Origin of the sequence: Pseudomonas sp. lyk4-R2A-10, assembly GCF_030209075.1 — a bacterium.
GTDB lineage: Bacteria > Pseudomonadota > Gammaproteobacteria > Pseudomonadales > Pseudomonadaceae > Aquipseudomonas > Aquipseudomonas glycinae.
The window spans coordinates 1-83,028 of the sequence record NZ_JARVSR010000022.1 but is presented as its reverse complement, the minus strand read 5'-3'; the positions used below and the strand labels follow the sequence as shown (position 1 = coordinate 83,028).

Annotated in this window: 78 protein-coding genes, 2 tRNA genes, 3 pseudogenes and 1 riboswitch; of the genes and pseudogenes, 49 read left to right on the top strand and 34 right to left on the bottom strand. The window is 60.8% G+C overall.

Features of this window, described 5'->3' with window-relative positions:
* Positions 1-436 (top strand): calcium-binding protein (locus QRN46_RS28575; protein ID WP_502942412.1); only part of this gene is annotated, 436 nt, incomplete at its 5' end.
* Between the two features lie 89 nt (positions 437-525).
* On the opposite strand, the gene QRN46_RS28570 is transcribed toward QRN46_RS28575, so the two are convergent.
* From QRN46_RS28570 to QRN46_RS28550, 5 genes are all read right to left on the bottom strand, one after another.
* On the bottom strand, positions 526-3,261 hold the full coding sequence (locus QRN46_RS28570) for a winged helix-turn-helix domain-containing protein (protein ID WP_285358777.1): 2,736 nt from the start codon (positions 3,259-3,261) through the stop codon (positions 526-528).
* Positions 3,262-3,447: 186 nt separating this feature from the next.
* Positions 3,448-4,812, bottom strand: a complete 1,365-nt coding sequence (locus tag QRN46_RS28565) for a DUF1329 domain-containing protein (protein ID WP_011335886.1) — start codon at positions 4,810-4,812, stop codon at positions 3,448-3,450.
* 27 nt (positions 4,813-4,839) lie between these two features.
* Positions 4,840-6,729: a DUF1302 domain-containing protein gene (locus QRN46_RS28560; RefSeq protein WP_011335887.1), complete on the bottom strand. Its 1,890-nt coding sequence runs from the start codon at positions 6,727-6,729 to the stop codon at positions 4,840-4,842.
* A 336-nt stretch (positions 6,730-7,065) separates the two neighbouring features.
* Positions 7,066-8,748: a fatty acid--CoA ligase gene (locus QRN46_RS28555; RefSeq protein WP_201816476.1), complete on the bottom strand. Its 1,683-nt coding sequence runs from the start codon at positions 8,746-8,748 to the stop codon at positions 7,066-7,068.
* Positions 8,749-8,904: 156 nt separating this feature from the next.
* Positions 8,905-9,534 (bottom strand): LysE family translocator, encoded by a 630-nt coding sequence (locus QRN46_RS28550; RefSeq protein ID WP_011335889.1) that lies wholly within the window; start codon positions 9,532-9,534, stop codon positions 8,905-8,907.
* 91 nt (positions 9,535-9,625) lie between these two features.
* Here QRN46_RS28550 and QRN46_RS28545 point away from each other — a divergent pair, with 91 nt between their 5' ends.
* From QRN46_RS28545 to QRN46_RS28535, 3 genes are all read left to right on the top strand, one after another.
* Entirely contained in the window at positions 9,626-10,591 is a 966-nt protein-coding gene (locus QRN46_RS28545) for a 2-hydroxyacid dehydrogenase (protein WP_011335890.1), read from the top strand.
* Between the two features lie 33 nt (positions 10,592-10,624).
* Positions 10,625-11,623 carry a methyltransferase gene (locus QRN46_RS28540; protein WP_011335891.1) on the top strand — a complete coding sequence of 333 codons (999 nt, stop codon included), beginning with the start codon at positions 10,625-10,627 and terminating at the stop codon, positions 11,621-11,623.
* Positions 11,624-11,662: 39 nt separating this feature from the next.
* A riboswitch (yybP-ykoY riboswitch) is annotated at positions 11,663-11,787 on the top strand.
* Between the two features lie 87 nt (positions 11,788-11,874).
* Positions 11,875-12,459, top strand: a complete 585-nt coding sequence (locus QRN46_RS28535) for a TMEM165/GDT1 family protein (RefSeq protein ID WP_007956837.1) — start codon at positions 11,875-11,877, stop codon at positions 12,457-12,459.
* A gap of 44 nt (positions 12,460-12,503) precedes the next feature.
* Here QRN46_RS28535 and QRN46_RS28530 read toward each other — a convergent pair whose 3' ends face one another.
* Positions 12,504-13,322 carry a M48 family metallopeptidase gene (locus tag QRN46_RS28530; RefSeq protein WP_011335892.1) on the bottom strand — a complete coding sequence of 273 codons (819 nt, stop codon included), beginning with the start codon at positions 13,320-13,322 and terminating at the stop codon, positions 12,504-12,506.
* A gap of 263 nt (positions 13,323-13,585) precedes the next feature.
* Here QRN46_RS28530 and QRN46_RS29235 point away from each other — a divergent pair.
* Both QRN46_RS29235 and QRN46_RS29230 read left to right on the top strand, forming a co-directional pair.
* Positions 13,586-14,869: pseudogene (locus tag QRN46_RS29235) on the top strand (methyl-accepting chemotaxis protein); the annotation flags it as partial.
* Between the two features lie 15 nt (positions 14,870-14,884).
* Positions 14,885-15,727, top strand: coding sequence for a methyl-accepting chemotaxis protein (locus QRN46_RS29230; RefSeq protein ID WP_371915543.1), 843 nt, complete (start codon positions 14,885-14,887; stop codon positions 15,725-15,727).
* Between the two features lie 4 nt (positions 15,728-15,731).
* Here the strand turns inward: QRN46_RS29230 and QRN46_RS28520 are convergent, their stop codons facing one another.
* From QRN46_RS28520 to QRN46_RS28510, 3 genes are read right to left on the bottom strand one after another with little or no spacing between them, the layout of a single operon-like run.
* Positions 15,732-16,355, bottom strand: a complete 624-nt coding sequence (locus QRN46_RS28520; RefSeq protein ID WP_085613382.1) for an SOS response-associated peptidase — start codon at positions 16,353-16,355, stop codon at positions 15,732-15,734.
* 36 nt (positions 16,356-16,391) lie between these two features.
* Positions 16,392-16,652 carry a putative signal transducing protein gene (locus QRN46_RS28515; protein ID WP_011335895.1) on the bottom strand — a complete coding sequence of 87 codons (261 nt, stop codon included), beginning with the start codon at positions 16,650-16,652 and terminating at the stop codon, positions 16,392-16,394.
* Between the two features lie 9 nt (positions 16,653-16,661).
* A complete protein-coding gene (locus QRN46_RS28510; RefSeq protein ID WP_011335896.1) occupies positions 16,662-16,844 on the bottom strand; it encodes a CPXCG motif-containing cysteine-rich protein in 183 nt (60 codons plus the stop codon).
* Between the two features lie 142 nt (positions 16,845-16,986).
* Here QRN46_RS28510 and QRN46_RS28505 point away from each other — a divergent pair, with 142 nt between their 5' ends.
* A complete protein-coding gene (locus tag QRN46_RS28505; RefSeq protein ID WP_170928982.1) occupies positions 16,987-18,150 on the top strand; it encodes a 1-acyl-sn-glycerol-3-phosphate acyltransferase in 1,164 nt (387 codons plus the stop codon).
* Between the two features lie 49 nt (positions 18,151-18,199).
* Here QRN46_RS28505 and QRN46_RS28500 read toward each other — a convergent pair whose 3' ends face one another.
* Entirely contained in the window at positions 18,200-18,478 is a 279-nt protein-coding gene (locus QRN46_RS28500) for a hypothetical protein (RefSeq protein WP_011335898.1), read from the bottom strand.
* Positions 18,479-18,671: 193 nt separating this feature from the next.
* On the opposite strand from QRN46_RS28500, the gene QRN46_RS28495 reads away from it, so the two are divergent.
* A complete protein-coding gene (locus QRN46_RS28495; protein ID WP_039766399.1) occupies positions 18,672-18,878 on the top strand; it encodes a hypothetical protein in 207 nt (68 codons plus the stop codon).
* 55 nt (positions 18,879-18,933) lie between these two features.
* On the opposite strand, the gene QRN46_RS28490 is transcribed toward QRN46_RS28495, so the two are convergent.
* Positions 18,934-19,518 carry a YajG family lipoprotein gene (locus QRN46_RS28490; RefSeq protein WP_011335900.1) on the bottom strand — a complete coding sequence of 195 codons (585 nt, stop codon included), beginning with the start codon at positions 19,516-19,518 and terminating at the stop codon, positions 18,934-18,936.
* Positions 19,519-19,708: 190 nt separating this feature from the next.
* Between QRN46_RS28490 and QRN46_RS28485 the strand changes: the two genes are divergently transcribed.
* Together QRN46_RS28485 and mqo are read left to right on the top strand one after the other, a co-directional pair.
* The gene (locus QRN46_RS28485) at positions 19,709-19,942 is read left to right on the top strand and encodes a hypothetical protein (RefSeq protein ID WP_011335901.1); all 234 of its coding nucleotides are present in this window, start codon (positions 19,709-19,711) and stop codon (positions 19,940-19,942) included.
* Between the two features lie 700 nt (positions 19,943-20,642).
* Positions 20,643-22,151 carry a malate dehydrogenase (quinone) gene (mqo, locus tag QRN46_RS28480; RefSeq protein ID WP_011335902.1) on the top strand — a complete coding sequence of 503 codons (1,509 nt, stop codon included), beginning with the start codon at positions 20,643-20,645 and terminating at the stop codon, positions 22,149-22,151.
* A gap of 74 nt (positions 22,152-22,225) precedes the next feature.
* Here the strand turns inward: mqo and QRN46_RS28475 are convergent, their stop codons facing one another.
* The 3 genes from QRN46_RS28475 to QRN46_RS28465 form a co-directional block, all read right to left on the bottom strand.
* Positions 22,226-22,513 carry a PA4642 family protein gene (locus QRN46_RS28475; protein WP_007951679.1) on the bottom strand — a complete coding sequence of 96 codons (288 nt, stop codon included), beginning with the start codon at positions 22,511-22,513 and terminating at the stop codon, positions 22,226-22,228.
* Between the two features lie 63 nt (positions 22,514-22,576).
* Positions 22,577-23,056 carry a hypothetical protein gene (locus tag QRN46_RS28470; RefSeq protein WP_285358763.1) on the bottom strand — a complete coding sequence of 160 codons (480 nt, stop codon included), beginning with the start codon at positions 23,054-23,056 and terminating at the stop codon, positions 22,577-22,579.
* An 85-nt stretch (positions 23,057-23,141) separates the two neighbouring features.
* Complete coding sequence (locus tag QRN46_RS28465; protein WP_007951681.1) at positions 23,142-23,699, bottom strand: hypoxanthine-guanine phosphoribosyltransferase; 558 nt, start codon at positions 23,697-23,699, stop codon at positions 23,142-23,144.
* Between the two features lie 165 nt (positions 23,700-23,864).
* On the opposite strand from QRN46_RS28465, the gene upp reads away from it, so the two are divergent.
* Positions 23,865-24,503 (top strand): uracil phosphoribosyltransferase, encoded by a 639-nt coding sequence (gene upp, locus QRN46_RS28460; RefSeq protein WP_011335903.1) that lies wholly within the window; start codon positions 23,865-23,867, stop codon positions 24,501-24,503.
* A 2-nt stretch (positions 24,504-24,505) separates the two neighbouring features.
* Positions 24,506-25,780: a uracil-xanthine permease family protein gene (locus QRN46_RS28455; RefSeq protein ID WP_221615244.1), complete on the top strand. Its 1,275-nt coding sequence runs from the start codon at positions 24,506-24,508 to the stop codon at positions 25,778-25,780.
* A gap of 110 nt (positions 25,781-25,890) precedes the next feature.
* Here QRN46_RS28455 and hemH read toward each other — a convergent pair whose 3' ends face one another.
* Both hemH and QRN46_RS28445 read right to left on the bottom strand, forming a co-directional pair.
* A complete protein-coding gene (gene hemH / locus QRN46_RS28450; RefSeq protein ID WP_011335905.1) occupies positions 25,891-26,916 on the bottom strand; it encodes a ferrochelatase in 1,026 nt (341 codons plus the stop codon).
* Between the two features lie 13 nt (positions 26,917-26,929).
* A complete protein-coding gene (locus tag QRN46_RS28445) occupies positions 26,930-27,832 on the bottom strand; it encodes a TIGR01777 family oxidoreductase (RefSeq protein WP_285358761.1) in 903 nt (300 codons plus the stop codon).
* 197 nt (positions 27,833-28,029) lie between these two features.
* Between QRN46_RS28445 and QRN46_RS28440 the strand changes: the two genes are divergently transcribed.
* From QRN46_RS28440 to QRN46_RS28385, 12 genes are all read left to right on the top strand, one after another.
* Positions 28,030-29,016, top strand: coding sequence for an NAD(P)/FAD-dependent oxidoreductase (locus QRN46_RS28440; RefSeq protein WP_179693763.1), 987 nt, complete (start codon positions 28,030-28,032; stop codon positions 29,014-29,016).
* Positions 29,013-29,228 carry a TIGR02450 family Trp-rich protein gene (locus QRN46_RS28435; RefSeq protein ID WP_064383996.1) on the top strand — a complete coding sequence of 72 codons (216 nt, stop codon included), beginning with the start codon at positions 29,013-29,015 and terminating at the stop codon, positions 29,226-29,228. Before QRN46_RS28440 ends, QRN46_RS28435 begins: the two co-directional genes overlap by 4 nt.
* Before the next feature lie 111 nt (positions 29,229-29,339).
* Positions 29,340-30,302, top strand: coding sequence for a YbgA family protein (locus QRN46_RS28430; protein WP_285358758.1), 963 nt, complete (start codon positions 29,340-29,342; stop codon positions 30,300-30,302).
* Complete coding sequence (locus QRN46_RS28425; protein ID WP_011335910.1) at positions 30,302-31,243, top strand: MerR family transcriptional regulator; 942 nt, start codon at positions 30,302-30,304, stop codon at positions 31,241-31,243. Before QRN46_RS28430 ends, QRN46_RS28425 begins: the two co-directional genes overlap by 1 nt.
* A gap of 20 nt (positions 31,244-31,263) precedes the next feature.
* Positions 31,264-32,709, top strand: a complete 1,446-nt coding sequence (gene phrB / locus QRN46_RS28420; protein WP_285358757.1) for a deoxyribodipyrimidine photo-lyase — start codon at positions 31,264-31,266, stop codon at positions 32,707-32,709.
* A complete protein-coding gene (locus tag QRN46_RS28415; protein WP_285358756.1) occupies positions 32,702-33,124 on the top strand; it encodes a nuclear transport factor 2 family protein in 423 nt (140 codons plus the stop codon). The genes phrB and QRN46_RS28415 overlap by 8 nt, the downstream gene beginning before the upstream one ends.
* Positions 33,121-33,903, top strand: a complete 783-nt coding sequence (locus tag QRN46_RS28410) for an SDR family NAD(P)-dependent oxidoreductase (RefSeq protein ID WP_064384001.1) — start codon at positions 33,121-33,123, stop codon at positions 33,901-33,903. The genes QRN46_RS28415 and QRN46_RS28410 overlap by 4 nt, the downstream gene beginning before the upstream one ends.
* Positions 33,900-35,147, top strand: coding sequence for an NAD(P)/FAD-dependent oxidoreductase (locus QRN46_RS28405; protein WP_064384002.1), 1,248 nt, complete (start codon positions 33,900-33,902; stop codon positions 35,145-35,147). Before QRN46_RS28410 ends, QRN46_RS28405 begins: the two co-directional genes overlap by 4 nt.
* Positions 35,144-35,959 carry a DUF1365 domain-containing protein gene (locus QRN46_RS28400; protein WP_285358752.1) on the top strand — a complete coding sequence of 272 codons (816 nt, stop codon included), beginning with the start codon at positions 35,144-35,146 and terminating at the stop codon, positions 35,957-35,959. Before QRN46_RS28405 ends, QRN46_RS28400 begins: the two co-directional genes overlap by 4 nt.
* Positions 35,946-37,217, top strand: a complete 1,272-nt coding sequence (locus QRN46_RS28395) for an SAM-dependent methyltransferase (RefSeq protein ID WP_285358750.1) — start codon at positions 35,946-35,948, stop codon at positions 37,215-37,217. Before QRN46_RS28400 ends, QRN46_RS28395 begins: the two co-directional genes overlap by 14 nt.
* Positions 37,210-37,701, top strand: coding sequence for a DUF2878 domain-containing protein (locus QRN46_RS28390; RefSeq protein ID WP_011335917.1), 492 nt, complete (start codon positions 37,210-37,212; stop codon positions 37,699-37,701). Before QRN46_RS28395 ends, QRN46_RS28390 begins: the two co-directional genes overlap by 8 nt.
* Positions 37,702-37,753: 52 nt before the next feature.
* Positions 37,754-38,059: a YkgJ family cysteine cluster protein gene (locus QRN46_RS28385; RefSeq protein WP_011335918.1), complete on the top strand. Its 306-nt coding sequence runs from the start codon at positions 37,754-37,756 to the stop codon at positions 38,057-38,059.
* Positions 38,060-38,099: 40 nt separating this feature from the next.
* Here the strand turns inward: QRN46_RS28385 and QRN46_RS28380 are convergent, their stop codons facing one another.
* From QRN46_RS28380 to hemA, 6 genes are all read right to left on the bottom strand, one after another.
* Positions 38,100-38,618, bottom strand: a complete 519-nt coding sequence (locus QRN46_RS28380; RefSeq protein ID WP_011335919.1) for an acyloxyacyl hydrolase — start codon at positions 38,616-38,618, stop codon at positions 38,100-38,102.
* 112 nt (positions 38,619-38,730) lie between these two features.
* The gene (gene murI, locus QRN46_RS28375) at positions 38,731-39,522 is read right to left on the bottom strand and encodes a glutamate racemase (protein WP_011335920.1); all 792 of its coding nucleotides are present in this window, start codon (positions 39,520-39,522) and stop codon (positions 38,731-38,733) included.
* Positions 39,515-40,270: a molybdopterin-synthase adenylyltransferase MoeB gene (locus QRN46_RS28370; protein WP_011335921.1), complete on the bottom strand. Its 756-nt coding sequence runs from the start codon at positions 40,268-40,270 to the stop codon at positions 39,515-39,517. Before QRN46_RS28370 ends, murI begins: the two co-directional genes overlap by 8 nt.
* The gene (prmC, locus tag QRN46_RS28365; protein ID WP_011335922.1) at positions 40,264-41,094 is read right to left on the bottom strand and encodes a peptide chain release factor N(5)-glutamine methyltransferase; all 831 of its coding nucleotides are present in this window, start codon (positions 41,092-41,094) and stop codon (positions 40,264-40,266) included. Before prmC ends, QRN46_RS28370 begins: the two co-directional genes overlap by 7 nt.
* The gene (gene prfA / locus QRN46_RS28360; protein ID WP_221616186.1) at positions 41,095-42,177 is read right to left on the bottom strand and encodes a peptide chain release factor 1; all 1,083 of its coding nucleotides are present in this window, start codon (positions 42,175-42,177) and stop codon (positions 41,095-41,097) included.
* On the bottom strand, positions 42,174-43,460 hold the full coding sequence (gene hemA, locus QRN46_RS28355; RefSeq protein ID WP_007951716.1) for a glutamyl-tRNA reductase: 1,287 nt from the start codon (positions 43,458-43,460) through the stop codon (positions 42,174-42,176). Before hemA ends, prfA begins: the two co-directional genes overlap by 4 nt.
* 182 nt (positions 43,461-43,642) lie before the next feature.
* On the opposite strand from hemA, the gene QRN46_RS28350 reads away from it, so the two are divergent.
* The 8 genes from QRN46_RS28350 (at position 43,643) to ychF (ending at position 50,567) form a co-directional block, all read left to right on the top strand.
* On the top strand, positions 43,643-45,367 hold the full coding sequence (locus QRN46_RS28350; RefSeq protein ID WP_007951720.1) for a tetratricopeptide repeat protein: 1,725 nt from the start codon (positions 43,643-43,645) through the stop codon (positions 45,365-45,367).
* Positions 45,368-45,370: 3 nt separating this feature from the next.
* Positions 45,371-45,988 (top strand): lipoprotein insertase outer membrane protein LolB, encoded by a 618-nt coding sequence (gene lolB, locus QRN46_RS28345; RefSeq protein WP_011335924.1) that lies wholly within the window; start codon positions 45,371-45,373, stop codon positions 45,986-45,988.
* Positions 45,989-45,991: 3 nt separating this feature from the next.
* Positions 45,992-46,843, top strand: a complete 852-nt coding sequence (gene ispE, locus QRN46_RS28340; RefSeq protein WP_011335925.1) for a 4-(cytidine 5'-diphospho)-2-C-methyl-D-erythritol kinase — start codon at positions 45,992-45,994, stop codon at positions 46,841-46,843.
* A gap of 37 nt (positions 46,844-46,880) precedes the next feature.
* A tRNA-Gln gene (locus QRN46_RS28335) sits at positions 46,881-46,955 on the top strand.
* A gap of 47 nt (positions 46,956-47,002) precedes the next feature.
* Positions 47,003-47,944 (top strand): ribose-phosphate pyrophosphokinase, encoded by a 942-nt coding sequence (locus QRN46_RS28330; protein WP_003171603.1) that lies wholly within the window; start codon positions 47,003-47,005, stop codon positions 47,942-47,944.
* Between the two features lie 141 nt (positions 47,945-48,085).
* Positions 48,086-48,688, top strand: coding sequence for a 50S ribosomal protein L25/general stress protein Ctc (locus tag QRN46_RS28325; protein WP_011335926.1), 603 nt, complete (start codon positions 48,086-48,088; stop codon positions 48,686-48,688).
* Positions 48,689-48,859: 171 nt separating this feature from the next.
* Entirely contained in the window at positions 48,860-49,444 is a 585-nt protein-coding gene (gene pth / locus QRN46_RS28320) for an aminoacyl-tRNA hydrolase (RefSeq protein ID WP_007951726.1), read from the top strand.
* Positions 49,445-49,466: 22 nt separating this feature from the next.
* On the top strand, positions 49,467-50,567 hold the full coding sequence (ychF, locus tag QRN46_RS28315; RefSeq protein ID WP_007951727.1) for a redox-regulated ATPase YchF: 1,101 nt from the start codon (positions 49,467-49,469) through the stop codon (positions 50,565-50,567).
* A 62-nt stretch (positions 50,568-50,629) separates the two neighbouring features.
* Here the strand turns inward: ychF and QRN46_RS28310 are convergent, their stop codons facing one another.
* Entirely contained in the window at positions 50,630-51,847 is a 1,218-nt protein-coding gene (locus tag QRN46_RS28310; RefSeq protein ID WP_221616184.1) for an MFS transporter, read from the bottom strand.
* Between the two features lie 333 nt (positions 51,848-52,180).
* On the opposite strand from QRN46_RS28310, the gene QRN46_RS28305 reads away from it, so the two are divergent.
* From QRN46_RS28305 to QRN46_RS28280, 7 genes are all read left to right on the top strand, one after another.
* On the top strand, positions 52,181-54,238 hold the full coding sequence (locus QRN46_RS28305; RefSeq protein WP_011335928.1) for a methyl-accepting chemotaxis protein: 2,058 nt from the start codon (positions 52,181-52,183) through the stop codon (positions 54,236-54,238).
* Between the two features lie 115 nt (positions 54,239-54,353).
* A tRNA-Met gene (locus QRN46_RS28300) sits at positions 54,354-54,430 on the top strand.
* Positions 54,431-54,654: 224 nt separating this feature from the next.
* Positions 54,655-55,626 (top strand): S-type pyocin domain-containing protein, encoded by a 972-nt coding sequence (locus QRN46_RS28295; protein WP_285358717.1) that lies wholly within the window; start codon positions 54,655-54,657, stop codon positions 55,624-55,626.
* The gene (locus QRN46_RS29040; protein WP_350310512.1) at positions 55,599-55,901 is read left to right on the top strand and encodes a pyocin-S2/colicin E7-DNase domain-containing protein; all 303 of its coding nucleotides are present in this window, start codon (positions 55,599-55,601) and stop codon (positions 55,899-55,901) included. Before QRN46_RS28295 ends, QRN46_RS29040 begins: the two co-directional genes overlap by 28 nt.
* Positions 55,902-55,910: 9 nt before the next feature.
* A complete protein-coding gene (locus QRN46_RS28290; RefSeq protein ID WP_011335930.1) occupies positions 55,911-56,180 on the top strand; it encodes a bacteriocin immunity protein in 270 nt (89 codons plus the stop codon).
* 264 nt (positions 56,181-56,444) lie between these two features.
* Positions 56,445-57,695, top strand: coding sequence for an S-type pyocin domain-containing protein (locus tag QRN46_RS28285; protein ID WP_285358714.1), 1,251 nt, complete (start codon positions 56,445-56,447; stop codon positions 57,693-57,695).
* Positions 57,696-57,697: 2 nt separating this feature from the next.
* Complete coding sequence (locus tag QRN46_RS28280) at positions 57,698-57,952, top strand: bacteriocin immunity protein (protein WP_011335932.1); 255 nt, start codon at positions 57,698-57,700, stop codon at positions 57,950-57,952.
* Between the two features lie 59 nt (positions 57,953-58,011).
* Here the strand turns inward: QRN46_RS28280 and QRN46_RS28275 are convergent, their stop codons facing one another.
* Positions 58,012-59,118 carry a DUF2817 domain-containing protein gene (locus QRN46_RS28275; protein WP_011335933.1) on the bottom strand — a complete coding sequence of 369 codons (1,107 nt, stop codon included), beginning with the start codon at positions 59,116-59,118 and terminating at the stop codon, positions 58,012-58,014.
* A 155-nt stretch (positions 59,119-59,273) separates the two neighbouring features.
* Between QRN46_RS28275 and ggt the strand changes: the two genes are divergently transcribed.
* On the top strand, positions 59,274-61,106 hold the full coding sequence (gene ggt, locus QRN46_RS28270) for a gamma-glutamyltransferase (protein WP_285358711.1): 1,833 nt from the start codon (positions 59,274-59,276) through the stop codon (positions 61,104-61,106).
* Positions 61,107-61,194: 88 nt separating this feature from the next.
* Here the strand turns inward: ggt and QRN46_RS28265 are convergent, their stop codons facing one another.
* The 4 genes and pseudogenes from QRN46_RS28265 to QRN46_RS28255 form a co-directional block, all read right to left on the bottom strand.
* Entirely contained in the window at positions 61,195-61,794 is a 600-nt protein-coding gene (locus QRN46_RS28265; protein WP_011335935.1) for a flavin reductase family protein, read from the bottom strand.
* 87 nt (positions 61,795-61,881) lie between these two features.
* Positions 61,882-62,313 (bottom strand): annotated as a pseudogene (locus QRN46_RS29225) (methyl-accepting chemotaxis protein); the annotation flags it as partial.
* A gap of 156 nt (positions 62,314-62,469) precedes the next feature.
* A pseudogene (locus QRN46_RS29220) lies at positions 62,470-63,108 on the bottom strand (PAS domain-containing protein); the annotation flags it as partial.
* Positions 63,109-63,315: 207 nt separating this feature from the next.
* Positions 63,316-64,629 (bottom strand): MFS transporter, encoded by a 1,314-nt coding sequence (locus tag QRN46_RS28255; protein WP_041475428.1) that lies wholly within the window; start codon positions 64,627-64,629, stop codon positions 63,316-63,318.
* A gap of 199 nt (positions 64,630-64,828) precedes the next feature.
* Here QRN46_RS28255 and QRN46_RS28250 point away from each other — a divergent pair, with 199 nt between their 5' ends.
* From QRN46_RS28250 to QRN46_RS28230, 5 genes are all read left to right on the top strand, one after another.
* Positions 64,829-66,247, top strand: coding sequence for a short-chain fatty acid transporter (locus QRN46_RS28250; protein ID WP_007951749.1), 1,419 nt, complete (start codon positions 64,829-64,831; stop codon positions 66,245-66,247).
* A gap of 201 nt (positions 66,248-66,448) precedes the next feature.
* The gene (locus tag QRN46_RS28245; RefSeq protein WP_285358709.1) at positions 66,449-68,146 is read left to right on the top strand and encodes a molecular chaperone HscC; all 1,698 of its coding nucleotides are present in this window, start codon (positions 66,449-66,451) and stop codon (positions 68,144-68,146) included.
* An 11-nt stretch (positions 68,147-68,157) separates the two neighbouring features.
* Positions 68,158-69,870, top strand: a complete 1,713-nt coding sequence (locus QRN46_RS28240; RefSeq protein ID WP_011335939.1) for a J domain-containing protein — start codon at positions 68,158-68,160, stop codon at positions 69,868-69,870.
* Positions 69,871-69,932: 62 nt separating this feature from the next.
* Positions 69,933-71,105 carry a hypothetical protein gene (locus QRN46_RS28235; RefSeq protein ID WP_011335940.1) on the top strand — a complete coding sequence of 391 codons (1,173 nt, stop codon included), beginning with the start codon at positions 69,933-69,935 and terminating at the stop codon, positions 71,103-71,105.
* Between the two features lie 182 nt (positions 71,106-71,287).
* Positions 71,288-71,812 carry an SET domain-containing protein-lysine N-methyltransferase gene (locus tag QRN46_RS28230; RefSeq protein ID WP_041475429.1) on the top strand — a complete coding sequence of 175 codons (525 nt, stop codon included), beginning with the start codon at positions 71,288-71,290 and terminating at the stop codon, positions 71,810-71,812.
* 8 nt (positions 71,813-71,820) lie between these two features.
* On the opposite strand, the gene can is transcribed toward QRN46_RS28230, so the two are convergent.
* Positions 71,821-72,465 (bottom strand): carbonate dehydratase, encoded by a 645-nt coding sequence (gene can / locus QRN46_RS28225; protein ID WP_011335942.1) that lies wholly within the window; start codon positions 72,463-72,465, stop codon positions 71,821-71,823.
* Between the two features lie 141 nt (positions 72,466-72,606).
* Here can and QRN46_RS28220 point away from each other — a divergent pair, with 141 nt between their 5' ends.
* Positions 72,607-73,011, top strand: coding sequence for a serine kinase/phosphatase (locus QRN46_RS28220; protein WP_285358706.1), 405 nt, complete (start codon positions 72,607-72,609; stop codon positions 73,009-73,011).
* Between the two features lie 15 nt (positions 73,012-73,026).
* On the opposite strand, the gene rimI is transcribed toward QRN46_RS28220, so the two are convergent.
* Both rimI and QRN46_RS28210 read right to left on the bottom strand, forming a co-directional pair.
* Entirely contained in the window at positions 73,027-73,479 is a 453-nt protein-coding gene (gene rimI / locus QRN46_RS28215; RefSeq protein ID WP_007951758.1) for a ribosomal protein S18-alanine N-acetyltransferase, read from the bottom strand.
* Positions 73,472-74,218 carry an energy transducer TonB gene (locus tag QRN46_RS28210; RefSeq protein ID WP_201816546.1) on the bottom strand — a complete coding sequence of 249 codons (747 nt, stop codon included), beginning with the start codon at positions 74,216-74,218 and terminating at the stop codon, positions 73,472-73,474. Before QRN46_RS28210 ends, rimI begins: the two co-directional genes overlap by 8 nt.
* Positions 74,219-74,449: 231 nt before the next feature.
* Here QRN46_RS28210 and mksB point away from each other — a divergent pair, with 231 nt between their 5' ends.
* From mksB to mksF, 3 genes are read left to right on the top strand one after another with little or no spacing between them, the layout of a single operon-like run.
* A complete protein-coding gene (mksB, locus tag QRN46_RS28205; RefSeq protein WP_162803847.1) occupies positions 74,450-75,730 on the top strand; it encodes an Mks condensin complex protein MksB in 1,281 nt (426 codons plus the stop codon).
* Positions 75,720-76,421 carry an Mks condensin complex protein MksE gene (gene mksE / locus QRN46_RS28200; protein ID WP_011335946.1) on the top strand — a complete coding sequence of 234 codons (702 nt, stop codon included), beginning with the start codon at positions 75,720-75,722 and terminating at the stop codon, positions 76,419-76,421. The genes mksB and mksE overlap by 11 nt, the downstream gene beginning before the upstream one ends.
* The gene (mksF, locus tag QRN46_RS28195; RefSeq protein ID WP_221616155.1) at positions 76,418-79,258 is read left to right on the top strand and encodes an Mks condensin complex protein MksF; all 2,841 of its coding nucleotides are present in this window, start codon (positions 76,418-76,420) and stop codon (positions 79,256-79,258) included. Before mksE ends, mksF begins: the two co-directional genes overlap by 4 nt.
* A gap of 69 nt (positions 79,259-79,327) precedes the next feature.
* Here the strand turns inward: mksF and QRN46_RS28190 are convergent, their stop codons facing one another.
* The 3 genes from QRN46_RS28190 to QRN46_RS28180 are packed head-to-tail and all read right to left on the bottom strand — an operon-like array spanning position 79,328 to position 82,893.
* Positions 79,328-81,631 (bottom strand): PqiB family protein, encoded by a 2,304-nt coding sequence (locus QRN46_RS28190; RefSeq protein WP_221616154.1) that lies wholly within the window; start codon positions 81,629-81,631, stop codon positions 79,328-79,330.
* Positions 81,624-82,247: a paraquat-inducible protein A gene (locus QRN46_RS28185; RefSeq protein WP_011335949.1), complete on the bottom strand. Its 624-nt coding sequence runs from the start codon at positions 82,245-82,247 to the stop codon at positions 81,624-81,626. Before QRN46_RS28185 ends, QRN46_RS28190 begins: the two co-directional genes overlap by 8 nt.
* Complete coding sequence (locus tag QRN46_RS28180; protein WP_007951772.1) at positions 82,234-82,893, bottom strand: paraquat-inducible protein A; 660 nt, start codon at positions 82,891-82,893, stop codon at positions 82,234-82,236. Before QRN46_RS28180 ends, QRN46_RS28185 begins: the two co-directional genes overlap by 14 nt.
* Positions 82,894-83,028: the final 135 nt, after the last annotated feature.

The window sequence follows — 83,028 nt, the reverse complement described above, 5'->3', positions numbered from 1 at the left end:
CAACCTCTATGGCGCCGGCAACTACATGAACAACACGCTGATCGGCAACGCCGGCAATAACACCCTGGATGGCAAGGAGGGCAATGACATCCTTGACGGCGGCGCAGGTACCGACACATTGACCGGCGGAGCCGGTGCCGACACCTTCGTGTTCTCGGCAGTCAATGAGATGGGAACCGGTGCCAACCGTGACGTCATCACTGACTTCAGCAGCCTGCAGGGCGACAAGATCGACCTGAGCAAATTCGACGCCAACCTGTTGAGTGCCGGTTTCAACGGCTTCAGCTTCATCGGCGCGAATGACTTCACCGGCGCAGGCCAGTTGCGCTTTGTCGATCACGTGCTGTCAGGCAACGTCAGCGGCAACGCCGGTGCGGACTTTGAAATCCAGCTGGTGGGTGTGAACAGTTTCAGCGCCAATGATCTGGTGGCCTGATCTGCAAACATGATCTGAAACAGGTCAGCCCGTAAAACAAAACGCCCCGACTGGTTCGGGGCGTTTTGTTGAGTGGAAGCCTGTACCGATCAACTCAAGACCCCCAGCTCCTTGGCGCGCGCCACTGCCTGTGTACGTCGCTCGACTCCGAGTTTGCTGTTGATGTGGCTGGCATGGGTCTTCACGGTATGCAGGGAAATAAACAGCTGATCGCTGATTTCCTGGTTCGAGCAGCCTTGTGCGATCAACCTCAGGACGGCGAGCTCACGACTGCTGAGTGCTTCGGTCGCCGTGAACTCCGCAGCAGGGCGAGCCGGCGTTTGGGGGAAGTGCTCCAGCAATTGCTGGCCGACGGCTGTCGGTGCACTCAGTGACAATTGCCCACGCAACCAGTCCGCATGTTCTTTGACCAGCACATCGAAGGGTTGAAGCACACCGCCAGCCGCCGCTTCCAGCGCCTGCACCAAGGCCTTGCGAGCCTCGGACTCGCGCCCGCCTGCCAGTAAAAGCACAACCTTTTGCGTCAACGCCATCACGCTGAGCAGTTGTCGTCCGGTTTGCTGACCGTTTTCCAGCAAGACATTCAATCGCCCTTCGGCGAGCATGGGTTGTCCCTGAATGACATCCAGCAGCGCCTGCTGCAATTCGACGTGCAACGGCAATTGAGGGTGGAACTCCGGCGGGGCGGCCGCGCGCTCGCCGGTATAGGTCTGACCCAACCGCGCCAGCCAGGCCTCGGCCAGATCAATGCGCCCCTGGGACAGCCACAGTTCGCATTTGACCAGCGTGATCATCGCCAGATAGTAGATCGGTGGAACGTCCCAGATGTGCATCAGGCGTTCGGCTTCTGCCAGCTCGGCGAAGGCCTTGGCAAAATCTCCGCTGCTGCCCTCGAGCCGGGCGATCACGCAGTGGCCGATCAATACGCTGATATCACGACAGGCCCGTGCCTCGCTCAAGCCAGCCTGCAATCGCGCCCGTGCCACTTGTGGCTGCAGACGCATGGCCAGCAGGAAACCTTCATACAGCGTCAGCCGGGCACGGACTGCGTACAAGCGTTGTGCCGACAGTCCGCGCAGACGTTCCAGTCCCTGACGCACTTCATCGAGCGCACGCAGAATCTCGCCGCGAGCCTGCAGGACGCGGGCGCGATCGTAATGTGCCAACGCCTCGAACAGCGGATTGCCGACCCGCTGCGCCAGTTCCAGGGATTCGCGGTTCAAGCCTCGGGCACGCCACAGATCGCCGTCGGCGATCGCCAGGTTGGATAAAGTGGAAAGGCACATCAGACGCTGGCCGTAACGCTTGGCCGGCAAGCTTTCCAGCGCTTCACTGCAATACTCGATGGTCTGCTGGCGGTGCCCTCGCCCACGGGCGATGATCCCCTTCAGCGCCAGCCATTGGGCAAGCATCGACTTCTGCGCTGTCGCTGAGGGTGCCGGCAGAAACCGGCTCAGATGACTGGCAAGTTCTTCGGCAGCATCGAGCTGACACGCCAATCCCAACGCCCAGCTGTACAGCACGATCAGGCGCGGGGTGCTGATCAGCAGGCTGTCAGGCAAGTCCATTTTCCATCGCAGTAGCATACCGACGTTCTGCTCGGCCAGCAGTTGTTCTTCGGACAGGTTCTGTACCAGATTCGCCGCCACGTCCAGATGCCCTGCGCGCAAGGCCTGCTCCACGGCTTCATCCAGCAGCCCCTGCGCATTGAACCAGCGACAGGCGCGCAAGTGCAGCGTGGCAGCCGGGACTATCGCCCCGGTGATCGGACGACTGCGCAACAGATCGGAAAACAGATGGTGATAGCGATACCAGTGCCCGTGCTCGTCCAGGGGCACCAGAAACACCTGATGCGCCAGCAGGAAACGCAGGATTTCAGCACTGTCATGGGCTTCGCGCACAGCGTCGCACAGCTCGCTGCAAAAACGCTCCTGCGGCGCGGTGTCGTAGAGAAACGCCTGCACTTCGGCTGGCAGGCAATCGATGACTTCCTCCAGCAGGTAATCGCGGATCAGCCCTTCCCCGCCATTCAGCGCCTGAGGCAACACCGAGTCCCCTCCGGCTTCGGACTCGGCCAGCAGCCAGAATCGCAGGCCGGCGACCCAGCCTTCACTGCGCTGTATCAGGTTTTCCAGCGCCTCGCCACGAAGGGAGCTACGGTGCCGGTCGAGTAATGCCGAGGCTTCGTCGTGGGTCAGGCGAAGGTCCTGTTCGTGCAGTTCCAGCAATTGCCGCGACAGGCGCAGGCGAGCCAGGTGCCAGTCCGGCCGTTGCCGACTGGTGACCATGACCAGCAGACCGTCGGGCAAATGGTTGAGGAAAAATTGCAGGCAACGGTCGAGTACCGGCCCTTGTGCGAGGTGATAGTCGTCCAGCACCAGCAACAGGGGTGAGCACGGTTCGAGATGCTGAGCCAGCTCATCGAGCAGGCCGTCGAGCCATTCCTCGAAGGCGAACGGCTGATGACGCTGGCGCATTTTCAGCAGCCCCAGTGCCCGACTGCCCAGTTGCGGAAAGTAATCCTGCAAACCTTCGAGCAGACGCTCGAGAAAACGCCCCGGGTCGTTGTCCCGCGGGCTCAACCCCAGCCACAGGCTGTGCCAGTTCGCCGGCAGGCTTTGACAGAACTCCACGGCCAGCGAGCTTTTGCCGAACCCGGCCGGGGCGCTGACCAGCAACAGACGTCCACCGAGCCCGGCTTGCAGGCGCTCGCACAGTCGTGGCCGCATGACGTAGCCGTCAGGCAGTGGCGGGCGAAAAAAACGCCCGTCCAGTGCCGCGACGGCAACGCTTGCGGGACCCGGAAGTGGGGACAGATCAGTCATGGCCGGCTCTTGTTCGTATGGCTGTTGGCGGCGTAGCAGATGCCCGCAGACTAGCCTTAAACGGAGCGGTTATGAAGGTCGTTGCTACAAATGGCTACAAAAAGGCTACGAAAAAAGCGACAGACAAAAAACGCCCCGAACCTGTCGGGGCGTTTTCACGAGGATGCGGCCTCGATTTACAGGAGCTTAGCGAACACCATCCTGACGCAGGGCGGCCGGGGTGAAGTCGCTGGTGGTGGCAGTGAAGCCGAAGTCATACGCCGACTTCTCTTCGTTCTTCATGCCCAGCGCCAGATAGCGACCGGATTGCAGATCGTAGAGGGTTTCCAGGGTGTACCAAGGCACCTGCACGTTGTAGTAGTTCTGGGAGTGGGCTTCCGCCACGCGCCACAGTTGGTTGCGACCATCGTAGTGATCGATCACCGCCGCTTGCCAGGTGTCCTCGTCGATGAAGAAGTCACGCTTGGCGTAGATGTGGCGCTGACCTTCCTTCAGCGTCGCGGTCACATGCCAGACGCGACGCAGTTCATAACGCGCCAGATCCTGGTTGATGTGCCCGGCCTTGATGATGTCGGTGTACTTGAGTTTCGGATCGTCGAGCTTGTAGCTGTCGGAGGCGATGTACATCTCTTGCTTGCCGACCAGTTTCCAGTCGTAACGGTCCGGCGCACCGTTGAACATGTCCAGGTTGTCGGAGGTACGCAGCCCGTCCGCCGCAGTACCCGGGCCGTCATAGGACACTTGTGGTGCGCGGCGCACACGACGCTGACCGGCGTTGTAGACCCACGCCGAACGCGGTTCCTTCACCTGGTCGAGGGTTTCGTGCACCAGCAGCACGCCACCGGCCAGACGTGCCGGCGCGGTCACTTTCTGCTTGAAGTAGAACAGGATGTTGCCCGGGTTCGCCGGATCGTAATCCTTCATCTTGTCGCGGAACACGAACTGGTCCTGGAAGTACACCAGGCTGAACGAGCCGTTCGGTTGCGGCGTGGCCTGGGTCACCAGACGGGTCACGCTGCCGCCGCGATAGCGGGTGATGTGGTTCCAGATGACTTCCACGCCGGTTTTCGGAATCGGGAACGGCACGGCGGTATCGAAGTTTTCCAGACCGTTGCCACCCGACACCAGGGTCGTGGTGGTGGCGTTCTTCTTGATGGCGGCGAATACCTCATCCGGCACGGTGGCGCCGCGATGGGACGGGTAGACCGGCATCTTGAAGGTGTCAGGGTAGCGCTGGAACATCGCGTACTGACCCGGCGCGAGCTTGGCCTTGTACTGATCGACGTTCTGCTTGGTGATGGTGAACAGCGGTTTTTCGCTGGCATACGGGTCTGACAGGAAGCCTTTGCTGTCGACGGTGCCGGCATTCTTCGGCATCGGTTTCCAGGCCGGGATCGAGCCGTCGGCGTTGCCGGCCATTTCGGCGCCCATCGGGGTCAGGCTCTTGCCCAGTTTGTCCGCTTCGGCGGCAGGCACCGCCGCCATGACACCGGTCGCCAGCAGCGACAGGCCCAGAACACCGGCGTGGAACAGACTCTTTGTTATTTTCATAAATTCGTTCGTCCTGAAATGCAGTGCTTAGAAGTTCACGCCGAAGCTGAGCGCCACGAAGTCGCGGTCATCCACGGTGGTGTACTTGCCGTCGAAGAAGTTGGTGTAGGCCAGACTCGCGGTGTAGGTGTTCTGGTACTCGGCATCGACGCCCAGGCTCACCGCCTTGCGACCTTCTTCGAAGTTGCCGCCAGGGCCTGGCGAGTAGCCGCTGACGTCGTGGGACCAGGCCACGTTCGGCTTGAGGTTCACGCCGGCGAACACGTCGTTGTATTCCCAGATGGCGCGACCGCGATAGCCCCACGAAGTCGAGGTGGTGAAGCCTTCGTCGGTGCAGTTGCGGCTGCGGTTGTTCTGCGGCGAGCCGGGACCCGCACCATTGATGGTGCTGGCGTTGAGGATGTTGGCGCAGGTGTTGGCACCGCCCGTGGCCGGCAACTCGCCCGGACCGTAGACCGGGTCACGGCCGTAACGGACGTCGGAGGTGCTTTCCAGGCCGCCGACGTGAGTCACACCCACTTCGCCCACCAGGGTCAGACGGCTGGCGCCCATGACCTGATCGAAGAAGTGCGTCAGGGTGGTCTGGAACTGGGTGATCTCCTTGCGACGGTAACCGTGCAGGTCCTGGCCAGGCACACCGGTCAGCAGCGAAGCATTGGACAATGCACCACCCAGCGGACGTACACCGGCAAACAGGATGTCGGTGGAATTCAGTTGCACCGGCGCGTTCGGACGGTAGCTGATTTCGCCACTCCAAGCCGTACCGGTAGGCAGGGTGGTGGAGAAGCTCAGGCCATACAGGCGAATGTCTTCAGGGTATTCAACGAAGTACTGCGAATTGCCGGCCACCAGCAGTGGTGCAAGCGCAGCGAACGGCCCCGGCAATCCCCTGGCGGTGTTGTAGACCGACTGTGGCGCCCCCGTAGCGCTGAAGATCGGCGCACGGCTGTGGTAGTTCATGAAGTACGCGCCGAACTCGGTATCGAGCGGGTCGAACATGTATTTGAAGGACGCGCCCCACTGGCCGCTGTCCCGTGCATCGCGATCGCCTCCGCGACGCACCAGTACGCCTTCCTGGTTGACGTCCACACCGTTGGCCGCCAATGGCCCCAAAGCAATGGCAGGAATCGTCGAACGCTTGTTCAGCACGCGCAGGTTGCTGTCGCAACCGTCGGCAATGATGTCCGGCTGGGAGAAGAAGGTGCCGCAGTTGTCGACGACGGTCTGGTCCCACTCAAGCTGATAGAACGCTTCGGCGGACAGGTTGTCGGTCAGGCTCTGGGACACGTAGAACATGTTGACCGGGATCAGGCCTTCCTTGATCTCGGCGCCCGGACGACGGAACGCAGACACGTCGATCGGGTTGATCGAGTTGATGCCGCCGCCGATGAAGGTACTTTCACCCCAGCTCACCACCTGCTTGCCCAGACGCACGGAGCCAGGCTGATCGGCAATCGCGTAGTTGTGGTAGACGAAGGCATCGAGGATCTGACCGCCGGCGGACTTGGCGCCTTCCTTGCGGTTGCTGTCGCTGATGTCCTTGAACTCGCGGCTCTCGTCCTTCAGTTCGAAGTCGTACCAGTACTTGCCTCGGACGAATACGCCGGTGTCGCCGTATTTCAGTTCGAGGTCATGGATGCCCTTGAAGATCTTCGAGAACGTTTCGCCGCTCTTGAAGTTGGCATGGCCGTCGTCGGAAGTCTGGGACAGACCGTGACCGCCGTTGTTGACGCCGATGAGGTTCTTGTTCGGGCTCTGGGTGGACCAGCTGGCACCGATCGACAGGGAGGAGTCGAACTGGCCTTCGATTTCACCGACGTTGAAACTGACGCCGAATGCGGGCCCGGCGAGCGAAGAAGCAAGACTGACGGCCAGAGGCAGCTTTGCCCGGCGCCAGAACTGGTTTACTGAGGTCATCGACGCTACTCCATGTGCATTATTGTTATGGCAGTGAGTACTTTTAAAAACGCCTGAAGGACCGGGTGCCAGAGGCTTCCCGAAATCGCTTCAATGTTGCATCGCCCCGTTTGTGCGTGTGCCCCGTTCTTAAAAATCCTTGAGCGGACTATAGCCAGCAGGTGGTACTGCTTGATCCCTCTAAAGTGTGATTTGCAGCTGCCGGCCACTCTGGAACAGTCCTTTCGCCAGTCCGACACATGTCGGCACGGCAAGGATGGCTGAAAATTCGAATTTCACAAGCCAAGCGCTTGCTTGGTGGGCCTGGCGCGCCGTTTTCGGCGCGCCAGGGGACGCTCAGAGCGTCGAGAGGAAGGTGCTGTTGTTGGCCTGCCATTCGGTGATGTCGAGGCGGATGCGCTTCTTGTCGAGCTTGCCGACACTGGTCTTGGGAATTTCAGTAACAAGGGCGATCTGACTTGGTATCGCCCACTTGCTCAAGTGCCCCAGTTCAACGAACGGCTTGAGGTGTTCCTTGAGCTCGCGCGCCCCGATGGCGTGACCTTCACGGACCACCAGCAAGGCAAACGGGCGCTCGCCCCACTGCGGATCGGCGATGCCCACCACTGCTACTTCACGTACCGCGACGTGGCGGCTGATCAGGTCTTCGAGGTCCAGCGAGGAGATCCATTCGCCGCCGGTCTTGATCACGTCCTTGATCCGGTCGCGGATATCGATCACACCCATGGCGTCGAGCGTCGCTACGTCGCCGGTGTGCAGCCAGCCGCCGGCCCACAGCTCGGCGCCCTTCTGCGGTTCGTTGAAGTAGCCCTCGGTCAGCCACGGTGCGCGCAGTACCAGTTCGCCCTGGGTCTCGCCGTCTGCCGGGAGGAAATTGCCCTCGGTGTCGACGATCGCCGCTTCGACCAATGGCCCCGGCACACCGGCCTTGATCCGGTAGGTGGTGCGCTCGTCTTCGGTGCCGGCCATCAATTCATCGTTCAGATGCGCACATGAAACCAGAGGCCCGGTTTCCGACATGCCATAGGCAGCCGTCAGCTGAATGCCCTTGCTCTTGGCCGTTTCATACAGCGTGCGATTGAGCGCGCTGCCGCCGATGACGATTTTCCAGCCGCCGAAGTCGGTGCCTTGCGCGCCCTTGGCGTTGAGCACCATCTGCAGGATAGTCGGCACGCAATGGGAGAACGTGACCTTTTCCTTGCGCCACAACTCGACCAGGAATTCCGGGTCGTAACGCCCCGGATAAACCTGTTTCAGCCCGAGCATGGTCGCCACGTAAGGCAGGCCCCACGCATGCACATGGAACATCGGGGTGATTGGCATGTACACGTCGTTGGTGCCCAGCAGCCGCACGCTGTCGATGGCGCCCATGATGGTCGACACGCCCATGGTGTGCAGCACCAGTTGCCGATGGGTGAAATACACGCCTTTCGGATTGCCGGTGGTACCCGTGGTGTAGAACGTGGTGGCGACCGAGTTTTCGTCGAAATCCTTGAAGTCGTACTGCGGACTCGCGGCCGCCAGCAGTTGCTCGTACTCGCCCACCAGATTCGGCAGATCCGCGGTTTTTTCCGGCAGATCGGTCAGCAGCAGGGTTTTCTCCACCGTGGTCAGGTGTGGCGCAATAGCCTGGTACAGCCCGACGAACTCGCTGTTGACCAGCACGAAGCGGTCCTCGGCGTGGTTCATGGTGTAGAGGATCTGTTCCGGCGACAGGCGCACGTTGATGGTGTGAATCACCGCGCCGATCATCGGGATCGCAAACATGCACTCCAGGTAGCGATGGCTGTCCCAGTCCATCACCGCCACGGTGTCACCGGCCTTTACGCCAGCAGCCGTCAGTACGTTGGCCAGCCGCGCGACCCGCTCGATCAGGGTCGGGTAGCTGTAGCGCAGCTGGTCACGGTAGATGATCTCGCGGGTTTTCTCGTAACGGGCACCGGACATCAGCAGCCGTTTAATCAGCAGTGGATACTGGTACGCCCCTTCGGCGGGCGGAATAACGCGAGTCTGCAACATAAGAATCCCTTTTCTGACTGCACGGTGTTGGCTTTGGAGTTTCGTACTCTAGAACCCTTATACGTCAGCCAAATCAGCCAAAGGAATGATTTGCAGAGCCGTACAAATGCTAGCTTTGCGCCAGCATTTGCCGAAACAGATGACAGCGCAGAAGGATCAGTGCATCTCGGTGAACGCGAGTTTCACGCCAATCGCGATCAGTACAGCGCCCATGGTGCGGTCGAACCAGTGGCCCATACGGGCGAAACCGGCGCGCACGCGCTGCTGGCTGAACAACATGGCCACCAGGCAGAACCAGGTCGCGGTCGCGACAGCCAGATAGATCCCGTAACCAGCCTGGACTGTCAGCGGGGTGTGCGGGTTGATCACCACGGTGAACAGCGACAGGAAGAACAGCGTGGCTTTCGGGTTCAGGCCGTTGGTCACGAAACCCGAGGTGAACGCGCCACGAGCGGTGCGTTCGCCGACCTCTTTGTGCAGATCATCGGTGACGGTTTTCGCCGGTTGCGCGCGCAGGGCCTTGAAGCCGATGTACAGCAGATAAGCGGCGGCGGCCCATTTAAGGGCGTTGAACAACACGATCGATTGGGAAACGATCAGTCCGATCCCTAGCAGCGAATAACCCACGTGCAGGAAAATCGCCGTGCCCACGCCCAACGCGGTCCAGGTCCCGGCGCGTCGACCATGGGTCACGCTTTCGCGCACCACCACGGCGAAATCAGGACCGGGGCTGGCGACGGCCAGCAGGTGGATCAGGGCAACGGTCAAGAATTCGGTCCAGTACATGGGGGCTCCTTTCGGCCAAGCGTAACGAGTTGTTTCATCTGGTAGGCTCGGCAGATTACGCCTTCCCTTCAAAGCACAACAGGTACAGTTGATGACGAACGCCCACCGCGCCGTATTCCTCGATCACCCGTCGCTGGATCTTGGCGATCTCGATCTGAGCCCTTTGCGTGACTGCTTCAGCGATCTGCAACTGTTCGCCCAGACGTTGCCTGCGCAGGTTGCCGAACGCCTGCAAGGTGCGACCGTGGCGATCAGCAACAAGGTCCTGATCGACGCCGCCGCCATGGCCGCCAACCCACAGCTGAAGCTGATCCTGATCACCGCCACCGGCACCAACAACGTCGATCTGGCCGCCGCCCGCGCCCACGGCATCACCGTGTGCAACTGTCAGGGTTACGGCACGCCGTCGGTGGCGCAGCACACGATCATGCTGTTGCTCAACCTCGCCACGCGTCTGGCCGATTATCAAAAAGCCGTCAGCCAAGGCCGCTGGCAGCAAGCGAAACAGTTCTGCCTGCTGGATTACCCGATCGTCGAGCTGGAAGGCAAAACCCTTGGCTTGCTCGGTCATGGCGAACTCGGCGGCGCGGTCGCGCGACTGGCCGAAGCCTTCGGCATGCGCGTGTTGCTGGGGCAGATTCCGGGGCGCCCGGCCCGTCCGGATCGCCTGCCACTGGAAGAATTGCTGCCGCAAATCGACGCCCTCACCCTGCACTGCCCGCTCAACGAACACACCCGGCACTTCATCGGCGCCCGCGAACTCGCCTCGATGAAACCCGGCGCGTTCGTGGTCAACACCGCCCGTGGCGGACTGATTGACGAACAGGCTCTGGCCGACGCCCTGCGCAGCGGTCATCTGGGCGGCGCGGCCACCGATGTGCTGAGCGTCGAGCCGCCGACCAACGGCAATCCGCTGCTGGCCGCCGACATCCCGCGCCTGATCGTCACCCCGCACAACGCCTGGGGCAGCCGCGAGGCGCGGCAGCGAATCGTCGGCCAACTGGTCGAAAACACCCAGGCGTTCTTCAGCGGTAAGGCGCTGCGGGTCGTCAGTTGATAAACTGCGGCACTTTTTTTCACAGGAGCAGTTATGGATCCGCGCAGTGAAGTACTGCTTCGTCAGGCCGAGTTATTCCAGGGTTCGGTGTTGCTGGCCGGTTTGCCTGCCGATGATCTGCTGGGGCGCCTGCCCGATGCGTTTGGCTGGTGCTGGCACGCCGGCGATCAGGCTGCACTCGATGCGCGCTTCGAAGGGCGCAGCCATTTTGGCGTGAACGTGCCGGAGCGCTCGTTCGACACCGCCGTGGTGTTCCTGCCCAAGGCCAAGGATCTGACCGATTACATCCTCAATGCCGTGGCTTCGCGTCTGGCCGGACGTGAGGTGTATCTGGTCGGGGAAAAGCGCAGCGGCATCGAGGGCGCGTCCAAACAGCTCAACCCGTTCGGCAAACCACGCAAGCTCGACAGCGCACGACACTGTCAGCTGTGGCAAGTGACGGTGGCCAACGCACCTGAAGCCAAACCGCTGGAAAGCCTGGCGCAAACCTACGAACTGCCGCTGGCCGAAGGCCCGTTGAAAGTCATCAGCCTGCCGGGCGTGTTCAGCCATGGCCGACTGGATCGCGGCAGCGCCCTGCTGCTGGAACACCTGGACAAACTGCCGAGCGGTCATTTGCTGGACTTCGGTTGCGGCGCCGGCGTACTTGGCGCGGCGGTCAAGCGTCGTTACCCGCACAATCAGGTCACGTTGCTCGACGTTGATGCCTTCGCTGCCGCCAGCAGCCGTTTGACTCTGGCAGCCAACGGTCTGGAAGCCGAGGTGCTGACCGGTGACGGCATCGACGCCGCGCCGATGGGTTTGAACGCGATTCTGAGCAATCCACCGTTCCATGTCGGCGTCCACACCGATTATTTCGCCACCGAGAATTTGCTGCGAAAAGCGGCCAAACATCTGAAAAACGGCGGCGAACTTCGTCTGGTTGCCAACAGCTTCCTGAAATACCAGCCGCTGATCGAGGAGCATCTCGGAGTCTGTGCGATCAAGGCCGAAGGCAATGGTTTCCGGATTTACCGGGCCAAGCGCGGCTGAAAATTAGCACTTGCCGAATGGATTACGCCTAGGCAGAATCCGCTCCGTCCTAGGGGAGTAGTCTCCCACGAGCGCCAAGCTCGTCCGGCATACGTCAACATACTTGATCCTCAGATCATGGCGTATGCGACCCAAGCGTCCGCACCAGACGGATCGCAGGGTTTGACAAGACCTATGACACGCACACCTTACCCGGGGCGGGAAGGCTGTACGTGTCATAGCCGTGTCGACCCGCCCCTTAGGAAATCCTGATGCTGGACTCGTTACTCGTTCCCACCGCAATCGTTGCCTTGGCCGAAATCGGCGACAAGACGCAACTGCTCGCGCTGATTCTCGCCGCTCGCTTCCGCAAACCCTGGCCGATCATCGCCGGTATCGTGGCTGCGACCCTGGCCAACCACGCGGCAGCCGGTGCGGTCGGCGCCTGGTTCGGCAGTTTCTTCTCCGATTCGGTCCTGCACTGGATTCTCGCCGCGAGCTTCGCCGCCACCGCCCTGTGGACGCTGGTGCCGGACAAGATGGATGACGATGAAGCCAGCACCGCCCGCAAGTTCGGGCCATTCCTGACCACGCTGATTGCGTTCTTCCTCGCGGAAATCGGTGACAAGACTCAGATCGCTACCGTAATGCTGGCGGCGCAATACCCGGAGCTGTGGCTGGTGATCATCGGTACGACGGCGGGCATGCTGATCGCCAACGTGCCGGTGGTACTGGCGGGTAATTTTGCAGCGGAGAAACTGCCACTGACCCTGATCCGTCGACTGGCCGCCTCGGCGTTCCTGATCCTGGCGATCGTCGCGGTGTACAAGGCGATGCAGAGCAGCGGCTGGGTTTGATTCCGCTGACCGCTCCCGCACTGAGTGCGGGAGCGGTCCTGGCCTCAGGACTTGGGCGCTTTCTCGTAAAGCGGCATGACCTTCGGAATCGCCGCCTGCAAGGCAGCGGTGCGACTGCTGGAGGACGGGTGAGTGCTCATGAACTCCGGCGGCGCGCCTTCAGAGGCCTTGCTCATCTTGTTCCACAGGGTAATGGCAGCATTCGGGTTGTACCCAGCACGCGCGGCCAGTTCCAGACCGATCAGGTCGGCCTCGTTCTCGTTAGCGCGGCTGTTGGGCAGCGTCATGCCGTAGTTGGCCACGGTGTCGGCCAGCGCCAGGCTGTCCTGCCCCAGGCCGAGCAACGCACCGGCGCCCTGCTTGGCCATTTCGATGCCATAAGCCTTGGACATGGCTTCACGACCATGCTCGCGCAGGGCGTGGGCGATTTCATGACCCATGACCGCGGCGATTTCATCGTCGGTGAGTTTCAGGCTGTCGATCAGACCGGTGTAGAAAATGATCTTGCCGCCAGGACCACAATTGGCGTTGAGCTCGTCGCTCTTGATCAGGTTCACTTCCCACTGCCATTGCGCCGCATCCGGACGGAAGTTCGGCGCCTGAGCGATCAAGCGGTTGGCAATCGCCTGAACACGTTTGGCATCGTTGCTGGTCTTGTCCAGCACGCCTTTGCTGGACGCTTCGCCCACGGTCTTCTGATAGGACTGGGCATACATCTGGTCGACCTCTTGCGAGGACAGCATGCTGAACATGTACTGCTTGCGCTCGACGCCCACGGCACCGCCGCTGGTGGTGTTGACCGACTGACAACCGGCCAGCAACAGCGCTGCGCTCAGTGCACTTACAACCAATGTCTTGTTCATTCAAAAGCTCCCTGAAAACCTGCCGCGTATCCTAGGCGGGTAATGGTATCGACGCCAGATACAACGGACGTGTTGCACCTGATTTCAGAAGACCTCCTTCTGACCTGTAGGAAAACATTCATATCCACCGACAAACCCGCTGCAACTGCGTCGCTCACTGATCCATTTGCGACATTGCGCTGCAATTACTCTCTCTATACCTCATGGCTCAATAGTGGCTGCCGATACAACAGCGCAGACGTCCTCTCGCGTGCGGAGCTCCCATGAAGTTCAAGTCGATCCAGTTTTCCGTGGCAGCCCTGGCCGGCGCCATCGTGCTCAGCGTAGTCGCTGCGCTGGTGCTGTATGCGCTGTTCTCCGGTGCCCGCACCCAGGAAATGGTCCAGCAACGGACTCAGGCCCAGTTCGAGCAAGTCATCGAACAGCGCCTGACGTCGCTGGCGCAGACTCAGGTCAGCCAGATCCAGCGCGAACTGGAAGCGCCGCTGCTGATTGCCGGCGGACTGGTGCGCGTCAACGCCCTGCTCGGCACACCGGGCGCCGACGGCCAGCCACGCCTGAACGTCAGCCGCGAGCAACTGATCAGCCTGATCAAGGAAAACGTCGAGAAGAATCCGAAGATTCTCGGCACCTACATCGGCTGGGAAAAGAACGCACTGGACCACAATGACGCGGCCTACGTCGGCACTCAGGTTGTCGGGATCGATCCCGCCAACGGGCGCTTCCTGCCGTGGTGGTTCCGCAACGACGACGGCACCCTGGGCCTGGACAAACTGGTGGACGTCGACGACCAGAAAGTCCTGTCCACCGGCGTGCGCGCCAGCGAGTACTACCTGTGCTCGAAAGAAACCAAAAAGTCCTGCGTGATCGATCCCGCCCCGTACAAGGTCGGCGACAAGATCGTCATGCTCGCCTCCTTTATTGAACCGATCATGCTCAACGGCGCCTTCCAGGGCATCGTCGGCGCCGACCTGTCGGTGAACTTCATCCAGGAAATGCTCCTGGGCGCTAACCAAAAGCTGTACAGCGGCGCCGGGCAAATGGCCCTGATCGGCAGCAACGGCCGGATCGTCGCCTATACCAAGGACCCGAGCAAATTCGGCGAGAAGGTCAGCGACATTCTCGACGCCCAACAGATTGCCAACATGGCCAATCTCAAGCGCGGCGAAGTGACTTACACCGTCAATAAAGAGCAAGGCCGGATCGAGTTGTATCTGCCGTTCGGCATCGGCCAGACCGACACGCGCTGGACACTGATGCTGCAACTGCCGCTAGACGCGGTGATGGCTGATCTGCAAAAGCTGCAAGGCGACCTCGATGCCCAGCGCAAATCCGACACCTTCGGCATGGCCATGGTCGGCCTGATCATCGCCGGCCTCGGCCTGCTGGTGATCTGGCTGGTGGGCCACGGCATCGCCCGTCCGCTGAAGCAAATGGTGACCATGCTCGATGACATCGCTCAGGGCGAAGGTGACCTGACCCGTCGTTTGACCAGTGATCGCAACGACGAACTCGGCTCCATCGCCAAAGGCTTCAATACCTTCCTCGCCAAATTGCAGGGGATGATCACGCAGGTGGTGGCGTCGGTACAGAGCGTCAGCGATTCCTCGGAGCACACCGCGGACATCGCGATCCGGACCAATATCGGCATTCAGAAACAGATGGCCGAGATCGATCAGGTGGCCACCGCCGTGCAGGAAATGACCGCCACCGCCCAGGACGTCGCGCGCAACGCAACCCAGGCGGCACAAGCCGCCAGCCATGCCGATCAGGCCGCCAGTCAGGGCATGCAGATCGTGCGTGACACCTCCAACTCGATTGGCGTGCTGGCCGTGGAAATCGGCAAGGCCGTGGACGTGGTGCAGACCCTGGCCAAGGACAGCGAAAACATCAACGCGATCCTGATCGCCATTCGCGGGATCGCCGAGCAGACCAACCTGCTGGCCCTCAACGCGGCGATTGAAGCGGCCCGCGCGGGTGAACAAGGACGCGGTTTTGCGGTGGTGGCCGATGAAGTGCGCAACCTGGCGCAGAAAACCCAGCAGGCCACCGAAGAAATCCAGAGCATGATCCAGCAACTGCAACAGGGTACTCGCGATGTAGTGCGGGTCATGGAAGACAGCCAGAACCGCACCGACGAAAGCGTGCAACACGCGGCCAAGGCAGCCGAAGCGCTGGAAACCATCACCCAGGCAGTGTCGGTGATCAACGACATGAACACCCAGATCGCCAGTGCTGCCGAAGAACAGAGCGCGGTGGCCGACGACATCAACCGCAACGTGATCAATATCGGTCAGGTGGCCAATGAAGTGGCGGGTGGTGCGGATGAGTCGAGTTCGGCGAGTGCGGATCTGACCAAACTGGCGGAGCAGCAGCGGCGGTTGATCAATCAGTTCAAGGTCTGACCGATCAGGCCGGAGTCAGACACTCCGGCCCGTTGAGTTTTGGATCATTGACCAGATTCGCCAGCACCCGCTCGCGCAAGGCGGCGGGCTCGCTGGCAAGCAGGCCTTGCAGAACATGCAGTGGCGTCTCGGGATCAAGCCACGCCGCCTGCCCCGCCTCATCAAGAATCAACGGTCGGCGCTGACTGGCCGCCGACTGGGTGATCACAGCCGTGCTAAGCCACACCTGTTCCTGCACCGGATACGCCTCCCAGATCGCCGCAAAAAACAGCGAAGCCCCCTCCCCCGGCGTCAGCCAGTACGGCCGTTTGCGCACATTGCCGCGCCATTCGTAGAAACCGTTGGCCGGCAGCAGGCAGCGCCGCAGCCGCAGGGCCTCGCGGAACATCGGCTGTTCGGCGACGGTTTCGGCCCGAGCGTGGGCCGGCGTGCGCGACAGGTCGGTCAGCCACGGCGGTGTCAGCCCCCAACGGGCACGGGCGAGCGTGCGCTGGCCGTCGGGCTCGGCGCGCAGCATCAGCACCGAATCGTTGGGGGAAATGTTCCACTGCGCCTGCTGATCGGCAGGGAAACCTGGCAGGCTCGCGAAATCGCGGTTCCAGCGAAACAGGGCATAACGTCCACACATGGGGCAGTACGACTCATAAATAAAACGAACGCCAGCCTAACAGACCAGCGTCCCGGGATAGCTGTCCGGTTCATCGCCGGGCAGCGGCAGCGCGGCATTGTACGCACTGATCAGCTCGCGGGCGTATTCGGCCTGGTCGTTATCCACCGACAGACCCAACAGGCCAAAAATCGGCAACTCCCCCGTGCCGCCCAGCAGATCGCGCCCGACCAGATGCGCCTCGATGCCTTCGCTGGCAAGCATGCCCTTGAGCATCTCGCCTTCCATCAGGTTTTCCGGTTCGTAGATTCGCTGCATGGCCGCGCCTCACTCGTTTTCGCTGAAGACTTCCAGAAACCAGTCCTCTCCATGGACCTGCAATACAAAGGTGATCGGCCGACAACACACCTGACAGTCTTCGATATAGGTCTGGTCGCCAGCGGAGAGATCCACGGTCGTCTCGACCTCTTCACCACAATACGGACATTCATATACTGCGCTTTCCAGCATCGCGGTCTCCCGGGTGACTTGTGCGTATAATCGCCGGTCTATTTGCAGGGCTATTTTTGTCTGGCTACTTTTTCAGACCGTGCCCCGTTGGTTTTCGATCAAAACCTTTACTTACCCTAGCCGTTTCAAACAAGAGAGCATGATGGGCGAATTCGATGCCATCCGACCTTACGACGACAGCGAAGTACCTGCGGTACTGGCGCGACTGCTCGGCGACAAGGCGTTTCTAGATATCCTCACCCACTTCCGCTTCCCGCGTTTTGCCGGTGCCTTCGGCTGGATGCTCAAACCACTTATAGCCCATCGGCTGCGTCGTGAGTTCGCCGACGTGACCTCCGTGGCCACTTTGCAGGACAAGGTCGAGTTCTACGTCGACCACACCATCGAGCGCGCCACCGATGGCGTGACCTACACCGGTGTCGAGCAATTCAAGTCCGGCAGCGCGTATCTGTTCATCGCCAACCACCGCGACATCGTGATGGACCCGGCCTTCGTCAACTACGCCGTGTACCACGCCGGCCTGCCGACCCCACGCATCGCAATTGGCGACAACCTGCTGCAAAAGCCGTTCGTCAGCGATCTGATGCGTCTGAACAAGAGCTTCATCGTGCACCGTTCGATCACCGGGCGCCGCGAGAAAATGGCGGCGTATCAACTGCTGTCGGCGTACATCAACCACTCGATCCGCAACGATTGCGCCTCGATCTGGATCGCCCAGGCCGAAGGCCGCGCGAAGGACGGCGACGACCGTACCGAGTCGGCGATCCTCAAGATGTTCCACATGAGCCGCAAGGACGAGCCGTTCGGCGAAGTCATTCAGTCGCTGAACCTGACCCCGGTGTCGATCAGCTACGAATACGACCCGTGCGACCAGGCCAAGGCCCGCGAGCTGTACATCCGCGCTACCACCGGCACCTACAGCAAGGCACCGGGCGAGGATGACGTGAGCATTGCCAAGGGCATCACCGGCTACAAGGGCCGGGTGCACGTGAACTTCGCCGCGCCGATCACCGAGCTGTTCGAGGACACCAAGCAATTGGCGGTCGAAATGGACAAGCAGATTCTCGGCGGCTACCGGTTGTTCCCGGTGCATTACCTGGCATACGCGCAGTGGGCTGATGCCGATCCGCAGTTGAACGTACCGAAGGCTGCCGAAGTGTTCGGTGCCGAGGAACTGGCCAAGGCCCAGGAAGAATGGCAAAGCCGTCTGGACGCTTGCCCGCAAGAGCATCGTCCGTATCTGGTGCTGCAATATGCGACGCCGGTGCGCAATCAGTACCGGGTCAAGGCTGGCCTGCCGCTGTAAGCGGTTTCGGCAAGAGACAAAAACGGCGCCTTCGGGCGCCGTTCTTCGTTCAGAAGCGGGTGCTGATCCAGGACACCAGCAACGCCAGGCCCAGGCAGGCAAAACCGAAGCGATAGAAGAAGCGGTTCATGCGCAGGGTCGCCCAATCGAGCACCGGTTCCTGATCCGGCTGACTCTGACGCTGGGCCGCGATACTGGCCATGGCCCGTTGTTCACGGCGGCGGGTCGCGTGCAGCAGCCAACTGCCGGGGAAGGCCAACAGCAGGGCCAGCAGGTTGATCAGTTTGGCGGGATGGGCGGTAAACAGCGTCATCAAATGCAGCGACATCACAGACCTCAATCTAAACCGGTATGGCGAACGCCAGACCGACGACCGCGACGCGGATTCTACCGAAACACTCCCTGACTGCCCTAGCCTTTGCGACAAATAACCCATCAATCGACCGATGGCTGTCCTGTGTCACGGCATCGTCATTTGTTTCAGTCACCCTGCGCGCCTCGAAACCGACATGGAACGCGACATGCTTCACGCTGAAAACCAGGATCGCCTGTACCTCATCTCCCCGTCCGACGAACAGCAGACCCTCGTCGGCAGCCTGGCCTTCAATGTTCAGGACCGCCACTGGCTGGTGTATTGCGCCCTCGGCGGCCATCAGCATGCGGACTTGCCCGAGACTGATTTGCTGACCGGCGTCAGCGTTCTCGACTTCTATTCACAAGCCGCCTGAACGAAAAAGCCCGGAGCCATCACTGGCCCCGGGCTTTTTCACATCAACCGAACACTTACTCGGCGAGGACCTGACCCACGGTCGGGTCCTTGAACAGACGGGTCAGCGCATCGCTCAGCACGTCGCTGACCAGTTTGGTGTTGGTTTCCTGGTTCGGCGCCATGCCGAAACGCTGGTCCAGCGAGGCACCGTAACGGCCGCTGTAGCGACGGTTGCCGCTCTGCACGTCGGAGCGGAAGGTCGCGCCGATGGTGGCCTCGGTCACGTACATGCCTTCTTTCGGCGACTGGTATTTCAGTTCAGTCAGGGTCACGGTCAGTTGTGGAGCATTCATCGCGCCGTTGGACGGGGTGAAGCCCAGCAGACGTACGGCCGCTTCGGCCTGAGCCTGCAACTTCGGCAGGATCTGCTCGCGCTGCACGGTGATGGCGCTGGTTTCCGGGTACAGGCCGCCACGGGTGCCGAGGGTTGGCGACGGACGACCGTCGACCACGCGGACCACGACAGGCTGGCCATGGCCGACCGGTGCCAGCTGAGTGGTCAGCTTCGGTTCCGGGCTCAGTTGTTGCGGGCTGTGGGCGCAGCCAACCAGGGTCAAACTGGTCACAGTGATCAAACCGAACAACAGGCGTTGCAACATGCTCTTCTCTCCAGAATCAGGCACAGACAGGCCGGCAGTATAGCGGTGGGCCACTGTGGGTCACCAGCACTGAAATCTCAGACAAAACCCGCTGCCAACGGTTCCTGTCACACATTCGTCACCCCCCATACACGTGCGCGTCACGGCCCTTTGCCAATCTTGCTCACAGATCCCTAAAAGGAGCACAGCCATGCGCTATCTGATCTCGTTGTTCGCCCCACGCCCACTGCACCGCAGCTTCGCCCTGCTCGACCACAACGGCCATTGCCAGGCCTTCAAGCAATGCAGCCTGCAACCGATGGGTGACGGCTGGGTGGAAATCGAGGAAATCCGTCTCAACTGGCTGCACCAGCCACTGCCCGCCAGCGCCCGGGTCGAACAGCAGCGCCCACGCGCACGGGCTCAGGCGATGTTGAGCATCTGACCGGATGCCTAATAAAAGTCATTAAACTCGACCAACTCCGCGCATTTCTTCGATACAATCTCCCCCCGATTATAAGGACGTCTCCTGATCGGGCCCCGCAACAGCGTCAATGCGCTTGCATTGGCATCCAAATCGCCCACAGAGAGCCGCCCACACAGATCGAGTGAAGCTGGCGTGCTTGCTGTTTCCCTGGCAAATCCCGCTTTTCGCGAATCTGCAGAGCTGTCATGACGCTCGGCCACTGAGTTGTTTGCCCCTCCGGGCACGGTGCCAGCCCCGGACAGCCCTTTTTGAGGTTCACGTCTTCAAAAGAGCGTGAAAAAAACGGGTTTTCACAACTTCACAAGAGTGTGGCGAGCAAATGAATAGTTTTGCGTCTGAACATGCACCATTAGCGTCTGAAACAGCCCAACGACACAGGAACGGGAACGCCTCGACTACCGGAGCCTGAAGCCTGTCCGCTACGGATTTGGTTGCACAAACGGATGTCTCGACCATAAGTCGAATTGCCAGCCCCGTGCCGAAATGAGTTCATGGGACTCTTTAAGCCAGGCCGCACGCATCCGTCGAAGTTGCGAAAAATTGCGAAGATTCGGACATGGCACACCTGACCAAGGATACCCGGGGCTCAACTGACCTGCCCTGGACGCCTGGCAGCCATGCCGACAATTTGGTGCTGCAGATTTTGGAGACGCGTTAAATGGCGCATAACGAAGCAGTCGACGTAGTTCTGGTTGGGGCCGGCATCATGAGTGCCACCCTCGCAGTACTGCTCAAAGAGCTCGACCCGGCGATCAAGCTGGAAGTCGTCGAGTTGATGGATTCCGGTGCCGCGGAGAGTTCCAACCCCTGGAACAACGCCGGTACCGGCCACGCCGGCCTGTGCGAGCTGAACTACACGCCGCAGGCTGCCGACGGCACCGTCGACATCAAGAAGGCCGTGCACATCAACACCCAGTTCGAGGTGTCGAAGCAGTTCTGGTCGTACCTGACCAAGAAAGGCACGTTCGGCTCGTGCAAATCCTTTATCAGCCCGGTGCCGCACCTGAGTTACGTCGAGGGTGAGAAAGGCGTGTCGTTCCTCAAGGAACGTTTCAATACGCTGCGCAAGCACCACGCCTTCGCCGACATGGAATACACCGAAGACAAGGCGAAGATGACCGAGTGGATGCCGCTGATGATGCCGGGTCGTCCGAAAGACCAGGTGCTCGCCGCCACCCGCGTGATCAACGGCACCGACGTCAACTTCGGCGCCCTGACCAATCAGCTGCTCAAGCACCTGACCAGCGCACCCGATGCCCAGGTCAAGTACTGCAAGCGCGTGACCGGTCTCAAGCGTAACGGCAACGGCTGGACCGTCAGCATCAAGGACGTCAACAGCGGCAGCAGCCGTGAAGTCGACGCCAAATTCGTGTTCCTCGGCGCCGGTGGCGCGGCCCTGCCGCTGCTGCAAGCCTCGGGCATCGAAGAGAGCAAAGGCTTCGGCGGCTTCCCGATCAGCGGCCAGTGGCTGCGTTGCGACAACCCGGAAGTGGTCAAGCATCACCAGGCCAAGGTTTACAGCCAGGCCGCCGTGGGTTCGCCACCGATGTCCGTGCCGCACCTGGACACCCGCGTGGTCGACGGCAAGAAATCCCTGCTGTTCGGGCCATACGCCGGTTTCACCACCAAGTTCCTCAAGCACGGATCCTTCATGGACCTGCCGATGTCGGTTCGCGCCGGCAACATCGGGCCGATGCTGGCCGTGGCGAAAAACAACATGGACCTGACCAAGTACCTGGTCAGCGAAGTGATGCAGTCGATGGAACAGCGTCTGGAATCCCTGCGCCGTTTCTACCCGGAGGCGAAAGCCGAAGACTGGCGCCTGGAAGTAGCCGGCCAACGGGTGCAGATCATCAAGAAAGACCCGAAAAAAGGCGGCATCCTGCAGTTCGGTACCGAACTGGTGGCAGCGAAGGACGGCTCCCTCGCCGCCCTGCTCGGCGCTTCGCCAGGCGCTTCGGTGACCGTCTCAATCATGCTGGAACTGATCGAGAAGTGCTTCCCGGCCAAGGCCAAGGGTGAGTGGGCTGCCAAACTGGCGGAAATCTTCCCGGCCCGCGAAAAGGTCCTGGAAACCGACGCTGCGCTGTATCGCAAGATCAACACGCAGAACAACGTCGCGCTGGAACTGGTTGAAGCCAGCAACGAGACCGAAAGCTACGCCTGATTCGGCTCCATGAAAAACGCCCCGCACTCGGTGAGTGCGGGGCGTTTTTTATGCCTGTGGAAAACTTCGGGCTATCAGCCGCGTGCTTTCTCGATCAGCTCGATGTATTCCGGGGCATTGCGCTGATCGCGGATCTGATCGACGAAGGTCTTGCCGTGCTCGTCCTTGCCGTCCACGTCATAACCGGCGGCAACGAAGAACGTCAGGAAACGCTCGAAATCGTCGATACGCAGGCCACGGTAAGCCTTGACCAGTTTGTGCAGCGACGGCGAGGTGGCGTCGACCGGCTCAAAATCGAGGAACAGCTTGATCTGCTCATCGCCGATCTCGTCACCAATCACTTGCTTCTTATCTTTACGCATTGCCGACTCCAGCTCGCAGACATTTCACGGGGCGGGCAGTTTACCCCTGCGCAGGCACAAGGCTCAACGCGAGCGCGTGCTGCCGGTGTGCAAATCGGCCCAGATGTGGCCGTTGGCGTAGGTCAGAAACTGGCAATACACGGTGTCGTTGCGCAACAGATCGATCACCACCCGGTACTGCGCCAGCGGATAAAAGAGCGTAAGGGTCTTGCTCTTGTCGTCATACACCGGCTTTTTCAGGCTTTTGCTTTCGCCATCGAAGTTGACCAGCACCTGATTGATCGTCGCTCCCTTGTTCAGGGATTTGCCTTTGAGGCGGATCATCAAGGACGAGGTGACCGGAATCGGCTGCTGATTGGACTGGCGCTGGGCCCCAACCACCACAGAATAGTCGGTGACCTGCAACAATTGCTGCTGCTCGGGGTCGGCATCGCGCAGGGTCAGGTCGTCCGGCGGCAGGAATTGGCTGTGCATCGGGGCGGCGGCCAGGGGCAGGCTAAGGGTCAGCAACAGGGCGGCGCAGCTGCGGATCAAGAGGCTCATGACAGGCTCCGGGGGCGGGGCCGAGCACTTTAGCAGCCTTTAAAGCAAAAGATCGCAGCCCGGGGCTGCGATCTTTCAGGGGTTCTTACATGCCTTTGACGGCGAAGATCCCGTTGGCGTTGCGCCAGTAGCCTTTGTAGTCCATGCCGTAACCGAAGATGTAACGGTCGATGCACGGCAGACCGACGAAATCGGCTTTCAGGTCAGGACGGGCCTTGCGATCGTGATCCTTGTCGATCAGCACGGCGGTGTGCACTTTACGTGCACCGGCGTGACGGCAAAAGTCGATGATCGCGCCCAGGGTGTGACCTTCGTCGAGGATGTCGTCGATGATCAGCACGTCACGGTCGATGAACGAGACTTCCGGCTTGGCTTTCCAGAACAGGTCGCCGCCGCTGGTTTCGTTGCGGTAACGGGTGGCGTGCAGGTAGGACGCTTCCAACGGGAACTGCAGATGCGTCAGCAGTTTGCCGGAGAAGATCAGGCCGCCGTTCATCACGCAGAACACCACCGGGTTGCTGTCGGCCAGTTGTTCGTTGATTTGTGCACCGACGCGGGCAATGGCAGCCTCGACTTCAGCTTCGGTGTACAGGCAGTCAGCCTCTCGCATGATTTGACGGATATGCTCGAGATCAGCGGACATGGCGCTCTCCAAGGGGGGTCTGTTTCGGAAAAGCGGGCAAAGGTACGCATCCCGCACGGCCGAATCAAGCATTTGTGGACTAACGTACTGTATGTCCTATAGGACATCACCCTCGGATAGATTAATCTAGGCCGGTTTTTTTGCCCGCCGCCGGAGCCTTTCCCCATGTCCATCCAAGAGATCCGCCATCCGCTGATCCGTCACAAACTTGGCCTTATGCGCCGTGCAGACATCAGCACCAAGAATTTCCGTGAGCTCGCTCAGGAAGTCGGTGCCCTGTTGACCTATGAAGCTACCAAAGACCTGCCGCTGGAAACCTACGATATCGAAGGTTGGTGCGGCACCGTGTCGGTCGAGAAAATCGCCGGCAAGAAGATCACCGTCGTGCCGATCCTGCGTGCCGGCATCGGCATGCTCGAAGGCGTGCTGAGCCTGATCCCGGGTGCGAAAGTCAGCGCCGTCGGCGTTGCCCGTAACGAAGAAACCCTGCAGGCCCACACCTATCTGGAAAAACTGGTTCCGGAAATCGACGAACGCCTGGCGATGATCATCGACCCGATGCTCGCCACCGGCAGCTCCATGGTCGCGACCATCGACCTGCTGAAGAAGGCCGGTTGCAAGGACATCCGTGCGATGGTGCTGGTTGCCGCGCCGGAAGGCATTGCCGCTGTCGAGCAAGCCCACCCGGACGTGATCATCTACACCGCGTCCATCGATCAGAAACTCAACGAGCACGGTTACATCATTCCTGGGCTTGGCGACGCCGGTGACAAGATCTTCGGCACCAAGCAGAAGGACGCGTAAGCATGCAGCAAGAGTTCAACGATCCGCTCTGGCGTACGGTGCTGTCCGGCGCACAGATGCTGTTCGTGGCTTTCGGCGCCCTGGTGCTGATGCCACTGATCACGGGCCTGGACCCGAACGTGGCACTGTTTACCGCAGGTTTAGGCACGATTCTGTTCCAGATCGTCACCGGGCGTCAGGTGCCGGTGTTCCTGGCATCGAGCTTCGCCTTCATCACCCCGATCATTCTCGCCAAGGGCCAGTTCGGCCTCGCCGCGACCATGGGCGGCGTGATGGCGGCCGGTTTCGTCTACACCTTCCTCGGCCTGGCCGTGAAGATCAAAGGCACCGGGTTCATTGACCGTCTGCTGCCGCCAGTCGTAATTGGCCCGGTGATCATCTCCATCGGCCTGGCCATGGCGCCGATTGCCGCGAACATGGCGATGGGCAAGGCTGGCGACGGCTCGGAGCTGATCCATTACCAGACCGCAATGATGATCTCGATGCCGGCGCTGCTGACCACGTTGATCGTGGCGGTGTTCGGCAAAGGCATTTTCCGTCTGGTGCCGATCATTTCCGGTGTGCTCGTGGGTTTCGCCATGTCCTTCTATTTCGGTGTCGTCGACACCGCGAAGATTGCGGCGGCCCCATGGTTTGCACTTCCTCATTTCACCGCGCCGGAGTTCAACTGGCAGGCGATCCTGTTCATCGTCCCGGTGGCGCTGGCCCCGGCCATCGAACACATCGGCGGCGTGATTGCGGTCGGCAGCGTGACCGGTCGCGATTACCTGAAGAAGCCTGGCCTGCATCGCACCCTGCTCGGTGACGGTATCGCCACCACGGCAGCCGGCCTGTTCGGCGGTCCGCCCAACACGACCTACGCGGAAGTGACCGGCGCGGTGATGCTGACCAAGAACTACAACCCGAAAATCATGACCTGGGCGGCGATCTTCGCCATCAGCCTGGCGTTCATCGGCAAGTTCGGCGCCCTGCTGCAAAGCATTCCGGTGCCGGTGATGGGCGGGATTCTGTGCCTGCTGTTCGGTTCGATCGCGGCGGTGGGGATGAACACCCTGATCCGTCACAAGATCGACCTGGGCGAAGCGCGCAATCTGGTGATCGTTTCGGTGACCCTGGTGTTCGGTATCGGCGGTGTGCTGGTCGGCACCGGGACCGGCCCGGACGACTTCGGCCTCAAAGGCATCGCGCTGTGCGCGGTGGTGGCGATTGCGCTGAACCTGCTGCTGCCGGGCAACGACAGCTGGAAACACAAGAAGGCGGATGAGCCGCTGATCTAAACTTTTAGATCTTCATCGCCTGACAGTCAGTCTTCGCGAGCAAGCCCGCTCCCACATTGAAATGCAATCAAATGTGGGAGCGGGCTTGCTCGCGAAGCTTTTGACTCCTGCTAGAGAGCCAATGGCGCCCGTTCACACAACGTTGCCAACGCCTTCGCCCATTGCGGGTCGTCATTCAGACACGGCACCAGCACCAACTCTTCTCCCCCCGCCTCGCGGAACTGCTCCTTGCCGCGATCGCCGATCTCTTCCAGGGTCTCGATGCAATCGGCGACAAACGCCGGGCACATCACCAGAATCTTCTTCACGCCACTTTTGGCCAGCTCATCCAGCCGCGCTTCGGTGTAGGGTTCGATCCATTTCGCCCGGCCCAGCCGCGACTGAAACGACACCGACCATTTGCCGTCCGGCAGGCCCATGCGTTCTGCGAACAGCGCCGCTGTGCGCAGGCACTGGGCGCGATAACAGGTGGCCAATACAGCAGCCGAAGCATTCTTGCAGCAATCTTCATTCTTGAAGCAATGGTTACCGGTCGGGTCAAGCTTGGTCAGGTGCCGCTCCGGCAAACCATGGAAGCTCAGCAACAGGTGATCGTAATCCTGCTGCAAGTGCGGTCTGGCGCTCGCCACCAGCGCGTCGAGGTATTCCGGCTGATCGTAGAACGGCTGCAACACCGACAGCTGCACATCGAGTTTTTTCTCGCGCACCACACGCTTGGCTTCTTCGATCACGGTGGTCGTGGTGCTGTCGGCAAACTGTGGATAAAGCGGCGCGAGGGTGATGCGTTTGTGTCCCGCCGCGACCAGTTTCAGCAGATTTGTCTCGATGGACGGCTCGCCGTAACGCATGGCCAGCTCAACCGGGCCGTGGGTCCATTGCGCCTTCATCTGCTGCTGCAGGCGACGACTGAGGACCACCAGCGGCGAGCCTTCATCCCACCAGATCGAGGCGTAGGCGTGGGCCGACTGCTCGGGGCGCTTGATCAGGATCAGCGACACCAGCAGACGCCGCACCGGCCACGGCAGGTCGATCACGTAAGGATCCATCAGGAATTGATTGAGATAGCGGCGCACGTCGGCCACCGAAGTGGAGGCCGGCGAACCCAGGTTGACCAGAAGCAAGGCGTGATCGGTCATGCAACGTCCTATTTCAGAGGCGGCTGGAAAGATGGTCCAGGGCCGCGCGTAAATCCGTGAACCGGAAAGTGAATCCCGCTTCCAGCAAGCGCTTGGGCATGGCCCGTTGGCCACCCAGCAACAGCAATGACATCTCGCCGAGCCCGACCTTCAAGGCGAGGGCCGGCATCGGCATGAACGCCGGGCGGTGCAGCACACTGCCCAGCGTCTTGGCGAACTCGCGATTGCGCACCGGTTTCGGCGCGCACGCATTATAAGGACCGCTCGCCTGATTGCAGTGCAGAAGAAAATCAATCAGGGCGATTTGATCGTCGATATGAATCCACGGCATCCACTGCCGACCGTTGCCCAAAGGCCCGCCCAGCCCGAGCTTGAACGGCAGCAGCAGGCGCGACAAAAAGCCGCCCTCGGCCGACAGCACCAGCCCGGTGCGCACCAGCACCACGCGAATACCCATTGCTTCGGCGCGTTGCGCAGTTTCTTCCCAGGCGATACACAACTGGCTGGCGAAATCGTCGATCACCGGCGGCGAGTCCTCGGTCAACTCGCGCTCGCCGCCGTCACCGTACCAACCCACGGCCGAACCCGAGATCAGCAGTGACGGTTTCTGCCCGCGTTTTTCCAGCCACGCCAGCAACGATTCGGTCAGCGAGATCCGGCTGCTCCACAACAGCGCCTTGCGTCGATGGGTCCACGGCCGGTCGGCAATTGGCGCGCCGGCGAGGTTGACGATCACGTCGACCGGCTCGTCGCCAAGGTCCTCCAGACGCGCAATGCCACGCACCTGGGCACCACAGATGTTCGCGACTTTTTCCGGACGACGACTCCAGACCGTCAGGCGATGCCCCTGCCCGGACCAGTGCCGGCAAAGCTGGCGTCCGATCAATCCAGTACCGCCGGTCAGCAATATGCGCATGACTTCTTCCTCGCGTGGCGTTTTACCCTGATCACTAGTCTATTTTTATAAACAGGGATCTTTTCTATCGGGCAGGCTCTATTGTTTAACCATAGGCCAAGCTGTCAGAACCAGAACGCTGGAAGTTATACCAAAAAACAGAATTGTACAGGTTTCATCCACGGCGTAGTCTGTACAGAAAGGTAAACGAGGCCCCTATGACTGTACCTATCGCAATCATTGGCACCGGCATCGCCGGACTCTCCGCCGCCCAGGCTCTTACGGATGCCGGGCATACCGTCCAGTTGTTCGATAAAAGCCGCGGCAGCGGCGGGCGCATGTCGAGCAAGCGCAGCGATGCCGGCTCGCTGGACATGGGCGCGCAATACTTCACTGCCCGTGACCGACGCTTCGTGACCGAAGTCCAGCGCTGGCAAAGCAAAGGCTGGGTCGCCGAATGGGCACCGCAGCTCTACACCTTTCATGGCGGGCAGTTGAACCTGTCGCCGGACGAACAGACCCGCTGGGTCGGCACGCCGCGCATGAGCGCCATCACCCGGGGTCTGCTCGACGGACTGGAAGTGCACTTTGCTTGTCGGATCACCGAGGTCTATCGCGGTGAAGAACACTGGCACCTGCAGGACGCCGAAGGTTTCACCCACGGGCCGTTCAGCCATGTCGTCATCGCCACACCGGCGCCGCAGGCCACAGCCCTGCTGGCCGCTGCGCCGAAACTCGCCGGTGCCGCCGCCGGAGTGAAAATGGACCCGACCTGGGCCGTCGCCCTCGCCTTCGACACACCGCTGGATACGCCGATCGAAGGCTGCTTCGTCCAGGACAGCGCCCTCGACTGGCTGGCCCGCAACCGCAGCAAACCGGGACGCGAGACCACCTGCGACACCTGGGTCCTGCACGCCACCAGTGCCTGGAGCCGGCAGCACATTGACCTGCCCAAGGAAGCGGTGATCGAACAATTGCACGGCGCCTTTGCCGAATTGCTGCACAGCGCCATGCCGGCCCCGACCTTCAGCCTCGCCCACCGCTGGCTCTATGCCCGGCCGGCCAGCAGTCATGAATGGGGCACCCTGGCCGACGCCGACCTGGGTCTGTACGCCTGTGGTGACTGGTGCCTGTCGGGTCGGGTCGAAGGGGCATGGCTCAGTGGTCAGGAGGCGGCAAGACGCTTGCACGAACACTTGCAGTGAACCGTATCAATCCGCGCAAATTGCTGCTGTCGAAATGGACAGCAGCCCACCCGCAAAACCGTGAAAAGCATTTTCTGGTGACCGAACTGTTCCGTGACGAGGACGGTACGGTGCTGGAAATCGAATTGCAGGCTGTGCTCACCCGGCGTACCGAGCAATGCGACTGGCGCGCTTTGCAGGATGACTCACACTGGAAAATGGGCTGGCGCTAAAAACCTCAAAAAACTTATACAAAAAGTTTGACTTGTACACCCATGAATCTATGCTGAGAGAATGTTGTACAGATCTATTCGTCTGTACAGGATCAGATTCGAGGTTGTTGCATGTCCGACTCATCGACGTCCCTGCCAAAAATCGCCATCAGCGCCTGCCTGATGGGGGCCGAAGTTCGCTACAACGGCGGCCACAAGGAATCGCGTTTGTGCAGCCGCACCCTGGCCGAGCATTTTGAGTTCGTTCCCGTCTGTCCTGAGGTAGCGATTGGTCTCGGGATACCCCGCGAGCCGATTCGTCTGGTGGGCGACCCGCAAAAGCCTGATGCGGTCGGCACCGTCAATCCATCGATCAATGTTACCCAGCCACTGGCCGCTTACGGCGAGAAAATGGCCGGGGAACTCAGTGACATCTGCGGCTACATCTTCATGCAGCAATCGCCGTCCTGCGGACTGGAGCGGGTCAAGGTCTACCACGCCAACGGCGCACCGGTGAATGGTGGCGGGCGCGGTATTTACGCCGACGCGTTCTGTGCACGGCATCCGGACCTGCCGGTGGAAGAAGCCGGGCGTCTTAACGATCCGGTGCTGCGGGAAAATTTCATCACCCGCGTACTCGCCTACCGCGAATGGCAGCAAGTGCTCAAGCAAGGCTTGAGCCGCCGCGCGCTCACCGACTTCCATTCGCGCTACAAATACCTGCTGATGGCTCACAATCCGGTGCAATACAAGGCGCTGGGCAATCTGCTGGGCAACATGGGCCGGACCGACCCGATCGAAGTGGGCCCACGCTATTTCAGTGAACTGATGGCGGCACTCAAGAAATGCGCCACCCGCCGCACCCACAGCAATGTCCTGCAGCACATCAGTGGCTACCTGAAGCAGGCCATCAGCCCAGAAGACAAACAGGAAGTGCAGCACATCATCGGCCAATACCGACACGGCATCGTGCCGCTGGTGGTACCGCTGACGCTGCTCAAGCATCACTTTCGCCTCCACCCGGATCCCTACATTGCGCAGCAGGTGTACCTGCAGCCGCATCCGGAAAACCTCAGCCTGCGAAACGCCATTTGATGAACGACTCACCCGACACCAGCGCCCGGGAAGACCTCGGCGCCGACTTCAAGAAAGCCCTCGACGAAGGCTGGCTGCCGATCCGCGAAGTCGCGCGTCAGACCGGCGTCAATGCCGTCACCCTGCGCGCTTGGGAACGGCGCTACGGGCTGATCGTGCCGCAACGCACGCCCAAGGGCCATCGCCTGTACAACGCCGATCATGTGCTGCGTATCCAGAATATTCTCACCTGGCTCAACCGTGGCGTAGCGGTCAGCCAGGTCAAACCGCTGCTCGACACGGCGCAGGCCTTGAACGAACCGGTGGAAGACGAATGGCATCCCCTGCGTCAGGCCGCCCTGTTGGCGGTCACTCAACTGAACGAGCGCAGCCTTGACGACAGCGTCAACCAGGCGATGGCGCTGTATCCGCCACGCACCCTGTGCGAGCAATTGTTGCTGCCGCTGCTGAGCGATCTCGAACAACGTTGGCAGGGCCAGTTCGGCGCGCAGATGGAGCGCGTGTTCTTTTATGCCTGGTTGCGCAGTAAATTCGGCGCACGCATCTACCATAACAACCGTCAGTTGCGCACTGCGCCGCTGCTGCTGGTCAATCAATCGGATCTGGCGCTGGAGCCGCATCTGTGGCTCTGCGCCTGGCTCATCAGCAGCGCCGATTGCCCGGTACAAGTACTCGACTGGCCGCTGCCGGCCGGCGAACTGGCATTGGCAACCGATACCCTGCAAGCCCGTGGCGTACTGCTGTATTCCAGCAAAGCCCTGAACCTTGCCCAACTGCCGAAACTGTTGAATGGCATCAGTTGCCCGAAACTGATTGCCGGACCCACGGTGTGCATTCACCACGCCGAGTTGTCCGCCAGAACTTCCGAAATCGCAGATCTGCTGCTGGCCGAAGATCCTCTTTCGGCGCATCGGGCACTCGTTCAGCGTGGGTTGATTTAATGATTCAGACAGAAACCGACATGCAATTGATCTGGCTGCGCAGCGACTTGCGCCAACATGACAACACTGCCCTCGCAGCCGCCGCCGAGCGTGGCCCGAGCGTGGCCGTGTACCTGTTGAGCCCGCAGCAATGGCAGGAACATGACGACGCGCCGTGCAAGATCGATTTCTGGCTGCGCAATCTGCACGAGCTGAGCAAAAGCCTCGGCGACCTGAACATCCCGCTCCTGATCCGCACCGCGCCTCACTGGGATCAGGCACCGGTGGTGCTGCTCGAGCTGTGTCGGCAACTGAAGATCGAGGCAGTGCACGTCAACGAGGAATACGGCATCAACGAAAGCCGTCGCGACGCAGCCGTTGCCAAGGCGCTGCAAGCCGAAGGCATAACGTTCCATAGCTACCTCGACCAATTGCTGTTCAAGCCCGGCAGCGTGCTGACCCGCACCGGCACTTACTTTCAGGTGTTCAGTCAGTTCCGCAAAGTCTGCTACGAGCACCTGCACCGTTCGATGCCTTCGCTGAAACAGGCGCCGGGCAAACAGTCAGCGCTGAACATCGCCAGCGACCCCGTTCCAGAAGCCATCGAAGGATTCCCGACTCCCGGCGCATCCCTGCGCGCCCTGTGGCCCGCCGGTGAAACCGAGGCCCGGCGACGCCTCGACACGTTCGCCGATGCACAGATCGACTATTACAAGAGCGAACGTGACTTCCCGGCCAAACCCGGCACCAGCCAGCTCTCGGCTTATCTGGCCGCCGGCGTGATCTCGCCGCGCCAATGCCTGCACGCGGCCCTGCAAAGCAATCAGGGCGAATTCGAAAGCGGCAAGGTCGGCGCTGTCACGTGGATCAATGAATTGCTGTGGCGTGAGTTTTACAAACACATCCTCGTCGGCTATCCGCGGGTTTCACGGCATCGCGCATTCCGTCCGGAAACCGAAGACCTGGCCTGGCGCAATGCCCCCGAGGACCTGGCCGCCTGGCAAGAGGCCCGCACCGGCTTGCCGATCATCGACGCGGCCATGCGCCAACTGCTGGAAACCGGCTGGATGCACAACCGCCTGCGAATGGTGGTGGCGATGTTTCTGACCAAGAACCTGTTGATCGACTGGCGCGAAGGCGAGCGTTTCTTCATGCGCCACCTGATCGACGGCGACCTGGCCGCGAACAACGGCGGCTGGCAGTGGAGCGCCTCGACCGGCACCGACTCGGCGCCGTACTTTCGCATCTTCAACCCGGTCAGCCAGTCGGAAAAATTCGACAGCGAAGGCTTGTTCATCAAGCACTGGCTGCCGGAGCTGGCCGGACTGAACAAAAAAGACGTACACAACCCGGCCAGTGCCGGCGGGCTGTTCGGCGTCGCGGACTATCCGCCGCCGATCGTCAATCTGAGCACATCGCGGGAGCGGGCGCTGGCAGCCTTCAAGAACCTGCCGTCGCGGTCGTCTCAAGGAGAGAGCGATGAGTGAATTTCTGCGCGGTTTTGCCCAGCGGTTCGCACAGTTGAATAAAGACAACTTGCGCAAACTGGACGAACTGTACAGCGAGGACGTTCATTTCACCGATCCGCTGCACGAAGTGCAGGGACTGGCGCAACTGCGCAGCTACTTCAGCGAGTTGTACGCCAACGTCAACGAACTGCGCTTTGATTTCCATGGTTTCGACCAGATCGGCGACGGCGAAGGTTATTTGCGCTGGGTCATGAGCTACCGCCACCCGCGCCTGGCCAGCGGGCAACTGATTCGAGTCTCCGGCTGCTCGCACCTGCTCTGGCGCGACAAGGTCTACCGTCATCGGGATTACTTCGATGCCGGAGCACTGCTTTATGAACATTTACCCATATTGGGTCGGGTGATCGCTTGGCTGAAAAGGAGATTGGGATGAGTCGTACAGCTCCACGGCGTTATTGGCTGACCGGTGCCAGCAGTGGCATCGGCGCGGCACTTGCGGAAGAAATTCTGAAGAGCGGCGCACATCTGGCGGTCAGTTCCCGACAGGTCGCGCCGCTCAAAGTGTTGGCACAGCGCTATCCGGGCCAGGTGCTGGTAGTGCCGGGAGACCTGACCAACAGCCAGACTGTCCGGGAAATCGGCGAGAAGATCGCCATGGACTGGGGCGCGCTGGACACAGTGATCCTCAACGCCGGCACCTGTGAGTACGTCGATGCCCGGCAGTTCGACGCCTCGATCATCGAGCACGTGGTGCGCACCAACCTGCTCGCCAGCAGCTATTGCATCGAAGCCGCGCTGCCCTTGCTGCGCAAAGGGACGGCACCGCATCTGGTGGGCATGGCCAGCTCGGTGACCTATGTGCCGCTGCCCCGCGCCGAAGCCTATGGCGCATCGAAGGCCGGGCTGCGCTATCTGTTCGAGTCCCTGCGTATCGATCTGGCGGACGAAGGCATTGAAGTGACCGTGATCAGCCCCGGTTTTGTAGAGACACCGCTGACCGCCAAAAATGATTTCCCGATGCCTCTCAGTTGGCCTGTGGATAAAGCCGCACGGCACATCTTCGCCAAGCTGAAAGATCGACCGCTGGAAATCGCCTTTCCGGCACTGTTCATGGCGGTTCTGTGGCCACTGTCGAAAATGCCTGCGCGGGTACAACTGGCAATTGGCAAACGCATGGTGCGCAGCAACCCTCCGCTCAAGGACGCAACATGAAGATCGCCATTGTCGGCAGCGGCATCGCCGGTTTGACCTGTGCCTATCTGCTCGCTCGTCGGCATGACATTACGGTGTTCGAAGCCGACGCCCGGATCGGCGGCCACACGCACACCGTGCCTGTGACCGTGGACGGGCGCGAGTATGCGGTGGACACCGGCTTCATCGTGTTCAACGACTGGACGTATCCCAACTTCATCCGTTTGCTTGGCCAACTGGGTGTGACGTTCAAACCCACCGAGATGAGCTTTTCGGTCAACGATCCGGACACCGGTCTGGAATACAACGGCAACAACCTGAACAGCCTGTTTGCCCAGCGCAGCAATCTGCTGTCGCCCGGATTCTGGGGCATGTTGCGCGACATCCTGCGATTCAATAAAGAAGCCCGGCGCGACCTTGCCGAACAGCGGATCACCGCGGACACCACACTCGACGATTACCTCAAGGCCGGCGCTTACGGCGAGCGCTTCATCCTGCATTACATCGTGCCGATGGGCGCGGCGATCTGGTCGATGCCGATGGCCGAAATGCTCAATTTTCCGTTGCAGTTCTTCGTGCGTTTTTTTGAGAACCACGGGTTGCTGTCGGTCAGCAACCGTCCGCAATGGCAGGTCATCGAGGGGGGTTCCAGCGCTTACATTGCGCCGTTGACCGCATCGTTCAAGGAGCGTATCCGCCTGAATTGCCCGGTGGGCCGGATCGATCGTGATGCGCACGGCGTGGTTATCCACAGCCCGGCCGGCATCGAACGTTTCGACAAAGTGGTGCTGGCCTGCCACAGCGACCAGGCCCTGCGACTGCTGGGAAGTCCTGACGATAAAGAAAGGGAAATCCTCGGCGCCCTGCCCTACGCCGACAACGAAGTGCTGCTGCACACCGACACCCGTCTGCTGCCCACGCGCAAGCGGGCCTGGGCCAGCTGGAACTATCGCCTCGGCGGAGCCGGTCATACCCGGGCGGCCGTGACCTACGACATGAATATTCTGCAAGGCATCCAGAGCGACACCACGTTCTGCGTCAGCCTCAACCAGAGCGCTGGCATCACGCCGTCCAAAGTGCTGGCGCGCTTCACCTATGCCCACCCGCAATTCAGCCTCGCGGCCGTGGCGGCACAGCAGCGCTGGGCTGAAATCGACGGCGCGCAACACACGCATTATTGCGGCGCCTATTGGGCCAACGGTTTTCATGAGGACGGCGTGGTCAGCGCCCTGCGCGTGGCCGCAGCCTTCGGAGAAAGTCTGTGAACAGCGCGCTCTACAGTGGCTGGATTGCCCATCGGCGATTCGCACCGCGCCGTCATCAATTCCGTTACCGGATCGGCATGCTGTATCTGGATCTGGCTGAACAGGAAGCGGTGCTGGGCCTGTCCCGACTGGCGGGCACCAGCCGCTTTGCGCCGTTTTCATTTCGCGAAACCGATTACCTGAAAACCTTCACCGACCGGGGCGTGCGCCTGAGCGATGCGGTGCGCCAGTTGGTGGGCGAAGCCCTGGGCCATGCGCCGCAAGGTTCGATCTGCCTGCTGACCCAACCGCGCAGCTGGGGCCTGTCGTTCAACCCGGTGAGCTTTTTCTATTGCCACGAGGCCGACGGCCAACTGGCGGCGATTCTCTGCGAAGTCCGCAACACGCCGTGGCGCGAGCGTTATCACTACGTGCTGCCGGCTCGAACGCCGACTCATCTGCAGGACTTTCATCAGCACTTTGCCGTGACCAAGGCCTTTCACGTGTCGCCGTTCCTGCCGCCGGACCTGGAATACCGCATGAGCTTCAGCCCGGCCGCGCAGACTTTGGGCGTACACATGGCCGACTGGCAGGGTGAGCAAAAACTGTTCGACGCCACCCTCGACCTGCAACGCGCCCCCCTTGATCGAAGCCACTTGCACCGACACCTGTGGCGCTTTCCCTGGATGACTGCCAAGACCGCGCTGGCGATCTATTGGCAGGCGCTGCGCCTGTTGCTCAAGCGCACCCCGGTGTATGACCACCAGCGCGCCGACGACCGTTTTCGAACCGCCACTGTACCGACCGAGGAACGCCACCATGAAATCCACTAGCGTCTCGGCCAAAGCCAGCCTGTTCAGCCCTCACGGCCTGAGCGGTTCGCTGCTGCGCCGGGGAGTACTGCGCCAGCTGGAGCAGCTCAAGCAGGGTCAACTGATCGTCATCGAGGACGGCGAGCGCCACGTCTTCGGCACGCCGGGCAGCGCCCTGGTGGGCGAGATTCAAGTTCTGGATCCGGCCGTCTGGGGCCTGGTCGCCGGCAATGGTTCGATCGGTGCGGGCGAAGCCTTCATCCATGGCTACTGGCGCTCGCCGGACCTGACGGCCGTGGTGCGGGTCTTCGTCAGCAACCTTGAAGTGCTCGACGCAATGGAAGGTGGCCTGGCCCGGCTCGGTCGCCCACTGGTGCGCGGGCTGCACTGGCTCAACCGCAATACGCGCAAGGGCTCGCAGAAAAACATCGCCGCTCATTACGATCTGGGCAATGACCTGTTCGAGCAGTTTCTCGATCCGACCATGATGTATTCGGCCGCGCAGTTCCTCAGCCCTGACGAGAGCCTGGAGCAGGCGCAGCTGAACAAGCTGGAGCGGATCTGCCAGAAACTCGCGCTCAAGCCCGGCGACCATCTGCTGGAAATCGGCACCGGTTGGGGCAGCATGGCGCTCTACGCGGCGCAGCACTATGGCTGCAAAGTCACCACCACCACGCTGTCGAAAGAGCAGTTCGCCTTCACCGCGGCCCGCATCGAACGCCTCGGTTTGCAGGATCAGGTGACGCTGCTACTCAAGGACTACCGCGACCTCACCGGCCAGTACGACAAACTGGTATCGATCGAGATGATCGAGGCGGTCGGCCACCGCTTCCTGCCGACCTACTTCAAGCAATGCGCGCAGCTGCTCAAGAGCAACGGCCTGATGCTGCTGCAAGCGATCACCATCCGCGAACAGCGTTACGAACAGGCCCGCCGTGGCGTGGACTTCATCCAGCGCTACATTTTCCCCGGCGGCGCCCTGCCCTGCGTGCAGAAAATGCTCGAAATCGTCGGCCGCGACACCGACATGAACCTGCTGCACATGGAAGATTTCGGCCTGCATTACGCCCGCACCCTGCGTCTGTGGCACGAGAACTTTCGCCATGCTCACGGCCGTCTGACCGAACTGGGCTATGACGATTACTTCCTCAGGTTGTGGGAGTTCTACCTGTGTTACTGCGAGGGCGGATTCCTCGAGCGCACCATCGGCACCGCACAACTGGTGCTGGCCAAACCGGCGGCGATGACCGAGCCTTTGCTGGGCCGGTTCGATGCTTGAGCGGTTGGCCAACGCGGTGCTGTTCCAGATCGGCTGGCTGGCCTGCGTGCTCGGTGGCGACAGCCTTTGGCTGCTACTGGCGCTGGCGGTGCTGGTGATTCATCTGCGCTGGATCAGCAGCTGGGCGCAGGAAGGTCGCCTGTTGCTCTGCGTTGTGATTATCGGCACGACGGTGGACAGTACGCTGCGCGGTCTCGGGGTCTTCGAGTTCAAGGATCTGTCGCCGCTGATTCCGCTGTGGCTGATGTTGTTGTGGGCGTTGTTTGCCACGACATTACGTCATTGCCTGCAATGGAGCGCGAGGCCATGGTGGCTGGCCAGTCTGCTGGGGGCGGCAGGGGGCGCGTTGTCCTATGGCGCCGGCGGACGACTGGCTGGCGTGCAATTTCCCTTCGGAGAGCTCGCGACCCTGATCGGCATCGCGCTGCTGTGGGGATTGCTGTTTCCGCTGTTGCACCAATTGTCCCGGCGGCTGGCAAGGTAAACGCCTGTCAGGCCTTTCACACGGTCATCGGCCACTACCGTACACTGGCGCCATGAAAACCATTCCCCATCGGCAGATCGCCGAGCCCGTTGTCACCTGCTCGACCTGTGCAGCCTGCTGCTGTCAGCTCGAAGTGATGCTGATCACCGATACCGGCGTGCCCGAGCGTTTTATCGATACCGACGATTGGGGTGGAGAGGTGATGCTGCGTCTGGATGACGGCTGGTGCGCGGCGCTGGATCGCGACACGATGATGTGCACGATCTACGAGAAGCGTCCGCTGATCTGCCGCGAGTTCGAAATGGGCGCGCCGGAATGCATCGACGAACGCCAGGGGATTGCCACGGCGTATCGCTGAATACAAAAAAGGAGCGCCAGGCGCTCCTTTTTCATGGGGGTTACAACGGCATCGTGTAATGCAGCGAGTAGCTTTCGACCCCATCGTTGTCGCTGCTCAGGCCGGCGTTGGAATAGTGCGTCGCACGGATCCCGACTTCATGCCCGCCATTGAAGCGCAGGCCGAAACCAAGGCGGTCTTCGAACTGGAAGGAACCGCCGAGCTTGTTGTCTTCGTATTCGGTGTTGGAGAACAGCGCCACGCCGATCCCCGCCTCGACATACGGTTTGACCGACTGACCGGCGAACTCGTAAACAAACACCGGCGAGAACGACAGGCTGTTGTTGCTCGACGTCTTGTCGCCTTCCCAATAAGTGTAGGCGCCGCTCCAGTAACCGGTCAGACGACCGACGTCACTTTGCAGCCAACTCTTGTCCCAGTCGAAATTCATGCCCAGGCGATAAGTCATGGTCGAATCGCTGGTAGCACCCACTGCAAACTCGACGCCAGCAGCCTGTGCGGTAAAACTTTGCCCCATCAGTGCAGCCGCAATCGCGGCCAAGCAGAATAGTCGCTTCACTTTGAAACTTCCTTTTCCGGAACGATCGTTTGGTTTTCTAGGTCACTCTGCGCTATAGAAATCTGCGCTTGGTCAGAAGTTCAGCTGACTTTTTAGATATTTCACATTTTTTTTACAAGGTGAATTTTTCGACGTCGCCATCGACTTGGCCCAGCAGGACCAAGGTACTGCGCAAAGACTCGGGATCGGCGCTGGTCCAGAATCTGACCGGGCGGTTCGGCCCTTCGGCGAGCAGGTCACGCTCGGCCAGAAGTCGCTGCAGTTGTCGAGCCACGGCCGCGCCCGTATCGATCAGGCTGATGCTCTCGGGGATCATCGACTTGAGCATCGGCTTGAGAAACGGGTAGTGGGTGCAGCCGAGGATGATCGTGTCGCAACCGTTGGCCAGAAGCGGATCGACATAGTGCTTGAGCAAGGCACGCAACTGGGGACTGTGCAGGTCGCCGCTTTCAATCAGCTCCACCAGTCCAGGGCATGGCTGCGTGATGACCCGCACATCCGTTGCGAAGCGATCGAGCAGCGCCGCAAATTTCGCGCTCTGCAAGGTCCCGGTAGTGGCGAGTACGCCCACAACACCGCTGCGGGTGGCGGCGGCCGCCGGTTTGACCGCCGGCTCCATGCCGACGATCGGCCACTCGGGAAAATCCCGGCGCAGATCGGCGACGCCGGCCACGGTCGCGGTGTTGCACGCGATCACCAGCGCCTTGGCGCCCTGCTCGCGGAAAAAACCGGCCATCACGCTGCAACGCTGGCGGATGAATTCCGGGGTTTTCTCGCCATAAGGAATATGGCCGCAATCGCCGAGGTACAGCAGCGATTCATTCGGCAGCAGTTGTTGGATTTCCGCCAGCACCGACAGACCGCCGACGCCGGAATCGAAGACGGCAATCGGCGCTTCACGCATGCTGCGAACCACAGACGCTGCAACCGGGGTCGCGCTTGACCCGCAGCTCACGGAAACGCGAGCCCAGTGCATCGATCAACAGCAGACGACCCACCAGTGGCTCGCCAAAACCTGCCAGCAACTTCAAGGCTTCCAGCGCTTGCAAGCTGCCGACCAGACCGACCAGCGGCCCGACCACGCCGGCTTCGCTGCAAGTCAGTTCGGCTTCGCTGCCGTGACCGTACAGGCAGTGGTAGCACGGGCTTTCGGCGCGACGCGGGTCGAACACCGAAAGCTGTCCTTCAAGGCGGATCGCGGCGCCGCTGACCAAGGGCTTGCGCGCCGCCACGCACGCGGCGTTGACCGCTTCGCGGGTGGAGAAATTGTCCGAGCAGTCGAGTACCACATCTACCGCCGCCACGGCTGCGGCGAGGGAATCCTCGTCCAGCGCCTGACGATGGGGCACCAGTCGGATTTCAGGGTTGATCGCGCTCAGGCGCTTGAGCGCCGAGTCGACCTTGGTCATGCCGACGCTATCGGTGTCGTGGATGATCTGGCGTTGCAGGTTGGTCAGGTCGACCGTGTCGAAATCCGCCAGGTGCAATTCACCGACACCCGCCGCCGCCAGATACAAGGCCACCGGCGCACCGAGACCACCGAGACCGACGATCAATACCCGACTGTCCTTGAGCTTCAACTGGCCATCGATGTCGATGTGTTGCAGCAGGATCTGCCGACTGTAGCGCAACAATTCCTGATCATTCAGCACGGCAGGCGCCCCAGGCTGATCCGTTGATGGCCGCCCAGATCGGTGCGGCTGTGGACTTCGTCGAAACCTTGCGTCAGCAGCAGATCGCGCACGGCTTCGGCTTGATCATAGCCATGTTCGAGCATCAGCCAGCCGCCGGCTTCCAGATGGGCCGGCGCCTGGGCGATGATCAGGCGCAGATCGTCGAGCCCGTCGATGCCGGCCACCAAGGCGCTTTCCGGCTCGAAACGCACATCGCCTTCCATCAGATGCGGATCGGCGGCGCGAATGTACGGCGGATTGCTGATGATCAACTCGAAACGCTTGCCTTCGAGGGCGCTGAACCAGTGACTGCTCAGCACCGTCGCGTTGTTCAGGTGCAGGCGCTGGCGATTGCGTTCGGCCAGGGCCACGGCTTCCAGCACGCGATCCACGGCGGTGACTTTCCACGCCGGGCGCTCGCTGGCCAGAGCCAGGGCAATCGCCCCGCTGCCGGTGCCCAGATCGAGAACTTTTGCCGGAGTCGCCGGCAGCAATTCCAGTGCGGCCTCCACCAGCAGTTCGGTGTCCGGGCGCGGGATCAGCGTGTGCGGCGCGACTTCCAGATCGAGCTTCCAGAAACCCTGCTGACCCAGAATGTAGGCGACCGGCTCGCCGCCGCGGCGACGTTGCAGGTACTCGGCAAAAACCAGAGCGGCTTCGCTGGGCACGATGCGCTCGGGCCAGGTGTGGAGAAAACTGCGGGATTTGCCCAGCGCGGCAGCCAGAAGCAATTCGGCGTCCAGACGCGCGGTGGGCGAGTCCGGCAGTTCGGCGGCGCGCAACAGGCTGGCGATGATGGTCATTTACTCACCTATCGCTGCGAGCTGGTCGGCCTGGTATTCGGCCAGCAACGGCTCGATCACCGCTTCGACGCCACCGGCGAGGATTTCGTCGAGGGAATACAGGGTCAGGTTGACGCGATGGTCGGTGACCCGTCCCTGGGCAAAGTTATAGGTGCGGATACGCTCGGAGCGGTCACCGGAACCCACCAGCAATTTACGTTCGCTGGCGATGGCGTTGGCCGCCGCTGCGGTCTGCTGGTCGTTGAGCTTGGCCGACAGCCAGGCCATCGCCCGGGCACGGTTCTTGTGCTGGGAACGTTCTTCCTGGCACTCGACAACGGTGCCGGTCGGTATGTGGGTGATGCGGATCGCCGAATCGGTGGTGTTGACGTGCTGACCACCGGCCCCGGAGGAGCGGTAAGTGTCGACGCGCAAATCCGCCGGGTTGATCTCGATGGCTTCACGCTCGTCCGGCTCGGGCAATACCGCCACGGTGCAGGCCGAGGTATGGATACGGCCCTGGGATTCGGTGGCGGGTACACGCTGTACGCGGTGCGCGCCGGATTCGAATTTCAGCTTGCCGTAAACGTTGTCGCCTTCGATGCGGGCGATGACTTCTTTATAGCCACCGTGTTCGCCTTCGTTTTCCGAGAGGATCTCCACGCGCCAGCCACGGCGTTCGGCGTAACGCGAGTACATGCGGAAAAGGTCACCCGAGAAGATCGCCGCCTCGTCACCACCGGTGCCGGCGCGGATTTCGAGAAACACGTTGCGCCCGTCGTTGGGATCCTTGGGCAGCAGCATGCGTTGCAGGTCGGATTCCAGCGTGATCAGCAATTCCTTGGCTTCGCGGACTTCTTCCACAGCCATTTCACGCATGTCCGGGTCGCTGTCCTTGAGCAGCGCCTGTGCGCCTTCAAGATCGCTTTGTACGCCGAGCAGCTTTTTATAGCCTTGTACCACCGGCTCAAGTTCGGCGTATTCCTTGGAATAAGCGCGGAATTTGGTCTGGTCGGAAATGACTTCGCCGTCGCCGAGCAGCGCGGTCAGTTCCTCGAAACGGTCCTGGAGAATGTCCAGCTTATTGAGCAGTGACGCTTTCATTGCGGTTTTTTATCCGAAAAGCTATCCGGTGAGCCCTCGAGGGCAAAGAGTTCCTGAGCCATGGCCAGCGCATCGAGGCGGCCTTCGGCAGAAAGCTTTTTCAACTGCACGCTCGGGGCGTGCAGGAGTTTGTTGGTCAGGCCACGGGCCAGTTGCCCGAGCACGTCTTCGGCGTTGCCGCCATTGGCCAGCAGGCGCAGGGCCTTTTGCAGTTCTTCGTCGCGCAGGCGTTCGCTCTGTTGACGATAGGCCTTGAGCACATCGACTGCCGCCAGCTCGCGCAGGCGCACCATGAAATCGTCGGCGCCGACCGAAACCATCTCTTCGGCCGCCTGCGCTGCGCCCTGACGGCTCTTGAGGTTTTCAGCGACCACTTCGTGCAGATCGTCGACGCTATAGAGGTAAACGTCGTCGAGTTCGCCGACCTCTGGCTCGATGTCACGGGGAACGGCGATGTCGACCATGAAGATCGGCTTGTGCTTGCGCAGCTTCAGCGCGCTTTCCACCGCGCCTTTACCGAGAATCGGCAACTGACTGGCGGTAGAACTGATGACGATGTCGCTGCGCACCAGTTCGGCCGGGATGTCCGAGAGCAACACTGCGTGGGCACCGAACTGCTCGGCCAGCAGGCTGGCGCGCTCCAGCGTCCGGTTGGCGACCACGATGCGCTTGACCCCCAGTTCATGCAGGTGGCGGGCGACCAGGGTGATGGTCTCGCCGGCGCCGATCAGCAGGGCCTGGCTGCGTTGCAGGTCGCTGAAAATCTGTTTGGCCAGACTGACGGCGGCAAACGCCACGGACACCGGGTTTTCGCCGATGGCGGTGTCGGTACGTACTTGCTTGGCGGCGTTGAAGGTCGCCTGGAACAGTCGCCCCAGCAGCGGCCCGATGGTGCCGGCCTCGCGGGCCACGGCGTAGGCCGATTTCATCTGGCCGAGAATCTGCGGTTCGCCCAGCACCAGCGAGTCGAGCCCGGAGGCGACACGCATCATGTGACGAACTGCCGCATCATCTTCATGCACATAAGCACTCGCGCGCAGCTCATCGAGGCTTAAATGGTGATAGTCGGCCAGCCAGCGCAGCACGATATCGGCCGAAAGCTGATCCTGTTCTATATACAGCTCACTGCGATTGCAGGTGGAGAGGATCGCAGCTTCGCGGCTGTCGGTGAGTCGGCAGAGCTGCTGCAAGGCCTCCACCAGCTGCTCAGGGGTAAAGGCCACGCGCTCGCGGACGTCTACTGAAGCAGTCTTGTGGTTGATACCGAGTGCAAGGAAGGCCATTCAAGGTCGCTGATGGTGACGTGAAGCCGGCAATTGTCCTACTTCGTCAGATTCAGAACAACTACCGCTGACTATTGTCCCAATTGCCGGCCCCTATAATGGCCACAATCGAGTCTCGGTTATGTTTGGCCGAAGGCTTGTGTCATGATGATCCGACCGCAGGTTAGTCGTCCTCTTCCTATATGAATAGATCTTCCGCGTTGCTCCTCGCTTTTGTCTTCCTCAGCGGCTGCCAGGCCTTGGCCCCCGTTTCGCAGGACGGTGCCTCACCGGTCGAAGACACCACGCCGGCTCCTGAAAAGCCCAAGGTTTACAGTTCGTTCAGCCAGGAAACGGTGTTCAGCCTGCTGAGCGCCGAACTCGCCGGCCAGCGCAATCGTTTCGACATTGCCCTGGACAACTACGTGACCCAGGCCATCAACACCCAGGATCCGGGCGTTTCCGAGCGTGCCTTCCGCATCGCCGAGTACCTGGGCGCCGACCAGCCGGCCCTCGATACCGCACTGATCTGGGCGAAAAACGCCCCTGACGACCTCGAAGCGCAACGCGCCGCCGCCGTGCAACTGGCTCGTGCAGGGCGTTATGACGACTCGATGGTCTATATGGAGAAAGTCCTGCAGGGCAAGGGCGACACCCATTTCGACTTCCTCGCGCTATCGGCCGCCGACACCGATCAGGAAACCCGCAACGGCCTGATGAAAAGCTTCGACCGCCTGTTGCAGCGTCACCCGAACAACAATCAGCTGATTTTCGGCAAGGCCCTGCTGATGCAGCAGGACGGCGACACCCAAGGTGCGCTGACCCTGCTTGAAGACAATCCGCCGGAAGATGGCGAGATCGCCCCGATTCTGCTGCGTGCACGCCTGCTGCAAGGGCTGAACCGTGGCGACGAAGCCTTGCCGCTGTTACAGAAAAGCATCAAGAAATACCCGGACGACAAGCGCTTGCGCCTGACTTACGCGCGGATGCTGGTGGAACAGGACCGGATGGACGATGCCAAGGTCGAGTTCTCCACCCTGGTTCAGCAATACCCGGAAGACGACGAACTGCGTTACTCGCTGGCACTGGTCTGCCTGGAAGCCAAGGCCTGGGACGAGGCCAAGGGTTATCTGGAAGACCTGATCGCCCGGGAAAGCCATGTCGATTCGGCGCACCTGAACCTGGGCCGCATCGCCGAAGAACGCAACGACCCACAAGGCGCGCTTATCGAATACGCCCAGGTCGGCCCCGGCAACGACTATCTGCCGGCGCAACTGCGTCAGGCCGATATTCTGATGAACAACGGCAAGACCGCCGAAGCCCAGAGCAAACTCGCCGCCGAGCGTGACGAGCAGCCGGATTACGCGATCCAGCTGTACCTGATCGAAGCCGAAACCCTGTCCGCCAACAATCAGGGCGACAAGGCCTGGAAAGTCCTGCAACAAGCGCTGCAGCAATACCCGGACGATCTGAATCTGCTTTATACCCGTGCGATGCAGGCGGAAAAACGCAATGACCTGGCGCAAATGGAAAAAGACCTGCGCCTGATCATCAAGCGCGATCCGGATAACGCCATGGCCCTCAACGCCCTCGGCTACACCCTGTCCGACCGCACCACCCGCTACGCTGAAGCCAAGGCGCTGATCGAGCAGGCGCACCAGATCAACCCGGAAGACCCGGCGGTTCTCGACAGCCTCGGCTGGGTGAACTTCCGCATGGGCAATCTGGAAGACGCCGAGAAATACCTGCGTCAGGCCCTCGAGCGCTTCCCCGATCACGAAGTCGCCGCGCATCTGGGCGAAGTGCTGTGGGCCAAGGGCAAACAGCGCGAAGCGAAACAAATCTGGGGCAAGTTCCTCAAGGACCAGCCTGACAGCACCATCCTGCGCAGCACCATCAAGCGCCTGACCGGATCCGAGACTCTTTAACTCATGTTTTTGCGCCACGTCATCGTTTTCAGCTTCATCGCCCTGCTCGCCGGTTGCGCGGGCTTCGGCGCCCGTGAATCGGTCGAAGGCCACGGCAATCCGGCACAGTGGGCCGCGAACAAACAACACCTGACCGGCCTCGACGGCTGGCAGATCGACGGCAAGATCGGCATCCGCGCCCCGAAAGATTCGGGCAGCGGCACGCTGTTCTGGCTGCAACGTCAGGATTACTACGACATCCGCCTGTCCGGCCCGCTGGGTCGTGGCGCGGCGCGACTGACCGGCCGTCCGGGCGCGGTGTCGCTGGAAGTGGCGAATCAGGGCCGTTATGAAGCGCCGACTCCGGAAGCACTGGTCGAAGAGCAACTGGGCTGGAAACTGCCGGTCTCGCATCTGGCGTGGTGGGTTCGCGGCCTCCCGGCACCGGACAGCAAAAGCCGTCTGACCCTGGACGGCAACAGCCGCCTGGCCAATCTGGATCAGGATGGCTGGCAGGTTGAATACCTCAGCTATGCCGAACAGAACGGTTACTGGCTGCCCGAGCGGATCAAGCTGCACGGCAGCGATCTGGACGTGACGCTGGTGATCAAGACCTGGCAACCGCGCAAACTGGGGCAATAACGCATGACCGCTCCACGCCTCACTTTGCCTTCACCGGCCAAACTCAACCTGATGTTGCACATTCTCGGTCGCCGTGAAGACGGTTATCACGAATTGCAGACGCTTTTTCAGTTCCTCGACTACGGCGACGAAATCACCTTCGCCGTCCGTGACGACGGCGTGATTCGCCTGCACACCGAATTCGACGGAGTGCCCCACGACAGCAACCTGATCGTGCGCGCGGCGAAAAAACTGCAGGAACAATCCGCCTGCTCGCTCGGCATCGACATCTGGATCGACAAGATCCTGCCGATGGGCGGCGGCATCGGGGGCGGCAGCTCGAATGCGGCCACCACCCTGCTTGGCCTCAATCATTTGTGGCGACTGGGTTGGGATGAAGATCGCCTGGCTGCACTGGGCCTGACGCTGGGCGCCGACGTGCCGGTGTTCGTGCGTGGTCATGCGGCTTTTGCCGAAGGTGTCGGTGAGAAACTGACCCCGGTCGAGCCCGCCGAACCGTGGTACGTCGTGCTCGTTCCGCAAGTCTCTGTTAGTACGGCAGAAATTTTTTCAGATCCTTTGTTGACACGTAACACGCCGCCCATTAAAGTGCGCCCCGTTCCCGAGGGAAACAGTCGAAATGACTGCTTGCCGGTGGTCTCGAGGCGTTATCCAGAAGTACGTAACGCATTGAATTTGTTAGGTAATTTTACCGAAGCAAAACTTACCGGAACTGGAAGTTGTGTGTTTGGGGGCTTCCCAAGCAAAGCTGAAGCTGATAAAGTCTCGGCCCTTCTGACAGAGACCCTTACAGGGTTTGTAGCGAAAGGAAGCAACGTTTCGATGTTGCATCGCAAGCTGCAAAGTCTGCTCTAAAGGAACCAAGTGCCCGGCACTTGCAAGCAACAGATACAGGGGCGTCGCCAAGCGGTAAGGCAGCAGGTTTTGATCCTGCCATGCGTTGGTTCGAATCCAGCCGCCCCTGCCATTTTCCTATACTCATCCAGGTATACCCTCAGCCTTCAGGTACTGCGCGTGTCCAAGATGATGGTCTTTACGGGGAACGCTAACCCCGATCTGGCTCGGCGTGTCGTACGTCAGCTGCATATCCCTCTCGGTGACATCTCTGTCGGTAAATTTTCCGACGGCGAAATTACAGCCGAGATCAATGAAAACGTTCGTGGTAAAGACGTCTTCATTATTCAGCCGACTTGCGCTCCGACCAACGATAACCTGATGGAACTGGTAGTGATGGCTGATGCCTTCCGCCGCTCCTCGGCTACTCGTATCACTGCTGTTATTCCTTATTTTGGTTATGCCCGTCAGGATCGCCGTCCGCGTTCCGCACGTGTGGCTATCAGCGCGAAAGTCGTTGCTGACATGCTCACCGTAGTCGGCATCGACCGTGTTCTCACGGTTGATCTGCATGCTGACCAGATTCAGGGTTTCTTCGATATTCCGGTAGATAACATCTACGGCTCCCCGGTTCTGGTGGATGACATTGAAGATCAGCGCTTCGAGAACCTGATGATCGTGTCCCCGGACATTGGTGGCGTCGTGCGTGCACGTGCCGTTGCCAAATCCCTGGGTGTGGATCTCGGGATCATCGACAAACGCCGTGAGAAAGCCAATCACTCTGAAGTGATGCATATCATCGGCGATGTCGAAGGGCGTACCTGCATTCTGGTCGATGACATGGTCGATACCGCCGGCACTCTGTGCCACGCGGCCAAGGCCCTGAAAGAGCATGGCGCAGCCAAGGTCTTTGCCTACTGCACACACCCTGTGCTGTCGGGTCGGGCCATCGAGAATATCGAAAATTCCGTGCTGGACGAGCTGGTGGTCACTAACACCATCCCGCTGTCCGCTGCAGCACAAGCCTGTGCACGTATCCGTCAACTGGATATCGCACCGGTTGTTGCCGAAGCGGTTCGCCGCATCAGCAATGAAGAATCGATCAGCGCGATGTTCCGTTAAGGGCCCTGCCCTTCTCGAAATGTCTCGTTGACGAAAAGCGCCCCGCCCCGGCATTCCTGCCGGGGCGGGGCTTTTTTGCCCATACCGTGTTCGGCGCTGGTCGCAAACGCCACTCGGTCATGGCTATTTTGGAGATACAAAATGAACGATTTTACTTTGAATGCTGAACTGCGTTCCGACCTGGGGAAAGGTGCGAGCCGCCGCCTGCGTCGTCTCGCTGCCCTGGTTCCAGCTGTTGTTTACGGTGGCGACAAAGCCCCTGAATCCATCAGCATGCTGGCCAAAGAAGTTGCCAAACTGCTCGAAAACGAAGCGGCCTACAGCCACGTTATCGAACTGAACGTTGGTGGCACCAAGCAGAACGTGATCATCAAGGCTCTGCAACGTCACCCGGCCAAAGGCCACGTGATGCACGCTGACTTCGTACGCGTTGTAGCTGGCCAGAAACTGACCGCTATCGTTCCTGTGCACTTCATCAACGAAGCTGCTCCAGTGAAGAAAGGCGGCGAAATCTCGCACGTTGTTGCCGAGATCGAAGTTTCCTGCCTGCCAAAAGACCTGCCTGAGTTCATCGAAGTCGACCTGGCTAACGCTGAAATCGGCACCATCGTTCACCTGTCGGACATCAAGGCTCCTAAAGGCGTTGAGTTCGTTGCTCTGGCACACGGCGATGACAAGGCTGTTGCCAACGTCCACGCTCCACGTGTTGCTCCAGAAGCTACCGAAGAAGGCGCAGCAGAGTAAATCACTCTGTCATGCCTGAGTGAGCAGGTAACATCGCGGACTGGAACGTAGCGAGAAAGCGGGCGGGAACGCGGAGTTTACATCCATGGTAAATGAGCATTTTTCGTCCACTTTCGCCGCCTTCCCTGATCGCGGCGATGTTATCCACCACTCAAAGGAAGGGCCCCTATCGTGACTGCCATCAAACTGATCGTTGGCCTGGGAAATCCAGGCGCTGAATACGAGCAGACCCGGCATAACGCAGGGGCCCTTTTTGTTGAGCGCATCGCCCACGCACAGAATGTGAATCTCGTGGCCGATCGCAAGTATTTCGGCCTGACCGGGCGTTTTTCGCATCAGGGTCAGGATGTTCGTCTGCTGATTCCCACCACCTACATGAACCGCAGCGGCCAGGCCGTGGCGGCACTCGCCGGTTTCTTCCGCATCAAGCCTGAAGAGATCCTGGTGGCACACGACGAACTCGATCTGCCTCCGGGCGTCGCCAAACTCAAAGTCGGCGGCGGCCATGGCGGTCACAACGGGTTGCGCGACATCATTGCGCAATTGGGCAATCAGAATACGTTCCACCGCCTGCGGCTTGGCATCGGCCACCCGGGCGTCGCCAGTATGGTTTCAAATTTCGTCCTGGGTCGTGCGCCACGCGCCGAACAGGAAAAACTCGATGCCAGCATCGACTTTGCCCTCGGCGTGCTGCCGGATATCCTCGCCGGTGAATGGAACCGCGCGATGAAAAACCTGCACAGCCAGAAGGCCTGACTCTAATCCGAGGGGAAACACCATGGGATTCAATTGCGGCATCGTCGGCCTGCCTAACGTCGGCAAGTCCACCCTGTTCAACGCCCTGACCAAGTCCGGGATCGCGGCCGAGAACTTCCCCTTCTGCACCATCGAGCCGAACAGCGGCATCGTGCCGATGCCGGATCCGCGTCTCGACGCTCTGGCGGCCATCGTCAATCCGAAGCGCATCCTGCCGACCACCATGGAATTCGTCGACATCGCGGGCCTGGTTGCCGGCGCGTCGAAAGGTGAAGGCCTGGGCAACAAGTTCCTGGCCAACATCCGCGAAACCGACGCGATCGCTCACGTCGTGCGCTGCTTCGAAGACGAGAACGTGATCCACGTCTCCAACAGCGTCGACCCGAAACGCGACATCGAAATCATCGACCTGGAACTGATCTTCGCCGACCTCGACAGCTGCGAGAAGCAACTGCAGAAAGTCGCGCGCAACGCCAAGGGCGGTGACAAGGATGCAGTGGCCCAGAAGGCTCTGCTGGAACAACTGATCCCGCACTTCAGCGAAGGCAAGCCTGCGCGCAGCCTGATGAAGAACATGAGCGCCGACGAAAAGGCCATCATCAAGGGCTTCCACCTGCTGACCACCAAACCGGTCATGTACATCGCCAACGTCGCTGAAGACGGTTTCGAGAACAACCCGCACCTGGACGTGGTCAAGGCCATCGCCGAAGAAGAAGGCGCGATGGTTGTCCCGGTCTGCAACAAGATCGAAGCGGAAATCGCCGAGCTGGACGACGGCGAAGAGAAAGACATGTTCCTCGAGGCCCTGGGCCTGGAAGAGCCTGGCCTGAACCGCGTGATCCGCGCCGGCTACGAAATGCTGCACCTGCAGACCTACTTCACTGCCGGTGTCGAAGAAGTCCGCGCCTGGACCGTCCGCGTCGGTGCCACCGCACCGCAAGCAGCCGGCGTGATCCACACCGACTTCGAGAAAGGCTTCATCCGCGCCGAAGTGATCGCCTACAACGACTTCATCCAGTACAAGGGTGAAGCAGGCACCAAGGAAGCCGGCAAATGGCGCCTGGAAGGCAAGGATTACATCGTCAAGGACGGCGACGTGATGCACTTCCGCTTCAACGTGTAAAAGCTGCACCCAAGAAAAAGCCGCGTTGATACGCGGCTTTTTTTTGCCCGAAATTCAGCCTGTCAGGCTTTTTTGGTTCTCGGCAGGAAGATCGCCAGCACCCCGAACAGCGGCAGGAACGAGCACAGGAAGTACACGTATTCGATGCCGTGGATGTCCGCCAGATGCCCGAGCAACGCCGCGCCAATCCCGCCAAAGCCGAACATCAGACCGAAGAACACCCCGGCAATCATTCCGACGTTGCCCGGCACCAGCTCCTGCGCGTACACCACGATCGCCGAGAACGCTGAAGCGAGGATGAAACCGATCACCACGCTCAGAACGCTGGTCCAGAACAGGTCGACATGCGGCATCAGCAGCGTGAACGGTGCCACGCCAAGGATCGAGAACCAGATCACCGCCTTGCGCCCGATCTTGTCGCCGATAGGTCCGCCAAAGAACGTGCCCGCCGCCACTGCGCCGAGGAACAGGAACAGGTGCAATTGGGAACTGGCAACCGACAGGTCGAACTTCTCGATCAGGTAGAAGGTGAAGTAGCTGGTCAGGCTGGCCATGTAGAAGTACTTGGAGAACACCAGCAGACCGAGCACCACCAGAGCGCTGATCACCCTGCCCTTCGACAGTCCGTGAGTGGCGGCCTGGCCGGCCTTGAGCTTGAACAGGTTCAGGTGATGGGCGTACCAGCGGCTGATGCGATAGAGCACGAACAGCGCAAACACCGCGAACAAGCCGAACCAGGCCACGTTGCCCTGCCCGAAAGGAATGATGATCGCCGCCGCGAGTAACGGGCCGAAGGCCGAACCGGCATTACCACCGACCTGGAACGTCGACTGCGCCAGACCGAAACGCCCACCAGAAGCCAGGCGGGCGATACGAGAAGCCTCGGGGTGAAAGGTTGATGAACCAATGCCGATCAGCGCCGCCGCCAGCAGAATCAACGGAAAACTGCCAACCATCGACATCATCACGATGCCAATCAGGGTGCACACAGAACCTGCCGGCAACAGCCACGGTTTCGGATGGCGATCGGTGTGATAACCGACCCACGGCTGCAGCAGCGAAGCGGTCAATTGGAAGGTCAGGGTAATCAGGCCGACCTGGGTAAAACTCAAACCATAGTTGGCCTTGAGCATCGGATAGATCGACGGCAACACTGACTGGATCAGGTCATTGATCAAATGCGCCAGCGCCACCGCGCCAATGATGCGCATCACCAAAGGGCTGCTCTGGGGAGGAGCGGACGCCGAGGCAGCGGCGGTCTGAACATTGCTGATAGCCATGGGAATTTCCGGACTGCAGATGGGTGCACGCGGGCAGGTGCGTCAATGTGCCATTTTTCGGTGCGTCAGCGCCATCCTCTTAGCCAGCTAACGAACTATTCAGTCGTCGCGCCGCAAGTGATAGCGCAACGCCATGGTCTGAATCTTGCCTTGCTTATCGGCTTGAACGCGGCGCCCTTACAAAGGGCATCGAGAATGGGAAGTTTCGCTACAGAGCCGGCCTACAGAGCGGGCAAGGGTGAACTTTCGAGGCCTTTTAGCAGGGCACCAATCCCGGTCGCAGCGACCGGGATGCACGCCGATGGTGCGTGGTGTCCAGAGGAGTCATGGGGCATGCAGGCTTTTTTATCACCGGGGATCAGGTTGCTGGGGCGGTTTGGCTTCGCGCGTAAATTCCAGTTGTTGTTTCTGCTGTTTATCCTGCCATTGGCCGGCAGCCTGTTAATGATCGGCCAGGACTATCGCGACAAACTCAACCTGATCGCCGGCGAACGTGCCGGTGTGCGGCAGTTGCTTGCCCTCGATGCACTCGACAACCTGCTCGCCGCTCAACGTGACCGCGCCGCCCGCTGGCGCGCCACGGAAACCAACCGCCAGCCGACGCCCGCCACCCTGGCCGCCGTGGCCGCATTCGATGGCGTGCAACCTGCCGTGGCCCAGGCCACGCTGGAGCTGGGCAATGCCTTGCAAGCCGAAGGCGCGGAAAGCGAAACCCTGACCCGCTATCAGGCTCTGCAAGCCGCGCTCAATGGTCTGGACTCGAAAAGCCTTTCCGGTGTCGGCTGGTGGCCGGACGGTTACGACCGCTTCACCAATGCGCTCAGCGCCCTGCAAGCGTTGCGCGAACAAATCGCGATGGACAATCGGCTGATCCTCGCGCCGTGGCTGGAAACGTATCTGCTGACACAGATTTCCACCCAGCACGCACCGGACCTGATCGAGCGGGTCGGCCGACTGGCAGCCGTCGGCCAGGCTTCTGTAGTTTCCGGCCAGTTCACCCTGCAAAGCCGTCTGCAACTGCGTGACCTGCGCAGCCGTATCGGCGACGCCCGCGAGCAGTTGGTGAAAACCGCGAGCCTGCTCGAAGCGCGTCTGCCGCCAGCCCTGCAAGGCTGGGCCGGGCAGTATCACGACAGCCTCAAACAGCTGGATGCCGGGTTGAAAGTGCTGGATGACGGCGTGTTCGGCGGCAGCATCAATCTCAAGCCGGAAGAGTTCGAACGCAGCCTTGACGCCCTGCTCGGCAACCTTGCCACGTTGCGCCAGCAATCGCTGGTGTCGCTGGATCAGCGGCTGGATGACTACCATGGATCGGCGATTCGTCAGTTCATCGTTGTCGCGGCGGTCTTCGGTTTTCTGTTGCTGGCGGCGCTGTACCTGTTCGTCTGCCTGCAAGCCTCGATCCGCCGCAGCGCCAGTGGCATCACGCTGCTGGCCGAGGCCCTGCGTGACGGCAATCTGAGCCTGCAAGTGCCGGTCGTGGGCCGTGATGAACTGGCGTCGATCAGCACTGCACTCAACGTGGCCGTGGTGCAGTTGCGCACCAGCCTGCTGGGTGTCGATCACGAGACTTCGCAACTGAGCAACGCCGTGCGCAGCCTTAATGATCACTCCAGCGGAGCTCTCAGCGAAGTCGAAGCGCAGCAATTGCAGATCAGCCAGATCGCCGCCGCAGCCACGCAATTGGCGGCGACCTCCCAGGGCGTGGCGCAGAGTTGCGAACAGGCTTCCGGCAGCGCCCAGCACACCCGGCGCATCGCTGCCGACAGCAGCCGTGACAGTCAGCGCACCACGGCGAGCATTCAACAGCTCAATCAGCGCCTGAACGAAACTGCCGCAGCGCTCGGCCGGGTCAGCGAGCAAGGGCAGCAGATTCAATTGGTGGTCGACACCATCCGTGGCGTCGCCGAGCAGACCAACTTGCTCGCACTCAACGCCGCTATCGAGGCCGCTCGCGCGGGTGAACAAGGTCGTGGTTTTGCCGTGGTGGCGGATGAGGTGCGCAGCCTGTCGCAACGTACGCAGTCGTCCACGGCGCAGATTGCCGGAACGGTCGACAGCCTGCGCAATACGGTCAATGAAGCCGTGAGCCTGATGGAGGCTGCGTGCGGCCAGGCGCAATCGGACGCGGAAGCCGTCACGGGACTTGGCGAACGCCTGGGGGAAATCGCCAGCGCCGTGCAGAGCGTCACTGACACCCTCGCCCAGATCGCCACGGCAGTCGAAGAACAGGCGAGCACCGCCGATGAGGTCAGCGGCAATATCCAGCAGGTGGATCAGGCGGCGGTTCGCCTGCTCGAGGGCGCGCGGGCAGTGAACCTTGCGGCGGACACCTTGAGCCAGGGCAGCCATGCCTTGAGTGCCAACACCGGAAGATTTCAGCTGCGTTGAAAGCCCTTCCCGCGCCTTTTTTCGGCGCGGGAGGATAAGCGGTTGAAAATAAGGAGAAATATTTTGAATTTACGCTTGACGCTTTTCCATTTCAGGGGAATAATGCGCGCCACTTGGCTACATAGCTCAGTTGGTTAGAGCATAGCATTCATAATGCTGGGGTCCGGGGTTCAAGTCCCTGTGTAGCCACCAAGTACTAAAAACGGCTTACCGAAAGGTAGGCCGTTTTTTTATGCCTCGAGAAAAGTGCCCTCCCCGCTGGATCGGTCTGATTCTGTAGGAACCCGGTGCGAAAGGCGTACGAAGAGGATTTTTCGTTCGTCCAGGCACCTGCATCTGCGCCAGTCGATTTGATCGCCATCCCGATTGACCGACACGCTCCCCTGTCTCGATTCCAGGACAGACAGGGAGTGGTCATGAACCTGAACAAATTCCTTTTCGACGATGAGTGGCGTCGAAAACGCCCGAGCGAAAACGCGACATGGACCGGATGGATTCCACCCCCGCCACCAGAACCCGTTTATATCCGGACAGACGAATGGCCCACCCCGACGCCCCGCGACGATCTGGTATTTGCCAAATCCTGCACACCGGATAACTGGTGCCGGACGGATGCCGGCACAACACCTGAGCCCGCCTCTCACTTTGGCAAAGTCATGGTGGCAGGCGCCCTGCGCATTCCCGCTGCCAGTCACGCCGTAGCGAAGGCCATCGGCGCCGATCTGGCGTTGGGGCGCATGGCCGGTGGTGGAATCCTGCAGCAGCGCCTTAATTGGGCAATCCGCGGTGCGGGAGGCCCGGCCAGCGTGTTTATCCTCGGGATGCTCCCGACCCGAATGGGCGACGGCACGCTTCACACTGATGAACAGCTACGCAGCATGAGCCGCGCCACCACTCGCGTGCGGTTCCAGTTCCGACGCGATGCCGAAGGCGTCATGCAGGTTTACGGCATCCACACCGGAGCCTCGGGCGACGACTCGGTGCGTACCGTAAAAGTCGAGTGGAACAACGACAAGAGCGCCATGGAGGCGAAGCTCAACGACATCACGATTTTGTGGACGCCGCAACGCGGGCCGCTGGGATCGATGCCGCCGCTGGTTCATCCGGAGCACGGCGAAGCACTGAGTACGATCCTCGTCCACCCGATCGCCGCGAACACCGACAGCCAGATTGAAATCCTGCCCGGCGAAGACATCACCGCCGAGGATTGTATTCTGGTGTTCCCGGCGGAGACCGGGCTGAAGTCGTTGTATGTGGTGTTTTCGAAACCGGCGAGATTGATGCCGGGGACGGTGACGGGGGTTGGGGAGGATGTTTCCGGTGTATGGCTTGACCATGCCCGGGGGGATCTGGTGCGCCAATCCCAACCAGCATTGCCGATTCGCTAAGAGGGCGTGAATATTCCAGCTTTGATTCATTCAGGCGCGCCTTCTGGGCCGAAGCATCAAAAGATACCAGGCTAGCCGGGCAACTCAGCGAAGATAGCTTGGAGCGTATGCGCAACGGAAAGGCGCCTCGCGCCCGATTAGCTGATGCGGCTGGTAAAAGAATCTCTCACGAAATTCATCATGTGGAACTGATATCTCAAGGCGGCGAGGTCTATAACGTTGACAACCTGAGGGTCCACACTCCTAAAAATCACGTCGAAATACACCAGGATTGAGGCAACTGCATGAGCGACCCCTTCATCAAAAGCAATTTCTCTGATTACACCGAACAAGACTTCGTTGAGTTCATTGACGAGATCAGAAAGGAAGACAAGGCACCTACAGATGACCGTGCAGATATTCTATTGTTGCACTTCAACAAGATCGTTGGGCATCCGAGCAAGATGGATCTTATCTACTACCCTGAGCCAGGTGCTGACACGTCGTCATCTGGCATAGCCCGTACAATCGCGACATGGCATGAAGCAAACGGACTGCCAGGATTCAAGAAGTGAAGATTCATGGTCAATCACTGAAATGACTTCACACCACTAAGTATTAAAAACGGCTTACCAAAAGATAGGCCGTTTTTTTGTGCCTCGAGAAAAGTGGCCCACTTCAGTGGGCCGGCATGATTCCGTAGGAACAGAGCGCGAAAGGCGTACGAAGAGGATTATTCGTTCGATCAGGCCTCTGCATCCCGGCAAGTCGATTTGATCGCCATCCCGATTGACCGACACGCTCCCCTGTCTCGATTCCAGGACAGACAGGGAGTGGTCATGAACCTGAACAAATTCCTTTTCGACGATGAGTGGCGTCGAAAACGCCCGAGCGAAAACGCGACATGGACCGGATGGATTCCACCCCCGCCACCAGAACCCGTTTATATCCGGACAGACGAATGGCCCACCCCGACGCCCCGCGACGATCTGGTATTTGCCAAGTCCTGCACACCGGACAACTGGTGCCGGACGGATGCCGGCACAACACCTGAGCCCGCCTCTCACTTTGGCAAAGTCATGGTGGCAGGCGCCCTGCGCATTCCCGCTGCCAGTCACGCCGTAGCGAAGGCCATCGGCGCCGATCTGGCGTTGGGGCGCATGGTCGGTGGTGGAATCCTGCAGCAGCGCCTTAATTGGGCAATCCGCGGTGCGGGAGGCCCGGCCAGCGTGTTTATCCTCGGGATGCTCCCGACCCGAATGGGCGACGGCACGCTTCACACTGATGAACAGCTACGCAGCATGAGCCGCGCCACCACTCGCGTGCGCTTCCAGTTCCGGCGTGATGCCGAAGGGGTCATGCAGGTTTACGGCATTCACACCGGCGCTTCGGGCGATGACTCGGTGCGTACCGTAAAAGTCGAGTGGAACAGCGACAAGAGCGCCATGGAGGCCAAACTCAACGGCATCACCATTCTGTGGACGCCGCAACGCGGGCCGCTGGGATTGATGCCACCGCTGGTTTATCCGGAGCACGGCGAACCACTGAGCACGATCCTCGTCCACCCGATCGCCGCGAACACCGACAGCCAGATTGAAATCCTGCCCGGCGAAGACATTACTGCCGAAGATTGTATTCTGGTGTTTCCGGCAGAGACCGGGCTGAAGTCGTTGTATGTGGTGTTTTCGAAACCGGCGAGATTGACGCCTGGGACGGTGACGGGGATTGGTGAGGATGTTTCCGGGATATGGCTGGCGGGAGCAGGAACGGGGATTGGTGTGCCGATTCCCACGCGAATAGCAAACAGGCTCAGAGGGCGGGAGTTTTCAAGTTTCGACAAATTCAGGGAGGCGTTTTGGGAGGAAGTGGCCAATGATCCTGATCTGGCGGAACAATTCATACAGGGGAACATCGAGCGAATGCGCAATGGTTTGTCGCCAAAGGCTCGCAGGCAAGACTGGGCGGGAGACAGAACATCTTATGAGTTGCATCACGTCGAGCATATTGCCAATAACGGCGCGGTATACGACATAGACAACTTGCGAGTGAACACTCCAAAAAATCACGTTGAAAACCACCGAAGTGGATAGCCATGAAAAAAACCATTTCTGACTACACAGAAGCTGAGTTCATTGAGTTTCTGAAATCCGTGCTGGCGGCCAATACAAGTCCCGATGAAATACTTGATCCGTTACTTTTTGAGTTTGAACGTCTCAGTGAGCACCCGGCAGGATCTGACTTGATTTATTGGCCGGAGGATTTGAGCAAAAGAGTGACAGCCGAAGGCATCACAGAAACGGTGAAAGAGTGGCGTGCTGCCAACGGCCTACCTGGTTTCAAGCAGTAAACATCTGGAATCCATACTCCAAACAGCTAAAACGGCTTACCGAAAGGCAAGCCGTTTGTTTATACCTCTTCCCCCAAGGCCAAGAGCCCCTTCGCCCAAATCTGCCGCGTCCGCAAACCGACAATCGCCCGCCAGTCCGGATCCGCCGGATAAAACTGCTCCAGCAGATTCAACTTGATCGCCCGCCCCGTCGCATCCAGCGGATCGCCATGCAGATGCAGCCAGTGATCGTCGCGCAGGTAACGATGCACGTCCGGCCCCGGATAAGTGCCGCACTCGATCACGAACGGCATCAGCTGCACATTCGGCAGCGCATTGAGCAGTGCCTGCGAGGTGTACCCGGTGGCGGTTGCTGCAACGCCGGTATCACTCAAGGTTTCGGCGCCGGTGTGTAGCGTGTAAAGCCACGGGCCGTAAATCGATTGCGCTTGGGCCAGTGCCGGATACGGCGCCTGGGTAATCGTCAGCAGCATCGGATGCCCGTACTCACCGGCGCCGGTGTGCAGGTCGAAACACATCACGGTTTCAGCGCCGGCCAGATGATTCTCGATGATGGAATGCAACGTGCGATTCGACCAACTCGGCGCGAGCCCGCCGAAGAACAATCCGTCGGGATGACTGTGCTGACCGCTCTCGACAATCGACATCACCGCCGGCCAGCCGTGCTCGGCAATTTGCGCATCCAGCAAGGCATCAGCCTGTTGCCGCTGAGGGCCGTTCAAATCGGTGCAGGCGTAGATTTCATGAAGCGCCGCGTAAGCGCGGTTGTCCGGAAGCGGTCGGTTGAAATCCAGGTGATTGCGGTTGAGGTCAATATTGTCTTCATTGACCCGCCGCAGCCACGCCGTGCCCCACGGGTTGATCAAGTGGATCATCACGACCGCGACATCCTTCGGCAGCGACTCCGGCGTGAAATGCTTCAGCCAGTCGATCTGGCACTCCGAACCGTAATAACCTTCAACACCGTGGGTGCCGCTGAGCGCCACCAGGCGCCGTTTGGCCGCTGGATCCCCCAGCACCGCGACATCGGTACTCAAAGACTCGCCAAACGGCCCATTGAGCGGATGCGCGTACGAAGAGAGCGTGGCACCCGCCACCTTCGCGGCAGCAAGAAAGCGCTCGCGCTGTTCGCGATAGCTGGGCTGGGTCGGAAACTCGTTGTGCATGGCGGCCTCTTGTTGATTGTTCTGGCTTCACGTTTGCCCATGACCCTACAGAAAATCCGCCAAGGCATGAAGGACGAAGATGCCTGCGGTTTGCGTCGTACGCGGCCGGCCGATACAGTCCGTCAGACTTTTATCCCACGGACGGAGAGCCCCGCGTGCTTCCAGCCCTTTCCCTGAACCGCTTTCGTCTGCCCGCCCTGACACTGATCGTCAGCGCCATTGCCCTTACGGCCTGCAACGCACCGCCCTCCTCGACCCTGCCAGTGGCACCGGAAGCCGCCTCCGGCTACCGCACCGGCCTGCAAGCCAGCCACGCCGAAAAACACATGGCCGCCGCAGCCAATCCGCTGGCCGCCGAAGCCGGTCGCGAAATGTTGCGTCAGGGTGGTTCCGCCATCGATGCCGCCATCGCGATGCAAGCCGTGTTGACTCTGGTCGAACCGCAGTCCTCGGGGATCGGTGGTGGCGCGATGATCGTGCTGTGGGATGGCAAACAGGTGCGCACCTACGACGGTCGCGAAACCGCACCAGCCGGCGCGACCGAGAAGCTGTTTCTACAGGCAGACGGCAAACCGATGCCGTTCCCGCAGGCGCAGATCGGCGGACGCTCCGTCGGCACGCCGGGCGTGATGCGAGCGCTGGAACTGGCGCACAAAAAGCACGGCCGCTTGCCGTGGGCCAAGCTGTTCGAACCGGCGATCAAACTCGCCGAACAGGGTTTTGCGATCTCCCCGCGCCTGCATTCACTGCTGAAATCCGATCCGGAGATACGCCGCTCGCCGGACATGGCCAGGTATTTTCTGAACAGCGATGGCAGCGTCAAAGCCGTCGGCACTCGCTTGCAGAACCCGGCGCTGGCCGCCGTTCTCAAACGCATCGCCAACGAAGGTGCGGACGCACTGTACAAAGGCCCGATCGCCGAAGAGATCGTGGACAAGGTTCAGGGCCACGCCAACCCCGGTAGCCTGTCGCTGACCGACCTTCAGCACTATCAGGCCAAGGAACGCGCGCCCCTGTGCACCGACTACAAGCGCTGGCAGGTGTGCGGAATGCCGCCACCCTCATCGGGCGGGATTGCGGTGGCGCAGATTCTCGGCACCTTGCAGGCGCTGGAAACCCGCGATCCGCGCCTGTCCCTGACGCCGCTCAAGCCTGTGAAGACCAATAAGCCCGCCGGCATCGAACCTGCACCGCAAGCCGTGCACCTGATCGCCGAAGCCGAGCGTCTGGCCTACGCCGACCGCGCGCAATACGTAGCCGATACCGACTTCGTGCCGGTACCGGTCAAAGGCCTGGTCGATCCGGGTTACCTGGCCAGTCGCGCCAGCCTGATCAGCGAACGCAGCATTGGCAGCGCCAAACCCGGTACACCGCCGGGCATACAGGTTGTCTATGCGCCGGATCGCTCGCCGCTGCGCATTTCCACCTCACAAGTGGTTGCCGTGGATGACTTCGGTGGCGCCGTGTCGATGACGACCACCATCGAAGCAGCGTTCGGCTCGCACCTGATGGTTCAGGGCTTCTTGCTCAACAATCAGATGACCGATTTCTCGTTCCTCCCCGAAGAGAACGGCCAGAAAGTCGCCAACCGCGTGGAACCCGGCAAACGCCCGCGCTCATCGATGGCGCCGACCCTGATCTTCGACCGCAACAGCGGCGAGTTCGTCGCCACCGTCGGCTCTCCGGGCGGCTCGCAGATCATCGAGTACGTGGCCAAAACCACGGTCGGCCTGCTCGACTGGAACCTCGACCCGCAAAGCGCCATCAGCCTGCCCAACTTCGGCAGCCGCAACGGCCCCACTGAACTCGAACAGGGCCAGTTCAGCCCGACGCTGATCCAGGCACTCAAGGACAAGGGCCACACCGTCAGCGAAATCGACATGACCAGCGGCACCCAGGCCATCGTGCGGGTCAAGGATGCTGCGGGGAAGGCAACGCTGTCAGGTGGGGCAGATCCTCGGCGCGAAGGAGCAGCGTTGGGGGATTGAATCAACGCTGCCAACTGAAAAAGGCTTACCGAGAGGTAAGCCTTTTTTGTATTGCAACATCCGGCCATGACTTGTCATTCAGCGGCGCTCAAACCTCGAGCATCTTGCCATCCACCGGATCGCCAATGGTCAGGAAATGTCCACCGGCCACATGGTGCAGCGTGCGCAGGCCGTCATGCCCTTCAAAATGCCAGCGTCCATCGCTGAACGCCCGCGAATCAGCCTGCGCCGCGATCACCTCGGCCAGGAACAGATCGTACTGTTCATGATTGCGCGGTTCCGGCAGCAACCGGCATTCGAGCCAGGCCACGCAACCGACCAGCATCGGTGCCTCGACCTGCTCGCCAGCGAAGCTCTGCAAGCCGTACGCCTGGAACTTGTCCTGACCTTGATCGCGATTGATTTCCAGGCCCGAGGTCGAACCGACAGTCTGCACAATGTCGGCCTGATGCACGCAAGGAACGTTCAGAACAAAGGTGCCCGACGCCTCGAGCAGTTGCCGGGTCCAGGTGGATTTGTCGAGGACCACCGCGACTTTCGGCGGTTCGAAATCCAGCGGCATGGCCCACGCAGCAGCCATGATGTTGCGCTGCCCGTCATGGGTGGCGCTGACCAGCACGGTCGGCCCGTGATTGAGCAGGCGGTAGGCTTTGTTCAGGGGAACCGGGCGACGGAAGGACTCGCTCATGGGATCTGCTCCGGGAAAAAGAGCCGATTGTAGCGGGATAAAAACAACGAAGGGATTGCCGTGGGCAATCCCTTCGCCTGGCAGGCATCAGTTGGATAGCTGGTTGGCGAACTGGCCGACTGCATCCACCACTTTCTGCGCGCCGTCCTGGATCTCGACGATCACCGTACCGGCCTCCGCCGCCAGCGCCAGACCTTGCTCGGCCTGTTGCTTGCCGTCGGTCATCAGGGCCACGGCGTTGCGCGCCATGTCCTGGTTCTGGCGAACCACGCCGACGATTTCCTCGGTCGCCTGGCTGGTGCGCGAAGCCAGTTGCCGCACTTCGTCGGCCACCACCGCAAACCCGCGCCCCTGTTCACCGGCGCGAGCGGCTTCGATGGCGGCGTTAAGTGCCAGCAGGTTGGTCTGTTCGGCAATGCCGCTGATGGTCTTGACGATGGTGCCGATCACCTGGGATTGCTCGTTCAGCGCCTCGATGCCTTCGCCGGCGGTCTGCATGTGCTTCGACAGATCGCGCATCACATTGACCGCTTCGGTCACCACACGGGTGCCACGCTGGGCGGTGCTGTCGGTTTGCAGGGACGTGCTGTAGGCGATATTGGCGGCATCGGCGACGGCCTGCTCTTGATTGACCTGATCGGTGATCACCGTGGCGAACTTCACCACTTTGTAGAGCTTTTCGTTGGCGTCGAGCACCGGGTTGTAGGACGCCTCCAGCCAGACCGTCCGACCATGGCTATCGACTCGCTTAAAACGGCCGGCAACGAATTCGCCGTTATTCAGGCGACGCCAGAAGTTCTGGTACTCGGCGCTGTTGTACTCCTCCGGCTCGCAGAACTGGCGGTGATGTTTGCCCTTGATCTGCGCCAGGCTGTAACCCATGCCCTGCAGGAACCGGTCGTTGGCACTCAGTACGTTGCCGCTGAGGTCGAACTCGATCACGGCGGTCGAACGCACCAGTGCGCCGATCAGGTTTTCGTGTTCGCGCGAGGCCTCGATGGTGCGGGTCAGGTCGCTGGAGAAAATCGAGAAGTGCTTGATCCGGCCATCCGACGAGCGAATCGGCTGCACGATCGAACGCAGCCACGCCTCTTCGCCATTGCCGCGGGAAAGGCGAACGGCGCCGGCAAAATGCTCGCCACGGGTCAGAGCGGCCTTGAAGCGGTGATGAAATTCGTCGGATTTCACATGGGCCGGCACGATGTCTTCGATGGCGCGGCCAATCAGGTCGTGGCTCTTGTAGAGCATTTCGCTGAGGAAGTTCTGGTTGACCGACTGAATCCGTCCGTCGGGCTCAAGGGTGAGCACCAGCATCTCGCTTTCCAGGCTCTCCTTCACTTGCAGAAGGCTGGAGAGTTCTTCACGAAGAGCCGCCAGCTCTTGCTTCAGGCGTTTGTTGAACATGGGAAAGCACCGATGGACTGGATGGATAGCGGGTATGCAGCCTAGCCATCGGCCTTGGAAATCTTTTCTGAAGAGCGCGCGAGGCTTGTCCTACAAAAATAGTTAAGCCTCGACAACTCAGGCGGTGCCGGCCACCGGACACGGCTCCGCGCGCGGCATCCGCGAGCCGAAATACGCTGCACTGACGACGCCCACCGCGCCCATCACCGCGCAGAACATCACGCAGATCCACGGGCTCCATGGCATCAGACCGATCAGCAGCAACGGCGTGACACTGGCCCAGGCGGCGTAGGCAATGTTGTAGGTGAAGGAGATCCCGGAAACGCGGATCCGCGCCGGGAACAGGCTGACCATCACTGACGGCACCGCACCGACCACGCCACAGCACAGCCCGGCGATGGCGTAGGCCAGACCGATCCAGTCCCCGCCGCTGATCAGGCAGGTGTAAAGCAGGCCGATCCCCAGTGGCAGCAACAGACTGTAGAGCATGACCGTGCGCCAGGCGCCGATGCGATCGACCAGCCGTCCGGCGATCACGCAGCCGATGTTCAGGAAAACAATGCCCAGCGCGCTCAACGCAAAAGTATGGCCGGCGGTCATGCCGAAGGTTTTCTGCATCATGGTCGGGGTAATGACCACGAACACCACTACCGCCGAGGTCAGTACGCAGGTCAGCAGCATCGCCGGCAACATGGCCAGTCGATGATCGCGCAGCACGGTGCGCAGCGGGAGTTCGACCCGCGCCTCGCGCTGCGCTTCCATGGCCATGAAAACAGGAGTTTCGCTCAACCAGCGACGCAACCAGACGCCGATCACACCGAACACCCCACCGAGCAGGAACGGATAACGCCAGGCGTAATCGAGCACTTCGGCCGGGGTGAACACTTGCGCCAGGAAAGTCGCGGTCAATGCGCCGATCAGATAACCGAAGGTCAGCCCGGCCTGCAGAAAGCCCAGGGCATAACCGCGATGCCCGGCCGGCGCGTGCTCGGCCACGAACACCCAGGCGCTCGGCACTTCACCGCCCACTGCCGCGCCTTGCAGGATGCGCAACGCCAACAACAACAATGGTGCGAAATAGCCGATCTGCGCGTAGGTCGGCATGATCCCGATCAGCAGGCACGGCAGCGCCATCATCAGGATGCTCAGGCTGAAGACTTTCTTGCGCCCCAACCGGTCGGCGAAATGCGCCATCAGGATCCCGCCCAGCGGGCGCGCCAGATAGCCGGTGACGAAGATCCCGAAGCTTTGCAGCAGGCGCAGCCACTCGGGCATTTCCGGCGGGAAGAACAACTGGCTGAGGGTCAGGGCGAAGAACACGAAAATGATGAAATCGTAGATCTCCAGCGCCCCGCCCAGGGCCGCAAGGCCGAGGGTCTTGTAGTCGGAACGGCTGAACGGCGCCGGTCGGGCAGTGGAATGGGCAGTCATGGTAAAGAACTCTGGCAGGCAAAAAACCAAGGCGCCCATGGTCTACGCAAACGGGCCGCCGGACAACCCGTTAGACCATAGTCTGATTCAGCAAAACACGGTCACAAAAATCCGCCGGTTGATTTACTGTTGGCAGCTGTCCAGACGGGCCGGCCAGGCCCCGAAGACCACAATAAACATAAAAATCCGAGGTACTCCCGTGGCCGTTGATATCGAAGATAGCCGCTCTGCGCGCTTTGCCTTGCGCTGTTCAAGTTTCGCCGAACGCTGGTTTCCCGACTCCTGGGTGTTCGCCGCACTGGCGGTGATCATCGTCGCGCTGGCGACCCTGGCCATGGGCGCCAAACCCACCGACGCCGCCATGGCGTTCGGGGACGGATTCTGGAGCCTGATCCCGTTCACCATGCAGATGGCGTTCGTGGTGATCGGTGGTTATGTCGTGGCCAGTTCGCCGCCCGCCGTGAAACTGATCGATCGCCTGGCGCGGATCCCGAAGAACGGTCGCTCTGCCGTGGCGTGGGTCGCGCTGATCTCGATGGTCGCGTCCTTGCTCAACTGGGGCCTGTCGCTGGTGTTCGGCGGTCTGCTGGTTCGCGCCCTCGCCCGCCGCACCGATCTGAAAATGGACTATCGCGCCGCCGGTGCCGCCGCCTACCTTGGCCTCGGCGCCGTGTGGGCACTGGGACTGTCGTCGTCCGCCGCGCAGTTGCAGGCCAACCCGGCCAGCCTGCCGCCGTCGATCCTGTCGATCACCGGGGTGATTCCGTTCACCCAGACGATTTTCCTCTGGCAGTCGGGCGTGATGCTGCTGGCGCTGATCGTGATTTCGATCATCATCGCCTACGCCACCGCGCCCGGCCCGAACTCGGCGCGTGACGCCAAGGCCTGCGGCATCGACCCGGCCTTCAACCTGCCACCGCTGCAACCGCGCACCCGCCCTGGCGAATGGCTGGAACACAGCCCGCTGCTGATCATCCTGCTGGTGCTGCTGGCGGCCGGATGGCTGTTCCACGAGTTTTCGACCAAACCTGCGATCACCGCGATTTCCGGGCTCAACACCTACAACTTCCTGTTCATCATGCTCGGCGCGTTGCTGCACTGGCGCCCGCGCAGTTTCCTCGATGCGGTGTCGCGCGCCGTGCCGACCACCACCGGGGTACTGATCCAGTTCCCGCTGTACGGCTCGATTGCCGCGCTGATGACCACGGTCAAGGGCACCGACGCCCAGACCCTGGCCCATCACATCTCGACGTTCTTCGTAAGCATCGCTTCCCACGACACCTATGCGTTGCTGATGGGTGTGTACTCGGCGATTCTCGGTTTCTTCATTCCGTCCGGCGGCGGCAAATGGATCATCGAGGCGCCGTACGTAATGCAGGTGGCCAACGATCTCAACTATCACCTCGGCTGGGCGGTGCAGATCTACAACGCCGCAGAAGCCCTGCCGAATCTGATCAACCCGTTTTATATGCTGCCGCTGCTGGGCGTGCTGGGGCTCAAGGCGCGGGATCTGATCGGTTTTTCGTTCGTGCAATTACTGGTGCACACGCCGCTGGTATTGGTGCTGCTGTGGGCTCTGGGTACGACGCTGTCGTATCTGCCGCCCGTCATGCCCTAAACGATGTCTACAGGGCGCCGGCTCTGGCGCCCTGTCTTTCCCATCGACAAAATCGCCCCGAACGATCCCTCCTGCGGCTGCCTGTCGCAAATAATGGCTCAGAGCCATCATCTTTCTTTACCGCGCCACTGCCTCGGTAATATTCTTGCGCGCCCCATATCTGTTTCATTTTTTGTCTGAGCGCAAAGGGAGTTCGTTGCAATGATCGTCGGGATTGACCTGGGAACCACCAACAGCCTTGTTGCCGTATGGCGCGGCGATGCCACTGAGTTGGTGCCTAACGCCCTGGGGCAGTTCCTGACACCCAGCGTGGTGGGCCTGGACGATCAGGGCCGGATTCTGGTCGGGCAAGCTGCCCGCGAACGCCTGCACACTCATCCGCGTCTGACCGCGTCGCTGTTCAAGCGTCATATGGGCAGTGCGACGGAGGTCTACCTCGGGGATAAAAAATTCCGTCCTGAAGAGCTGTCGGCGCTGGTACTCAAGAGTCTGAAAGAAGACGTCGAGCGCACCTACGGCCAGACCGTCACGGAAGCCGTGATCAGCGTTCCGGCGTATTTCAGCGACGCCCAGCGCAAGGCCACGCGCATCGCCGGTGAGCTGGCGTGCCTGAAAGTCGAAAAGTTGATCAACGAACCCACCGCCGCCGCACTCGCCTACGGACTGCACCAACGGGACAAGGAAACTTCGTTCCTGGTGTTCGACCTGGGCGGCGGTACGTTCGACGTGTCGATTCTCGAACTCTTCGAAGGCGTCATGGAAGTGCGCGCCAGCGCCGGTGACAACTTCCTCGGCGGCGAGGATTTCGACAACGTGCTGCTCGAGCACTTTATCGATCAGCATCGCAACGTATCGGATTTCCCCGAGCGCTCGACCATCCTCCAGCCGCTGCGCCGCGAAGCCGAGCGTGTACGCCGCGCACTGGGCCAGGACGCCAGCGCCGAATTCAGATTGCAGGTCGGCGAAAAGCAATGGACCCAGACCATCACTCAGGCGCAAATGGCGACGCTGTACATGCCGTTGCTCGAACGCCTGCGCGCGCCGATCGAACGGGCCCTGCGCGACGCACGCATCCGCGTCAGCGATCTCGATGAAATCCTGCTGGTCGGCGGCACCACCCGCATGCCGCTGGTGCGCAAACTGGCTGCCGGGCTGTTCGGCCGTTTCCCGTCGATCAGCCTCGATCCGGATCAAGTGGTCGCTCAGGGCGCGGCGATTCAGGCAGCGCTAAAAGCCCGTTCGGCCGCGCTGGAAGAAGTGGTGCTCACCGATGTCTGCTCCTACACCCTGGGGATCGAGACCTCTACGCAGGTCGGTCGCCAGTATGAAAGCGGTCATTACCTGCCGATCATCGAGCGCAACAGCATCGTCCCGGTCAGCCGGGTGAAAACCGTGCAGACCCTTCACGACAATCAGGAACAGGTCGTCGTGAAAATCTTTCAGGGCGAAAGCCGTCTGGTCAAAGACAACGTGGCGCTCGGCCAACTGGACATCAAGGTGCCCAAGCGCAAGGCCGGCGAAGTCGAGCTGGATGTGCGCTTCACCTACGACAACAACGGCCTGCTCGAAGCCCAGGTCAGCATTCCTCTGACCGGTCAGCAGCATTCGCTGGTCATCGAGAACAACCCCGGCGTGCTGACGCCCGAGGAAATCCAGCAGCGTCTGCAAGCCCTGGCGCAACTGAAGATCCATCCGCGCGAGCAGCAAGTGAACACCCTGCTCAGTGCACGGCTGGAACGTCTGTATCAGGAAAGCCTGGGCGACCTGCGCGATCAGATCGGCTATTGGGCCAAGCAATTCCAGCAGGCGCTGGACTCCCAGGACGAGCGGCAGATCCGTGAAACCCGTACCGAACTGAGCAAGCAATTGAGCGCCCTCGACCGCAGCCCCTGGCAGTAAGGAAGCACGACATGGAATGCTGGTCCGTCCTGCAACTGCCCGAAGACGCCGGGCTGCGTGATATCAAGCGCAGCTATGCGCGTCTGCTGAAAGTCTTTCGGCCCGATGAAGATGCCGCAGGCTTCCAGCGCCTGCGCGAGGCTTATGAACGCGCACTGTCGATTGCCCAGTGGCGCCTTGAAAACGAAGAGACCGAAGAGCACGACGACGTCATGCTGGCCCCGGGGATCGCCGCGCTGGCGGTACAAGAGCAGTCCATGGCCCAGCCACTGCAGAAGACCGGGACCGATGCGCGGGATTACCCTGCGGCGCTGTTCGAACCGGTGGCCCCGGCCGCGCCCGAAGCACCGCTCGAGTCGCAGACCTTGCGGGTACAACCCCTGAACCCGGAGCCCGCGGAGCAGACCGCCGACTCGGCCGTTGAAGCCGCGTCGCAATTGCTGGACGGCCTCTCGGACACCAATCTGGACCAGCGCTGGGAGCAAGCGTGCCAGCAGGACTGTGCGCAAGCGTTCCAGACCCTGTTGCTGACGTTGTGCTTCGATCAGCCCGCCCTGCGCCTTTCGATTGCCCGTTGGGCGGTACAGCACCTGGGTTGGCTGGGCCCATGGCAGGAGATCGTCATCGGCGACCGGCAGCGCATCATTCTCGCCAACGAGTTGCTGGCGGATTACCGACAATCGCTGGAAACGCTGCTCGCATCGCAAAACGAGCGCGAATTTCTCGCGCTGCTCAAGACTTATACGGCCCAACCCTGGCTCCAGGTGTTCGACCGTCGGGAACACTGGCAGCAGATCATCCTGCAACTGCTGCAGGACACGGAGTGGAGCGTGCCGCTGTTCGACCGCGTCTCCCAATTGTTTGGTTGGGACGACACCAAGGGCATCCATCCGCAACCGGACTGGCTCTGGCAGGAGATGATCGAGCGCTGCAATCAGGAAAGCCTCTACGACAATCTGTGCGCCCGGGCCGAAGATCAGCGCAACGGGTCGCCCGATGCGCTGGCCGCACGGATGCTGATCAGCCCGATGAAGCCGCGGCAACAGAAAGACATGACCGACCGCTTCATTCCGGCGGACTGGCAGGCCTGCCAGCAGTTGTCGGAAACCCTCAAGTGGCGCTTCCCCGACCTGCTCGCCCGCCTGCCGTACGCCGACGTCTTCTACTGGCGACGCTTTCTGCCGCGCTACATCGCCGCCGAAACCTGGATGCAGTCATGGGCGGCGATCGCGCTGGCGCTGTGGCTGTTCTATCTGCCCGCCGAGCATAAAACCACAGCCATGAGCATCGTCATTCCCCTGGCCTTCGCCTGCGTTCCTGTCTGGTTTTTCCGGATCGGCTTGAGTTATTGGTTTCTGATCAGCGCCCATTTGATCGTTCAGGATCTGTGGTTGACCGAAAGGATCATTCCACGCCGATGGAACCCTGATACCCGCTGGCTTGTGCTGCGCCATGGCGTGCCGCAAGCCGTCATGATCCTGCTGTTCTCGGTCATGCTCGGCGGCCTGGGAGCCTTCACCTACATCGGCGTCATCGTGATCGGGCTTTGGCACAAGCGGCGCATCGGTACGCTCGACCCGGAATTCAGTGACAAACACCCTTGGCTGACCGCCCTGCACTGGGCGCACTTCAGCCCGTTACAACTGCTGTTTCTGGTGTTCATGACCGGGGTGACTCTTGCGAGTCAGCTTGGTTATTCGCTGAAACACCTGTTCCCCGGCTAGGCTAGACGCGGGCCGGATAGCCCTTCCACCAAGGTATTACCCTCGCTGAAAAGGATCTGAGCATGTTGAAACTCGCAGGCCTCACCCTCGCGGCGCTCACGTTGAGCGCCGCCGCCCACGCCGATGTCGACCTGAAACTGGGCAGCACCGAACGCGTCACCCGCCTCTTCGCCTACCCCAACAATTGCAGCGTGATCTGCTTTCGCAACTGGACGCTGGAGCAGACCGTCGCCCATTACCTGAGCCAGAGCGTGCAGCGTGACGGCTACACCAACGCCAAGGTGCTGGTGAAAAACGACAACGATCAGCTCTATGCCGAAATCAGCGGCGTACCACAGGGCTACGACAAACCGCTGACCGCGCTGCTGGACGCCGGCGACCTGGCCTACACCGGCGCCAGCAAGCTCAACGCCGACGGCAAATGGGCGTACAGCTGGTATCTGTTCCTGCCACTGGGCATGGCCCTGGAAAACCGCAAGAGTGTCGAGCTGCTGCACTTCCCGCCGGATTACTCGCTGACCCAGGCCCAGGATTACCTGCGCTCGAACACTACCGACCGCTGGGCCGCGCTGCTAACCGACAATGGCATTCCCGCCGACCAGACGCCGGCCTACCAGACCATCATCGACATCGCCCCGATCGCCGCGCCCGCCAGCGCCGGCAAGGATCTGGAAGGCGTGTACGACTACTTCAAGGATTACCAGACCACCATGGTCAGGCAGGTCAGCCAGAACGCCAGCGGCACCGTGCTGCCGATGGTTGCCTTTGGTGCGCCGGTGCGTAACTGGATCAAGCAGCAATACGGTGCGACCGTGAATGTACTGGGCCTGGCGACCATCAGCCCGAGCGCGGGGGTGAACGTACCGGTGCTGGGTTCCAACCACCCGAGCTACATCTGGTACGCCGCCGACCCGAGCAACTACACCGGCGACGATGCCCAGGCCAAGGCCGATGCGGCCGGTCTGAAGGTGATGGGACAAGACTTGAGCGCTGCCTGCTGGCAGGCCGGAATGGGCAGCAAACCGGGCACCGATCCGAAGACACTGCTCAACAGTTGCACCCAGACCTGGCAAGTGACGCAGAAAGCCAAGACCTGCGAGCTGTTCTACACCACGATCCGCAACGAGACCGTGGCACAGGCGGACAAAACCTGTTCGACCGCACCGGTCAAATCCCAGCTGCAACAGCTGAAAAGTCCATTGCCGGACATGGCCGCGCCCGCCGCCCACCTCTGAACGAACGTGCGACGCTCCCGTGTCAGCCTCGGCTGACTCGGGAAAGCGTCTATTTCGCCTGTCAGATCTGACAGTAGACCGCTAGTGTGATTTACGGGATCTTGGATCCAATCAATCGTGTTGCAGGACTGACAGGACGTCAGCCGAGGGATGTCGCGACACCGAATCCAACAGGGATCGTTATGAACACTTACGCACTACCGGGTAAAGCGGCACGCGATACCGAGGGCATTTATCCTTTTGCCGGACTCCCTGTGCGCCTGGGATTTCCGTCAAAACAGGATTTCGAGATTGTTCACGATCCCGACGGCGTGGCCACCGCTGTCATAGCGTGCCGGGCATTCATGCGCATCACCCGAATGTGCCGGGTTTCAGGCCAGTTGCTGCCCTATCGCTGCCGGCAGACCCGGCAATTGCTGGCCGGCATCCATCTTTACGATCCGCGCTTTTGCGGCGCGTTCGAGCATTGTTGCGACCCGAACACCTTTCTCGACATGAGCGAATTATGGGTATGGGCCCTGCGCGACATTGTGGAGGGTGAAAGGCTGACCATTGATTACACCGCCACCGAAGACAAACTGCTGCGGCAGTTCGCCTGCGGTTGCGGGTCCTCGCGCTGCCGTGGGTGGATCACCGGTTACGACGAATCACCCAATCTTGAAGGCCAGCGCTATTTGCTCAGCTGGCGGCGACAAGGTTTACGCTGAACGACCGGTCAAGGCGCGCCGACCGGACGCAAGCGGTACTGCGGCGGTAATTGCTCGAAACCGCTGATCGTGGTGTTCAGGCTCTTCCAGCGACCATCCTTGATGCCGTAGATGCAACCGTGGATCGACAGGCTCTGCCCGCGATGCCAGGCGTTCTGGATGATGCTGGTGTGGGCGACGTTGGCCACTTGCTGAATCACGTTGAGCTCGCACAGACGATCGACCTGTTCTTCTTCGGTCGGCAGCCTGGCCAGCTCTTCGCGTTTTTCGTAATACAGGTCGCGGATCGAACGCAGCCAGCCGTCGATCAGGCCGAACTGACGATCCTGCATCGACGCCCGCACACCGCCGCAGCCGTAGTGTCCGGTCACCAGGATATGTTTGACCTTGAGCACGTCCACTGCGTACTGGATCACCGACAGGCAGTTGAGGTCGGTGTGCAGCACCACGTTGGCGACGTTGCGGTGAACGAACAGATCGCCCGGCAGCATGCCGACGATTTCATTGGCCGGCACCCGTGCGTCGGAGCAGCCGATCCACAGATATTCAGGCGTCTGCTGACGGGCCAGCTTGGCGAAGAAATCCGGGTCTTCCTTGGTGATCGCGTCAGCCCAACGCTCGTTGTTATCAATCAGGTCTTGTAAGTCATGCATGCTGTAAGGCCTCAAGAAAGATGCGCTGGTATGACAGTCGACCACCCGTCGGGGTCACGCACGGATCGCTGGTGATTTGCTTTGAATTCTCGCGCGCCCGGTGAGTCCACCTCAGTAAGGCCCACAGAATGAGGATTTGCCATGCCTGATTCACGACGTCCGTACGATGCGGTGCAACCGGAGCCCATCGATGATAACGAAGACCGCATGGGGTCGGTGCACGAGCTGGATTTCGACGATGAAGAGCCCAGTGCGAAGATCGGCGATGAACTGCCTGAACGCGAGCGCGAACAGTTGATGCCACGCGAGCGCGTGCGCGAAGCCGGTTTGACTGGGGCATCGACCGCCGATCATGAGCCTACCGACGACGACCTTAGCCCGGAAACCCTGATCCGTGAGGACGGTGCCCGGGATGCTCGGGAACTCGGTGAAGGCAATCAGGCCGATTGGGATTTGAGCGTGGTCGACGGCAACGACATCGGCGGCGGCAACGGGCTGGATGAAGCGGAACTGGCGCGCCGCGATCCGCTGGATCGCAAGCGCTGAGGACACCTGCCGCGATCAGTCGACGAGCGTGCAGGCCATGACCACGGCATCTTCACGCCCGCCGACCGCCGGGTAGTAATCCCGGCGCCGGCCGATCTCGTTGAAGCCATAGCGCTCGTACAAGCGAAAGGCCGAGGTGTTGCTGTCGCGCACTTCCAGAAAGCATTCCCGGGCATCGGCGGCGTAGGCGCGGGACATCAGGTATTCGAGCAGGGTCAGCCCCAGCCCGCGCCCCTGGTTTTCCGGCTTGACCGTGATGTTGAGCAGGTGCGCCTCATCGAGAATGATCTGCACCACCCCGTGGCCCACCTGCTGCTCTCCTTCGAACATCAGCCAGATCTGGTACTTGCCCAGGCCGTCGAGAAAAATCCCGCGGGTCCACGGATGGCTGTACGCGGCGAATTCAATCTTCAGCACGGCGTCCAGATCCGCCTCGGTCATCGGGCGAAACGATACAGCGTCACTCATTCGATTCTTTCCAGCGCGCCATCAGCCGACGCATGGCTTGCCACACGGCGGCCTTGCGCTGTGGCTCATCCATCAACAATTCCAGCCCCGGCACGGCCCACGCCAGGCCAAGACCCTCGATTTGCAATTCAGTGTTGAACGCTTCGGCATCCGCTTCACCGGCAAAGCGCACCGCCGGCAGGCCGATCAGCCACAGGCAGGCGCACGGCGCCGCCTCCATCTGCACCGACAGGAATCCCTGGACGAAATCCCGGGCCGCTTCAGGGCCCTGATCCATCGTGCCGCGGTTCAGCCACGGCCAGCGCACCGGCTCACCGACAATCTGCGGCGCGTCCGGCAGACCGGCGGCGCGCAGCATGTCCTTGAGCAACAGATAGGCAGGATCGCGGGACTGGAAGGCTTCGCCTGTGGGTAACTCCACCAGCAGCAGGCAACGGCCGGCGCGCAGCAATTGCAGGGCAAAACGTGGTGGCGGCACCGGTGCCGGCTTGGCCACCACGGGTGTTTCGTCGACTTCTTCGACCGGTTTGGCGCCCGTGCGGGTGCTGGCCAGCGAAGGTCGCGGAACTTCGATTTTCGGCCGTTCGACCGGACGCGTGGCCGGCTGCTCCGGCGCTTCGGCCGGGATGGCCGGGATCACCGGCGCGGCAATCTCGGGCTCGGGCATGTCCAGCAGCTCGGGCCGCGACGGCGCGGCAAAGGGCAATTCGGTGCGCGGCAGCCAGTTGACCACCTGCATGGCGTTCAAATAGGCGCGGCGGCGGGACTCGATTAGCAAGGGTCGGCCACTTGTGGATAACTGAAGTGCGCTGATTCTACCGCCCTTCGCTCAAGATCGCGCGCTGTTGATCGATAGTCTTGACCGATAGCTTGACGCAAAGAAAAGCGACAGCCCGTCCCGAGAGTGAATCGCATCCTTCGTGATGCAGTACAATCGCGGCTTTTAATCGCCAACCAGCCGGCCATTCCGATGATCGAACCCAAGCGCGTCTTGCGCGCCCTCGCTGAACACTGGGCACTTCTGGAGCCACTGTGCGAGCACTTCGACCAGGGCACCCTGAGCCTCAACGAACTGCGCACGCAACTGGCCGCCCAGCAACTGGACAGCACGCCGCAGGACATCACCAGCCTGCTCGACGTGTGGATCCGTCTCGACATTCTGGTTCCCGTGGCGAAAAGCCCGAACCGTTTCGAGCTCAATGCGCAGATCCACGACTTCCTCGCCTACCTGCGCCGCGAGCACCGTCTGGGCCTGTGCCTGGAGATCGAAGCCTATCTGCGTCACCTCGAGCGTCTGGCCGGTTATATCCAGGATGCGTTCGACGTCCGTGACGGCAATGATCTGGCGCGCCAGCTGCGCCTGCTCGACATGCGCGTGCGCGACGTGCTGAAGAAACTCGACAACGACGAACAGGCGCTGGTGGCCGTGGCCGAGCGGGCCAAGACCAGCGACCGGCAGATTCCGCTGCGTCAGCGTTACGCCGAAGTACTGGCGACGTGGGACGAATACGTCGAGCCGATGATCGATCTGGTGAACGCCGACGGCGCTTTCGAGCAAGGCGTGCGCAAGGTCGAAACCGTATTGCTGAAAATGCTCAGCGAACAGCAGCGCCTCGGCCATCTGGTCGATGACGACATGCTGCTGCGCACCCACGCGCGCATCCTCGAAATGCAGACCAGTGCCCAGCTGACCCTGCGTCACGCCCGGGAATTGCTGCTGCCGCTGCGTGAAGAAGCCCGCCGGCACAACGCCGTGACCCGTGGTGCTGCGCTGGCCCTCGCCGCGATCCGCCGCAAAGGCATTGACGCGGTGCCACAAGCGGCGATGCCACTGTTCACCCGGCCGCAAAGCACCTTTCTCGGCAGCGCCAGTCAGGTCGAAGCCTACGTCTACGCCCTGGCCCGGTTCGAGCCGAAACCGGCGCGTTTCCCCAAGGCGCACAAATCGCAGAAGACCGGCGATGCCCCGCGTGCCCCGCGCACCGTGCGCGAGATGGTCGACCGCTGCGAAGAATCCCTGCCGATGCCGGACCTGATGACCTGGCTGCTGGAGCAGGAGCCGGACGGCGCGACCGACGAATTGCTTTACTGGTTCTCGCGCCTGTCGCGGGAAAAACGCTTCAAGCGCGAGCGTCTGGAACGCCGCGAATACCACACTCACGAGCATCAGGTCAGCCTGCGCTCCTTCGCCCTGCTCTCGGCCGGCGATACCGCCGCCGAGGATTCTGCGAGCATCCCCAATGCATCTTGATCTATCCGAACTGTCTCAGCTGGCGCCGATCTTTCGCGAGCTGTTCAAGGGCTACCACGTCAGCCGTCGCGACCCGGAGCTGTACGCGCAACTGTCGAACTTCCAGGACCAGTACCGCACGCTGTTCAAGGCGCTGGGCTTCGAACTGGTCTGCGACACCCGTGGTTTCTACTACTTCGTGCCGGACATGGCCGCAGCGGCGGTGAACAAGACCGCTCAGCGCCTGGCGCTGTTCACTTTCATCCTCGTCGAGCATCTGGCCGATCAGGGCCGCGACCCGATCGCTGTGCTCGACGGCGGCAGCCTCGGCCGCGAAGAACTGCCGTCGCTGCTGGAAAAGTACCGCGACCTGTTCATCCAGGCCGAAGTGCAGACCGTTGAAGAGCTCGAAGAAAAAATCATGCGTCGCATGACCCAGCTCGGTTTCGCCAGCGAGGAAAACGGCGTGTACCGTTTCCTGCCGCCGATGCACCGATTCCTCGACGTCTGCCTGTCGGTCCAGCAGGACCGTGATCTGGCGGCCAGCGTGCACAGTGTTCTGCCGCTGCCGGCACCGGTGCTGATCGACGAAGAAGCCGAGGCCAAATTCCTCGCCACCGACGACCCGCTCGATCTTTCCGAATTTGAGGAAGAAAGCGAAGAAGACGCACTGGCCCGCGCCATTGCCGAAGAACAGGAGTCCGACGCATGAGCCAGGAACGCTACGGCATCCGCCGCTTTGCCCTTTTGAACACCGCCGGTTACAGCCTTGGCCTGTTCCCGCTGGAAGAACCGCTGTCGGTCTACGGCGCGAACAACCTCGGTAAATCCGCCTCGATCAACGCCTTGCAGTTCCCGATCCTGGCGCGCATGTCGGACATGAGCTTCGGCAAGTACAGCCTGGAGCAATCCCGGCGTTTCTACTTTGCCTCCGACACCAGCTACATCCTCGTCGAAGTGAATCTGCCTCATGGCCCGCACGTGATCGGCGTGGTCGGTCGCGGCCCGGGTGGCGGTTTCGGTCACCAGTTCTTTGCCTACGCCGGCAAGCTCGATCTGGCGCACTACCAGAAAAACGACACCTGCCTGCGGCAGAAAGAGCTGTTCAGCAACCTTGAGAAAGAAGGCCTGAAAGCCTACGAACTCAAGCCGGATGAGCTGCGTCGCTTGCTGGTTGGCGGTCACACGTCGATCCCGCTGGATCTGACCTTGATCCCACTGCGCTCCACCAGCGAGCAGAGCCTGAAGACTTTCCGTGCGCTGTTCATCAACCTGCTGCACATGCGCGAAATCACCGCAGCCAAGCTCAAGCAGCTGTTCCTCGATGCCTTCGAACACAGCCTGCGTTCCGGCAGCGTCGATTACATCGCGGCGTGCGAAGAAGCCTTCCGCGACGTGCGGCGCATGGAACAGGACTACAACTCGCTGGTCGCTGCCGGCCCGTTGGTCGAAGCCTTGGCCAACGGCGTGAAACAGCGCGATGTACTGCGCGGCAAACTGCATCGCCTGTCGCCACTGCTCGACTCTTTGCTCGGCACCTGGTCGGACTACGCCACGGCGCGCAAGGAAGAGCTGACCATCCAGGCCGAGCACTACCGTCGCGAGCAGGACGATCTGCAAAACGATCAGCGCGGTGGCACCCAGGAACTCATGCGTCTGGAGCGGGAAATCTCCGGTATCCAGCGCTGGCTCGGCGAGTTGTCCGTTCTGAAGAACCGCTTCGCCCTGGTCGATGACGTCAAAGTGCTGGAGCAGCAACTGCTGGCGGCCAAGGACGCTCACGACGAACTGGCCGGTGCGCTGGCGCAGTCCCGTCAATTCAGTGCCGAGGATCTCGAAGAACGTCTTCGCGATCTGGAAAAACGCCTGAAGTCGGTGAAGCAGCAACTCGATCACGCCGACAACAACAGCTACGCCCGCCTGCGCGAAGAGTTCTCGCAACAGGACGTCGAGCGCCTGATGCGCCTGTTCAACAGCGCGCTGTTCAGCCTGCCGCTGGGCGAACACGGCATCACCCTCGACGAGAACGGCGAGTGGGTGAAATCGGTGGAGCTGATCCTCGACGGCTTCAAGGGCGAGCGTTTCGAAGTGCCGGGCCTGTCGATCGACATCTCGCACATCGAGCCTCCGGCTCTGCAAGCGCTGGCCGACCGTGCCGCGTTGCGCGATCAGAAAGAGCGTCTGGAAAAAGAGCTCAAGCAACTCAAGACCCAGCAAGCGGTGGCCGCCGACCGCGCCGCGAGCAAGACCCAGACCGAAGCGCTGTATCAGCAGGTGCTGGATGCGCAGAAGGCGCTGGAAGACTTCCGTCGCACCCAGACCCTGAGCGCCGAAGAAGGCGACAAGCTCGAGCAACTGGCGCAGATGGAAGCCGCGCAGGACGAACTCAAGCGCTCCAGCGATGCGTTCACCGAGCGCGTCCAGCAACTGTCGGCCAAGCTGCAACTGGTCGGCCGGCAGATCGCCGACATGGAAGCCAAGCAGCGCACGCTCGACGATGCCCTGCGTCGCCGTCAGTTGCTGCCGGCGGACCTGCCGTTCGGTACGCCGTTCATGGATCCGGTCGACGATTCGATGGACAACCTGCTGCCGCTGCTCAACGACTATCAGGACAGCTGGCAAGGCCTGCTGCGCGCCGACGGGCAGATCGAAGCGTTGTACGCGCAGGTGCGCCTCAAAGGCGTGGCCAAGTTCGACAGCGAAGACGATATGGAGCGCCGTCTGTCGTTGCTGATCAACGCTTACGCGCACCGCACCGACGAAGCCCTGACCCTGGGCAAGGCCCGTCGCGCAGCCGTGACCGATATCGCGCGGACCCTGCGCAACATCCGCAGCGACTACGACAGCCTCGAGCACCAACTGGCGCTGTTCAACCGCGAGATCAACAAGCGTCAGGTGTCCAACCTGCAGAGCTTCCGTATCGTGCTCGCACCGAACAAGGAAGCGCTCAAGCACATCGACCAGATCATCCACAGCGCCGGTCAGTACGAAGAAGGCGAAACCCTGTCGGTGTTCGACCTGAACCAAAGTGCGGAACAGGACAACAAGAACGAAGAGGCCAAGGAATACCTGGCGCGGCTGGTGGCGGCGAACCACAACCAGCTCGGCCTCAAGGACCTGTTCGAACTGGCGTTCGAGATCACCAAGGTCAACGGCCAGCCGGTGATCCACACCGACATCGATGGCGCGGCGTCCAACGGCACGACGATGACCATCAAGGCGCTGACCAACATGTACTTGTTGCTGCACTTGATGGATCGCGACCTGGCCGGTCGCGTGCGCCTGCCGTACTACCTCGACGAGGCAGCAGACATCGACGAGAAAAACCAGGCCGCACTGCTGGAAACCAGCCTGCAACTGGGCTTCGTGCCGATTCTGGCGAGCGTGAAGCCGCAGGTGTGCGCCAGTGTCGCCATCGACCTGGAAGGCGGCAGCGGGCCGGCCGGCATCTACATCGACGAAGCGGACTGGAAGTACATCCGTCGTCACGATGTGGTGAAGGCCACGATCAACGTCGAAGCTGACGAGCCGGAGCTGGATGCGGTTTGATACGTAACTGACGGGCACAAAAAAGGGCCGCGATCCAATGGATCGTGGCCCTTTTTCATGGGCTCTGGATTATTTGCCGAGGGGAATTTTCGGTGCCCAGTTCAGCCACTCGTCTTCAAACTTGTCAAACAGCGGGAAGGTTTGTTCGGCACGGGCTGGGTTGCCCATCTTCTCGCCGTCCGGGGTGGCAAAAGCGATGCCGCCCTGAATCGCTGTTTCAAGCGACTCCGTGCGTACGGTTACGCCTTTGAACAGGCCGATGTCGAAACCGACGCCGCTGGTGTTCCAGAAGCGACTGCCGCTGCGCACCAGTGGAGCGTATTTCGGTTCGATCAGGATGTGCACCAGTACGCGATCCGCTGTCTGGCCCAGTTCGTAGCCGGTGACTTTGCCCACGGTGATTTCGCGGTAGGTGACCGGCACACCCGGCTTCAGCGAACCGCGACGGGCAGCGCTCAATACCAGACTCAAGCCAGCCTCTTGCTTGGTGACTTCCGGCGGATTGGCCAGGGCCACGAAGTTCTTCTGCGGGCCGAGGTTCTTGGCCGCCGGTTGCACTTCGATGTACTGGCCGGTGACCAGGGTCTCCAGGTTCGAGGTCTTGATCAGACCCAATTCCGGTTTGACCACCCAGAACTGGCTGCCGACCCGTGCGATCTTCTCCGGCACTTCGGTGATGCGCGCGGTGAGGATCACCGATTGCAGATCATCGGTCAGGTCGACGCTTTCGATCTTGCCAACGTCCAGGCCTTTGAAGCGAACCGGGGTGCCGCTGCGCAGTCCGTCCGCGCGATCGACCTTGATGGTGACGACGGCGCCTTTCTGATTCGCTTCATCATGGCTGGCGAACAGACGGAAGCGCGGAATGCGTTTTTGCAGCGGTGCCTTGGCTTGCGGGGTTTCGAAGGCGATGCCGCCGGCCATCAGGGTCTGCAGCGATTCACTCTTGACCTGAATCCCACCGGTCAAACCGCCGGTCAGCGTGACGCCGCTGACGTTCCAGAACCGGGTCGAGGCGTTGACCAGGTTTTCGTATTCCTTCTCGATGTGGACGCCGATCACCAGTTGCTTGCGGGTCTTGGAGAACTGATAACTCTGCACCGAACCGACCTTGACCTGCTTGTAGAGGATCGGGCTGCCGACATCGATCGAGCCAAGGGTATCGGTAAACAACACCAGGTGCAGGCCGGGTGCGCGCAGATCCAGCGGCGGCGCTTTGGGCCGGGCTTCGAATTCACGCTGTGGCGCACCACCCTTGTCACCCGGGCGTACGGCGATGTAGTTACCTTTTACCAACGCTTCCAGACCGGTGATGCCGGCCAGGGAGATCGATGGTTTGACCACCCAGAATTGCGTGCCGGTGACCAGATAGTCTTCAGCCAGCGGGTCGAGAGTCAGTTCGGCGGTGGCGCTGGACAGGTCAGGATCGATTTTCAGCGCTTTCAGGTTACCGACCTGAATGCCCTTGTACATCACTGGAGTGCGCCCGGCTTGGAGGCCCTCGAAATCGCTGAGTTTGACCTTTACACGGATACCGGCGGCGGCCGCATCGAAGTCTTCGTAGAGACGGAACGGCAGGCTTGGATCGGTGGGCGGGCTGTCCTTGCGGTTCTCCGGCGTAGCGAAGGCGATACCGCCGGCGACGATGCTGGCCAGGGATTCGCTGCGCACTTTCACCCCGGACAGGTTGGCGTCGATGCTGATGCCGCTGGCGTTCCAGAAACGGGTGTGTTTGCGCACCAGTTTGGCGTAGGTCGGTTCGATGAACACCTTGAGTTCGACGGTGCTCTGGTCTTCCGACAGCACGTAACTTTTGATCTGACCCACTTTGATCTGCTTGTAGAACACTGGGCTGCCGCGATTCAACGAACCGAGGCGATCGGCCTTGATCGTCAGGTGCAGGCCGGGCTTGGAGTCCGATAGCGGTGGCTCTTCGGCCAGGGCCTTGAACTTGCGGGTCGGCTCGCCTTCGCCGGGGCTGATGGCGACGTAGTTACCCGATACCAGGGTCTCCAGGCCGGTGATCCCGGCCAGGGTCACGCTTGGCTTGACCAGCCAGAAACGGGTGCTGGTCTTCAGGTACTGATCGACATCCTTGTTCATCTCGATGGTCGCGATGACACCTTTGGAGTTGCCTTCATCATCGAGCTTGAGGGCTTTCACCTTGCCGACCGGCATGCCTTTGTAGACCACCTCGGTCTTGTTGGCCTGAATGCCTTCACCGCTTTCAAACCGCACCTGAATCTCGATGCCGGTTTCGTTATAGGCACGCCAGCCGAGCCAGCCGCCGATAATCAGAGCGATCAGGGGCAGCACCCAGATGGCAGACCAGTTCGAAGCCGGTCGGGTTTTCGCTACAGGCAAATCAGTCATGGTCGGCGTCCGACTCCGTGTTATCCCAAATCAGTCGGGGATCGAAAGTGACAGCGGCGAGCATCGTCAGAATCACCACACTGGCGAAGGCGATGGCGCCAAGATTGGCTTCGACACTGGCAAGCCGGCCGAAGTTGACGACCGCCACCAGAATGGCGATCACAAAAATATCGAGCATCGACCAGCGGCCGATGAACTCGATGAAGCGGTACATCCAGATCCGCTGACGGGCGGACAAGGGCTGGCGGCGCTGCACGGAAAACAGCAGCAGCGCGATGCCCACCAGCTTGAACGTCGGCACCAGGATGCTGGCGATGAACACCACGGCGGCAATCGGAATCATGCCGTGCTGCACCAGCTGGATGACGCCGGACATGATCGTGCTCGGATCACCCTGCCCCAGTGAGCTGACGGTCATGATCGGCAGTACGTTGGCCGGGATGTAGATAATCGCGGCCGTGATCAACAGCGCCCAGGTTCGCGCAAGGCTGTTGGGCCGCCGGGCGTGAACCAGCGCACCGCATCGGGTGCAGGTCTGCACATCGCTGTCTGCATCCTGCCTGTTCAGTTCGTGGCATTCGGTACAGATCAGAATGCCCGCATCAATCGCCCGCATGGGCATCTTCTCCTGATAACGCCTGCCAGATCTGGTGCGGTGACATCACCACTTCGAGCCAGACCTGAACCAGTAACAAGCCGATGAAACATGCCAGACCGAGGCCCACGGTGATAGCCGCCATGTCCGCCAGTTTGACGATCGCGACCAGGACGCCCATGAGGTAGACCTCGAGCATGCCCCAGTCTTTGAGGTGGTGATAAATGCGGTAGAGCAGCAGGCCATAACTGCGTCCGATGTTGAAACGGATCGTCAGCAACACGATCAACTGACACAACAGTTTCAACAGTGGAATCGCCATGCTGCAAAGGAATACGACAACCGAAACACCGCGCATATCGGTGTTGAACAGGCCGATCACACCGCTCCAGACCGTGTCCTGCGACGATTGCCCGAGAACATTGAGCTGCATGATGGGTAAAAAGTTCGCCGGTACATAGAGCAACAGCGCGGCAATGACCAGGGCAAGACTGCGCTGCACCACGTTATGACGATGAGCGTAGAGTTCGTAACCGCAGCGTGGGCAGAGGGCTTTTTCGCCGTGAGCAAGCTTGGGCTTGCGCATCAGCAGATCGCACTCATGACAGGCCACCAAGTCATCCAGCGGTAAATCTGACAGCCCTGGGGCGTCAACCGAATCTGACATAAGGGCTCTGGCTCCGAAAAAGTTGGGATCTATTCTAGTGTTCTGATTCGAAAATAACTGTGCAAATTTGTTCGCTGACGCGAGCAAAAACTTTCCTGCGGGCAAAACAAAACCCCAACTGCTTTCGCAATTGGG

What these genes read in the sequence shown, in the direction of transcription:
- QRN46_RS28570 (WP_285358777.1), bottom strand. Translation starts at nt 3,261, where the DNA reads ATGACTGATCTGTCCCCACTTCCGGGTCCCGCAAGCGTTGCCGTCGCG.
- QRN46_RS28565 (WP_011335886.1), bottom strand. Translation starts at nt 4,812, where the DNA reads ATGAAAATAACAAAGAGTCTGTTCCACGCCGGTGTTCTGGGCCTGTCG.
- QRN46_RS28560 (WP_011335887.1), bottom strand. Translation starts at nt 6,729, where the DNA reads ATGACCTCAGTAAACCAGTTCTGGCGCCGGGCAAAGCTGCCTCTGGCC.
- QRN46_RS28555 (WP_201816476.1), bottom strand. Translation starts at nt 8,748, where the DNA reads ATGTTGCAGACTCGCGTTATTCCGCCCGCCGAAGGGGCGTACCAGTAT.
- QRN46_RS28550 (WP_011335889.1), bottom strand. Translation starts at nt 9,534, where the DNA reads ATGTACTGGACCGAATTCTTGACCGTTGCCCTGATCCACCTGCTGGCC.
- QRN46_RS28545 (WP_011335890.1), top strand. Translation starts at nt 9,626, where the DNA reads ATGACGAACGCCCACCGCGCCGTATTCCTCGATCACCCGTCGCTGGAT.
- QRN46_RS28540 (WP_011335891.1), top strand. Translation starts at nt 10,625, where the DNA reads ATGGATCCGCGCAGTGAAGTACTGCTTCGTCAGGCCGAGTTATTCCAG.
- QRN46_RS28535 (WP_007956837.1), top strand. Translation starts at nt 11,875, where the DNA reads ATGCTGGACTCGTTACTCGTTCCCACCGCAATCGTTGCCTTGGCCGAA.
- QRN46_RS28530 (WP_011335892.1), bottom strand. Translation starts at nt 13,322, where the DNA reads ATGAACAAGACATTGGTTGTAAGTGCACTGAGCGCAGCGCTGTTGCTG.
- QRN46_RS29230 (WP_371915543.1), top strand. Translation starts at nt 14,885, where the DNA reads ATGATCACGCAGGTGGTGGCGTCGGTACAGAGCGTCAGCGATTCCTCG.
- QRN46_RS28520 (WP_085613382.1), bottom strand. Translation starts at nt 16,355, where the DNA reads ATGTGTGGACGTTATGCCCTGTTTCGCTGGAACCGCGATTTCGCGAGC.
- QRN46_RS28515 (WP_011335895.1), bottom strand. Translation starts at nt 16,652, where the DNA reads ATGCAGCGAATCTACGAACCGGAAAACCTGATGGAAGGCGAGATGCTC.
- QRN46_RS28510 (WP_011335896.1), bottom strand. Translation starts at nt 16,844, where the DNA reads ATGCTGGAAAGCGCAGTATATGAATGTCCGTATTGTGGTGAAGAGGTC.
- QRN46_RS28505 (WP_170928982.1), top strand. Translation starts at nt 16,987, where the DNA reads ATGGGCGAATTCGATGCCATCCGACCTTACGACGACAGCGAAGTACCT.
- QRN46_RS28500 (WP_011335898.1), bottom strand. Translation starts at nt 18,478, where the DNA reads ATGTCGCTGCATTTGATGACGCTGTTTACCGCCCATCCCGCCAAACTG.
- QRN46_RS28495 (WP_039766399.1), top strand. Translation starts at nt 18,672, where the DNA reads ATGCTTCACGCTGAAAACCAGGATCGCCTGTACCTCATCTCCCCGTCC.
- QRN46_RS28490 (WP_011335900.1), bottom strand. Translation starts at nt 19,518, where the DNA reads ATGTTGCAACGCCTGTTGTTCGGTTTGATCACTGTGACCAGTTTGACC.
- QRN46_RS28485 (WP_011335901.1), top strand. Translation starts at nt 19,709, where the DNA reads ATGCGCTATCTGATCTCGTTGTTCGCCCCACGCCCACTGCACCGCAGC.
- mqo (WP_011335902.1), top strand. Translation starts at nt 20,643, where the DNA reads ATGGCGCATAACGAAGCAGTCGACGTAGTTCTGGTTGGGGCCGGCATC.
- QRN46_RS28475 (WP_007951679.1), bottom strand. Translation starts at nt 22,513, where the DNA reads ATGCGTAAAGATAAGAAGCAAGTGATTGGTGACGAGATCGGCGATGAG.
- QRN46_RS28470 (WP_285358763.1), bottom strand. Translation starts at nt 23,056, where the DNA reads ATGAGCCTCTTGATCCGCAGCTGCGCCGCCCTGTTGCTGACCCTTAGC.
- QRN46_RS28465 (WP_007951681.1), bottom strand. Translation starts at nt 23,699, where the DNA reads ATGTCCGCTGATCTCGAGCATATCCGTCAAATCATGCGAGAGGCTGAC.
- upp (WP_011335903.1), top strand. Translation starts at nt 23,865, where the DNA reads ATGTCCATCCAAGAGATCCGCCATCCGCTGATCCGTCACAAACTTGGC.
- QRN46_RS28455 (WP_221615244.1), top strand. Translation starts at nt 24,506, where the DNA reads ATGCAGCAAGAGTTCAACGATCCGCTCTGGCGTACGGTGCTGTCCGGC.
- hemH (WP_011335905.1), bottom strand. Translation starts at nt 26,916, where the DNA reads ATGACCGATCACGCCTTGCTTCTGGTCAACCTGGGTTCGCCGGCCTCC.
- QRN46_RS28445 (WP_285358761.1), bottom strand. Translation starts at nt 27,832, where the DNA reads ATGCGCATATTGCTGACCGGCGGTACTGGATTGATCGGACGCCAGCTT.
- QRN46_RS28440 (WP_179693763.1), top strand. Translation starts at nt 28,030, where the DNA reads ATGACTGTACCTATCGCAATCATTGGCACCGGCATCGCCGGACTCTCC.
- QRN46_RS28430 (WP_285358758.1), top strand. Translation starts at nt 29,340, where the DNA reads ATGTCCGACTCATCGACGTCCCTGCCAAAAATCGCCATCAGCGCCTGC.
- QRN46_RS28425 (WP_011335910.1), top strand. Translation starts at nt 30,302, where the DNA reads ATGAACGACTCACCCGACACCAGCGCCCGGGAAGACCTCGGCGCCGAC.
- phrB (WP_285358757.1), top strand. Translation starts at nt 31,264, where the DNA reads ATGCAATTGATCTGGCTGCGCAGCGACTTGCGCCAACATGACAACACT.
- QRN46_RS28415 (WP_285358756.1), top strand. Translation starts at nt 32,702, where the DNA reads ATGAGTGAATTTCTGCGCGGTTTTGCCCAGCGGTTCGCACAGTTGAAT.
- QRN46_RS28410 (WP_064384001.1), top strand. Translation starts at nt 33,121, where the DNA reads ATGAGTCGTACAGCTCCACGGCGTTATTGGCTGACCGGTGCCAGCAGT.
- QRN46_RS28405 (WP_064384002.1), top strand. Translation starts at nt 33,900, where the DNA reads ATGAAGATCGCCATTGTCGGCAGCGGCATCGCCGGTTTGACCTGTGCC.
- QRN46_RS28395 (WP_285358750.1), top strand. Translation starts at nt 35,946, where the DNA reads ATGAAATCCACTAGCGTCTCGGCCAAAGCCAGCCTGTTCAGCCCTCAC.
- QRN46_RS28390 (WP_011335917.1), top strand. Translation starts at nt 37,210, where the DNA reads ATGCTTGAGCGGTTGGCCAACGCGGTGCTGTTCCAGATCGGCTGGCTG.
- QRN46_RS28385 (WP_011335918.1), top strand. Translation starts at nt 37,754, where the DNA reads ATGAAAACCATTCCCCATCGGCAGATCGCCGAGCCCGTTGTCACCTGC.
- murI (WP_011335920.1), bottom strand. Translation starts at nt 39,522, where the DNA reads ATGCGTGAAGCGCCGATTGCCGTCTTCGATTCCGGCGTCGGCGGTCTG.
- prmC (WP_011335922.1), bottom strand. Translation starts at nt 41,094, where the DNA reads ATGACCATCATCGCCAGCCTGTTGCGCGCCGCCGAACTGCCGGACTCG.
- prfA (WP_221616186.1), bottom strand. Translation starts at nt 42,177, where the DNA reads ATGAAAGCGTCACTGCTCAATAAGCTGGACATTCTCCAGGACCGTTTC.
- hemA (WP_007951716.1), bottom strand. Translation starts at nt 43,460, where the DNA reads ATGGCCTTCCTTGCACTCGGTATCAACCACAAGACTGCTTCAGTAGAC.
- QRN46_RS28350 (WP_007951720.1), top strand. Translation starts at nt 43,643, where the DNA reads ATGAATAGATCTTCCGCGTTGCTCCTCGCTTTTGTCTTCCTCAGCGGC.
- lolB (WP_011335924.1), top strand. Translation starts at nt 45,371, where the DNA reads ATGTTTTTGCGCCACGTCATCGTTTTCAGCTTCATCGCCCTGCTCGCC.
- ispE (WP_011335925.1), top strand. Translation starts at nt 45,992, where the DNA reads ATGACCGCTCCACGCCTCACTTTGCCTTCACCGGCCAAACTCAACCTG.
- QRN46_RS28325 (WP_011335926.1), top strand. Translation starts at nt 48,086, where the DNA reads ATGAACGATTTTACTTTGAATGCTGAACTGCGTTCCGACCTGGGGAAA.
- ychF (WP_007951727.1), top strand. Translation starts at nt 49,467, where the DNA reads ATGGGATTCAATTGCGGCATCGTCGGCCTGCCTAACGTCGGCAAGTCC.
- QRN46_RS28310 (WP_221616184.1), bottom strand. Translation starts at nt 51,847, where the DNA reads ATGGCTATCAGCAATGTTCAGACCGCCGCTGCCTCGGCGTCCGCTCCT.
- QRN46_RS28305 (WP_011335928.1), top strand. Translation starts at nt 52,181, where the DNA reads ATGCAGGCTTTTTTATCACCGGGGATCAGGTTGCTGGGGCGGTTTGGC.
- QRN46_RS28295 (WP_285358717.1), top strand. Translation starts at nt 54,655, where the DNA reads ATGAACCTGAACAAATTCCTTTTCGACGATGAGTGGCGTCGAAAACGC.
- QRN46_RS28290 (WP_011335930.1), top strand. Translation starts at nt 55,911, where the DNA reads ATGAGCGACCCCTTCATCAAAAGCAATTTCTCTGATTACACCGAACAA.
- QRN46_RS28285 (WP_285358714.1), top strand. Translation starts at nt 56,445, where the DNA reads ATGAACCTGAACAAATTCCTTTTCGACGATGAGTGGCGTCGAAAACGC.
- QRN46_RS28280 (WP_011335932.1), top strand. Translation starts at nt 57,698, where the DNA reads ATGAAAAAAACCATTTCTGACTACACAGAAGCTGAGTTCATTGAGTTT.
- QRN46_RS28275 (WP_011335933.1), bottom strand. Translation starts at nt 59,118, where the DNA reads ATGCACAACGAGTTTCCGACCCAGCCCAGCTATCGCGAACAGCGCGAG.
- QRN46_RS28265 (WP_011335935.1), bottom strand. Translation starts at nt 61,794, where the DNA reads ATGAGCGAGTCCTTCCGTCGCCCGGTTCCCCTGAACAAAGCCTACCGC.
- QRN46_RS28255 (WP_041475428.1), bottom strand. Translation starts at nt 64,629, where the DNA reads ATGACTGCCCATTCCACTGCCCGACCGGCGCCGTTCAGCCGTTCCGAC.
- QRN46_RS28245 (WP_285358709.1), top strand. Translation starts at nt 66,449, where the DNA reads ATGATCGTCGGGATTGACCTGGGAACCACCAACAGCCTTGTTGCCGTA.
- QRN46_RS28240 (WP_011335939.1), top strand. Translation starts at nt 68,158, where the DNA reads ATGGAATGCTGGTCCGTCCTGCAACTGCCCGAAGACGCCGGGCTGCGT.
- QRN46_RS28235 (WP_011335940.1), top strand. Translation starts at nt 69,933, where the DNA reads ATGTTGAAACTCGCAGGCCTCACCCTCGCGGCGCTCACGTTGAGCGCC.
- QRN46_RS28230 (WP_041475429.1), top strand. Translation starts at nt 71,288, where the DNA reads ATGAACACTTACGCACTACCGGGTAAAGCGGCACGCGATACCGAGGGC.
- can (WP_011335942.1), bottom strand. Translation starts at nt 72,465, where the DNA reads ATGCATGACTTACAAGACCTGATTGATAACAACGAGCGTTGGGCTGAC.
- QRN46_RS28220 (WP_285358706.1), top strand. Translation starts at nt 72,607, where the DNA reads ATGCCTGATTCACGACGTCCGTACGATGCGGTGCAACCGGAGCCCATC.
- rimI (WP_007951758.1), bottom strand. Translation starts at nt 73,479, where the DNA reads ATGAGTGACGCTGTATCGTTTCGCCCGATGACCGAGGCGGATCTGGAC.
- QRN46_RS28210 (WP_201816546.1), bottom strand. Translation starts at nt 74,218, where the DNA reads ATGCAGGTGGTCAACTGGCTGCCGCGCACCGAATTGCCCTTTGCCGCG.
- mksB (WP_162803847.1), top strand. Translation starts at nt 74,450, where the DNA reads ATGATCGAACCCAAGCGCGTCTTGCGCGCCCTCGCTGAACACTGGGCA.
- mksE (WP_011335946.1), top strand. Translation starts at nt 75,720, where the DNA reads ATGCATCTTGATCTATCCGAACTGTCTCAGCTGGCGCCGATCTTTCGC.
- mksF (WP_221616155.1), top strand. Translation starts at nt 76,418, where the DNA reads ATGAGCCAGGAACGCTACGGCATCCGCCGCTTTGCCCTTTTGAACACC.
- QRN46_RS28190 (WP_221616154.1), bottom strand. Translation starts at nt 81,631, where the DNA reads ATGACTGATTTGCCTGTAGCGAAAACCCGACCGGCTTCGAACTGGTCT.
- QRN46_RS28185 (WP_011335949.1), bottom strand. Translation starts at nt 82,247, where the DNA reads ATGCGGGCGATTGATGCGGGCATTCTGATCTGTACCGAATGCCACGAA.
- QRN46_RS28180 (WP_007951772.1), bottom strand. Translation starts at nt 82,893, where the DNA reads ATGTCAGATTCGGTTGACGCCCCAGGGCTGTCAGATTTACCGCTGGAT.